At 34.9% G+C, this 115,343-nt stretch carries 102 protein-coding genes, 2 rRNA genes and 4 pseudogenes (2 of these 108 cut by a window edge); 57 read left to right on the forward strand and 51 right to left on the reverse strand.

Translation table 11 applies throughout. From position 1 onward, the window contains the following. Together AAGD76_RS00300 and AAGD76_RS00305 are read right to left on the reverse strand one after the other, a co-directional pair. Positions 1-80, reverse strand: partial view of a ribonucleoside-diphosphate reductase subunit alpha gene (locus AAGD76_RS00300; protein WP_264373860.1) — the beginning only. The gene continues 1,705 nt to the left of window position 1, outside the view; 80 of the gene's 1,785 nt are visible here — the first part of the coding sequence; the start codon lies at positions 78-80; its stop codon lies off the left edge, out of view. Positions 81-138: 58 nt separating this feature from the next. After that, complete coding sequence (locus AAGD76_RS00305) at positions 139-1,215, reverse strand: methyltransferase domain-containing protein (RefSeq protein WP_010082287.1); 1,077 nt, start codon at positions 1,213-1,215, stop codon at positions 139-141. Between the two features lie 335 nt (positions 1,216-1,550). On the opposite strand from AAGD76_RS00305, the gene AAGD76_RS00310 reads away from it, so the two are divergent. Both AAGD76_RS00310 and rrf read left to right on the forward strand, forming a co-directional pair. Continuing rightward, positions 1,551-4,316, forward strand: a 23S ribosomal RNA gene (locus AAGD76_RS00310). Positions 4,317-4,382: 66 nt separating this feature from the next. After that, positions 4,383-4,489: ribosomal RNA gene (rrf, locus tag AAGD76_RS00315) — 5S ribosomal RNA — on the forward strand. 85 nt (positions 4,490-4,574) lie between these two features. On the opposite strand, the gene AAGD76_RS00320 is transcribed toward rrf, so the two are convergent. From AAGD76_RS00320 to rpmH, 3 genes are all read right to left on the reverse strand, one after another. Then, a complete protein-coding gene (locus AAGD76_RS00320; RefSeq protein ID WP_077188558.1) occupies positions 4,575-4,838 on the reverse strand; it encodes a hypothetical protein in 264 nt (87 codons plus the stop codon). An 85-nt stretch (positions 4,839-4,923) separates the two neighbouring features. After that, complete coding sequence (gene rnpA / locus AAGD76_RS00325) at positions 4,924-5,286, reverse strand: ribonuclease P protein component (protein WP_341820544.1); 363 nt, start codon at positions 5,284-5,286, stop codon at positions 4,924-4,926. Continuing rightward, positions 5,267-5,401: a 50S ribosomal protein L34 gene (gene rpmH, locus AAGD76_RS00330; RefSeq protein ID WP_341820153.1), complete on the reverse strand. Its 135-nt coding sequence runs from the start codon at positions 5,399-5,401 to the stop codon at positions 5,267-5,269. The genes rnpA and rpmH overlap by 20 nt, the downstream gene beginning before the upstream one ends. A gap of 344 nt (positions 5,402-5,745) precedes the next feature. Here rpmH and pstC point away from each other — a divergent pair, with 344 nt between their 5' ends. From pstC to AAGD76_RS00350, 4 genes are all read left to right on the forward strand, one after another. Then, positions 5,746-6,597: a phosphate ABC transporter permease subunit PstC gene (gene pstC / locus AAGD76_RS00335; RefSeq protein WP_236515219.1), complete on the forward strand. Its 852-nt coding sequence runs from the start codon at positions 5,746-5,748 to the stop codon at positions 6,595-6,597. Positions 6,598-6,698: 101 nt separating this feature from the next. Further along, on the forward strand, positions 6,699-8,126 hold the full coding sequence (atpD, locus tag AAGD76_RS00340; RefSeq protein WP_010962432.1) for a F0F1 ATP synthase subunit beta: 1,428 nt from the start codon (positions 6,699-6,701) through the stop codon (positions 8,124-8,126). A 12-nt stretch (positions 8,127-8,138) separates the two neighbouring features. Then, positions 8,139-8,483: a F0F1 ATP synthase subunit epsilon gene (locus tag AAGD76_RS00345; RefSeq protein ID WP_006279902.1), complete on the forward strand. Its 345-nt coding sequence runs from the start codon at positions 8,139-8,141 to the stop codon at positions 8,481-8,483. Between the two features lie 426 nt (positions 8,484-8,909). Beyond that, the gene (locus AAGD76_RS00350) at positions 8,910-9,089 is read left to right on the forward strand and encodes an ankyrin repeat domain-containing protein (protein ID WP_223823054.1); all 180 of its coding nucleotides are present in this window, start codon (positions 8,910-8,912) and stop codon (positions 9,087-9,089) included. A gap of 176 nt (positions 9,090-9,265) precedes the next feature. On the opposite strand, the gene AAGD76_RS06385 is transcribed toward AAGD76_RS00350, so the two are convergent. The 4 genes from AAGD76_RS06385 to AAGD76_RS00365 form a co-directional block, all read right to left on the reverse strand. Beyond that, a complete protein-coding gene (locus tag AAGD76_RS06385) occupies positions 9,266-9,451 on the reverse strand; it encodes a DDE-type integrase/transposase/recombinase (RefSeq protein WP_338062968.1) in 186 nt (61 codons plus the stop codon). A 445-nt stretch (positions 9,452-9,896) separates the two neighbouring features. Next, positions 9,897-10,031, reverse strand: a complete 135-nt coding sequence (locus AAGD76_RS00355; RefSeq protein ID WP_007548353.1) for a hypothetical protein — start codon at positions 10,029-10,031, stop codon at positions 9,897-9,899. After that, a complete protein-coding gene (locus AAGD76_RS00360) occupies positions 10,028-10,162 on the reverse strand; it encodes an IS3 family transposase (RefSeq protein WP_007548354.1) in 135 nt (44 codons plus the stop codon). Before AAGD76_RS00360 ends, AAGD76_RS00355 begins: the two co-directional genes overlap by 4 nt. 105 nt (positions 10,163-10,267) lie before the next feature. Further along, complete coding sequence (locus tag AAGD76_RS00365; protein ID WP_010082280.1) at positions 10,268-10,978, reverse strand: class II aldolase/adducin family protein; 711 nt, start codon at positions 10,976-10,978, stop codon at positions 10,268-10,270. 280 nt (positions 10,979-11,258) lie between these two features. On the opposite strand from AAGD76_RS00365, the gene AAGD76_RS00370 reads away from it, so the two are divergent. Then, on the forward strand, positions 11,259-11,882 hold the full coding sequence (locus AAGD76_RS00370) for a hypothetical protein (RefSeq protein ID WP_341820154.1): 624 nt from the start codon (positions 11,259-11,261) through the stop codon (positions 11,880-11,882). On the opposite strand, the gene tsaB is transcribed toward AAGD76_RS00370, so the two are convergent. From tsaB to AAGD76_RS00385, 3 genes are all read right to left on the reverse strand, one after another. After that, positions 11,877-12,452 (reverse strand): tRNA (adenosine(37)-N6)-threonylcarbamoyltransferase complex dimerization subunit type 1 TsaB, encoded by a 576-nt coding sequence (tsaB, locus tag AAGD76_RS00375; RefSeq protein ID WP_010962437.1) that lies wholly within the window; start codon positions 12,450-12,452, stop codon positions 11,877-11,879. The genes AAGD76_RS00370 and tsaB overlap by 6 nt on opposite strands. Further along, positions 12,452-13,582: a cation:dicarboxylate symporter family transporter gene (locus AAGD76_RS00380; RefSeq protein ID WP_006280118.1), complete on the reverse strand. Its 1,131-nt coding sequence runs from the start codon at positions 13,580-13,582 to the stop codon at positions 12,452-12,454. The genes tsaB and AAGD76_RS00380 overlap by 1 nt, the downstream gene beginning before the upstream one ends. Before the next feature lie 128 nt (positions 13,583-13,710). Then, entirely contained in the window at positions 13,711-14,700 is a 990-nt protein-coding gene (locus AAGD76_RS00385; RefSeq protein WP_341820155.1) for a ribonucleotide-diphosphate reductase subunit beta, read from the reverse strand. A gap of 131 nt (positions 14,701-14,831) precedes the next feature. Between AAGD76_RS00385 and AAGD76_RS00390 the strand changes: the two genes are divergently transcribed. Continuing rightward, a complete protein-coding gene (locus tag AAGD76_RS00390) occupies positions 14,832-15,170 on the forward strand; it encodes an outer membrane protein assembly factor BamE (protein WP_006279908.1) in 339 nt (112 codons plus the stop codon). Positions 15,171-15,301: 131 nt separating this feature from the next. Here the strand turns inward: AAGD76_RS00390 and AAGD76_RS00395 are convergent, their stop codons facing one another. The 3 genes from AAGD76_RS00395 to AAGD76_RS00405 form a co-directional block, all read right to left on the reverse strand. Then, complete coding sequence (locus AAGD76_RS00395; protein WP_255325705.1) at positions 15,302-15,430, reverse strand: hypothetical protein; 129 nt, start codon at positions 15,428-15,430, stop codon at positions 15,302-15,304. 212 nt (positions 15,431-15,642) lie between these two features. Further along, on the reverse strand, positions 15,643-15,789 hold the full coding sequence (locus tag AAGD76_RS00400) for a hypothetical protein (protein ID WP_190321161.1): 147 nt from the start codon (positions 15,787-15,789) through the stop codon (positions 15,643-15,645). 78 nt (positions 15,790-15,867) lie between these two features. Further along, positions 15,868-16,488: a hypothetical protein gene (locus AAGD76_RS00405; protein WP_022626225.1), complete on the reverse strand. Its 621-nt coding sequence runs from the start codon at positions 16,486-16,488 to the stop codon at positions 15,868-15,870. A gap of 172 nt (positions 16,489-16,660) precedes the next feature. Between AAGD76_RS00405 and AAGD76_RS00410 the strand changes: the two genes are divergently transcribed. The 4 genes from AAGD76_RS00410 (at position 16,661) to AAGD76_RS00425 (ending at position 18,958) form a co-directional block, all read left to right on the forward strand. Beyond that, positions 16,661-17,692 carry a YhcG family protein gene (locus tag AAGD76_RS00410; protein ID WP_038199734.1) on the forward strand — a complete coding sequence of 344 codons (1,032 nt, stop codon included), beginning with the start codon at positions 16,661-16,663 and terminating at the stop codon, positions 17,690-17,692. A gap of 76 nt (positions 17,693-17,768) precedes the next feature. Next, positions 17,769-17,915, forward strand: a complete 147-nt coding sequence (locus tag AAGD76_RS00415) for a hypothetical protein (RefSeq protein WP_007548499.1) — start codon at positions 17,769-17,771, stop codon at positions 17,913-17,915. Next, a complete protein-coding gene (gene recO, locus AAGD76_RS00420; protein WP_264374151.1) occupies positions 17,899-18,621 on the forward strand; it encodes a DNA repair protein RecO in 723 nt (240 codons plus the stop codon). Before AAGD76_RS00415 ends, recO begins: the two co-directional genes overlap by 17 nt. 172 nt (positions 18,622-18,793) lie before the next feature. Further along, positions 18,794-18,958, forward strand: a complete 165-nt coding sequence (locus AAGD76_RS00425; protein WP_010962440.1) for a hypothetical protein — start codon at positions 18,794-18,796, stop codon at positions 18,956-18,958. Positions 18,959-19,072: 114 nt separating this feature from the next. On the opposite strand, the gene AAGD76_RS00430 is transcribed toward AAGD76_RS00425, so the two are convergent. From AAGD76_RS00430 to AAGD76_RS00465, 8 genes and pseudogenes are all read right to left on the reverse strand, one after another. Continuing rightward, entirely contained in the window at positions 19,073-20,455 is a 1,383-nt protein-coding gene (locus AAGD76_RS00430) for a PleD family two-component system response regulator (protein WP_341820156.1), read from the reverse strand. Beyond that, positions 20,427-20,723 carry a hypothetical protein gene (locus AAGD76_RS00435; protein WP_038250226.1) on the reverse strand — a complete coding sequence of 99 codons (297 nt, stop codon included), beginning with the start codon at positions 20,721-20,723 and terminating at the stop codon, positions 20,427-20,429. Before AAGD76_RS00435 ends, AAGD76_RS00430 begins: the two co-directional genes overlap by 29 nt. Before the next feature lie 4 nt (positions 20,724-20,727). Beyond that, positions 20,728-25,452 carry an NAD-glutamate dehydrogenase gene (locus AAGD76_RS00440; protein ID WP_341820545.1) on the reverse strand — a complete coding sequence of 1,575 codons (4,725 nt, stop codon included), beginning with the start codon at positions 25,450-25,452 and terminating at the stop codon, positions 20,728-20,730. A 27-nt stretch (positions 25,453-25,479) separates the two neighbouring features. Further along, a complete protein-coding gene (gene clpB, locus AAGD76_RS00445) occupies positions 25,480-28,041 on the reverse strand; it encodes an ATP-dependent chaperone ClpB (RefSeq protein ID WP_209473398.1) in 2,562 nt (853 codons plus the stop codon). Between the two features lie 969 nt (positions 28,042-29,010). Beyond that, positions 29,011-29,256: pseudogene (locus AAGD76_RS00450) on the reverse strand (PD-(D/E)XK nuclease family transposase); the annotation flags it as partial. 62 nt (positions 29,257-29,318) lie between these two features. Continuing rightward, entirely contained in the window at positions 29,319-31,148 is a 1,830-nt protein-coding gene (gene typA, locus AAGD76_RS00455; protein WP_010962447.1) for a translational GTPase TypA, read from the reverse strand. Positions 31,149-31,253: 105 nt separating this feature from the next. Then, on the reverse strand, positions 31,254-31,850 hold the full coding sequence (gene pyrE / locus AAGD76_RS00460) for an orotate phosphoribosyltransferase (protein WP_006279657.1): 597 nt from the start codon (positions 31,848-31,850) through the stop codon (positions 31,254-31,256). 3 nt (positions 31,851-31,853) lie between these two features. Continuing rightward, positions 31,854-33,038 carry a dicarboxylate/amino acid:cation symporter gene (locus AAGD76_RS00465; protein WP_010082165.1) on the reverse strand — a complete coding sequence of 395 codons (1,185 nt, stop codon included), beginning with the start codon at positions 33,036-33,038 and terminating at the stop codon, positions 31,854-31,856. Between the two features lie 193 nt (positions 33,039-33,231). Between AAGD76_RS00465 and AAGD76_RS00470 the strand changes: the two genes are divergently transcribed. From AAGD76_RS00470 to AAGD76_RS00500, 7 genes are all read left to right on the forward strand, one after another. Further along, a protein-coding gene (locus AAGD76_RS00470; RefSeq protein ID WP_341820157.1) for an IS5-like element ISWpi1 family transposase occupies positions 33,232-34,064 on the forward strand; the annotation gives its coding sequence in 2 pieces (ribosomal slippage) (positions 33,232-33,601 and positions 33,601-34,064; 834 coding nt in all). Then, positions 34,057-37,080 carry a hypothetical protein gene (locus AAGD76_RS00475; RefSeq protein ID WP_341820158.1) on the forward strand — a complete coding sequence of 1,008 codons (3,024 nt, stop codon included), beginning with the start codon at positions 34,057-34,059 and terminating at the stop codon, positions 37,078-37,080. The genes AAGD76_RS00470 and AAGD76_RS00475 overlap by 8 nt, the downstream gene beginning before the upstream one ends. Continuing rightward, positions 37,077-39,665 carry a hypothetical protein gene (locus tag AAGD76_RS00480; protein ID WP_341820159.1) on the forward strand — a complete coding sequence of 863 codons (2,589 nt, stop codon included), beginning with the start codon at positions 37,077-37,079 and terminating at the stop codon, positions 39,663-39,665. The genes AAGD76_RS00475 and AAGD76_RS00480 overlap by 4 nt, the downstream gene beginning before the upstream one ends. Before the next feature lie 542 nt (positions 39,666-40,207). Beyond that, positions 40,208-42,304: a hypothetical protein gene (locus AAGD76_RS00485; RefSeq protein WP_341820160.1), complete on the forward strand. Its 2,097-nt coding sequence runs from the start codon at positions 40,208-40,210 to the stop codon at positions 42,302-42,304. A gap of 19 nt (positions 42,305-42,323) precedes the next feature. Beyond that, positions 42,324-43,577 carry a cytosine permease gene (locus AAGD76_RS00490; protein WP_209473061.1) on the forward strand — a complete coding sequence of 418 codons (1,254 nt, stop codon included), beginning with the start codon at positions 42,324-42,326 and terminating at the stop codon, positions 43,575-43,577. Further along, the gene (locus AAGD76_RS00495; protein WP_341820161.1) at positions 43,546-44,595 is read left to right on the forward strand and encodes a DUF917 domain-containing protein; all 1,050 of its coding nucleotides are present in this window, start codon (positions 43,546-43,548) and stop codon (positions 44,593-44,595) included. Before AAGD76_RS00490 ends, AAGD76_RS00495 begins: the two co-directional genes overlap by 32 nt. Before the next feature lies 1 nt (position 44,596). After that, positions 44,597-46,141 carry a hydantoinase/oxoprolinase family protein gene (locus AAGD76_RS00500; RefSeq protein ID WP_341820162.1) on the forward strand — a complete coding sequence of 515 codons (1,545 nt, stop codon included), beginning with the start codon at positions 44,597-44,599 and terminating at the stop codon, positions 46,139-46,141. Positions 46,142-46,155: 14 nt separating this feature from the next. Here AAGD76_RS00500 and AAGD76_RS00505 read toward each other — a convergent pair whose 3' ends face one another. Beyond that, on the reverse strand, positions 46,156-46,701 hold the full coding sequence (locus AAGD76_RS00505) for a pyrimidine dimer DNA glycosylase/endonuclease V (RefSeq protein WP_007549769.1): 546 nt from the start codon (positions 46,699-46,701) through the stop codon (positions 46,156-46,158). 20 nt (positions 46,702-46,721) lie between these two features. Then, positions 46,722-47,609 carry an Rpn family recombination-promoting nuclease/putative transposase gene (locus tag AAGD76_RS00510; protein WP_341820163.1) on the reverse strand — a complete coding sequence of 296 codons (888 nt, stop codon included), beginning with the start codon at positions 47,607-47,609 and terminating at the stop codon, positions 46,722-46,724. Between the two features lie 411 nt (positions 47,610-48,020). Between AAGD76_RS00510 and AAGD76_RS00515 the strand changes: the two are divergent. The 4 genes and pseudogenes from AAGD76_RS00515 to AAGD76_RS00525 form a co-directional block, all read left to right on the forward strand. Further along, positions 48,021-48,220, forward strand: a pseudogene (locus AAGD76_RS00515) (DNA mismatch repair protein MutL); the annotation flags it as partial. Between the two features lie 86 nt (positions 48,221-48,306). Beyond that, positions 48,307-48,744, forward strand: a complete 438-nt coding sequence (locus AAGD76_RS06390; RefSeq protein WP_410529803.1) for a helix-turn-helix domain-containing protein — start codon at positions 48,307-48,309, stop codon at positions 48,742-48,744. 143 nt (positions 48,745-48,887) lie between these two features. Beyond that, positions 48,888-49,031, forward strand: a complete 144-nt coding sequence (locus AAGD76_RS00520; RefSeq protein ID WP_182282559.1) for a hypothetical protein — start codon at positions 48,888-48,890, stop codon at positions 49,029-49,031. 182 nt (positions 49,032-49,213) lie between these two features. Beyond that, positions 49,214-50,515, forward strand: a pseudogene (locus AAGD76_RS00525) (IS4 family transposase). Between the two features lie 216 nt (positions 50,516-50,731). Here AAGD76_RS00525 and AAGD76_RS00530 read toward each other — a convergent pair. The 6 genes from AAGD76_RS00530 to AAGD76_RS00555 form a co-directional block, all read right to left on the reverse strand. After that, the gene (locus tag AAGD76_RS00530; protein WP_341820164.1) at positions 50,732-52,525 is read right to left on the reverse strand and encodes a reverse transcriptase/maturase family protein; all 1,794 of its coding nucleotides are present in this window, start codon (positions 52,523-52,525) and stop codon (positions 50,732-50,734) included. Between the two features lie 615 nt (positions 52,526-53,140). Then, entirely contained in the window at positions 53,141-54,469 is a 1,329-nt protein-coding gene (locus tag AAGD76_RS00535; protein WP_341820546.1) for an IS4-like element ISWosp9 family transposase, read from the reverse strand. Between the two features lie 125 nt (positions 54,470-54,594). After that, positions 54,595-57,117, reverse strand: a complete 2,523-nt coding sequence (locus AAGD76_RS00540; RefSeq protein WP_341820165.1) for an ankyrin repeat domain-containing protein — start codon at positions 57,115-57,117, stop codon at positions 54,595-54,597. Continuing rightward, complete coding sequence (locus tag AAGD76_RS00545) at positions 57,099-58,823, reverse strand: ankyrin repeat domain-containing protein (protein ID WP_341820166.1); 1,725 nt, start codon at positions 58,821-58,823, stop codon at positions 57,099-57,101. Before AAGD76_RS00545 ends, AAGD76_RS00540 begins: the two co-directional genes overlap by 19 nt. A 928-nt stretch (positions 58,824-59,751) precedes the next feature. Next, the gene (locus AAGD76_RS00550; RefSeq protein ID WP_341820167.1) at positions 59,752-63,078 is read right to left on the reverse strand and encodes a hypothetical protein; all 3,327 of its coding nucleotides are present in this window, start codon (positions 63,076-63,078) and stop codon (positions 59,752-59,754) included. Between the two features lie 582 nt (positions 63,079-63,660). Beyond that, positions 63,661-64,536, reverse strand: coding sequence for an Rpn family recombination-promoting nuclease/putative transposase (locus AAGD76_RS00555; protein ID WP_341820168.1), 876 nt, complete (start codon positions 64,534-64,536; stop codon positions 63,661-63,663). A 204-nt stretch (positions 64,537-64,740) separates the two neighbouring features. On the opposite strand from AAGD76_RS00555, the gene mutL reads away from it, so the two are divergent. The 3 genes from mutL (at position 64,741) to AAGD76_RS00570 (ending at position 68,580) form a co-directional block, all read left to right on the forward strand. Further along, positions 64,741-66,537 (forward strand): DNA mismatch repair endonuclease MutL, encoded by a 1,797-nt coding sequence (mutL, locus tag AAGD76_RS00560; protein WP_341820169.1) that lies wholly within the window; start codon positions 64,741-64,743, stop codon positions 66,535-66,537. A gap of 68 nt (positions 66,538-66,605) precedes the next feature. Further along, positions 66,606-67,547, forward strand: a complete 942-nt coding sequence (locus AAGD76_RS00565) for a helix-turn-helix domain-containing protein (RefSeq protein ID WP_341820170.1) — start codon at positions 66,606-66,608, stop codon at positions 67,545-67,547. Positions 67,548-67,593: 46 nt separating this feature from the next. Beyond that, a complete protein-coding gene (locus AAGD76_RS00570) occupies positions 67,594-68,580 on the forward strand; it encodes a helix-turn-helix transcriptional regulator (RefSeq protein WP_341820547.1) in 987 nt (328 codons plus the stop codon). Positions 68,581-68,675: 95 nt separating this feature from the next. Here AAGD76_RS00570 and AAGD76_RS00575 read toward each other — a convergent pair whose 3' ends face one another. The 16 genes from AAGD76_RS00575 to AAGD76_RS00650 all read right to left on the reverse strand — a co-directional run bounded on the left by AAGD76_RS00575 (position 68,676) and on the right by AAGD76_RS00650 (position 82,351). Further along, the gene (locus AAGD76_RS00575; protein WP_264337051.1) at positions 68,676-69,590 is read right to left on the reverse strand and encodes a patatin-like phospholipase family protein; all 915 of its coding nucleotides are present in this window, start codon (positions 69,588-69,590) and stop codon (positions 68,676-68,678) included. Positions 69,591-69,610: 20 nt separating this feature from the next. Next, positions 69,611-69,838, reverse strand: coding sequence for a hypothetical protein (locus AAGD76_RS00580; protein ID WP_007302999.1), 228 nt, complete (start codon positions 69,836-69,838; stop codon positions 69,611-69,613). Between the two features lie 54 nt (positions 69,839-69,892). Further along, a complete protein-coding gene (locus tag AAGD76_RS00585; protein WP_236514909.1) occupies positions 69,893-70,414 on the reverse strand; it encodes an ankyrin repeat domain-containing protein in 522 nt (173 codons plus the stop codon). Between the two features lie 56 nt (positions 70,415-70,470). Beyond that, the gene (locus AAGD76_RS00590) at positions 70,471-71,406 is read right to left on the reverse strand and encodes a contractile injection system protein, VgrG/Pvc8 family (RefSeq protein WP_264374858.1); all 936 of its coding nucleotides are present in this window, start codon (positions 71,404-71,406) and stop codon (positions 70,471-70,473) included. Continuing rightward, on the reverse strand, positions 71,407-71,616 hold the full coding sequence (locus AAGD76_RS00595) for a tail protein X (RefSeq protein ID WP_264685702.1): 210 nt from the start codon (positions 71,614-71,616) through the stop codon (positions 71,407-71,409). After that, positions 71,613-71,969 carry a phage tail protein gene (locus AAGD76_RS00600; protein ID WP_236514916.1) on the reverse strand — a complete coding sequence of 119 codons (357 nt, stop codon included), beginning with the start codon at positions 71,967-71,969 and terminating at the stop codon, positions 71,613-71,615. Before AAGD76_RS00600 ends, AAGD76_RS00595 begins: the two co-directional genes overlap by 4 nt. Beyond that, on the reverse strand, positions 71,969-74,239 hold the full coding sequence (locus AAGD76_RS00605; protein ID WP_341820171.1) for a phage tail tape measure protein: 2,271 nt from the start codon (positions 74,237-74,239) through the stop codon (positions 71,969-71,971). Before AAGD76_RS00605 ends, AAGD76_RS00600 begins: the two co-directional genes overlap by 1 nt. Positions 74,240-74,354: 115 nt before the next feature. Next, positions 74,355-74,609: a phage tail assembly protein gene (locus AAGD76_RS00610; protein WP_264374861.1), complete on the reverse strand. Its 255-nt coding sequence runs from the start codon at positions 74,607-74,609 to the stop codon at positions 74,355-74,357. 36 nt (positions 74,610-74,645) lie between these two features. Then, positions 74,646-75,152, reverse strand: coding sequence for a phage major tail tube protein (locus tag AAGD76_RS00615; RefSeq protein ID WP_236514923.1), 507 nt, complete (start codon positions 75,150-75,152; stop codon positions 74,646-74,648). Between the two features lie 11 nt (positions 75,153-75,163). Continuing rightward, a complete protein-coding gene (locus AAGD76_RS00620; RefSeq protein WP_341820172.1) occupies positions 75,164-76,339 on the reverse strand; it encodes a phage tail sheath subtilisin-like domain-containing protein in 1,176 nt (391 codons plus the stop codon). Continuing rightward, entirely contained in the window at positions 76,332-76,892 is a 561-nt protein-coding gene (locus AAGD76_RS00625) for a DEK C-terminal domain-containing protein (RefSeq protein ID WP_341820173.1), read from the reverse strand. The genes AAGD76_RS00620 and AAGD76_RS00625 overlap by 8 nt, the downstream gene beginning before the upstream one ends. A 6-nt stretch (positions 76,893-76,898) precedes the next feature. Next, entirely contained in the window at positions 76,899-78,320 is a 1,422-nt protein-coding gene (locus AAGD76_RS00630; RefSeq protein ID WP_341820174.1) for a hypothetical protein, read from the reverse strand. After that, the gene (locus AAGD76_RS00635) at positions 78,317-78,511 is read right to left on the reverse strand and encodes a hypothetical protein (RefSeq protein ID WP_015589010.1); all 195 of its coding nucleotides are present in this window, start codon (positions 78,509-78,511) and stop codon (positions 78,317-78,319) included. The genes AAGD76_RS00630 and AAGD76_RS00635 overlap by 4 nt, the downstream gene beginning before the upstream one ends. Before the next feature lie 4 nt (positions 78,512-78,515). Continuing rightward, complete coding sequence (locus tag AAGD76_RS00640) at positions 78,516-79,703, reverse strand: hypothetical protein (protein WP_341820175.1); 1,188 nt, start codon at positions 79,701-79,703, stop codon at positions 78,516-78,518. An 11-nt stretch (positions 79,704-79,714) separates the two neighbouring features. Then, the gene (locus AAGD76_RS00645; RefSeq protein ID WP_341820176.1) at positions 79,715-81,652 is read right to left on the reverse strand and encodes a DUF4815 domain-containing protein; all 1,938 of its coding nucleotides are present in this window, start codon (positions 81,650-81,652) and stop codon (positions 79,715-79,717) included. Positions 81,653-81,667: 15 nt separating this feature from the next. Then, entirely contained in the window at positions 81,668-82,351 is a 684-nt protein-coding gene (locus AAGD76_RS00650) for a hypothetical protein (RefSeq protein WP_341820177.1), read from the reverse strand. A gap of 251 nt (positions 82,352-82,602) precedes the next feature. Here AAGD76_RS00650 and AAGD76_RS00655 point away from each other — a divergent pair, with 251 nt between their 5' ends. The 7 genes from AAGD76_RS00655 (at position 82,603) to AAGD76_RS00685 (ending at position 91,399) form a co-directional block, all read left to right on the forward strand. Beyond that, entirely contained in the window at positions 82,603-83,091 is a 489-nt protein-coding gene (locus AAGD76_RS00655) for a sigma-70 family RNA polymerase sigma factor (RefSeq protein WP_017532023.1), read from the forward strand. Between the two features lie 52 nt (positions 83,092-83,143). Next, complete coding sequence (locus tag AAGD76_RS00660) at positions 83,144-83,956, forward strand: ATP-binding protein (RefSeq protein ID WP_236515018.1); 813 nt, start codon at positions 83,144-83,146, stop codon at positions 83,954-83,956. Between the two features lie 23 nt (positions 83,957-83,979). Continuing rightward, a complete protein-coding gene (locus AAGD76_RS00665; RefSeq protein ID WP_236515020.1) occupies positions 83,980-84,786 on the forward strand; it encodes an AAA family ATPase in 807 nt (268 codons plus the stop codon). Positions 84,787-84,815: 29 nt separating this feature from the next. Next, entirely contained in the window at positions 84,816-85,319 is a 504-nt protein-coding gene (locus tag AAGD76_RS00670; RefSeq protein ID WP_236515022.1) for a hypothetical protein, read from the forward strand. 247 nt (positions 85,320-85,566) lie between these two features. After that, positions 85,567-86,523 (forward strand): AAA family ATPase, encoded by a 957-nt coding sequence (locus AAGD76_RS00675; protein ID WP_341820178.1) that lies wholly within the window; start codon positions 85,567-85,569, stop codon positions 86,521-86,523. Between the two features lie 35 nt (positions 86,524-86,558). Further along, positions 86,559-88,676 carry an AAA family ATPase gene (locus tag AAGD76_RS00680; protein WP_341820179.1) on the forward strand — a complete coding sequence of 706 codons (2,118 nt, stop codon included), beginning with the start codon at positions 86,559-86,561 and terminating at the stop codon, positions 88,674-88,676. 1,304 nt (positions 88,677-89,980) lie between these two features. Further along, positions 89,981-91,399: an AAA family ATPase gene (locus AAGD76_RS00685; RefSeq protein WP_236515030.1), complete on the forward strand. Its 1,419-nt coding sequence runs from the start codon at positions 89,981-89,983 to the stop codon at positions 91,397-91,399. 648 nt (positions 91,400-92,047) lie between these two features. On the opposite strand, the gene AAGD76_RS00690 is transcribed toward AAGD76_RS00685, so the two are convergent. From AAGD76_RS00690 to AAGD76_RS00700, 3 genes are read right to left on the reverse strand one after another with little or no spacing between them, the layout of a single operon-like run. Beyond that, on the reverse strand, positions 92,048-92,293 hold the full coding sequence (locus AAGD76_RS00690) for a hypothetical protein (protein WP_341820180.1): 246 nt from the start codon (positions 92,291-92,293) through the stop codon (positions 92,048-92,050). Between the two features lie 7 nt (positions 92,294-92,300). Further along, positions 92,301-93,056, reverse strand: a complete 756-nt coding sequence (locus AAGD76_RS00695; RefSeq protein ID WP_341820181.1) for a hypothetical protein — start codon at positions 93,054-93,056, stop codon at positions 92,301-92,303. Beyond that, positions 93,022-94,254, reverse strand: a complete 1,233-nt coding sequence (locus AAGD76_RS00700; protein ID WP_236515034.1) for a hypothetical protein — start codon at positions 94,252-94,254, stop codon at positions 93,022-93,024. The genes AAGD76_RS00695 and AAGD76_RS00700 overlap by 35 nt, the downstream gene beginning before the upstream one ends. A 225-nt stretch (positions 94,255-94,479) precedes the next feature. Between AAGD76_RS00700 and AAGD76_RS00705 the strand changes: the two genes are divergently transcribed. The 24 genes and pseudogenes from AAGD76_RS00705 to AAGD76_RS00820 all read left to right on the forward strand — a co-directional run bounded on the left by AAGD76_RS00705 (position 94,480) and on the right by AAGD76_RS00820 (position 113,912). After that, entirely contained in the window at positions 94,480-94,956 is a 477-nt protein-coding gene (locus AAGD76_RS00705; protein WP_236515036.1) for a crossover junction endodeoxyribonuclease RuvC, read from the forward strand. Between the two features lie 103 nt (positions 94,957-95,059). Further along, complete coding sequence (locus tag AAGD76_RS00710; protein WP_341820182.1) at positions 95,060-96,268, forward strand: DNA modification methylase; 1,209 nt, start codon at positions 95,060-95,062, stop codon at positions 96,266-96,268. Between the two features lie 13 nt (positions 96,269-96,281). Further along, positions 96,282-96,767 (forward strand): hypothetical protein, encoded by a 486-nt coding sequence (locus AAGD76_RS00715; RefSeq protein WP_236515040.1) that lies wholly within the window; start codon positions 96,282-96,284, stop codon positions 96,765-96,767. Positions 96,768-96,786: 19 nt separating this feature from the next. Further along, positions 96,787-98,247: an ankyrin repeat domain-containing protein gene (locus AAGD76_RS00720; protein ID WP_341820184.1), complete on the forward strand. Its 1,461-nt coding sequence runs from the start codon at positions 96,787-96,789 to the stop codon at positions 98,245-98,247. After that, complete coding sequence (locus AAGD76_RS00725) at positions 98,244-100,085, forward strand: phage terminase large subunit family protein (protein WP_341820185.1); 1,842 nt, start codon at positions 98,244-98,246, stop codon at positions 100,083-100,085. Before AAGD76_RS00720 ends, AAGD76_RS00725 begins: the two co-directional genes overlap by 4 nt. Before the next feature lie 244 nt (positions 100,086-100,329). Continuing rightward, on the forward strand, positions 100,330-101,673 hold the full coding sequence (locus AAGD76_RS00730) for an IS110 family transposase (protein ID WP_341820186.1): 1,344 nt from the start codon (positions 100,330-100,332) through the stop codon (positions 101,671-101,673). A 13-nt stretch (positions 101,674-101,686) separates the two neighbouring features. Beyond that, positions 101,687-101,911, forward strand: a complete 225-nt coding sequence (locus AAGD76_RS00735) for a gpW family head-tail joining protein (protein WP_019236402.1) — start codon at positions 101,687-101,689, stop codon at positions 101,909-101,911. After that, a pseudogene (locus AAGD76_RS00740) lies at positions 101,912-103,329 on the forward strand (phage portal protein). After that, positions 103,329-104,369, forward strand: a complete 1,041-nt coding sequence (locus tag AAGD76_RS00745; protein WP_341820187.1) for a S49 family peptidase — start codon at positions 103,329-103,331, stop codon at positions 104,367-104,369. Before AAGD76_RS00740 ends, AAGD76_RS00745 begins: the two are co-directional and overlap by 1 nt. Positions 104,370-104,443: 74 nt before the next feature. After that, positions 104,444-104,815 carry a head decoration protein gene (locus AAGD76_RS00750; RefSeq protein ID WP_341820189.1) on the forward strand — a complete coding sequence of 124 codons (372 nt, stop codon included), beginning with the start codon at positions 104,444-104,446 and terminating at the stop codon, positions 104,813-104,815. A gap of 37 nt (positions 104,816-104,852) precedes the next feature. Next, positions 104,853-105,857, forward strand: a complete 1,005-nt coding sequence (locus AAGD76_RS00755) for a major capsid protein (RefSeq protein WP_341820190.1) — start codon at positions 104,853-104,855, stop codon at positions 105,855-105,857. A 95-nt stretch (positions 105,858-105,952) separates the two neighbouring features. Next, positions 105,953-106,258 (forward strand): hypothetical protein, encoded by a 306-nt coding sequence (locus tag AAGD76_RS00760; RefSeq protein ID WP_006012884.1) that lies wholly within the window; start codon positions 105,953-105,955, stop codon positions 106,256-106,258. Between the two features lies 1 nt (position 106,259). Then, positions 106,260-106,751: a phage tail protein gene (locus AAGD76_RS00765; protein ID WP_341820191.1), complete on the forward strand. Its 492-nt coding sequence runs from the start codon at positions 106,260-106,262 to the stop codon at positions 106,749-106,751. A gap of 9 nt (positions 106,752-106,760) precedes the next feature. Beyond that, on the forward strand, positions 106,761-107,243 hold the full coding sequence (locus AAGD76_RS00770; RefSeq protein ID WP_341820192.1) for a hypothetical protein: 483 nt from the start codon (positions 106,761-106,763) through the stop codon (positions 107,241-107,243). Continuing rightward, positions 107,230-107,694, forward strand: a complete 465-nt coding sequence (locus tag AAGD76_RS00775) for a phage baseplate assembly protein V (RefSeq protein WP_341820193.1) — start codon at positions 107,230-107,232, stop codon at positions 107,692-107,694. Before AAGD76_RS00770 ends, AAGD76_RS00775 begins: the two co-directional genes overlap by 14 nt. Continuing rightward, positions 107,695-107,949 (forward strand): PAAR domain-containing protein, encoded by a 255-nt coding sequence (locus tag AAGD76_RS00780; protein ID WP_174516944.1) that lies wholly within the window; start codon positions 107,695-107,697, stop codon positions 107,947-107,949. Positions 107,950-107,951: 2 nt separating this feature from the next. Beyond that, positions 107,952-108,287, forward strand: coding sequence for a GPW/gp25 family protein (locus AAGD76_RS00785; RefSeq protein WP_341819734.1), 336 nt, complete (start codon positions 107,952-107,954; stop codon positions 108,285-108,287). A 2-nt stretch (positions 108,288-108,289) separates the two neighbouring features. Further along, the gene (locus tag AAGD76_RS00790) at positions 108,290-109,084 is read left to right on the forward strand and encodes a baseplate J/gp47 family protein (protein WP_341820195.1); all 795 of its coding nucleotides are present in this window, start codon (positions 108,290-108,292) and stop codon (positions 109,082-109,084) included. Next, a complete protein-coding gene (locus AAGD76_RS00795) occupies positions 109,084-110,244 on the forward strand; it encodes a phage tail protein (protein ID WP_341820196.1) in 1,161 nt (386 codons plus the stop codon). Before AAGD76_RS00790 ends, AAGD76_RS00795 begins: the two co-directional genes overlap by 1 nt. Positions 110,245-110,412: 168 nt before the next feature. Then, entirely contained in the window at positions 110,413-111,141 is a 729-nt protein-coding gene (locus AAGD76_RS00800) for an ankyrin repeat domain-containing protein (protein ID WP_341820197.1), read from the forward strand. Between the two features lie 37 nt (positions 111,142-111,178). Then, a complete protein-coding gene (locus AAGD76_RS00805) occupies positions 111,179-111,640 on the forward strand; it encodes an ankyrin repeat domain-containing protein (RefSeq protein WP_341820198.1) in 462 nt (153 codons plus the stop codon). Between the two features lie 4 nt (positions 111,641-111,644). Next, a complete protein-coding gene (locus AAGD76_RS00810; RefSeq protein WP_341820199.1) occupies positions 111,645-112,076 on the forward strand; it encodes a DUF2924 domain-containing protein in 432 nt (143 codons plus the stop codon). A 2-nt stretch (positions 112,077-112,078) separates the two neighbouring features. Next, positions 112,079-113,572, forward strand: a complete 1,494-nt coding sequence (locus AAGD76_RS00815; protein WP_341820200.1) for a recombinase family protein — start codon at positions 112,079-112,081, stop codon at positions 113,570-113,572. A 136-nt stretch (positions 113,573-113,708) separates the two neighbouring features. Beyond that, entirely contained in the window at positions 113,709-113,912 is a 204-nt protein-coding gene (locus AAGD76_RS00820) for a hypothetical protein (RefSeq protein ID WP_341820201.1), read from the forward strand. A 131-nt stretch (positions 113,913-114,043) separates the two neighbouring features. Here AAGD76_RS00820 and AAGD76_RS00825 read toward each other — a convergent pair whose 3' ends face one another. Beyond that, positions 114,044-115,343, reverse strand: the 3' portion of a protein-coding gene (locus tag AAGD76_RS00825; protein ID WP_341820202.1) for an MFS transporter. The gene runs 38 nt beyond the window's last position; 1,300 of the gene's 1,338 nt are visible here — the last part of the coding sequence; the start codon falls outside the window, past its right edge — the gene reads right to left on this strand; the stop codon is at positions 114,044-114,046.

The following is a 115,343-nucleotide window of genomic DNA, read 5'->3' on the forward strand; positions in this document are numbered from 1 at the left end:
AAATACCTGTCTGATAGAACTGCTTTTCCAAAGTCGGTTAATTTGCTGTCCTTTGCGTAATTAATGGTAATGTTATTCATAAAGTTCCTTTTATTCTTTTATTATATATAGGTACTTAAAAGTCATTTTGAGCGATTTTTAAGTTAGGTTTTTCGGATTTTTTTGTTGATGCTGTAATGCAAACAAGATACCGTCAACCTGACTGCCATATATTTTACAGTAACTCATATAACTTATTTGCATATTTATTTCTTTTGCAACATGTTGAACATAACTTTCTGAGTGACGAAAATAGTCTCCTTTGTTTACAAAGTCAATACCTTCACCTTCCTTTCTTCTTATTAAACATACAATAACTCCTTTTTTGCTCGTAGATCTTTTTGCTAATTCCAACTCTTCTTGAAAGTCATGTAGATAATGTAGCACTTCAGCAAAGATAATTACATCATACTGCTGGTTTTTCTCTTGTTTAAGAAACTCTTTCATTTCCATATGTATTAATTCATTGTAAACAGGCTTACCTTTTATAAAGCATCCTCTTGCGATATTTAGCATTCTACTTGAAATGTCAATTCCTGTTATATGGTTTCCAATACTATTTATTTTCAAGAAATGACCACATATTCCAGTTCCACAACCAAGGTCGAGTATATTGAGCTCAGAAGTGGAGTTGTTGAAGATTTTTGTAATTATCATGTGTACAAGTTCATGCCCTCTATATTGTTTGGCAATCAACCAATGCTCAACAAAATATTCACCTGTGTAATCAAAATATTGTCTTATGAGGTTTTTTGGCAATTCTGTAATAGGCGCTGAGTTTGTCATTTTTTTTATATAGTAAGACGCCTCCTCGTGGTCATTATCTAATTTTAGTGCCCTTGTTAAATAATTATAAGCTTTGTTAGTATTCCCTACCGCAAAATGACACCTTCCGATGTTATACCAGACTATAGGTAAATGGGGGTAAAATATGCTAATTAACCAAAATCGTAACTTTGCATCTGATATGCTACCTTTATAAAAGTGATATAAACCGATTTCAATGTTGGTGTTTAACAGGTTCTTAGATTTTTTAAGAAGCACTGTCATTTCTTTATGAAGAGTATTATATTTATTCACAATGAAGTGTTTTACTTTCTTAATATTTAATACGCCAATGAGCTTAGACATACAATTTAAAGCAACGTTTTTTATAAAAGAGAGATTACTTTTCATACGTTAGAAATACTCCGAATGTTTATTATCATTTTTAGGCAATTGATTTTAACACATTTTATCTTACAAAATATCTTTTTTATTAATTTTTACTGTATATATAAGTTTACCACATATTTCTCAGATTATACTGTTTAGGATTGCTAGTATATTGTTGTTGATAATATAAGTAAATGTTTTGTGCAAAAAGGCGTTGACATATTATTTATTAGGTTATAACATATAAAAGATTAATTTAGTTTTTAGATGTTTGACAAGTTTTATGGTAGAGATTAATTTAATCTCAATTCAATTTTAATAATATTTAACTCTGCATATTCTGCATATAGTCGGATAAATAAATTATTAAGAGCACTTGATGGATGCCTTGGCGTTAAGAGGCGATGAAGGACGTGGCAGGCTGCGATAAGCTGTGGGGAATCGTCAACAAATTTTGATCCGCAGATTTCCGAATGGGGAAACCCAACTAGTTTAGCTAGTTATTACGTACTAAGTATGTAAAGCAAACTTGGTGAACTGAAATATCTAAGTAGCCAAAGGAAAAGAAATCAACCGAGATTCTGTTAGTAGTGACGAGCGAAAGCGGAAAAGGCTAGTGATTTAAGAATAAGAATTAGAATACTCTGGAAATAGTAACCATAGAAGGTGATAGTCCTGTATAAGTAGAAAGTTTTTAAATCCTTGAGTAGAGCGGGGCACGTGAAATCCTGTTTGAATATGGGGGGACCATCCTCCAAGCCTAAATACTCCTTAACGACCGATAGTGGACAAGTACCGTGAGGGAAAGGTGAAAAGAACCCCGGGAGGGGAGTGAAATAGAATCTGAAATCAAGTGCTTACAAACAGTTGGAGCTCTATATCAATTTATTGATATTTAGAGTGACAGCGTACCTTTTGCATAATGGGTCAGCGAGTTAATCTATGAAGCAAGCTTAAGCCGTTAGGTGTAGGCGTAGCGAAAGCAAGTCTGAATAGGGCGTTTTAGTTTTATGGATTAGACCCGAAACCAAGTGATCTAGTCATGACCAGATTGAAGGTGTGGTAAAACACACTGGAGGATCGAACCAGTTAATGTTGCAACATTATTGGATGAGTTGTGATTAGGGGTGAAAGGCCAATCAAACTTGGAAATAGCTGGTTCTCCGCGAAATCTATTTAGGTAGAGCGTTGTATGTATGTTGTTGGGGGTAGAGCACTGGATAGACTAGGGGGATTCACCGTCTTACCAAATCTAACTAAACTCCGAATACCAACAATTAATTATACAGCAGGCACACTACGGGTGCTAAGTCCGTGGTGAAGAGGGAAACAACCCAGATCACTATCTAAGGTCCCAAAATTACAGCTAAGTGGGGAAGGAAGTAGAAAAACCATTACAGCTAGGAGGTTGGCTTGGAAGCAGCCATCCTTTAAAGAAAGCGTAACAGCTCACTTGTCTAAATAAGTTTTTCTGCGCCGAAAATGTACCGGGGCTAAAGCTGTATACCGAAGATGTGAGTGCTTATTGATTTCGATCAATAGGCGCGGTAGCGGAGCGTTCCGTAAGTCTGTGAAGGTGGTTTGTGAAAACTGCTGGAGATATCGGAAGTGAGAATGCTGACATAAGTAGCGTAAAAGAGTGTGAAAAACACTCTCACCAAAAATCTAAGGGTTCCTACGTTAAGTTAATCTGCGTAGGGTTAGTCGGTTCCTAAGGCGAGTCCGTAAAGGAGTAGTCGATGGCAATTAGGTTAATATTCCTAAACCTCTTAAGTGTGACGGGTTTCGTATTTGTATAGATCTTATTGGATTGATCTATGCTTAAAAGAAGCTCCAGGAAATAGCACTTATATTTATGAGGCCGTACCGCAAACCGACACTGGTGGATGAGTAGAGTATACTAAGGTGTTGAAAGAATGATGTTGAAGGAACTCGGCAAATTATACCTGTAACTTCGGAAGAAGGGTAACCTGCTTTTAGGCAACTATGAGTAGGTGGCACAAAATAGGGAGTAGCGACTGTTTACTAAAAACACAGGACTCTGCAAACACGTAAGTGGAAGTATAGGGTCTGACGCCTGCCCGGTGCTGGAAGGTTAATAGGAAGGGTGCAAGCTCCGAATTGAAGCCCCAGTAAACGGCGGCCGTAACACTGACGGTCCTAAGGTAGCGAAATTCCTTGTCGGGTAAGTTCCGACCCGCACGAATGGCGTAACGATTTCTCCACTGTCTCCAACATCACTTCAGCGAAATTGAATTCCCCGTGCAGATGCGGGGTACCCGCGGTTAGACGAAGAGACCCCGTGCACCTTTACTATAGCTTTACATTGCTATTAAAAGTGTGATGTGCAGGATAGGTGGGAGACTTTGAAGTTATGGCGCTAGCTATAATGGAGTCAACCTTGAGATACCACCCTTTACACTTTTGATATCTAACTATGTTTCATTATCTGGAACTAGGACATTGTATGGTGGGTAGTTTGACTGGGGCGGTCGCCTCCTAAAAAGTAACGGAGGCGTGCGAAGGTAAGCTAGAGCTGGTCGGAAATCAGCTTGATAGTATAATGGCATAAGCTTGCCTGACTGCGAGGCTGACAAGCCAAGCAGAGACGAAAGTCGGTCATAGTGATCCGGTGATTCTGTATGGAAGGGTCATCGCTCAACGGATAAAAGGTACGCCGGGGATAACAGGCTGATGGTGTTCGAGCGTTCATAGCGACGACACCGTTTGGCACCTCGATGTCGACTCATCACATCCTGGGGCTGAAGAAGGTCCCAAGGGTTCGGCTGTTCGCCGATTAAAGTGATACGTGAGTTGGGTTTAGAACGTCGTGAGACAGTTCGGTTTCTATCTGCCGTGGGTGAAGGAAATTTGAGAAGGTCTGACTCTAGTACGAGAGGACCGAGATGGATATACCTCTGGTGTACCAGCTGTTATGCCAATAGCATCGCTGGGTGGCTATGTATAGATGGGATAATTGCTGAAAGCATATAAGCAAGAAACCCTCTTCAAAAAGATTTCCCAATTAAGGCCGTGGAAGACTACCACGTTGATAGGCTAGGTGTGGAAGCATGGTAACATGTGAAGCTAACTAGTACTAATAGCCTGATTGATTTATTTGCTTTCTATATGTGTGTATGCAGTGTTAAATATTAAGTTAAAATTGTTAAGTTAGAAATTTTTATTGACTTGGTGGCTATAGCAAAAATGAACCACCCGATCTCATCTCGAACTCGGAAGTGAAACTTTTTAGCGCTGATGGTACTTGAAAAGGGAGAGTAGGTCGCCGCCAAGTTTATAAAAATTTCTTTGTTAATTAGACAGTAGGTATACTTATATTTTAACTTTCTTGTTTTGTTACTATTCTTTAAGTTTTTACTTTAACTACGATATCTTTTTTTTCTTATATGTTCTTGGTCATTTTCTACATTATTTAGCATTGTTCCTACTTCCCCTAATTGATTCCCTTTTGAAGGAGAATTACTGATTTCTGGTAATATTACATTACCTCCCACTTTTTTAAATAATTCTTCTTGTTGGCGAAATGCTGACCTCCAATCTGTTCCTGTTCCTTTAGGAAGAAATAAGAATTGATACATCTGACCAAAGCCTGTGTTATTTACCTCTTTTATATGCTCTACCATTCACCACACCCATTAACTATTTTTAAAAATTTTACCTATACTATCATAAAAAATATAGTTGTAAATACCTTAATTGAGATTTTTTTTATTTTATCTTTTTTAAGCAAATAGTTAGATCTTTTTGTAAATTTTTATAACTTGCTTGCATAATGTTTCTATGAGTTAGTATTATGTAGTAGTGCCCTATATTACTTATATTTAAAATGCTAATTTTAGCAAGCATTCGTAGTTGCCTTTTTATTTTATTTCTTTTTGCTGCTTTTCCGGTTTTTTTACTGATAGCCAGACCTACTCTAATAGTATGAATGTACTTTTCAGGTTCTCTTTCTTTTATAGCGTACAGTGATATATAAAGCCCACGATAAAAAAGACTGTTGAGTGCTAACTTATTTTTGAAAGCAGAAGAAAAATCTTTTTTTTTATACTTACTATGCGCATAATTTGTTATACCCTAATGAACGGCGCCTATTAAGGATTTTTCTTCCAGCTCTTGTTGCCATACGTGAACGAAATCCGTGTCTGCGCTTTCTTATCAAATTTTTTGGTTGAAATGTTCTCTTCATTGTTTTTATATTAATATAATTATTTATTTTAAATTGTTTTACTTTATTGTCAAATAATGGTGAACTTGTATGACATTTTCGTAGAATAAAATTTGATGCATGGAAGAATGAATTCGGTGATAGTCATACCTGTCTTACTAATCCTTTTATTTTGTTTTAGTAGGTTTCAAGAAGTAAATAAGGTTAAATCTTATCTATATCTTAGTTGTGTATGGATGCTAACTTGGTTGTTAGTATTCTATAATAATTGTTTTGTAACTTTTATTTCTATAGCGTTACTTTTTTTCATGCTTGCTTTTATCTTTAAAAATAAAAGAAATAAGATAATAAAACTTTCGTTATTTGTGGCTTTGGCCATATCATTTTTTATCACTTTATTTATAATGCTGTCTATTTTTATTCAATCCATTAGTTTTTTTAATAAAGTAGCTATTTCAGAATTCTTGTTTTGCTTGAAATGGGGCCACAATGTAGTCACTATCAATGAAGAGAAGATAGGATGTTTTGGTATAGCGCCGCTTTTAGTTGGTACATTACTTATAACTATTATAGCAATGTTAGTTGTCGTTCCGCTTGGTTTATTTTCTGCAATATATATTAGTGAATATGCGAGTGAGAAAGTGCGTTATATTGTTAATACAACTTTGCAAGTTTTGTCTGCTATTCCTACGGTTGTATATGGATATTTCGCGGTTGTGTTTTTGTCTTTCTTTATAAAGCAGGTAGCAAATTTTTTTGGTTTAAGTATACACTCAGAAAGTGCCTTAGTTGCCGGTTTATCGATTGGGATAATGATTCTTCCTTTTATTATTTCTTTACTCGAAGATGCCATAAGATCTGTTCCAAAAAGCTTGCGTTATGGCTTCATGGCACTTGGTGCAACTCCAGCGGAAACTATATGGCATATAACAATACCTTATGCAATGCCTACAATTTTAAGTGCAATTTTATTGTCAATTTCAAGAGTGATAGGTGAAACAATGATTGTGCTAATGGCTGTGGGAATCAACGCAAATTTGACTTTTAACCCTCTTAATTCAGTTACTACCATTACCGTGCAGATCGCTACATTACTTACCGGAGATCAGGATTTCAATAGTGTACAAACTCTTGCTGCTTATGCGCTTAGTTTAGTATTGTTTATTATTACTTGGCTATTAAATGCATTTGCATTGTTTGTAATGAAGCGTAACTAGTAAGCGTTTTAATGTTGCAAAATTTCTATTAATAATATAAAATTTATTTTCTTTAGAAGTTCTTTTATGGAATTATAGTGTTAGGTGATAAAAATAAAGAGATGAATATAGGTAGAGCGATTAAGGTAACTCAAGCAGTTGTTGATATAAAATTTGAAGGTGAATTGCCTAAAATATTTAATGCTTTAAAAAGCAAACTAAAATATAAGGATAAGGAGCTGGTTTTAGAAGTTTCGCAGCATATAGGTGACAATATAGTTCGTTGTATTGCTATGGATAGCACAGATGGCATGTCAAGGGGGGATGAATTTGTTGATACAGGTGCACCAATATCGGTGCCAATTGGGCGTTCAACTTTAGGAAGGATTTTTAATGTTGTTGGAGAGCTTATAGATGAGTGTGGTCCACTGAAGGGAAAGTATAACTTAGAGCCTATACACAGAGCACCTCCAAGTTTTACTGAACAGAGAATACAGGAAGAAGTTTTAGTTACGGGAATAAAAGTTATAGATCTTCTTGCACCTTATCTTAAAGGAGGAAAAATTGGCTTATTTGGTGGAGCCGGTGTTGGTAAAACAGTCCTAATAATGGAATTAATTAATAATATAGCAAAAGCTCATAAAGGATTTTCTGTGTTTGCCGGGGTAGGGGAGAGAACGCGTGAAGGTAACGATCTTTATCACGAGATGATCACTTCAAATGTAATAAATATAAATGAGCATGAAAAATCTCAAGCTGTTTTGGTTTATGGTCAGATGAATGAGCCTCCTGGAGCAAGGGCTAGAGTTGCTTTAACAGCACTTACTATGGCAGAGTATTTTCGTGACCGTGAAAACCAAGATGTTCTATTTTTTGTGGATAATATCTTTAGATTTACACAAGCTGGTTCTGAAATTTCTGCTTTACTTGGAAGAATACCGTCAGCTGTTGGTTATCAGCCAACCCTTGCAACTGATATGGGTGCAATGCAAGAAAGAATAGCTTCAACAACTTCTGGCTCTATTACTTCTGTGCAAGCTATATATGTTCCTGCGGACGATTTGACTGATCCAGCCCCAGCAACTACATTCTCTCACCTTGATGCAACCACAGTGTTGTCAAGGCAAATAGCTGAAATGGGAATATACCCTGCTGTTGATCCACTTGATTCAACTTCTCAGTCTTTATCTGCTGAAATCATTGGTGAAGAACATTATAATGTAGCTTCTGAGGTGAAACGTATATTGCAAACTTATAAATCACTGCAAGATATTATCGCAATACTTGGTATGGATGAGCTATCTGATGAAGATAAAATTATTGTTGATAGGGCTCGTAAGATTCAGAAATTTCTTTCTCAACCTTTTCACGTTGCAGAAATATTTACTGGCATGCCTGGTAAATTTGTTTCACTTTCTGATACTGTTTCCAGTTTTAAAGGGATTGTTGAAGGCAAATATGATCACTTACCAGAGGCTGCTTTTTATATGGTGGGGAATATAGATGAAGCAATAAAAAAGGCTGAATTAATACAAGCTGAAGCTAAATAAAAGTTAAAGATTATGAATACTTTTAAAGTGCAATTTTTCTCTCCTGATGATCAAATTTCATTCAGTGGAGTGGTTTCTCTTTCAGTAACTGGGCTCGAAGGGGAGCTTATGATTTTAGCTCACCATGCTCCTTACTTAATTTATTTATTGCCTGGTATGATTACTGTTAAAATGAGTAACCAAACAGAAAAGAAGGTTGTAATTGATAGTGGCGTATTAGAAGTTGCAAATAATAATTGTAGCATTATAACAAGTCAAATTCAGGTTTTTGATCGTGCAATTCATGATGAGAAATCGTTTAAAAATAAGAGAATTAGTATATATTTAAGTTATCTTGATGAGAAGTTTCTTTCTTAGTTATTTTAGGCAAAAAGTCAATTATCATTCAAGTGGCTATAAGATTTTTGCTCAGGGGGCTCTTTTTTGTCATCCCAGAAACCCCGGGGTATCATCCCAGTGTCGGAGTACTTTAGGTGTATGATCCCAGAGTGTGATGGTATGGGACCATACACCTAATCAAATAAAAATTAAAGAAGGAGAGTTGGTTGTAACGGTTGGAGATAACGACTTTGTTTTACCTGGAATTTACGTTGGATAAACTACAAAAAATAACAGGTAAAAATCAACGTAAATTTAAGATAAATCGATTTTATTAGTATTATCAAATCAAAATCTGTTTTTAATTAATCAATAATACTTTTTTACATATTTTCATCCCCTTTCATGGATTTTTTAATTTTATAGATGATATCTAATATTATTAGAAGCATTGTAAAATATCTTATGAGAAAAGTTATAAAATATATTAGCATTATTGGTATTGCATGTTTAGTATTGTTATTTTTTATATCTAATGTGGAAACACGCGTAAAAACACAGGAAGAACAATTATTCCTAGCTGTAGAAGATGGTAATGCACAAGAAGTAAAACTATTACTCAAAAATGGTGCAGACCCAAATTGACCTTACCCAGAAAAAGTAGAGAGAAAGTTAAGACGTTTTTATCATGAGAATAAATTGTGCAGGAATGCAATAGTTAATAGTAGAATGTCTACGTTATTTGTTATAAAAGATTTCTATGTATTCAAATATGGTAGTTCTGGTTTGTTGAGCGAGAAGTATCAATAAGCAGCTCCCTTTTAAGTGAACTTTTCTGCAACAGAGTTATCGTAACAACAGCCCTTATGGCTCATGCTGGAAATGATGTTTTTTGTATTCAATAGAAATTGGTAATTTTGAGAGGTATACTGTGACCCTTGATCGCTATGTAACAGCAGATTTTTATCGGGTTTGCGTTTATCAACGGCCATCAATAAAGAATCTATAACTAATTATCATGTTACTCATTAACCACCATGCGTGAATATAGGTCAATTATTGCCGCCAACAACCTTCTTTAGTTTTTATGTAGGTAATCCCAAACTTTATTTGGCTGATCAGTAGTAAAATTTTGATCCAATGTGTTCGGAGCCACAACTCGGTTGCTTATTTGCTGTTTTTTATTTTTGAACCTTCGTCTAAACTTGGCTTTAATGCCATTTTCTTGCATAACACTTTGTACTGTTTTAATTTTTGCCTAAAGCTTTTAATTCAGCGTGAATTTTAGGGGCTCCATATCTGCATTTAGAAGCTTGATTATTTTTTGAATATCTGCTAGAAGCCCTTCTTTTGCTAATTCTTTACTGCTTTTTTCCTTAGCAACCAATACCACCAGTACAAAACCCTACATAGTTCCTGTGTTTTATAGCAATTTCTATATAAAAGAATACTTTACTCTTTTTCTTTGCCCAGGGCTTTTTTTAAGATGTCTCTTTCTCTTGTTAGTTCTTTTTTTAGATCAAATCTTTCTTTGTTATAAGGAGCCTTTGCCTGGAAATGCGTATGCTCCAGACATTTTTCCATCATATTTTCTTACTTAACATACTGCCATCTATACCTAGATCTTTTGCTATTTTTGTACTTGCTTGACCTGTTTCTTTAACCAGCTTAACAGCTTCTAATTTGAATTCTGCTGTATATTCTCTTCTATTTGTCATATTTTGAAAAAACGTTTTATTTTACTCCAAAAACGTCTTAACTTTCTCTCTACTTTTTCTGGGTAAGGTCACTACTTGGATGACAGATAGTAGTGCGAAAGTCTCTTACAACTTACTTTTAATTAGTCTAACCCATGCGTGCCAATCCCTCTCACCAAGATTGCTTTCAAAAGATAGGAGATCCTTTACAGCTTTTGAGCAAATTTCTTCACTTGGAATTGATAACTCCTTATTCATTGCTAACGTTAAACATTGAGTTTTGCACGCTTGTTCTAAATGATACGAGTAAAACATTGCTTCTTGTATAGTCCGACCACACGTTATAGATCCATGATTACGCATTAACATGACAAAATTTTCTTTCAGATCAGCTATTAACCTCTTTCCTTCTGTATCGCTAAGTGCTAGGGAATTATAATTATGGTAAGAGATTTTATTGTAAAAGTGCAGTGCCCATTGACTTATAGGAAGCAGCCCATCTTTGAGAGAAGAAACCGCTACAATAGAAGGTGTATGCAAGTGAAAAATTGCTTGAATATCTTTCCTTGCTTGATAAACAAAACCATGAATTATATAGCCAGTTCTATTATATTGATATTCTTTGCCTTCAATTACATCTCCATCAAATGATACTTTCATTAACGAACGTTCATCTACTTCATCAAAACGCATACCAAACGGATAAATATAAAACGACTTTTGATCTTCAGAACGCACTGAAAGGTGAGTATATGTATGATCATCGAACTTAAGGTAGGACAAAATCTGATAGGCATAGACTAGATCCCTTTTTACTCTGCTCTTTGTTAACAACACAATCCTCTGTTAGAATCTTCTGAAGGTTTATACGCGAAAAGAGACTTGTAGTAAACTAATAAGTCTATGCCACTCTGTCTTGCTTTCTGAATACCAAACACTTTTGTGTTGTAGCTTGCTTAAAAATAGTTATCGTTATTATAGAGTTTATATACAGAATTTATGTTTTTAAATTACATAATATCTTAACTACAAAAATAATTTTCTATATAATATTTCATATGTTTTAAAGCTTCATTTTTATGTTATTATAAATGTAAGTTTCAAGATTGAAAGTAATATGGTAAATATTAACACAAAAAAACAGCCAGCAGGATTTTTCATATATCTCTCTGGTCTTTCGGGAAGTGGTAAACTTTCCACAGCAATAGAATTATCTAATATGATAAACGCATTAATTGTAAATAGTAAGTTCTATAACAATGTTCAAGCTTGCTCTATATACGATGGTGTCTTTGAACGTGATCAAATACCTAAAGAAGTTCAAGATAGAATATATGGCATTATGCAAATTATGCTTCAGGTAATAGAAAATTATCCGATTCACTCAAAAAATTACATATTTATTGATAAGTTGATGGAAAATAATGACCAGAACATGAGGATGTATGATTCAATAGTAAGGCTTAGTAAAAAAATGAACACAGAAATCCTTCCTGTGGTACTTAGGTGTGATCTACCGACATTACAAAAGCGTATTGCATTAAAAAGGCAAAGAAAAAATAGGAAGGTGATTAATCTAAATAGCATTGTAGAGAAATTTAGGACTGACGATTTATTTATACCACCAAGTGCCATAGAGATAGAAAATTCAGATATGAGTATAAAAGAAGTAGCTCAAGAGATAGTAAACCAGATGCACAAGCTTAGTAACATTGCATGTACGCGAAAGAATAGTCTATAATGATTTCATATACTGAGGCTCATTTAAATATAGAGCTTCAACTTCATTTAATTTTTGCTTGTTCTCTAATCTATAACGGACTAATAGCCCTGCATGGCTAGCATTTAAATTGCAATCCATATGTGTACTGCTTGTAGCGTGACACTGGGATCCAGGTGCAGATAGTGGCAATAAATTGAAATCAAATAACTGCGTATAAAACCCTTGAGCATTTTTGACTATAGCTCTGATATTTTTTTTGTTATTCGTACAAAGCAAAGATATTGCGTAGGCTTGAACTTCCAGCGCACTAACTCCGTATAATGGCTTATTTGTAGCAAGATTTATACCTTGTGCAGCTGATATACCAACTCTAATTCCAGTGAAACTTCCTGGTCCAACTACTACCACTAAATGATCTATTTTATCATAATTATAGTTGTGCTTATCAAACAAAGTATTCAGAATTTGAAAAAATGATTCTGCATGATTGTTGCTGGCGGAATTGTGCTCTACAAAACAGTTACCATCATAATCAACTATTGCTATTGAACTACCAATACCTACAGTATCAATCGCTAAAATAGACATTACTTAAGCTTATCATAGAGTTTTGTAAACATTATAGCAAAGGCACCATTACCCATAACGTTTGCTGAAGTGATTATTGGATCAAACACTATATACAGTGCTGTGATTAACGAAAGCATTTCTGGAGAAAATTTGAGGTATTTCTCAAGAATAGGTAGCATTACCATAATTCCTCCTGCCGGAACTGCCACGATAGCAAACTTAAATAACAAAAAATAGAGAAGGAAAGTTACATAGTCTGTTGTGCACAATGAATAACCGGAGGCAATTATCATTGATAATATTATAATAAAAAAGCAATCACCTACTAAATGAAAGCTAGCAGTTATTGGCACAACAGACGATGCTATGTCAGGTTGCTTTACATTTTTTTTGCTTCCTTCAAGAGTAAGCGGCATAGTTGCATTACTAGACATTGTGCTCATTGCAGTAATAAATGCCGGTATCATATTGCCTATACTAGCTATCCAGCTTGTGATCTTGAATGAATTTGCTGCTCCATATAAGAGGAAAACATAAAGGTAGGTTGCAGATGCTATAATAATGAAAATTATTGAGTAATCCTTAAATATTATAGATAAAACTTGATCATGCTGCATTTTTAAAGCAAGCCCAAGTACAAATATTGGAATAATCGGCGTCAAAAACGTCTTCAAAATAAAGAGAGTTAAATCTAACATTTTGTTCGAAAGCTCTCTGCTTTTTTTGGGTAGCAGTGTGGACACTACTATGCTGGACACAAATCCACAAGCAAGGGCATAAAAATTAGAAAGCAATGCAGGCAGTCTAAACGACCATAAGGGAACAATTGTTTCTTCATACGTTATATCTTGTATTGAATAAGTGTTTTGTATGATAAAATGCCCAACAGAATAAGCTATTAAACTTGAAGCCAGATTCGATAAGAAGATCATTATAATAAGTAACAATATGAACTTTATAGCTGACTGCTTAAGATTGTTAACACTGCTAAAGATTAACGCAAAAATAATAAAAGGCATTATAAATAGCAAAACCTCTTTTATACTAAGGCTCGTTGAGTACAAGAAGGTTTTTACTTCCATTGGAACTAAATGACCAAAGAATGCAGCTGAAGTGATGACCGTGAGTAAGATTAATAGTTGTAGCACGTTCTTATATACCAATGTCCTATGGACATATATATGGTAAGTTAGTTGTTAAGTAAAGCAAAACTGTCTAAACTGCACAGCAAATGGTGTAATGAAAGTGGAATGACAAAAAAGAGTGAAATTAGCATTCACTTATTATTCGTGTCATTTTCAGTAAAAGCTTCTTCCCACGTGCCTTGAGTTGCTGCGCGGCTATACTCTGTTACTCTATTTTCAAAGAAATTCGTATGTTCAACGCCATTTAGTATTTCATCAAGCCACGGAATAGGATTATCATTGACATCATATATGGACTCAAGACCTAATTGCATTAACCGTCTGTTTGCTACGTAGCGTATGTAATTGCGCACTTCTTCTGCGGATAGTCCTTCAACATCTCCTAAATCAAAGGCAAGCTTTATGAATTCGTCCTCAAGTTCAACGATGGTGCGACATGCAGAATATAATTCCTCTTTAAACTCGTTGTCCCAAATTTCATTATTCTCTTTAATAAATGTATTAAATAACATGATAATTGAATTGGTGTGCAAAGTTTCATCACGGGCTGACCAGGCGATTATCTGCCCCATTCCTTTCATTTTTCCAAAACGTTGGAAATTGAGCAAAATTGCAAATGATGCAAATAACTGCAACCCTTCAGTGAATGCACCAAACACTGCTAGAGTTTTAGCTACATGTTTTTTATCGTGTTTTTTGCTTTCCTCGAATTCCAACATATATTCATATTTCTTTCTCATAGCATCATACTTTAAAAATGCTTGATACTCACTTTCTGGCATGCCAATTGTGTCTAAAAGATAAGAATAAGCTGCAATGTGTATGGTTTCCATATTGGAAAAGCTTGCAAGCATCATGCATATTTCTGTTGGCTTAAATATATTTGAATAATGCCTCATGTAGCAGTTATTTACTTCAATGTCTGCCTGAGTAAAAAATCTAAAGATCTGGGTTAGTAGATTTTTTTCTACACTTGAAAGTTTAGCTTTCCAATCCTTCACGTCATCAGCGAGCGGAACTTCTTCAGGTATCCAATGGATTCTTTGTTGCTGCAGCCACGCATCATACGCCCAAGGGTAATTAAAAGGTTTGTATATTGGATCTGCTTCTAACAATGACATAAGACACCTATGATTTTCTAAAGTAAATATTATATTAAGTGATATTGAGAATCAGTCAATTTAACTTTTTTGAAATTTGACGGCAGATAATTTATTAGTGTATTATAGCTTCAAGTAATTTATCAACAGAAATGCGAGTATTAATATCTTTTATTTTATTATTTACAGTGAGCTGCACTCACACTATTCACAATCACGGAGCTCCTGGCATTAGTGTTGAATTGTGGAGCAAGATAAAAGTAGGTGACGATAAAGAAAAAGTGGTTCACACTTTAGGATCACCAACATTAGTATCAAAGTTCGATGACAATGTTTGGTACTATGTCTCATATAAAATTAAACAAGCCAATTTTTTAGGAAAAAGGAAGTATAGTAGTAAGTCTCTGCAAATTTCATTCGACCAGGACGGTAAAGTTGAAGATACAAAAGAAACTGACATCTTAGAGAGATCTTTGGCTGTTTCTGATTGAAAGTTTGCTCAGATCTTCCTACGTCATACCGCGGTTCATTCCATAACTGTACGAACATTGCGATTTGGGCCTACCAGAAGGGTGTCATGAAAGTAGCTGACACTAGTTCCTTTATGACGGCAGTGCCCAGACTACTTGGATCCAGGAAACTTAATTGCAAGTAATGCATTGGGTTTGGTAAGTATGGGTTTTGCGTTATAGAATGAAGCACTTTTGGTGAATTTGTAAAGAAAACTGGATCCCAGTGGGCTTTGTTGCATCGCTAGCTATGATGGATTAAAGATAAAAAAGGTGGAGAATATCAGTAGCTTATTATTCTGGTATTTATAACAAGAACGGTCAGTGAATACCTAAATTTGAGTAAAAGAAATTTCACTACCACTCACTAATCTGGCTAAAATTCAAGAATTTCAATGCTTTAGCTATTTTCAATAGAATTAAATTTATTAATATAAATAACAAATTACTATTCTTAAATTTGATCAGATTGATTGCAAAAAAACAAGATTTTCAATAAGTTGCTTATAATCCTAATTATAGTTAGCCTTTCATAAGTAGCGATGCAACAAAGCCATCCCAGTGTCAAGCACTGGGATGACACCATTTGTTGTAAACTCACTTTTACTCTATGGTTATACTACCTTGCTGCTATCCTGAACGGATACAGTGGGCTTATTAAATTATAGAATTACTTTAGCTATAGAATAAAATCTAGTGTTACTTCACGCCAAATGTGGTGGTGCTGAGTAGGCAAGCCGGTCAATGGGCTACATTTATATACTGCACGCATTGCATTATCTGCTATCGACCTGAAAAGTGGATTATTTCGATAGGAATCACTGTCTGCTACATCCGCCATAATTATCTCGCCTTGACTGGATAACAATAAGTTAATTTTTATATTAAAATTTTCTTTGTAAGCTATGCTTTCAGGAATGCTCCAGCATTTTGTGAGCTTGTCTCTTATAGAGTTAATAATTTCTGTTACAACTAATTCATCCTTTTTGCTCTCAACGCTTTTTTCGTTTCCTATTTCATTTTTTGCCCCTCTAACATCCCTTCTTAGTTTTTTCTCTACACTTTTTTTTCTTTTTGGAATTGGAATGAATTCTTTACCCTCGTTAATAATGACTTCTTCTTGCATTTCGATAATTTGCCTCGGTTGTGCTACAACAGTGTGCTCAACTATTTCTTTTTTCCTTTGTGGTATAGGAACAGCTAACGTATCATTCGTTTGGGCTTTTGTTGAAGATAACGAAAAAAGCAAAAAACAACATAAAGACAAAAAAAGAATATAATTCGAATAGAAAAAACGCATATGTTAAGCAGCTTGTTTTACTGGTTTAAAGCTAATATTGCACGTAAAGTCAATATATTTTAGTTGATGGACGAGTTTGAAGTCAATAAGGAATCCCTTCAAAGCTGAAGGCAAGCGGAAGATTGTCTTCTCGACAGACAAAGGAATTGTATAATGGATTAAAAGGAACCGTATGACAAAAATTATAGCAAAAGAATATACAGAATTTTTAGAGCAATTGAAGGATCATATTGCAACAAACCGTTATAAAGCAGCACTTGCAGTAAATAGTAAGCTTATTTTGCTTTACCACCATATTGGTACAGAGATCCTAAAACGCCAAAAAGAACATACCTGGGGAGCTAAGGTAATTGATCAATTAAGTAAGGATTTGAGAAGTACATTTCCAGAAATGAAAGGCTTTAGCATGAGAAATCTGAAGTATATGCGTAAGTTTGCCGAAGAATATCCTGATGTTGAATTTGTGCAGGAGCCTCTTGCACAATTAACTTGGTATCACAATATCACTCTTTTGGAAAAAATAGAAAGTCATGAAATAAGATTATTTTATGTAAAAAAAGCTATTGAACATGGCTGGTCACGTAACATTATGGTGATGCAGATAGAACTTGGACTACATAAACGTCAAGGAAAAGCAATAACTAATTTTAAAGAAAAATTACCATCTCCACAATCCGATCTAGCACATTACACATTAAAAGATCCGTATATTTTTGATTTTTTAAGTATAGGTAAGGATGCTCATGAAAGAGAAGTAGAAAAAGGACTCGTAGGGCATATGGAAAAATTTCTGTTAGAACTCGGTGAAGGATTTGCATTTGTTGGTAGACAATTTCATTTAGATGTTGGTAATAAAGACTTTTATATTGATTTATTATTCTATCATTTAAAGTTACGTTGCTTCGTAGTGATTGAACTAAAAGATAAGGATTTTAAGCCGGAATATGCTGGTAAAATGAATTTTTATCTTTCTGCAGTTGATGATTTACTGAAGCACTCGACAGATCAACCTTCTATAGGGTTAATCTTATGTAAATCTAAAGACGATGTACTTGCTAAATATACACTCCGAGACATGAACAAGCCAATAGGGCTAGCAGAATATCGAATAACTGAAAATCTACCAGAGAACATAAAAACAGCTTTACCGACGATAGAAGAATTAGAAGCTGAATTATCCAAAATTTCAGACGAGGAAAAGTAATGTTACTAAAATCATTCAAACAATTATTTAGCAAACCAAAAGCTCAGTATGAAATGCATCAGGCTCAGGAAGAAGGGTGGCAGCCAATAACTTACTCTCTCATAGCCTTGAAACTTTGGAAGCAAACAGTAACGGAGTAAGTGATTTTTATGGATTACACGCTCTAGGTGCACTATCCTATATATCATACGGTCAATACACTCTAAATGAGATGGAAAGATGAAGGCATCATTATAGCTGCTAAAAAATACGGCGATAAAAACTTAATTCTTTCTCTGTTTACAAAAAATCATGGAAAGCGCAGGGGATTAACTAAGCTAACAAACAATAGCAATTATAAGTTTCAGATAAGTAATCTATTACATGCAGAATGGAGTGCTAAGTTACCTGAAAATCTAGGTTTTTTTAAGTGCGAATTAATCGAATCTCCATTCCATCATTTTTTTCAAGATAGGTTAAAAAGCATTACTATTGTTTCTTTCTCCTCTATTTTAGAAAAAGTGCTTCCAGAAAGTGAACCCTGTGCCATGCTGTATGACAATTTTCGATATTTCATCGATGTAATTAAACACAACAATCAGTCTTGGCAAAGCCATTACCTTAACTTAGAGCTTCTGCTTCTTACGCAATTGGGATTCAAGTTAGACTTATCAAAATGCGCTATAACAGGTGTTAAGGAAAATCTGCAATTTATTTCTCCAAAAACTGGTAGAGCAGTGTCAAAAAAAGTAGGAGACTATTATGCAGATAAACTCCTACCTTTTCCACAAATGTTGCATGATGTATACAATAATAACTTACAAAACAGCTACTCATTCCAAGAATTTCAGTTAGGACTGAAAGTCACAGGATATTTTTTAAATAAGTATCTATTTTTGCAGTTAAACGTGAAATTTCCAGAGCTGAGAAACCTCATGTTGTCGCTTTAATCTTAGCAGTCCTACGTCATACCGCGATTCATTCGCGGTATCTCTTAGCATAGATCCAGCTAACAAGTAGCGGGATGACGAACTTATCGTCATGCCACCGCGAACCGTCATACCGTGATTTATTCACGGTATCTCTTAGCATAGATCCAGCTAACAAGCAGCGGGACGACGGTTGTCAGGGTGTCATCCCAGCGCCCCTATGATGTCATCCCAGTGCCCAGACACTGGGATCCAGAAAAGTTTGCTTGTGAACAAGCAAACTAGCATGGAAAGTGGTTACAACGTTTTCGATGAGATTATATGGAAAACTGGATTCCAGTGTCAAGCACTGGAATGACAAGGTATAAACCTTATCGTCATGCTGCCGCGAACCGTCATACCGCGATTCATTCGCGGTATAGATTCCGCTAACGAGTAGCGGAATGACGGTTGTCGGCAAACTTAAGCCACTTTAGCTATAGCCAGTAACCACTCTATTCCTACCACTGTTTTTTGCTTTATATAGATATCTGTCAGCACGTACTATAAATTTTTTAATATCATCAAAGTCAGATCCTTGCATTTCTGCAATTCCAGTACTCACAGTTACATTATGGGTTGTATTTTTATCCGCAAGTATAAAAGGTTCTTTAGCAATAATTTTTCGTATTCTCTCCGCAATAGTATACGCATCTGATACATTGGTATCTGGCATTACAACAACAAACTCCTCACCACCAAACCTAGCTAGTAAATCTGTCACTCTGATATTTTCAGAAATTCTTTTCTGTATTTGCTTTAAAAGTTCATCTCCAGCACTATGCCCAAAACTGTCATTCACTATCTTAAAATAGTCTATATCAAGTATCATAAGAGACAACCTTCTATCCTTTTCCACAGAGTCCTTAACAATGTTTCTTAAGTGTGCATCAAAATATCTTCTATTATAACAGTTAGTTAATGGGTCCTTTATAGACATTTCCGCATTATTAAATAAATTCATTCTCAAGGCATCTTGATATCTTTTGCGTTTTACTTGCGAATTAACCCTTGCTATTAGCTCACCCTCATCCAAAGGTACTGTTAAATAATCATTAGCACCTACATCAAGTGCTTTTACTAAATTGTTTTTATCATAATCCTCAGAAAGAATCAGAATTGGTGTATAACGTGTTTCCACCTTACTACGAAACTCAGAACACAAACGCAAGCCGTCAGTTTTTGAAAATTGCATATCAGAAATGATCAGGTCGTAACCATTCTCAATACCAACCTTCAATGCTTCCATTGGATCACTCAGTATTTTAATTGACCTAAAGCGTTGCTTTAATATATTATATATCTGCTCTGCTTGATGAACATCCTCATCTATAACAAGTATGTTAGCATCAAAAATCTGATTGGAATAATCCATAATACTGTTTCCTGCGACCCCACCAATCTCAGCGTTAGTTTCTCCTCTTAAACGCAATTCATCTATAATCATTTTTAAGCGCGTGAGAGACTTGATCCTTGCAGATAAAGCAGTTTCGTTTATTGGTTTAGTCAGAAAATCATCCGCGCCAGCATTAATACCTTGCACTCTATCATGAGTGTCATGCAGCGCAGTTACCATAATTATTGGAATATGGGTTGTCAAGGGATCACTCTTTAGCTCCTTACAAACTTCAAAGCCATTCATCTTTGGCATCATGATATCAAGTAATATAATATCGGGCTGCTGCTTTGCTACTAAATCTATAGCTTCTTCACCATCATGAGCTACGATAACCGTATAGTACTCTGCTTTTAGTCGAGCTTCTAAAAGCTTGACATTAGATAGTACATCATCTACTACCAGAATCTTTGCTGTCATTATCTTTAGATGTATTATCTATATCATAAGTAGGATAAAGCTTACCATTTTTACCAATTATGTAATTTACTTTCTCAGCATTACATTCTTTATATAAGTCTTCAACTCCTGCATCTTTCAATAACCTCCTAGCTTTTGATTTTATAATCATAAGATACTTATACACATTCCTAATAAGATCAATAAATACAGGCACCTTATTTTTATCAAGAACAATTATGCTCACTAAAGCTACAACTAAAATTTCTGAAAGACCTATATTGAACATTTTCCTATGAAGCAAGTACTTTAATCCTTCTGATTATAAATATTAATTTGCTTAAATCAAGTTTAGAAGCAACCATCTCATCTAAAAAACTATTATAACGTTCTATGTAGTCCTTATCATTACAAGCCCAGGTTTGAACCTTATCTTCGGGGTTATCAGTAGCTTTTATGACTTTAACAGCTAGCTTGTGATGGTAATTGCTTAAATCGTCCAATAAATCATTAACTAAGCTGCGATCCCAATAAGAAGAGCGGCTTTTCATCTTGATGGCAATTGTTCTAATCAGATCGAATCTTAACAGCGACTTTAACTCAAAGTATATTTTACCAGCATCAAGAATGGACAAAGATGTCTGTTCAGCAACAGATATAATATCCAGTGCATAAGTAAGAACGCACAGGTCAGCAATTTTTTTTGCTAGATCTTTATCTATATTAAGTTCCACTAAAGAAGTGTATCCATGATTATAGACCTTTAACAGGTGTTCATCTAAAACATCATGGCCTAAAGTTTCAATTGCATCTTTAAATTTTGTAACATCATCCAATTCTACAAAGCTAAGATTTTTTACTAACCAAAACGATACTCTGCCAATAAATTTCTGCACATTTCTCACTATTTGCAAGTATGAGTTAATATCAATTTTTCCATCCAATTCATCAATTTTCTGCCACAGGTTATTTAAATCATATAGGTGGTTAACAACGATATATATGTTAACTGCTTCGTGTACCTTAATTCCAGTATTCTCAACTAAATTATTAATAAATATACAGCCCATCCTATTTACAACATCATTTGCAATGCAAGTGGAGATAATTTCTCTACGAAGTTGGTGTTTTAATATGAAATCCTTAAACTTTGTTACCATCTTTTTAGGAAAATAACCTAGCAAGTAGTCATGAGATATAAGATCTTTTTCAGACAGATCGGAATGTATAATTTCATTTTTTATTGCTGTTCTAGCATAAGACATTAGAACAGAGAGCTGAGGAGAACTGAAACCTTCTGCACCAGTTAACATCCTTGCTATCTCTTCTTCAGTTGGAAGAAATTCTACGCTTCGGTTTAACAGCCCAGATTTTTCTAAACTGAGCAGTAACCTGTGGTGCTGCTCCAATCTCTCTTTAGCTTGCAAACACTCAAGAAGTAATGCTTTTGTTTCAATTTTGTTGTGGTTCTCAAGCACTTTGGATGCAACTTCATCCACCATACTTGCCAGTATTTCATTCCTTTTTTCTAAAGAAATACCCCCTGCTTTCATAGCTGAAACAAATGCAATCTTAATGTTAACTTCAAGGTCTGAACATATCACTCCGGCTGAATTATCAACAAAATCTGCATTGATATATCCACCTCTTTCAGCATATTCTATTCTTCCAAGCTGTGTACAACCAAGATTTCCACCCTCTATAAACATAGAAGCTCTAATATCCTTACCATTTACTCTCAGCTCATCGTTTGCTTTGTCACCGACCATGCTATGATTTTCACTCTTTGCCTTAACAAACGTGCCAATTCCTCCATTCCATATGAAGTCCACTTTTGCTTTCAACAGATATCTAATCAAATCACTTGGAGGTAGCATATCTTCTGTTATATCAAAGCATTTTTTCATTTCTTGAGAAAGATTTACTTGCTTGCTGCTACGCTCAAATACCCCGCCACCCTGAGAGATCAAATCTTTGTTATAATCCATCCAGGTTGAAAATGGTAACTTAAAGAGACGTTTACGTTCTGTGAAACTCTTTTCTGCATCAGGATTTGGGTCAACAAAAATATGCATATGGTTAAATGCGCCGATTAAATGTATATTTTTTGAAAGCAGCATACCGTTTCCAAATAGATCGCCAGCCATATCTCCAATTCCAATAACAGTTGCATCCTGGTAAATATCCTTATTCATTTTCCAAAAATGCCTTTGTGCTGCAATCCATGCACCTCTTGCTGTAATACCCATTTTCTTATGGTCGTAACCTACTGATCCACCAGATGCAAATGCATCGCCAAGCCAAAAGTTATATTCAGAGGCTATCTGGTTGGCATAATCAGAAAATGAAGCAGTTCCTTTATCAGCAGCAACCACGAGATATGGATCATCTTCATCATACCTAATCACATTCTCTGGTGGAATTATTTTACCATCAACCACGTTATCAGTAATATCAAGCATTCCTCTGATAAAACTCTTATAGCACTCAACACTTTTCTCTCTTAAAATATTCTTATCTTTATAAGCTTGCTTTATTACAAACCCACCCTTTGCACCAACAGGGACAATAACCGCATTTTTTGTCATCTGAGCTTTCATGAGCCCCAAAACTTCAGTGCGAAAATCTTCCGTCCTATCCGACCACCTTAAGCCACCACGGGCTAATTTCCCTCCTCTTAGATGTATTCCCTCAAAAAGGTTTGAATAAATATACAATTCACGATACGGACGAGGATCAGGTAAACCATTTATTTTACTTGAGTCAAATTTTGTAGATAAATATGGTTTATCGTCTTGATAATAACTGGTCCTTAAAATAGCCATTATCAAGTTAAATATCGAGCGCAAAACGTAATCATGTGAAACATTGCTGATCTCTTTTAGAAGTTCCTCAATTTTTTCTCTGACAATGTCCGTAGTTTCTGCTCTATCAATGTCTATGTTAGGATCAAATCTTGCATGAAATAGTTGTATCAAATACTTTACTATTTTTGGATGCTCTGAGACTACCTTTTGGATATATTCTGGATTGTAGTTAAATGACGTCTGCTTTAGGTAAGCACTTAACGCTCTAACCAGAAGCACTTCTTTCCACTTGAGCCCAGCAATAATGATCAAACTATTGAAATAGTCATTTTTAATTTCCTTGCTAAACACTTTCGCAAGTGTTATTTCAAATTGCTCTTTTAGAGTAATGTTGTCTATTAATTCATCGACTCTTGACAACACAAAATGGTGTATCCATATTCCGCCGTTAATTTCTATGTAATAGCCATTATGAGATAGAATCTTAGCTCCCAAATTCTTAGTAATTCTTAATATCTTCGATAATTCAAGACCTCCATTGCTCGAAGTGTAAACCTTTAATTGATAATTAAGATTGTCACGAGTAAGTCTTAAATCGACCTCGCTAACTCTTTTTTTCCTCACTATCTCCAATTTTTTCATATCGTAATATGCGTCATGAGGTTCGAAACTCTCTTGATAGCTTATTGGAAATGCCTTGCAATAATGGATGAATATATCCTCAACAGTGCTAAAAGTATTATATAAATTGTCTATAAAACGATCTTCCCATTTTTCCGTAATGTTCCTTAATTTGTTTTCGATACGCAAAACTTCATCATCAGGAACACTAGCGTTTTTAGCCTTTAGCACCACGTGCAATTTCATTAAGTCATATTCGTTTATAATGTGGTGGTTATAAATATCTGAACTTTCTGCATTTATCTCATCCTTCAATATATTGCTTATCTTGAGCATTAGCCTGGAGCTAGCACAACGCATCGGTATCAGCACTATACAACTAGTAAACGCTCCCTTACTTCTTAAGCATAACTTGACTCTTGGTCTTATTGCAAGGGACATAATAGAAGTACAAATTTGAAATAATTCTTCCTCATTAGACTGGAACAATTCATCACATGAGAATACTTGTAAAATATAAATTAGAGCTTTGTTATTGTGGCCCCCGGTTACAAACCCTGCATTTTTTTCTATAACTTTAACTTTATCTCTTATTATTGGAATAGTTCTAATATCTTGGACCTCCGCTACAGAAGTAAATAGCCCGAAAAAACGCCGTTCCTTTACCACATTACCCTGGTCATCAAATTCTTTTACTCCTATACAATTCATGTATGTACGCCGATGGACTATTGAGATTAGATCTGATCTCAATATGTATAGGGAATCAAGGTTTGCAGAAGGAATCAACGTACTTTGACCTACTCTCATCAGGCCAAGGTCCTTTTTGCTGTCACAGACGAGTTTTTCATCTTTACCAGCAATATATTCTTGATAACCTAGAAATACGAAGTTATTATTCTTTAACCAAACTAGAAAATCTTTTTGCTCTTGATTTCGGTCTGGTGTCATTCCAGTGCGTGACACTGGAATCCACGTGTCCTTTTCCTGGATCCCAGCTGGGATGACAGAAAGACTTGCCTCATCAAGTTTCTTGAGCATTAAGTGCCAATCTTTCACAACGCAATTAACCGCTTTCAGCGTTTTCTGTAGAGATTCTTTTAATGTATCAACAAAGCTGTCACTTATACCTTTGATAATTACATATATGACTGACTCTTTGACTCCATTGCTTTCTTCCAAAGAGTAAATCTCGTCTATTAGGCCATCTTTTCTTTTAATGTTAATTATGCTGTTGCTGTAATAGCATATGGTTAAATCGTGCGACTTAATAGTTGCAATAACGGAGTCAACCAAAAATGGCATATCATCGTTTGTTATCTTAATCGTGGTAAAATCGCCTTCTATTCCTGGTATATCATCTATATTGCTTACTACTAACTTACTTTCATCTTTCTCTTTTTGAGAAACAAAATTGTAAGCATCGTTTACAATATATAGCAAAAACTTATCATTGGCTTTTAGGTCGCTTTTATAAACAAAACTATAAAAATACTTAATAAATTTTTTAATTTTTTCTTTATCTTGCTGATTTTCTTGATCAGCTAACTTAAATAAAGACTCAGTGTCAACATTATGATCTATACACATTTTTTTTAACAAAAATACACAGTGAACTTAAACCTTTTTAACTAAGATTTCATTATCAAGAGCGTACACTATTAGCTCATCATTTTCTACTACTTCCCCTGATAAAACTAATTTAGCTAAATTATTTTGAATACACTCTTGTATAACCCTTTTTAAGGGCCTTGCTCCATATTCAGGGTCATAGCCAGTTTGTGCTATTAGTTCTTTAGCTTCCTGCAACAAACTTATACTCAGTTTACGCTTAGCAAGTGTTTTTTGTAAATAAGAAAATTGAACATCTATAATTTTATAGATGTCATCTCTGGTTAAACTGTGGAATATAATAATTTCATCCAGCCTGTTTAAAAATTCTGGACGAAATGCTGATTTAACTATTTGCATCACTTCATTTCTTACAGAATCAACATTCCCTTTTAGCATTATCTCAGCGCCAAGGTTAGAAGTTAAAATCAGTATGGTGTTGCGAAAATCAATTAATTTACCATGACTATCAGTGAGTCTACCCTCATCCAAGATTTGCAGCAATAGATTAAATATATCTGGATTTGCTTTCTCGATTTCATCAAACAGAATAACCTGATATGGCCTTCTTCTTACCGCTTCAGTTAATCTGCCACCTTGTTCATAGCCAACATACCCTGGAGGCGCGCCAATTAGCTTTGAAACAGAATGTTTTTCCATATATTCTGACATATCAAAACGCAGAAGCGCTGATTGATCGTCAAACAGAAATTCAGCTAAGGCTTTCGCAAGTTCGGTTTTACCAACCCCGGTTGGGCCTAAGAATAAGAATGAACCAAAAGGTCGATTAGTATCTTGCACCCCAGAGCGGGAGCGCCTAACTGCATTACTTATCGCTTCTATTGCATCTTTCTGCCCTATTACTCTTCTTCCTATTTCATTCTCCATGTTAAGAAGTTTTTCCTTTTCACTGTGCATCATGTTATCAACTGGAATTCCTGTCCACTTTGAAACAATGTTTGCAATATCATCTCCAGTCACTTCTTTCTTTAAGAAACTATCAGTAACCTTTTCCTGATTTTTTAATTCATTCTCAAGCTGAGGGATCACACCATACATCAGCTCTCCTGCTTTTCCTAAATTTCCACTCCGCTGAGCCAATTCCAGCTCTTTTCTAGCGTTATCTAATTTTTCGGCTGTTTCTTGTATTCTAGCTATTTTATTCTTTTCCATCTGCCATTTGCTGTTCAAGTCAGCAAATTTGCTATTTAGGTTTTCAACCTTCTCATTTATCTTTTTTAAACGCTGTTTAGAATTTTCATCACTTTCTTTTTTTAAAGCCTCTGCTTCAATCTTTAGCTGTATAACCTTTCTCTCAAGTTCATCAATAACTTCAGGCTTGCTATCCATTTCAATTCTCACCCTGCTTGCTGCTTCATCAATCAAATCAATTGCTTTATCAGGTAAAAACCTATCTGTTATATATCTATTGGACAACGTTGCAGCAGCAATTATTGCACCGTCTGTAATTCTTATACCATGATGCACCTCATATCTTTCCTTCAAACCCCTCAGTATTGAAATGGTATCAGTTTCAGTTGGTTGAGAAATAAACACGGGCTGGAAACGCCTTGCAAGCGCAGGATCTTTTTCTATATGCTGACGATATTCATCTAAAGTTGTGGCCCCTATACAGCGAATTTCTCCACGCGCAAGAGCAGGCTTTAGCAAATTTGAAGCATCCATTGCACCACTTGTTGCTCCTGCTCCAACTAAAGTATGAAGCTCATCTATAAACAAGATAACTTTTCCCTCCGCTTTCGAAAGCTCATTAATAACTGCTTTTAACCTTTCTTCGAACTCTCCTCTAAACTTAGTCCCAGCAATTAATGCGCCAAGATCCAAGGCTAAGACTTTTGCATCATGCAAACCAAGTGGTACATCGTTTGCAACAATTCTATTTGCAAGCCCCTCAACTATTGCAGTTTTTCCAACACCAGGTTCACCGATCAGCACTGGATTATTTTTTGTCCGCCTCAGTGATACCTGCATAGTTCTTCTGATCTCTTCGTCACGACCAATTACAGGATCAAGCTTTCCTTGCATAGCAAGTTCTGTAACATCTTTTGTATATTTCTTTGCCGCGTTTAATTTTTCCTCACTGTTTGGCGAGTCCGCACTGCTGCCCTTTCTCATTTCTGCAACAACTGAGTTCAGTTTTTGTGGAGTCACACCATTCTCTGCCAGAATTTTGCCTACAGTATCATCTTTTTGTGCAGTGAGGCCCTGCAGTAAACGCTCGACAGCAACAAATGAATCTTTATTTCTCTTTGCAATACCAATTGAATCTTCAAAAACTTTTGCTATTTCTCTTGAAAGTTGAAGGCCACCACTTCCTGGACCTTCAATTACTGGCAACTTTTTTATTGCGCTATCCACAGCATCAGAAATACTTTGCACACTTCCACCACAAGCGTTTATCAAATCCTGAACTAAACCTGATTCATCTTCAAGCATCACTTTTAGTAAATGCTCAGGCATAAAAATCTGATGCCCAGCTCCCAACGCTTTCATTTGAGCACTTTGAATTAGACTTTTTGCTTTTTCGGTAAATTTATTTAAGTCCATAACACCAGTTAAATTCGTATTTGCTGATGTATATAACAACTGATTTCATAAATTTAAACCTAAAGTTGTTTATTGTTAGGTATGAAATTTAAAACTTTCTTAAAAAAGGAACTATCATAGTAACCATACAAATATCTTGTATCTCAAGACCTTTGGTTTTTGTTGCTGAAAATGGTTGTATTATTTAAGTTATTAACAATATACAATACTAAGTTAATGTAATTTATTTGGAGATGACAGGAAAATTTATTGTAACTTTATATTTTAAATAGAATAAAGTTCTTTTGTTAGTATTGTCCTTTTTGTAAAAAATATTCCTAATTTCTTCATCATTTCTGTGGGTAAGGTCATCTGCTTCTCTACCTCAAGTGGTTAACAAAGTTTCTTGTCACGAGGGACCAAATGGAAATCTGCTCGTTTTCACGCGAATTAATGTTACAAATTCTATACATTTCGTTACAAAATGGCATTCGCTTTCTCCATTATCCTTTACCTGCATTTTCATCAGCGTTCCTTGCGGTTTGCTTGCCATATAGGCGGAAATACAGGCTTACCCTGTTCCTTCTGTCATACAACAGTGGGTTAGGTGACTTCTCTATACCGGTGATTTGCGTACATCCAGAAATGAAAAATGTCACATTACCTTTTGGTCGGAGCTTATCAGCATCTTTAGCTCTTTAATCGTTACGATACTTATGAAGCTTCACTTACGTTCACCATACCACTAAGCCTAGCTCTTCAACCACATGATGCTTGTAGTTTATGCTCCTTTCACGATTGAGCATCTTCTTTTTCAAGAGGAGGTTCATTGTCCGCATCGCTTGGCACCAACCGGTTACCCGATTCGCACTGATGCATAGACTCAGATGGCAAAACATCTGGTTTAATAAGTTTTAGAACTCTTTTAGTTTCTTTCTGAAGGAATTCCTCTCCTTTTAAACAATATGACCGAAGACTTTCAGGTCGCACCATTTCAATAATTAGCTGGGTTCCAGCAGAATCAGTACAGAAAACATCAACAATACTTTGTTTTTTAGAGGCAATCTCAGCATCCATGATAGTGCTGAGAAATTCTATTTCTTCTATTTCATCTTTGCCAGCGAAGCCCAATATATCATTGAGAAAGTGAATGAGAATATCTTTATTTTTCTCAGTGCCAAATATTCTCTTGAACGCGAAATTGTTTTTTGGATCGAGAAATTTCGAAAAGGCCATAATTAAATACAATTAGGAGACGAATAATTATACACTATTTTTCGCAAATGTTCAACCTCTGATTACTCCTTATTCTTTGCCCTTCCTGCACGCTTACGTTCATTTGGATCAAGGAATTTCTTGCGTAAACGTATAGATTTTGGAGTTACTTCCACCAATTCATCATCATCTATATACGCTATCATATCCTCCAGTGTCATTATCTTTGGTGGAGTGAGCTTTATAGCTTCATCACTACCTGAAGCTCTTACGTTTGTTAATTGCTTACCCTTTAACACATTTATCTCCAAATCATTGTCACGGCTATGCTGGCCGACAACCATGCCACAATATACCTTATCCTGTGGCTTAATAAACATAATTCCCCTGTCTTGCAAATTGAAAATTGCATATGCCACAGCCTCACCCTTATCTGTAGAAATTAAAACTCCATTGCGCCTTCCAGAAATTGGACCTCTATGTGGAGCATAACTGTGAAATAAACGGTTAATTATGCCTGTGCCACGAGAATCAGTTAAAAACTCTCCTTGATAACCGATTAATCCTCTTGATGGCACTAAAAACGTTAATCTTGTCCTGCCATTACCAGAAGGTCTCATGTCAGTTACTTCACCTTTACGGAAGCTGAGTTTTTCCATGATGATTCCACTATATTCATCATCTACATCAATTACTACTTCCTCTATAGGTTCAAGTTTTTTACCGCCTTCTTCTTTAAATAACACGCGAGGGCGTGATACCGAAAGCTCAAAACCTTCTCTCCTCATATTTTCAATTAACACTCCAAGCTGTAACTCACCACGCCCACCTACTTCAAATGCTTCACCGCTTGGTGCCAAAGTTACAGTAATTGCAACATTTGTTTCTGCTTCCGCATATAAACGATCCTTTATAGCAGTTGAAGTAAGCTTTGTACCTTCTTGCCCAGCAAAAGGTGAATCATTAACGCTCAGAGTAATCGCCATTGTTGGCGGATCAACTGGAGTTGAGCTTACTGCAGTTGTAACTTCTGGTGCTGCTATAGTATCTGAAACCGAAGCTTCCTCAAGTCCTGCAATTGCAATTATGTCTCCCGCCACAGCTTGTTCTACTGGAATGCGTTTCAAGCCAGAAAATGAGAGCAACTTAGTTAATCTTCCTCGTTCAATTACTTTGCCATCGAGGTCAAGCACCTTAAGATCTGAATTGACTTTTGCAATGCCCTGATAAACCTTTCCTGTCAATATTCTGCCAAGAAACTTATCAGACTCAAGTAGAGTGACCAACATAGCAAAAGGTGCATTTTGATTATAAACAGAAGGTTTTATATAATCTATAACCGTTGAAAATAATGGGCTTAAATCTTTTCTTTCATCAGAAAGCTCCTTAGCACACCAGCCATTTCTACCTGAAGCATACAACACTGGAAAATCTAGCTGCTCGTTGGTTGCATCAAGGTTAAAAAATAACTCATATATTTCATTTAATACTTCATCAATTCTGCTATCTGGTCGGTCGACCTTATTGATTATCACAATTGGCTTCAAATTTGCTTTTAGTGCTTTTGAGAGCACAAATTTTGTTTGTGGCATGGGACCTTCTGCAGCGTCAACCAGCAGCAACACACCATCTGCCATGCACAATACCCTTTCCACTTCCCCACCAAAGTCCGCGTGCCCTGGCGTGTCAATAATATTGATCTTTTCATCGCCCCACATTATTGATGTACATTTTGCAAGTATTGTAATTCCGCGTTCACGCTCTTGATCACCACTATCCATCACTCGTTCTTGAACTTCTTGATTCTCGCGGAATGTGCCACTTTGTTTTAACATGTTATCAAGTAAAGTAGTTTTACCGTGGTCAACGTGTGCGATTATTGCTATATTTCGGATCGATTTAAATTCGTTCATTTTCTATCATTTCAAAATTAATTTAGTAATAAGTATACATAAAATACACTTGGAGTAAATAACTAAAGCTGTGTATAAATGCTGTGTTTCCAAGATATTATAGGATTACTTTGTTAAATATTCCCTACTCCCAGGTTTTGTTATGGGTAGTTGTTTTAATTCACTTGGAAGTTCTTCCTCGCTGTAGTTTTTGATGTTCAGTTCAATCAAAGATATGACAGGAAAAGGCAGTTTCGTTTCACTATTTCTCTTTATCAAAGAAGCTTCAGCAACAACTTTACCTCCTTCCCCTTCTGCACATTCCACTGCTTCAAGTGAAGATTTACCTGTGGTTATTACATCTTCAATGAGCAATATTTTCTCACCCTTTTTGATCTTAAATCCACGGCGTAATTCAAACTTACCATTAACGCGCTCGCAAAACATTGTCTTTATTCCAAGCTGCCTGCCAATCTCATAACCCACAATTATTCCACCAATTGCAGGAGATAATATTAAATCTATGGAGCTATTTAATTCTTTTTTTATTTTATCTGCTAATAATGCGCAAACTTTCATGGCTCTGCTTGGATTTTCAAAAATCTTCGCACACTGTATGTATGTGTCACTATGCAGCCCGGATGATAAAACAAAATGCCCATGCAAAATTGCTTCTGCTTCTTTAAATTCTTTTATTATTAGGTTATTTTCGTCTAATATCATTTTTTAAGTTTCACTATTACATTCTTTATTAATTATCTGAGTGATACAAACATCAGACCACACATTTATTGCAGTTTCAAACATATCGATGATTGTATAAATAGGCAAAATCAGTCCCATAATATGCAGAGGAACATTCATCGACATGAGATAACTGGTTGCCATAAAATAGCACCCCATCGGCACTCCAGCGTTACCAATTGCAGCCCCTGTAGCTAAAAAAATCCATATCAACATTTCGCTTAAGGAAAATACGTATCCGTTCATTTCTGCAACAAACATTACAGTGATTAGTATAAATGCAGCACATGCATTCATGTTAATTGTTGTGCATATTGGTAAAATAAAAGACGATAATTTCTTTGGCACCTTTAGCTTGTTCTGCACACATTCTATAGTTGTTGGCAATGTTGCACTGGATGATTTAGAAAAAAACGCAAGTGTGAGTGCTGGCATAACCCCTTTCAGCGTTTGAATTGGTGATATGCCTTTATACCACATAAATAGCGGTAAAATCAGAAATGCCTGCACAAAATTTGCAGACATTATGCAAACAAAATACCATAAAAGATTGTAGAACTCACTACCGCCTTTTAATTCATGCAAAAAACATGTAATAAAAGACCAAACAGCAAGCGGAATAAATTTTAATAACCCTTGAGCAATTTTAAGTAGCGTATCAAAAAGTGCAGAGAATACTTGATATAATATATCCTGCTTTTCTTTTGAAAGTGAAACAATAGCTCCACCCATCAAAAAAGCGATTAATATGCTACCAATCATATTATTTTCAAGAAAAACTTGCACAAAATTAGAAGGAATGAGTGATTTTAAATATGAAAAATAACTGTGGTTATTGCTGTTAATACTCCCTATTGTATTACTTATGAAATTTTTTCTTGCTGGATCTATTAACAAATAAAACGATAATGCAACAAACGCAGCTATAATAGTTGTAAGCAGAGTATAAAATAGTGTTTTCTTAACTAAGACTTTGATTTCAATTGAGTCTTTGAGCCCGGAAATTGTGGAAACTATGGATAAAAAAACCAGAGGTAAGCTTATTAATTTGAGCAAGCTGATAAAGATATCACTAAATAGCTTTGCTATTTCAAATATGATTTCATTGTTTAGGTAGTAAGCAACTATTGCAAGCAGTATAGAAAAAAGTATTGCAAACTTGTGCATTGAAAATAAAACTTCAAAGTAACATTATACAATAATTTTGCTGTTTTGGAATCAGATTGATAGACAAAATAACTTTACAGATTAGGGAAAGATAAGAGGATGTGTTTATTCGGAGACAGTGTAAGATTTCTTAAGAGGTTGTCCGGAAACAAGTAAAAGGCTATAATATCTGAAATTTTAGTACGGGGTAAAGATGAGAAAAAAGTATCCAACAGATCTAAGCGAAAGGGAATGGGCAAGAATAGAAAAACACTTCAGAGTATCATACAAGAAAGGAGGAAGGCCGCCAAAGTATAGCAAAAGAGAAATATTAGAAGCAATTTTCTATGTATTGCGTACAGGGTGTCAATGGCGGTATTTACCAAATGATTTTCCGCTATGGAAGACTGTGTATGAGCAGTTCAGGCAATGGAAGAAGCAGGGAATTTTTGAGAAAATGAATTATGAAATTACAAAATATAGTAGAAGAAAAATAGGAAGGAATGAGCAGCCGAGTGCCTGTATAGTAGATAGTCAATCTGTAAAGACTACAGAAAAGGGGGGATCAAAGGCTATGATGGAAGTAAAAAAGTAAAGAGTAGAAAAAGGCATATAATTACAGACACTCAGGGTTTTATACTAGGTTGTTACGTAGGTGCTGCTAACGAAAATGATAGAGATGGTATTAAAATAGCATTAAACAATATGAGAACAAAATATACTAAAGTTAAAAAAATGTGGGCTGACATGGGATACCAAGGAAGAAATTTAAAGAATCACATAAAGGAAGAATATGACATAGATATTGAAATTGTTAAAAGGCCTCCATGTAGATTTTGGGTGCACAAAGATACGCCACCTGAGCTACTACCAACAAGAGAACAAGGGTTTAAAGTACAGCCAAGAAGATGGGTTGTAGAAAGGACTTTTGCTTGGGTTAATAGGAATAGAAGGCTATCGAAGGAGTATGATTTACTCACAACATCCACTGAGAATTTCATATACCTAGCTATGAGTAGGGTTATGTTAAAGAGGGAATATGCTTGAATTTACTAGTTTCCGGACAACCTCTAAGCTGAAAGAGTTTTGCCTTGAGGAGTATAAAAAAGTCTTAGATGCAAAATTTCGAGAGATGGATGAAGATATAATGGGTGAATTAGTCAGCAAAGATAAAAGTTTTAAAGATAGAGATTTTGATAAAATAATACCCGATAGTGTAGGATTAAGGAAATTATTAAATGATAAAGCTAAGCTAGTTAAAGATAGTATTAGGGAAGATTTAAAGGAAGTGGTATTGGAATCTGTTCAGGATAGGAATAACAGAATCAAAGAATCAGCTTCTATTTCAGACTACAGACATTGTGGTAGTGATAGACAGATTATTGAGTATGTGCGTAATACGGATATAACAGGGCTATGTACCATGGGTTGTACGGTCATCGAAAGTCCAGAGCAAGAAAAAGGGTTAGTGAAGGCAGATGCAGTAGTTAAAAATTTGAAAGGAAAAGTAAATAGAATAAATGGGCAGTTAAAATCTGTAACAAAAGAGCATAAATTGTATGAAAGTGAGATCAATGAGTATTCTAATTTCATAAAAGGGGTAAAAAATCGTACTATTTTATTAGATTGGTACAATGAACTGCTAAAGCAAGTGAAGGAAGATTCAGACAAAAATGCAGCACATGTATTGCATAATTATAATAAGTCTGAGTTAGATACGAATGTAAATAACTGGTTGATTGATCAAATTTTTGATAAGGTACTGGATAACAAGTTAGAGGAACTGAGGAAAACATATCAAGTTGAGAAGGCTGACATTGAGTATCCCGAGGGTAAGAATTCTTTAAAGCAAGAAGTTAGAAAGGTGTCACAGCCTGTTATATTGGATCCTAAAAAATTTGTTAGTGCAATGCAAAGTGCGCCAAGTGAGTTAAGGAGTAATAAAGAAAGGGTAAGCAAAGTTGTAATTGATGAGATTAAGGCTATAGAGACTCTTGTTAACGAAGCAAAAGAAACTTTAGAGGAATTATCATTAAAAGCAACTGAAGATTGGAAAAAAGATGAAAGTAACGAATTAAAGGTTAGAAATTTTTTAACAATACTATCACAAGAATTAAGTAAAAGTATCTTAAAACTCTCTAACACAGGAGATCATTTATTAGATTTACAGAGCAATCATCTAGAATCTGTGAAACATACACTATCTAAGTGGGTAGAAAATGAGGATAGATTTATAGAAAAAATCCTTGTTGAAGTATTGAAGAAAAGAGAGTATCACAGGTTAGCATTAACACTAACCATTCAATTAATAGAACCACACAATGTAATAGAGGCAGAACAAGACATTTTAGATACTATATTGCTTAAAACTATAGAAAAAGACAAAAAAGATATGGCATTACTCTTGATATGTAATGGAGCTAACATTAATAAGTCTGGTGTTACTACAGGACTAGGTGGTGAGTTATTGGAAACAGTAGCGGTGGAAGAAATTGCACGTTTATACAGAGAAATGCCAGTAATTGGAACAAAATATAGGAAAACAAAAGATGGAGATTGGGAAATAACCGGATTCACCGTAACGCAACCTCATACACGTAAACTGAGTGAAGATGAAAAAATTATAGAATTCTGTAAGGTTGTTAGTTTAGAGGAATTAAGTGAACTATTTCCTGAAGATTCCTTTCCAAAAAAATCAAGTGATATTGCTATTGATTACAGGAAAAAAATATCTGAAGGTAAATTAGAAAGAGTCAAAGATGCAAAACAAACAGGGATGGAACAAGTAACACAACATTTAGAAGCAAAAGAGCATAAGAAATTAATACGTAATTGCTCCATAGGTGGTGTAGGTGTTGGTGGTGGGGCAGCAGCTATTGGTTATTCTTTTGCCCTCTTTAGTGGCCCAATAGCTATTGGTGTTTTTGCTGGTATTTTGGTGCTTAGCTTAGCTGGTTCCCAAGGATATTATAAGCTTTTGAAAGAGAAAAGTGATCTTGTAATCAGTAGGGACGATATTAAGGATTTAAATCAAGCAATTAACTTACTTGAAGAGTTGTTACAAGAAAATATCTTGTTAGGGACCAATAATACCATCTTAAAAGAAATAAGGCAGGAAAAAGAAGAAATAAATAAGGGCAAGGAGAAGTGGGTAAACATTTCAAAGCTTAAAAAGCTTATTTCAGAAATTAAAGTAAAAGGACAGAAGGACGTAATATTTAAAGAAAAAAAATGGAAGGATGATGCAAAGCTTATTGCGTTATTAATCGCAGATTTTGAATTTGAGCTTGATGCAATAAATAAGATAGAAGGAATAACATTTGAAAAGTTTGCAAAAGAAATTATAGAAAATAGAAGAGATTACATACAAAGCTTAAAAGAGCAGGATATAAAGGATAAAGAGCGTGAAACAATCAAGATACTTTCAACTGAGTGTAGTAAACAAGCAAGTTTATTAAACACAATAGCACGAAAAGCAAAACAGGACAAAGAAAAAGACGGGCAAGAAATAGAGGAAGTACAGGCAAGAGTAAAAGCTGTTCGTTTAATGTATGGTGAAGCAGAAGATTTATTTAATATACCTGGAAAGAGGATCAGACATAATCAGGCTATAGAAGAATTCTTAGAACAACAATATACTTTCCTGGTGCTAAATACAGACTATAAAGAAAAACTTAAGGGTATTTGCAGTGAATACAGAAGCCTCAAAGAAGAGTTAAAGAGTAAACAATCTATCGGTAAGGAAGAATTTGATAAATTGTCAGAATTAGCTGATGAATTTAATAGAGCAAACAAAAACTTTATTCAGCGTAAGGATAAGGAAAATGAATCTGCAAAAGATAACTTAAAATTTGATGACGAGGCTATTAATGAATTAAGATCCCATGTAATTGAGGAAATAAAACTGGCAAGGGTAGTTGCGGAACAAGAGAGAACAGTGTCAGAAAAAGAAAAAACTGAGGTAGAAGAGATAGTAAAACAACTGCAAATGTCAAATTCAGTAAGTTCTTCATTTGACAACGTAAGCCTCGAACCAGTTGCAGGACCTTCTTGGCAGATATGAGAACAAAGGAGTTTATAAAGTTTTTGGAGCGTGAAAGGTTAAAAGATGCTCTGTATGAGAGGTTAAAGTGGCAAGAGCCAAAAAGCCATGAAGAAGTAAATCAGTTATTTGATGAGTTTGGCAAGCTAAAGATAGTGTGGTGGATGCCATCGGTGGCTGAAAGTGCGAAAGGCAGAAAGTTCTCTCAAGGGCAAGTGATTGTAGTGCTGCTTTTAACAGGAGCAGTTGCTTGTTCTTTGTATGAGAGATATAGAATGTTAGGGTTGCTTAGCTTATCCTTTCTTTCAGGGTATGTTTTGCACTCGTTTTTGCACTTTGCAAAACGTATTAATTATTATACTGAAATTTATCATGAGGTTAAAGTTATGCTTTCACAAACATCAGCAAGTAATTATAAAAATGGATACATACAATCAATTGCAGGAATAGTAGATTGTGCTGAATTTGAATATCACGTTGAGCACTTGGTGAGTATGAAGGAAGGTGAGTTTGAAAAGTATAAAAAAGGTGTGGAAAAAGAGTACAAGAACGCCTTTTTCGAGAGAAAAATAGCTGAAGAGTTTTTAAGATATGTGGAATCTGTGAGAAATGGAAGTAATGAAAATTTCAAAGATGATATTGCAGAATTACGTTACTCCTATGAAATAAAGCCATATGAGAGAAAGAAGGAAGAGTATAGGAATCTGTTTGCTTTTACAAAAAGCCTATTGTGGAAAGTTGTGCCTGGGGAAGGAAACAAAGAGGAGATGATAGATATTATTCATAGTAGACTAAAAGACCTAAAGGGCAGTGATACTTTGGAAGAAGGTTTAAGAAAGACGTGCCTTTTGCATTGCACAGATGACATAGAGGATTTGTCTAAGGCAATAAAAAAGTTTTTCCTAAAGAGCCATACAGACAAAAGTAGCCATGAAAAAAGTAGGGAGATTTTCGAAAAAGAAAATGACGTATGTAAAGCAGTGAGTACAATAATAGAAATATACGAAAATTACTACTTCGGAGCAGTATTTTGTGATTTAAAGGAGTTTTTAGGTTGGAAGTTAGAAGATATAACAGAAGAAAGTGTTGCTGAGCATGTGTTATCAAGGGAACAACCTTTAACACTTTTTTGTAGGGATGCACTTGGAATATATGCTAAGCATATAGAGTCAGCTGGAGATATCAAGGACAAAATATTGGAAAACTTCAGAAGACTAATAGAAATACAGAAAGAATTGCTAAGAAATAATGAAAATCAGGAATTAAAGAAGGAAAAAAAAGATGTAGAGGATAAACAAAAAGATTTATTAGAGCAATTAAAATTGCAGCTTAAGGAACTAAGGAAATGCTATAAATACCTTAAAGATAGTTTTAGTAAAGAGATAGAAAGATGTAAGGAAACAATAAATTCATCAGAGGATAAGTTTATAAAATATAAGAATACAAAACGTATAGAAAATTTGGAAAGAAGGTTGGAAATATATGAAAGGGAAGAAGAGGATATGGAAAATTTCCTTTTTAAGGTTGAGGAAACACAGGGTAAAATATTGCTCAGAGAAGCAAATAAACACAAACTGGAAATAGGAGGTTATACTGTAGCTGCAATAGCTGGTATTGCAGGGTTAATATTCAAGTTACCAATTATGGCAGTACCGTTGTCTTTTGCATTACCATTAGCAATAGGTTTTTGTGGTGATTTCAAAAAACCTTATAAAGAATTTAAAGAAAGAAAGTCAAAGGAGACGGAACATGACTATATAATAGCATACCAGGATCTATGTAATGGATATGATGAATTAATGAAAGAAAGGAAAGCATCGAATAATTTTTTAGGCATAAAGCATCAAGAAGATGAAAAGGAATTAGAAAAAAAAGCAGAAAGCCTGAAAGAGAAATTTAAGATGCAAAATGAGACGGAAGTTGGTGTAGAGCTAAAGGATGGAAAAGAAAAGGCTAAGTTTTTTAAGGGAGAGGTAAAAGAAGCCAAAATACGCCTCGAAAAAGCGATACAAGCTAGAGACAAAGTAAGACAAGAAGTAGAAGAAGTGCGGGCAAGAGTAAAAGCTGTTCGTTTAATGTATGGTGAAGCAGAAGATTTATTTAATATACCTGGAAAGAGGATCAGACATAATCAGGCTATAGAAGAATTCTTAGAACAACAATATACTTTCCTGGTGCTAAATACAGACTATAAAGAAAAACTTAAGGGTATTTGCAGTGAATACAGAAGCCTCAAAGAAGAGTTAAAGAGTAAACAATCTATTGGTAAGGAAGAATTTGATAAGTTGTCGAAATTAAATGATGAATTTAATAGAGCAAACAAAAACTTTACTCAGCGTAAGGATAAGGAAAATGAATCTGCAAAAGATAACTTAAAATTTGATGATGTGGCTATCAACGAATTGAGGTCTCATGTAATTGCAGAAATAAAACAGGCAAGAGCTGCTGCTGAGGAGGAAAGAAAAGTATTAAGAGAGGAACAGAAAGCAGTTGAAGAAATAGTGATGCAACTGCAAATGTCAGGTTCAGCACAAACGCAAGCGCCAAGCTCTGCATTTAACAACGTAACTAATGAACCAGTTGCAGGTCCTTCTTGGCGGATATAAGAGTTTTGGAGTTTCTATAGTGTGAAAGGTTTGAATTTGTAAATATTATTTTATATAGCCTTTCTACCATAGAGGGTATCAAAAAATTACTTTTTATAAAAACACAAGTTTATTAGCATCGCAAAAAAATTAAATATTTACTTTTTCAAAAAATATAAAAATAGTACGTATATTTGTGAGAACACGTTGCGTAAAAATAGGGTTGTGAAAATAAAAGCGCAAAATTATTGTAACGAAGCTAAGTAAATTGGTTCATATCTAAATGTGGCGAAAGTAGGCTAGTATAGCTGGTTTTGCGGTATAGTAAAATCATTATAAATAAAAGTTCGCACAGATCTAGCGGTAGACCAACGGATTCCAAGAAAAACTCTTCTCACGCTTGTTTGTTAATTAGGCAAAAAGTAGAACCATATTATTAATTTAATAATAAAAAATATGGAAATATATATCTATTGAAAAATATTGTTATTTATCATAAAAAAATAATTTACTTTGCTTATTTTTTCTGCTATCAAGCAGGTAGCTTGGTTTAGTGAGTTAATATGTTAGCAGTGGGTAAAGGGTCAGGTGTTAGTAGAGAGCCTATTTCCGTTTTTTGTCAGATAAAAAAGGCAAAAGGTGAGAAGCGAAAAGAACTCGAGGAACTTTTAAGTAAGCTAAAAAAGGAGTTTCCTGGGAACTATAAAATAGGGGCTGCTGTAGGTGCAGGAGATTGCTTTTTTGATTCTGTTGCTCAAGGATTGAATGAACTAAAAAGTAATGGTCTGATTACAAGTAGTGAGGAGTTTAACGTAAAGTCTTTACGGAAAAGTTGTAAACAATATGCAAAACAATCAAAGAGCAGTTCATGGTTGAATAAAGCTTTAAAAAAAGAAGATGATAACATTATAAGATATGTTTCACGTATTGAATTTACTGTAAAAGATGTTAAAGATTTAAGCCTTAATTCATTAATGAGAAAACTAGAGTTAGAAGATGCTGTATGTGGAAGAAACGAAATTGAAGGAAAAATAATATGTGAGAAATATAATGTGAAAATTAAAGTTATAGAATTGCATGAGAAATCGGTAGATGGATTACATATTACTACAGATGAAGTAGGCACAGGTGATAATGTTGTTTATATAGTGAATTACAGCAACCATTTTGTACCACTTCTTAGTAACATCGAAAAGGACATAGAGGATGATATGCCAGTTTCTAGAGAAAAAATTTACGGCGTTTCATCCAATACATCAGAGAAACCCAAAGCAGAAAAAAAAGATCTTAATGAAATCTTGGCTCGTTGCGAAGAACTCATATGTGACAAATGTGACAAAGGTGAAGATATCTTTGAGTTACTAGATCCTCTTGTATCAGATAGCCTATGTCAAATTCGTCCCTTATTTATTCTTTCTATGTTGCCTAAGTTCTGCAAAGAAGGTAAGCTTTCTCGTGATGAAGACAAAAACTTAACAAAGAAAGAAAAAGATCTATTTTTACCTGTAATTCTGCTCAGTTTGTTAAAATATAGAAAAAAAGATAAACTTGGTATTGCAGTTTTGGAAGAATCGATAGATAATTTTGGTGGTGTTTCTCTTGGTAAAGATAAGGAGGAAGAACTCATTGCCAAAATGAAAAGCGAAATTAACTTACATTCTGTAGAATATATAAAAAATATTGCAAATGAAAGAGTTCAGAAAATATTGGGCACATGTAAAGGTGTTCTACTGTATTCAAAACATAATATTACCCTCAAGGTATTACCTTGTTACATTAGTGTCTATGCAGTAATCAGCTGTATGGAACAAAAAGGGCTGCCAATCATTATTTCGTTAGTGAGAATTAATAGAGTAAATGATCAGCTTAGTATAGATAGTAAAGATGTGCTTTTTTACAAGTTCCAAGCAGAAAATAAAAAAACGTTTTATTATAAAAAGGAGGAAGATGTTGATGAAAATGAAAAAGTACAACCAACTCTTGCTTTTTTTTGTTTTAGCTTGATTAATGGAGAATGTTCTAAAGAATATAAGGAGTATGCCGATGGTACACAAGTACCGTCAAAGAAATTTCTAACAGAAGATTGTGATATCAGAAATATTCTTATGCTCCATCCTGCAGGTCATATTCAATTACCACTATGCACTAAACTTCCTGAAGAAGATAAACCATCTAAAGATGAGGAAAAACTTAGAAAGTACGTAGAAAGCTTATATGAGAAGTGCCCAGATGGCTCAGTAGAATTACAAGATCCATTAGTAGATGACTTTCATTCAATAGATAAAGATTTCCTTGGTTATAATAATATGCATGTTAATTTTGCGAGGAGATTTGGTATAAAAGATACACGCTATTCACATCATGTTAAGGTTGGAAATTTAGCCAAAGTAACGCGGAGAAGTGAAAATGCTCTTTTTGCTATACATCATATATGTTTATCAAACTATTCAAGGGAACGTGAGTATCAAAAGAGCTTAGCTCCTGATGCCAAAGTTAACATGGAGGAGGATATAAAGGTTGATAAGGCCACTGAAAAAGCCAAGGAAGTCCTTCGCCAGTTGCATGCTGATACTGGAGCAGGTCCTAGTACTAAAGTTGACGAAACTGAGACTTCAAAAGCTCAAAGAGGACTAACTAACTTAAGAATGAATCTCCTTTGATTGTTTTGTAGGTGATAAGTTGAAGTATACTAGTCAAACATACATAGATCTTACCGCGATTCAAGCAGGTGCAGTCTTTTGTGTACCTGCTTTCATGTTGGGGTATATGCTTACTACCAAATATGGTGTTACTTCTAGCTTAATTTCTATAATTATAGCAAATCTTATACTGACAATGTTGGGGTTGTGTTTTGCTGTATTGTCAGTAAGAAGACCATGCAATACCATAGAACAAGTATTACACTATTTTGGTGTTCACGGTACATGGCTATATGGATTAGGTATTATAATGTGTTTAGTGTTCTGGTTTTCTATTCAACAAAACATTATGGTGAACACTATTATAGAATTTCCTCTATTAAAAATGAAAGACTTACCATATGTATTCGTTGCTACTAATTGTATCATTGGTTTCGCTATTACACTTCTTGTAAGCAGAGGTATCACTGCATTAAAGAGCTTTGCAAATATTGCAACGCCTTTTCTTATCATAGTTACGATAATCGCAATATTGCAACTTTTTTACAAGCACACCTTACCTGATATTATACTTACATCTAATATGACATTAAAAGGCGTACCGCTTATAATTGCAGCATCTTTAGGTGCTATTTTCGATATCCCAACATACTATCGTTTTGCACGAACAAATCTCGATGCATATGTAAGCGTTATACTTACCTTTTTCATATGTTATTTTTTCGTTATAGGCACAGGAGTCTATTTTGCTCTTTGTGTGCCAGATTCAAGTTTTATAGAGGTATTATTGAGCAGCGGAAATGATTTGTGGAAGTTATTGTGTATTCCGTCTATAATTCTTTTATGCTGGACTACTAATAACTTAAACTTGTATTCTGCTGGTGTAAACGTTAATTTTTTGTTACCCAAAGTTTCATTACCGTTCTGCATAACAATTATAGGGATTGTTGGTACAGTACTTTCATGTACTAATATAATACTAAAATTTGAGGAGTTACTTAATGTAATTACCATTGTCATAGGAAGCCAAGGATCTGTTATTGTAACCTGTTTTGTGCTGGATAAATTACAACCTATACAATATACGTCTTCAGCACAAAAAACCAATCTCATTTGTGCAATATTTGGTATTATATATGGTTTGCTTTCGTTACTTAAGGTGCATGATATAACAACTGGTTTTATTTACACCGATGCAGCAATTGTATCATCTTTTGCTGTTCTATGCACACGCACTTTTCTGTTTATTTATAAGAACTATTGTGAAAAAAATAAACCAACTAACTCTCAATAATATAGAAGCTCTTTCTTTAGGGGCTGGATTATTAGGCTCAGGAGGTGGAGGTAATACCTATTATAATAAGCTTAGTACACAATATAAAATCGAACTCCATGGCGAGGTAGCTATTACAGATATAGATGAGTTGGAAGATGATGCTCTAATTATGCCCATTGGTTTTATGGGTGCACCTCTTGTAGCTGCAGAAAAATTACCCAGTAAAGAGTGTCACTCATTAATCGATGTATTTACGTTATATTATAAGAAAGAACCTACGGCACTTATACCAGCGGAAATAGGAGGAAGTAACGCTTTTACACCATTCCTTGCAGCAGGTAAAGTCGGGATTCCTGTTATAGACGGAGACTTAATGGGCAGAGCATTTCCATCATTGAATATGGTATCACCTAATTTATATGGCATTTCTTGTTGTCCTGCATTTTTTGCAGATAGCTTAGGTAACACTATAATTATGCATATTGAAAGCAGTGACCACCTCGAAAGGGTTGCGCGCGCGGTGACAGTGGCATGTGGTTCAAGCATAGGTGTGAGCTGTTACCCTATAACAGGTCAACAAGCAAAGCAAGTTATTTGTAGAAACAGTATCTCCTATGCATGTTTTCTAGGTAATATTATACTGGAAGCACGAGAACGAAAAATATGTCCTATAAAAGCGTTATGCGATAAGCATGCATTGCTGTTGGGAGAGGGAATTATAAGAGATATAGATCAGTCAATTAAGGGAGCGTTTCTTTCAGGAAATGTATCTATAGAAGGTTGTAATAATATGTTGACCATCATTTATCAAAATGAATATCTTGCAGTGTATGATGGTTCCGATTGTGTTGCTGCAACACCAGATATCATTGCTGTTCTTGATAAAGATACTGGATATCCAATAGCTTCTGAAGCTTTAACATATGGAATACGTGTATCAGTGCTAAAATTTCCTTCTCCCACGTTATGGACAACACCAGAAGGACTGGCAATAGTAGGTCCTGAAGTGTTTGGTCTTTCTGAAAAAAGGAGGTGATATGGATTATAGAATAGGAATCGACGTTGGTGGCACAAATATTGACGCTGTACTTGTAAAGGATAATGGTACAATAGTTACTTCTTGTAAAGTGATTGCTACGAAAAATATTTCTGAAGGGGTTTTACGTGTATTATCCACATTGTATGAGCTTCATCCTTTTGATAAACAGAGAATTTTAGCTGTATCTATAGGAACCACGCACGCAACTAATGCGGTTTTGCAAGGATCTGAACTATACAAGGTAGGTGTGATTCGCATTGCAGGTCATAAACCTTCACTTCCACCTGCATACTCGTGGAACGCACAGACACGTAGTACATTGTATATTGGAGAAAAAGTTATTAATGGAGGGTATGATTGTGATGGTAGTTGTATAACTAAGCTTTCTATTTCTGAAGTACGCTCTGCCATATACGAGTTGCACAATAAAGGAGCAGAAGGATTTGCAGTAGTGGGAGTGTTTTCTCCTCTATATTGTGAACAAGAGAACATAGTAGGAAATGAGATCAAAGAAATTTTAGGGAAAGCTTTTCCATTTACGTTATCACATAAGATTGGTGGAGTTGGTTATATCGAAAGAGAGAATTCAGCTATACTTAATACTGCTCTTATAAAAGCGATGAATGCAGGGTTTAAAGATTTGCAAAATATATTAAGCATTTTCGGGTTAACATGTCCTTTGTTTATTACTCAGAATAACGGTACTATTATTACTTTAGAAGAAGCACTGCAGTACCCTATATTGACTATTTCATCAGGCCCTACTAATTCTTTTGTGGGGGCAGCACGTCTTGCTTGTAAAAATGAATGTGTAGTTGCAGATATTGGAGGAACATCAACAGACGTAGGTATAGTGCTAAACAATTTTCCGCGGCGTTCGCTTTATAATTCTTCTATTGGTGGTATTACACTCAATTGTGCTATGCCTGATATTTTGTCTATTGCATTAGGAGGTGGCAGTTATATAGAAGCAAAAGATGATAAAGTTAATATAGGACCTGAAAGTGCAGGATATCTAATAAAGCAACATGCAAAACTATGGGGAGGCAGCAAGATAACTCTCACTGATATGGCACAAGCTTTAGGGCATGTTAATTTTTCTTCTGTTAAGTTTACTAAACAGGAAGCTATGTGTGCAAAGCGTATTATGAGCGAAATAGTATTGAAGCTTGAAAAACTTTATCAGAAAATTTCTGGACCGCATGCTGACCTTCCTTTTATCATTGTAGGTGGTGGCGCTATGTTGCTTGCATCACCGTTTTTACCAAAATATGCGTTCATTCCTGAATATGCTGAAGTTGCAAATGCTTATGGAGCTGCTTTTGCAGAGGTTTCGGTAACAAAGGATACTGTAGTTTCTTTAACTGATAGAGAAAATGTGTTGAAAAATATAAGAAACGAAGCTAAGGGTGAAATATCACTGCTATATAAAGTGAATCCTAGTTCAATTCGCATTGTATATGAAGAAATTATTCCCTATCATTATATACCCAATAATCTTGCACGTGTGCGTATTACTGCTGCTAGCCCTTGGGTATCGTAAACCTTGTGTCCTTATCAAGAAAAGATGTGGAAAAAATGTGTAGCAGGATTTCCTACTATCCAACCTGGTGCTTCTCTTCCATTTTCCCACTTAGCGAATCTCATCTTTTCCTGTAGGTAATACTCCCTATAAGCTTTTACAGGATTAGTACATTTATACCGATCGGGCAGTGCTTGTATAAAAGCTTGCATATCAGTTGATCGAAAAATGAGTAAATCCTTATTACTATCACACCAATCTATTACTTCTTCTGATTTATGCTTTCTTTTGTATCGCCAAGTGTACTCTTTACATAATTCTTTTCCGTACTCTATCAACCAACAAAAGTTCCCTTTCGATTGCCTAGCCCACAAAGAACAAGGATGATTGCTGTGAGTGAGTTTATATGGAACTGCTATATTCTGATCTGTGGTACTGACAAAAGGATTTGGCGCTTTTAATGCTATTGAAAAAACATTACTTAATAACTGAGCAGTTTCTAATGGCATTTTTACTATATGCTTATCACACAACATTTGTGCTGCAATTACTGGGTTTTCATCTAGTACAAAGATGTTCATCTAGGTGTCAAAAGATAGAATCAGCTTAAGTCTTTAACTTCATCAACTGTAAGACCAGTAGTTTGAGCTATAATATCAATAGAAACACCTGCTTTAAGTAGATTCTTTGCAACTGCTATTTTAGCTTCCTTCTCACCCTCTTCTCTGCCTTTTTCATGACCGATTTGGATGCCTTCGTCTTTAGCAAGATCAAGCCTATATTCAAGGATGGCTTCTTCTTTCTGTAGATTCATTATTCTTTCCTCGTACGCCATTAGATCTTTTTCATTCCAATGAAATTTGTCTAACTCATCATATGCTAGCTTTATTATTGGTGATTTTTCTGCTATTTTTCTTAAATCTTCATCTGTAGTATCTTCTGCATACCGGAAAAAAAAACACCACCTTTCTACTGTGTTCTCTAGTTGTTCTACTCTGTTTTTTGTAAATTTAGGCAACTCAATGAAAACGAATTGAAAATCTTTTAGATAATGTCCGTTGGTTTTTATCTCTCGTATATTATGAGTAGAAATATACTCAACCTCTGTAGGAAATAGCGTACTATTAGAAATAGCAATAAAGAATACTTTCTTAAAATCAATGTAATTGCCAGATTGTCTTGAGTAAGCTTTAGCAGCATGGAGTTGGGCGCGTTTTTCAAAGCCTTTATCACGAGCGAGTTGCATTTCCGCAATATACCTATTTCCGTATGAATCCTTACAAAGAACATCAACGATGCTTTGTTTATCAGAAGCAATCTCAGGATTCATGATAGTGCTAAGGAACTCAACATCTTGTATAGTGTTAACACCAGTAAAGCCTAAGATGTCATTTAAAAAGTGAATAAGGATATTCTTATTTTTCTCAGTACCGAAGATCTTCTTAAATGTTAAATCTAATTTTGGATCAAGAAACTTCGAAAGAGCCATAAAATTAACCTAAAAAGCATTAACAATTATACACAATTCTAAAGAAATGTTCGACTCTTTTATTTTTAGCTTATTTTTCAAAGTTTTAAATGTATTGATGAAAAAAACGGCTTTCAGAGATCATCTTAGAATAGCACCCTCTACTTTAGACGTCCTTTTGTACATCTTTTTATAACTCCCTCATAAAGCGCCTAAAAACGCCAGCAAATGAATTCATAGATTTAGTAGCTATAAAGAGCTTTAAAAACGCTTATTTCTGGTGTGAGAGCCTAATAAAAACACGAGCCCACAAGCTCAATTACCTAACATCGTGAGCCCACACCTTTACATGATAAAGATCTTGAAACTTAATGTCAACATTTCAGTAGCAAATTTTATGTTAAATCTATATCCTATTAGCATGGACAAAAAGAAGATACATTGCCAGTAGAAGATAAAGTGTTGGCAACTATCGCTTGTCATGGATCAATTAGAGCGGGTAGAAAATGAGGTTAGAAGAAGTGAATGAGTTGCTAAGGCAAATGGAGGAAACGCCATATTCTGATCACGGAAGACCAACTTATATAGAAATGAAACTGAGTGATATAGAGAAATTGCTTGAAAGAAGATAGATTAAGCTTGTTGAAATGATCTTTATTGAGATAGTTCTTCTGGTTATTAAGGAGTCAGTATAGAATGTAAGTATTTGTTTTTATAGATAAAGAGTGACTGCTCTAATTTTTTAGACTACAAAGTAGGACAGAAAGTAAGAAGTTGTAGGCTAGCGAAGAGATATACTCAAAAGGATTTAGCAAGTAAAATCGGTACAAAATATCAGGTCATACTACAGTATGAAAAAGGAAAGCGTAAAATTTCAATCAGAAGGTTATATAGCATCGCAGAAGCACTATCAGTTAGCATTATAGATCTTATTCCTGTATCAAATGAAAACAGTTATCTCGAGAGTGAGGAATTAGATCTAATAGAAAAGTATGAGAAAATTGAGAATCAAGAATTACGTAATGTAGTTTATTCATTAATTACATCTGCACAAGTTAGCAAGGAAAATAGTAGAAAAGTGGCAAGAATAGAGGTGGCAAAGAATCTAGTTAAAGTAGGAGTTTCTGTTGAAATAATTTTCCAAGCAACGAACTGAAGAATATAGTAATGCAGAAGAAAAAACTACTTCTGTAGACTACAGGATGGGACAAAGGATAAAAAAGCTAAGGATAATGCGAAAATGCACTTAGGAAGACTTGGCAAAAAAAATTAGTACAACGCGTCAAAAAATAAGCGACTATGAACATTGCTGTTCCACTTGAAAAGTTATATGAAATAGCAAAGGCATTATCAGTCAGCATTAAAGATCTGCTTACAAGGCAACATAGTGAAGCAAGCAGTGGTTTAATGGAGAAATACAGGGATACGCAACGAACTTTATGAGTTCTTATCTGAAGGTATGGAGATTATCGAAGGAAAGGTCAAGAAGGCGGAAAAAGCCAAAATTGCAAAGAATCTGGGAGTGTTAAATAAACCATATGCGTCAAGTTAAGGAAATAAAGGTATGAAAGAGATAGAATAATAAGGTATAAGTTCTCCCAGATGTACTTTTAGTGAGAGAACCAATGAATAAAATAACTTGCTTATCAAAAAAGCTCAAAGAATTTTTTAATGAAAAAGTAGACAAAATCTCAATTACAACAAGGTTTATAAAAAGAAAGAGAAAGCTAAAAGGTTCATCATTCGTAAAAGCCATGGTCTTGGGTAATATAGGAGTTGATAATTGTAGCGTAGAAACAATGTGTCAATTACTAAACGAGAGATATAACAAAACAAGGTTTGGATTTTAGATTTACTGAAGAAGCAGTGGAATTTATGAAAAGGATGTATAATGAATCTGTGATTCTCTTTAAAAATATCTTGCAAGTTGATTGCAAAATCTTACAGCAATTTAATAGTGTTAAATTATTGGACAGTAGCTATATTACTCTACCTAACAGTATGGAAGAGATGTATAAAGGTTATGGTACTAGCTACAGTGGCTATGAAAGCAATACTAAGTCTGGAATAAAGTTACAATTAGTTTTCGACTACATGAATCAGATAATAGACCAACTTAATTTAACGGAGGGGGTAAGATCAGACCAGGGATATAGGAAACATTTAAGTAATATATTAAGCAATGATTTGCTAATATCTGATCTCGGTTATTTTGTGCCAAGTTCTTTTAAACAAATCAATAAAATAGGAGCTTATTTCATAAGTCGTCGATACCAACATATATGATGTAGAAACAAATCAAAAAATGGAGTTATTAGAATGTTTAGAGGATAAGTTATTTTTAGAAAACGAGGTATTGTTAGGAAAAGAAGCAAAAATTAGAGTAAGAATTATATGTCAGAAACTAACTGAAGAACAGTCTATGGCCAGAAGAAGGAAAGCTAATAGATTAGCAAGATCGCAGATCCTCTAAAAGAAATCAAAAATTGTTGAACTGGTCAATATTTATAACTAATGTTCCAGAAAATAAAATTAGTGCTGAGCAAGTATTAACGATTTACAGAGTAAGGTGGCAAATTGAGTTATTATTTAAATTGTATAAAAGCCATATCAGACTTGATAAGCTAAAAGGAAAGCCATGCAGAGTATTATGTGAACTATATGCTAAATTGTGCGCAATTCTTATATTTCACGGCATAGTTGGTTGCACAGAAGTGAAAAAGAATACAGAACTTAGCTTAACAAAGGCATTTATTGAGCTAAAAAGACGGGTTAGAGAGTTATTTTTAGTATTAACCAAGATTAATAGTTTAAAAGTATTTCTTAAAAAACTCACTATAACTTGGTCGCGATTTTCATTAAAAGACAAACGCAGAAGGGCTAGAGTATCCACTTTAACCTCTCTAAATTTGCTCACAATCTCTTAACTTGACGCGTATGGGTTTTTCGCCGACAACCAAGAAGTCCGTTTTATTTGACACACTTGAGTTATCTAAGTGAGGAAAGTCACCTCTCCCCACTCGACTTCGAAACCGGACTTGTGGTAGAGTGGGCAGTCAGCGAGTTACTTGTTAAGTACTTTTCCAACAACCCCTCTCCGAACCACGCATGATCGTTTCCGTATCACGTGGCTCTCCAATAATCTAACGTTTTAAGGAGTCACCATCATATTTTCCATATTGGATTTTCTTATGGCATTCATGACAAACAACAAGAGTTTTCTTCTGTCGTTCAATCATTCTCTTTTTCCATTCCGGTAGTTCAGTATTACGTTTACCTAGCAAATCAGCAAGTTTACGTACGTGATGTACTTCAATCTGCTCTTGTGATTTACATAATTCACAAGTTTGTGCCAATAGTCTTTGCTCTATTTCACTACGCTTATTCCATATTGGTATAAGGTTATCACTTATGCTTACCCATTTATTCCATTTTAGCAACACAGCACCAAAGTGTGTAATTAATGGTATCTTTGATGGTAAACGATCTACTCTGATTTGGATGACTTTTCGTTTTTCACCTTCATCATTTTCGATCGTCGCACCAAATTTTCTATAAATTTTCCTGCAAGTTGTTTTGTATTTAGATGCTAAAGTCTTTACTAATGATACTTCCATCACATATTTCAGATAACTTAGTGTGTGAAGGTTGTAGGCCATTTTGTAGTATTGTACAATTCCTCGATATTCAGTTTGATACTGAGCAACAATACTGTAAGCTGTATCAATTGTACGTTGAGGTAAATGTATCGGTTTACCACAACGCATATATTCAGAACACTTTTTCTGCTTTATATGATGTGGTACACGTAACCCAATACTACCGTTAATACATCGTTGTGTCCGATGATCATGTTTATCATCTGCATGCAAAACATGTATTTCATAACCCAAAAAATTGGCTTTGCTATCACACGCATGTGTAATAAACGTTTTATCTTCATTAAGCATAAGTTTGAGCTCCTCATTGAGAAACCCAGCAATCTCATTCTTAATTTGTTCAGCTTCATTCTTTGGTCCTGCAAACCCTACCAGAAAATCATCAGCATACCTAACATACCAAAGACGTCGATAATTTAGATCGCAAGAATCCTTAGATGGCATACCCTGCACTAATTGACGCAGTTGTTTTGCTTGATCCCAGTTCCCTTGTTTTCTCATCATCGATACTTGCATGGTTAACCTTAAATATTTTGGATTTGTCCTTCTTCGCTTACCTCGGTTATTTGCTGGTATTAGTATATGCTCCACATGTTTATCTAACCGATCGAGTAATATGTTACTCAGAATTGGACCAATAATAGAACCTTGTGGTACCCCACTATGACTCTTATTGTACTTCCAATTTTCCATATATCCTGCTTTTAGCAGTCGATTGATTAGCTGAATAAAACGGTTATCTTGGAAGCTTTCACTCAGTATTTTCAACAACATAGTATGATCAATTGAGTCATAACATGCACTGAGATCTCCCTCTATAAACCATTTTGTACCTCTGCCTTTTTGCATTACTGCTCTTAATGCAGTGTGGCATCCACGCTTTGGTCGAAATCCATGTGAACATTCACTAAATTTAGGCTCATAGTAGGCTTCCAATATTAATCGAATTACTTCTTGAAGTAACTTATTTGACCATGTTGGCAACCCTAACGGCCTGCGTTTACCACTCTTCTTTAAAACATAGATACGTTTTACTGGTGTCCACCGATATCGCTCATAGCGTAAACCCTCTATGATTTTATCGATCTTTTCCAAAGACATACCATCAACTGTTTCAACTGTCACACCTTCTGTCATAGCACCTTTATTACGACAAAGTTTGCCATACGCCCGAAGGTAAAGATCACGCTGATAGAGTAGGCGATATACGTTTTTAACCGGCAAATTTCTTTGTCCACGTTCACGTATAATGTTAAGTATTGTTTCAGCTTTCCGCATCTTGCGTACCTCCCAATTTCAACATTCAATTATCTGTCACCCTTTGCCCTGTATGTGGCTTTCCCACACTCCCCGGTGATTCGTTACTTTCACGACTACTACGATGACTCCGTAACCATAGAACTCGCGTTCCTTAGGTCATCCCATGTTCCGTCACTAAGAACTGTTCTAGATCAACTTAGGTTTTCTATTCATCCTCTTAAATAAGTTCACTACTTATCGTTCTACAGCCAGAATGTCACACAAACGAAAGTTTACTTTGTGCTTACTGTAGACATGGGGTTTTAAATGTGATACCCATGGATGTGGAATCCCACCCCTGAAGATTAGAATTCAAGCAGTTTAGCTTTAACCATATTGATCAGGTGTTGCAAGCCGTTACCTTACACATCTTCAGATAACTCTCGCTTTACATACATGCTCTTGTCCTCCTTCCCTTTCGGGTTAAAGTTAGTTGTTCACCTCGAGGCCATTTATTCTGAACCCCGCTTAGCTCCGCTAAGTATTTCTTAATGCGTACCACGGCGCACCCTCTCGACTCACACAGCTCCCATTATTCAGCCTTTTGTCCCAAACCTAATGTCCAGTGGGGGAGTGTTAAATAAACCATACGCGTCAAGTTAAGGAATGTAGAGAGCTTAAAGTAGATACCCTGGTCTTCCTATATCTGTCTTTCAAAGAAAACTTTGACCAGATTATAGTAAGCTTTTTTAGAAAAATTTTTAAATTATTGACAATATTGTTTAATATCAAAAAGAGCTCTCTAACCCGCCTTTTCAATTCAATAAATGCCTTTGTTAAACTGAGCTCCGTGTTCTTTTTTAGTTTTACACAGCCAATCATTTCGTGAAATACGAGAATAGCACATAATTTTGCGTATAGCTCGCACAATACTCTAAATGGATTTGTCTTTCCTTTTAGTTTATCAAGATTGATATGACTTTTATATAGTTTAAATAGTAATTCGATTTGCCATCTTACTCTATAAACCGTCAATATTTGTTCAGCATTAATTTTACTCTCTGGAACATTAGTTATAAATATTGACCAATCTAATAACTTTTGATTCTTTTGAGAAGATGTATATCCATGTGACTTTGCTAATTTATTAGCCTTTCTTCTTCTAGCCATAGACTGTTCTTCAGTTAGCTTTTGACATATAATTCTTACCTTAATTTTTACTTCCTTTCCTAATAATACTTCTTTTTCTGAAGATAATTGACCTTCTAAATACTCCAATAGCTCTATTTTTTGATTTGTTTCTATATCATATATATTGGTATCAGACTTATAACGACTAACAAAATATGCACCTGCTTCATCAATCTGTTTAAAAGAACTAGGCACAAAGTAGCCCAAGTCAAATATTAGCAAATCATTGGCTGATAAACCGTTCAGATAATCCCTATAACCTTGATCCGACCTTATTCCTTCCATAAAATTTAACTTATCTAGCGCTTGATTCAGGTAATCAAAGACTAACTGTAGCTTTATTCCTGATTTGGTATTATTCTCACAATCTCTATAGCTACTGCCATATCCTTTGTACATATCTTCCATGCTACTGGGCAGGCTAATGTAGCTGCTATCCAATAATTTAACGCTTCCAAATTGCTGTAAAATTTTGCAATCAATCTGTAGACTTTTTTTAAATAAACACAAAGCTTCGTTATACATTTTTTTCATGAACTCAACTGCTTCTTCACTAAACCTAAAATCTAAACCCTGTTTTGTAATTTCTATCGAGTCTTCATTTAGCAATTGGCACATTGTTTCTATGCTGCAATCATCAACTCCTATGTTACCAAAAACTATAGCTTTTATGAATGATGAGCCATTAAGTTTTCTCTTTCTTTTTATAAAACCTACTGCAATTGATATTTCGTCTGCTTTTTCATTAAAGAATTCATTGAGGTCTTTTGATAAGCAAGCTATTCTGTCCATTGTAAGTTCTCTCATTCATATATCCAAGAGAATTTATACCTTATTATTTTCCTTCACTCTATCAACTTTACTTACACTTTTCCTTAACTTGACGCGTATGGTTTATTTAACACTCCCTCACTTCATTATAGAGAACGGTCTACTGTTTCTTCAAGACTTGAAGCTTTTCTCATTTTTTCACGCTTTGCCCAAGGGCCCACTTTTGTTGCATCAGATTGACTAATTGTTTCAGAACGAATCAACTCTCCAGATCTAGTAAAAAAACCTCGTTCAATAGCATCACGTACTGAACACCCACCAAGCAAACATTTTTCCCCTATTCGTTCCTCACAATTCTGTAATTTTTTCCACTTTTCTTGATCTTCTACTTCTACCTTTATTAGATTTTGCTTATCAGGGTATAATCTCACTTCCAACTCTCCCAAGCCAGTATCGAAAGTCAATACTATATTACTACCATCTGCTAGGCCTACATAATTCCTTATAGCGTTTTCCGTTATAATTTCTACCTCACTCTTACCTATCTTTATTATATTTCTTCCGTATTGTACACCTTCCTGAGTGATACCTAAACCCCTTGCTCCATTTGTAATCTTTGCAACATCTACTTTACTATCCTGTGAATATTCAAGACAGAGAGTAGAGTTGTCGATTTTTACGTCTCTTACCTTACCACTTGTTGCGCTTTGAACGATTGTTATGAAATCTAAAGCACGATTCTCATAATCTGCATAAGCGTTTTTCATATTAGCTTTGTGGCTTTCAAACTCTTCCAGTTCGTCAATTACATATATACTGCTTATGTTGTACAAAATTGCCCCTTTTGATATCAATTGACATACTATACCACTAGCAACCTCTATATTCCTTGAACCTTCGGAACTCTTTCTTAATTCACTAATCTTTCTTATCACAAAATCTGTAAAACTATATTCCTTTTCATATACCTTTCCGTATATACTACCCTGGTTAGGAAAGTTCAGCCTTACCCCAAGTTCTATAGCTTCGTTTACAACGCGTTTTAACTCATCTATATCTTTGGATTTATTTACCCTACCCAAAAATATTTTCAACTTTTCCGACTGATCTAATATTAAATCATCCCATAGAGTTCTAAGCTTAGGCAAACGTTTTTTGTCCTTCCACTCTTCGTAATCAATCGCTCCTGCTTCTAGCAGCAACTTTTTTGCTTCTTTGAAATGAGTTTCATTACCATAACAAGCCTCCCTAATCTTTTGAAAAACTCGAGACTTTCCTTCGCAATCACGAAGATTGAGAATCTCTTTAAGACCTTCATTTCCTTTGTGCTGATTGAAAAACTTTCTTAGTCGATTAGTGTTAAAGCTATGACCGCAAATACCTTCTAAATCATTTTTTGCTTCCAATTGCTCCTGAGTTAAAAAGATCTGTTCTAAAAGATTCACTTCAAAAGGTTTTTTGTTAATAATTACAATGTCTAGAGGAGTTTTTCCTTGTCTGTCAGTTTGACCACGTGCTCCTTTTTTCAGAAGCAAAGGTATATTTAAAGTATTATAATAAGCAGCATAGTGCAAAGGTGTTTGCCCTTTACTGTTAACTATGTTAGGATCAGCACCAGATTTTAAAAGTAAAGTCATAAATGCACTAACTGCACAACCTATGTCTTTTTCCACTGCTAAATACTCCATACCTTGTATTACATGTAGTATTGTCAATTTGGATTCTCCCCTTTGAAGATTGAGAACAGCTTTTAGATCATCACCTTTGTTATCGTGTAAAAAGTCCTCAAACCTTGTAATGTCACAAAATGGAAAGTCTGTAAGAAGATTTAACAGTGCCTTATTCAAATTTTTTTGGTTATCTTTTAAATCAGGTACGTTGAAAGACCAATCAGATATTAAATTTTTGAATTTTCCCCTTTTAATAATAGAGGTCAAAGAGCTGTTATCACTAAGCAGCAACGAGTATTTAATTGACTCATACTTATCATCTACCCGCCCCTCCTTCTGTTCTACCTTTACCTCCTTTAAATACTCTGTATCATCATCTTTAATGCGTTTAGCTAGATCCTTTAAAAATTCAATATCTCTGTTTTCCAGTAAAGGTAATGCCCCCTTCTTCATGAGAATCGAGACCATTTTTGTACTTCGTCCAGCTAAGTATAATGGAGTGCGCCGTTTTTCATCTAACGCATTAACATCAGCTCCATTGTTTATAAGATACTCTACTATTTTTATTTTTTGGCTCAAGACAGCATGATGTAGAGGAGTGCTTCCGTCATTATACTTCTTATTAACACTTGCTCCATTTTTTATTAGGATCTCTACCATTCTTGTGTTCCCTTGTGAGATAGCATAATATAATGGATCACGATTGTACGCATCAATTGTGTTAACATCAGCTCCTCCTTTTATAAGGGTTTCTACCATTTGTTTGTTGTTTTTTAAAACAGCAAAACTTAATTGGCACAATGTACCTGGATCTACTTGCTTTAATCTCTTTTCTATTTTACTAACTACATTACTCTTACTGAAACCAACATCAGCGTTAGCAGAATTTAATACTTCCTGCAATTTATTCAATTCCATAACTCCACCTCGGTTAAAAATACTACACACCATTTTCACACGCATGACATAAAATGCAAGAACTAATATGACATGCAACATTCGTCCTTAGGCATTTGAGGTAAGCTTTGCCTATTCACTTCACATTCATTTAGCCTACTATTAGGCTTTAATACTGCATATGTAATGCCACCAGCAATGGCCCCAACAATCAATGCAGCAGTAGCTGATATTGATAAACTAAGATGAATAGCAGTACATCCAATAGCCACACTTGTCAACATGGTCATTATCCCTACACAGAAACTGGTCTTTATTGCTCTATTAGTTATAGTTAGGTGTTTATTTTCTGTCACTTTTTGATACTGTATCACATTTTTATCATCAGCCAGACTTCCCGAGGTTTTGGGACACTCCCTTACTCGAAGACTAAGATACTTAACTATATCTTTGTAACCATTAGAATCTGCCAAATCGGAAGGAGTCTCACCTCTCAAGTTTTTTACATCAATAGTAGCCTTTTCTTCCTCTACAAGATATTCAACTATATTGTAGCAATTCATTCTAGCAGATTCATGTAATGGAGTATCGCCATTTTTTTCGCTTACTACATTAACATCAGATCCCTTTTCTAACAGAGCTTTAACTATGCCTAAACAGCCCACCTCACAAGCAATATGCAAAGCAGTGCATCCTTCTTCGTTTCGTGCTTCAAAACTAGCTCCTTTGTCTAACAAAAATTGAACTACTTCCAAACGACTACATCCAGCAGCTTCATTTAAAGCAGTATCGCCGTCATAGTTTGTTGCATTAATATCAGTACCTTTGTCTAATAGAGCTTTAACGATTTCTAAGTAACCCTTTCGAGCAGCAATATGCAAGACACATTTGAAACTATTCTTTCGTATGTCAGCATTATTCATTTGGCCCAATAAAAACTGAACTATTTTCAAGTTTCCCCCTTTAACAGCACATTGCAAAGCAATGGGTTCAATGCCTTCTCCCACATTAACGCTAGCACCTCTGTCTAACAGAAATTGAAATATTTCTAAGTGCCCACCTATAGCAGCACAATGCAAAGCAGTGCAGTCTTGATAACCTCGTATCTCAACAGTAGCTCCTTTTTTTAACAGAAATTGAACTACTTCTAATTTGCCTGCTTCAGCAGCAATATGTAAGGCAGTGTCATCATTATCTTTTTGCGCATCAACATCAGCACCATTACCTAGTAGAACTTGAATTACGTTTAAGTGACCCATCTGAGCAGCGATATGCAGCGGAGTAGCGCCTTCATTGTTTATTACCTCAACAGTAGCCCCTTTTCCTAATAGAACTTGAACTACTTCTAAGTGGCCTGCTTTAGCAGCAATATGCAGCGGAGTAGCTTCTTCATTGTTTATTACCTCAACAGTAGCTCCTTTTTTTAACAGGGTTCCAACGATTACGAAGTGGCCCCTGCCAGCAGCAAGATGCAAAGGCGTGTTACCATTGTTGTCTTTTATCTCAACACTAGCTCCTTTGTTTAATAGATCTTGAACTTTCTCTAAGGAACCATGAAAAGCAAAATTAAGTAAGTCAGTATGTATATTACTTTCGTGTACACAATGCTCATCTGTTTTTAAGTGACTATCGAGCGTAGCTAAATATGAATACGTAATATTTTGATTAACTTGATAAATTGGTATGGTCTGTGTTGCATAAAAACCTTGTTCTTTTGACCGCTTTTCTATTCCATCAACCATACTGTTCTCTTCTAAATCTGCTTGAATATTTATTGGACTAGATACTTCTTCCAATTGATTATCCATGACACTACCTTAACTTAAAAACTTATGTTTTAATTATTACACAATTATTATAATTAGCAATAGTTTTATATTTTTTTCAGAATTACAAATTTATTGTATTCAGATATAGGAAAATACCTTTTGTCTCTAAAAAACATTGCAACCAAGTATTACAAAGATTTCAATTATTTACTTCTTCAAAGATCCCAAAAAGATCGTATCTTTGTGAGAACAAACTACGTAAAAGTAGGGTTATGAAAATAGGAACTTGCAATCTTTGCAACAAAGTTAGGTAAGTTAGTTCGTATGTAAATGTAGTAAAAGTAGGCTAATATAGCTGCTTTTATGGTATAGTAGAATTATTATATAGAAAAGTTCGCACGTATTGAGTGATAGACCAACCCATCCCAAAAAGAACAGTTCTCACGGTCCTTGGTTTTTAGCGCTGGAAATGGTTATTTTATTTAAGTTCTTAGTAAAGCACATTAATAAATCAACATTACTCCACTTGCAAATGTATAGAATGCAATTCTTTTTATTAACACTTGTATAGAAATATTCCAAACTTCCCTATAACTTTTTCTGGCTAAGGTAACTACGTTCTACAGTAAATATTGGACATATACAGCGCATCTTACGTTTAAATTATCTGACACCCCAAAAGTTAAGAAAGACATTTTGAATGGAACACAATCATGCCATCTTAAACTAGCCGACTTAAAGAAGATACATCTGTCATAGAGCAAGCAATTTGAGATTTTTTATAGTCGAGGGATCGTTATTTGTTGGAGCAACATCAACTATGGTACTATATGATCACTCAACATAAAACCGCTGCAAAACTATAGAGAACTTACAAACCTATTACTAGTGATACGGTAGGGAAACGAAATTAATATAGTATTCCCTACCGCACACTTATGAAGCCTTAACAAAACATTGAAATTTACTATTTACCCTTAGAACTACCCGCAGAATTAATCTGAACTATGGTAAGAGCTTCTGTTATTCTAGTAGATACTCCGTCTTTCTCAAGATCTATACCTTCCATTTTTTTTAATTCCTCTTGTTTTCCTTCTAACAAATCATGCAGATTTTTGTGCATAGCATCATCTCTTTTTAAAGACCCTTCCGCCATTTTTATTGCACCTGTCAGTACTTCACATTCCTTTATTTTTAATTCTTTATAGTTACTCTCATCTTTGAACTTCTTATTATGAATAGCACCAAGAAGAGTGACAATACTATCAAACTGACCCTCACGAATATACTTCCTAATTAATGATTTTTCTGCCTCATGAAAAGCAATTTTTGATACTTTACCACCTCTTACTTGGTCATCACTTTTCATTAGGTTATTTTCCACCCATTGTGTAATCAAGTTAGGGGTATTATTACTCATTGCATCACATAAGAAATCTGAGTGTGCTCCTTCAAATGCCATATGTCTACTACTTTTTCTCATATAACCTCCTATATATATATGTTCCTTAACACCTTTTCCTTTCAAGAATTGCTCAATATCAATGACAACTCCTTCTTTTGGTAGTTTTGTAATATCACTTCCATCGATACCACCTTCTCCTGGCGGTTTTTTAGTGTGACTTTCATCTACAATGATACTGCTTGCTTCAGAAAAAGACTTATTTTGCTCTTGATATCTTTCAAGTATTTGCCCTTTCCAACCATCATTTAGTACTTCTCCAATCCCTTCGTGAAATGGTGCACCAATATAGTCTTGCTGTACTAAATTTATAAAAGAATTTAGTACCTCTTGCATTCCATTCCCTAATCCTTCTTCCACTGCCTTCTCTATAAAACCTTCCTTCAATTGCTCGTATGGCACTAGATGAATAATCACATGGGAAACAATTTTACTAGATAGTATTTCCCCTATTAATTTATCATCCATTTGTTTACCATCCCTTTGTAAACGAAATACTGCCGTATTATTATAACCTTTTGCAGAATTAACTTGTGACTCTCTATATCCATTTCCTTGTTGTATTGAATACATTCTTGTTTCTGTTTCAGTAGCAGAAGGATATACTTCTATAGTGTTTTCTTCTCCTTTTTGTCTTGGTGCTAATACTCTTTCTTCCAACGGCTTAAAATCAAATACTGCATACAAATATTTTGCTACATGATGATAAAGAACATTATTTAGATTATTTTCACTAATCTCCTCATTATAACCACCCAAATCTTGACTATGTGTTCTAATAGTAAAATTACACTTCTCATTATAATCATCCAAATATTTCTTACCTTTTTTTGCATTAGTATTATATGAAGTCGTTTTCAGCAAAGAATTTAAAACACTCAATGCACATGCTGTCCTCTTTACTATATATCCTTCATTATTTACAATTCTAATACGCGAATCATAATCTTTAATATTCTGATTATCTATCTCTTGAGTGATTTCATCATGTAGTCGCACCTCAAATAACTCTTTTTTTATTTGTTCTTGTAACTTTATTGTTCTAGCTTTTCCTTCAATATCTTTACTTTTATATAACCGGATTTCCTCCAATAAAGAATTACCTTCATCAGGAAAAGCAGCATACCTGTCTTGGTTAAACATAGTTAATATTATTCTGGCAACTCCTTCACAGATTACTATAATGTCCGATAGATTCATTGGACCTAGTTCCTCAACAAGATGCTCAATGCCATGCTCTATATACTTACGAATTCTTGTTTGAAAACTACTTATAGCTTCTTGTTTTTCATTTTTAGATAAAACATTCTCACCAACTCCTTCTAATTTTTCTATAAATTCTTTACCATATATTAAGTGATACTTATTACGTTGCCTTTCTTTAGTTTCAGTCGTGAGTTCAGATTCATCATATTCACCAGAAGGAATAACTCCTTTCTTTTTGAGATCATTATATTGTTCATCTGTTAGACAAACACCTCCTTTACTTATCATTAGTGGAATCATAATTTGTTTCACCATGTCTTCCAAATACAACTCGTAGTCACCTTCTACTTTCACCGCACTTTCAATAGCACTCTTTATCGAAGAATATGATATAACATGACGCATTTGCTTTGTAGAACTTCCCAATACCTTTGGACGTCCTACTACAGCGATTTTAGTATCATCTTTACTATCAACTATAATATCTACTAGCACATCAGGGCTCATCTCTATTTTAAGCAGATCTTCTAAAAACTTATACGCGTAAGCCTTATCATGTCCTCTAGGTATATTTCTTCGGGCAATTGGTGTAGAGGTATGTGGAGGAGAAAAAAGACCATGTGAACCTAAGCTTCCACTTAATGTTACAAATCTATTACATACATATGGATTTTTCATCTTTCTAGTAAATTCTTGTTTTTTAGAAAACGACCTACAGACTAATTCTCTCTCATTTCCTTTCTTCTCCCCCATAAACATTTTGTACTCTTTAAATGCAAATGATTGCTTAACCTCTTCAGTACTGTTACTAGGTAGTTCTTTTTCTACCAACGCCCTCTCTCTTTCACTGAATCTTGAGCCACGACTGTTGACCATATGAGAAACAGTGTAGCATCTTACAATTCGTTGATCACGTGAATCTTTTCTATTAGTTAGAACAGCAAACTTTAAATTTCTTTCTTCGATGTCATTTTGATTGTTACCTAAATAAATTTCTCTGCTGCCTGCAAAAATATTAGCAAAATGGAAAGATTTGCCAAGGTAACCTTCAATCTTTTTTTCAAGATCATTAAGAGACTTATTACTTCCTCTGTCGTTTTGTTTTCTCAATACTGGCTCAAAGTGACCAGTGCCTTGATTGACTAAACGTATAGTATCACTAGCATCGTAATCATAAGGATCCAAACCACGATCATGGACTCCTTCACTATCTACTAAAACATAATTATATTTGTCTGCACCTTTCTGCATTTCTGCGACATACAATTTTACACCATAATGCCCACAAAGTATCCTACCTTCAATGTCAGAATCACCCCATACTTTACTCTCACAAATCTCTCTTACATATTGATCTATATTTTCAAAATTTCCTTTATCAGGATTATTATGCTCTACAAGTTTTCCCTTAATAGCATTGCGAAACCAATTGTAACTTTCATCTGATGGATTACCTAATGCTTTTGATGCAAAATCTTTACACACTCCACGCAATGCTTTGACAGTTACATCTATACTCTTTGTTTCTTCTAGTCCTTGCCTGAATGAATCAAAGAAACAATCTCCTCCAGCAGCTGCTTTTCCTGCACGAAAGCCTGAAGGCAAACTTGACTCATTTTCTTGCATAAACACCCTCACAAATAAACATACAAAACTTACTTCAACCAATACAACAGCGAAACCACTATCATACAGTCAACACCACGATTAATTAATTGCTTCTAATACTGTAAGCCACTTACTTATAAAAGCATGATATCAACTATGCTTTTATTGTCAAAAATTATTTGACTCAAACAAGGATAAAAATTTTATTTAGGTTTATATCTTTTATAAAAGTGTAACTGTGGATAAGTTCTCTAATTGCATGAAAATCAATAATATTTTTTTGTATCATGAAAAATATTTTTTGATGTAAAATTCAGCTCTAATACAACCTTTTATTTACTAAAGCATCGTATTATCTTATTCAATCAAAAGGTATCAATTCAAGCAACTGCATTAAGTTAAGGAAAGATTGTCTAATATAGCAAAATTTAAAATAGGTGTTTTATTTGTTACATTTATTTTTTAGAGCATTTTTATCTAGAGTAATCTATATAACCACTAACCTCATTAGTTACTATCTAAAGTAGTTTTTCCATCCCATTTTTTCTTTATGCTACTTTCCCTTAACTTGATATATATGCTTTTTTGAATATTTCCGTATTAATCCTTTAATTTTCGGATCTCATCTACCGAAAGGCCAGTAATTTGAGCTATAACATCAATAGAGACACCGGCCTTGAGTGAATTTTTTGCAACTTCAATTTTACCTTTTTGATGGCCGATTTGGATGCCTTCATGTTTAGCATCATCGAGTTTTTGTTCCAAGATAGCAGCTTCTTTCTGTAAATCCATTACTCTTTCTTCATATGCTAATAAGTCCTTCTCATTCCAATGAAATTTATCTAACTCATCATATGCTAACTTTATTATCGGTGATTTTTCTGCTATTTTCCTTAAATCTTCATCAGTTGTTTCTTCTGCATATTTAAAGAAAAACAGCCAACGGTCTATCACATTTTCTAGCTGCTCTTCTCTGTTCTTAGGAAACTTTGGCAGCTCAATGAAGATAAATTGAAAATCTTTTAAATCATGCTCATTAGTTTTTTCATCTCTTATGGTATGGCTAGATATATAATCAAGCTTATCAGGAAATAAATTACAATTGGAAATAGCAATAAAGAAAACCTTCTTTAAATCAATGTACTTACCACCTTTATCAGCCTGCCTTGAGTAAGCCTTAGCAGCATATAATTGAGCCCGTTTTTCGAAGCCTTTATCACGAGCGAGTTGCATCTCAATCACGTATCTGGCCCCAGTGGAATCTCTGCACAGAACATCGACAATACTCTGCTTATCAGAGGCAATTTCAGGGTCCATAATGGTGCTAAGGAATTCGACTTCTTGTATAGTATTTATTTCAGTAAACCCCAAAATATCATTCAAAAAGTGGATAAGAATATTCTTATTTTTTTCAGTACCAAAAATTTTCTTAAATGTTAAATCAAGCTTAGGATCTAAAAATTTTGAGAGAGCCATGAGAAAGTAAGATAAAAAGCATTAATAATTATACACAATTGTGAAGAAATATTCAACTAAAATTAAACTATAGGAGAGCTTGCCATAAAATTTTGGCCTGGTTTTTTACAATTATTTCTGTTTTGAAATTAGTGAAGATGCCTAATAGAGATTGATTTTTATTAACATTAAAGCTATATCTTCATCAGACTGAGAGTTGGAAATATGGCAATAATTCTTTTAGATACAAAAACAATAAATCGTATAGCAGCAGGTGAAGTAATCGAAAGGCCAGCAAGTGTAGTAAAGGAATTAGTAGAAAATGCAATAGATGCTGGAAGTTCAGAAATAGAGATCAAAATAGAAAGTGGTGGGCGTAACCTTATCACTGTGACAGATAATGGAAATGGAATAGAAAAGGAAGATTTGGAACTTGCGTTTATGCGCCACGCTACTTCAAAATTAAGCGATGGTGAATTAATAGAGATCAGACATCTTGGCTTTAGAGGAGAGGCTCTGCCTTCAATTGCAGCAGTAAGCAGAATGAAATTATCATCCAAGGCAAGTGGAGCAAAGGAAGCATGGTCTATAAGATATGAGGGAGGAGAAAAAATAAGAGAGATTACCCCTTGTTCTTTGTTGCAAGGTACATATATTGAAGTTCGTGACTTATTTTTTGCTACACCAAATAGACTAAAGTTTCTAAAAACCGAAAGGGCAGAAACACAAAGTATTGTTGATATTGTGAATAACTTAGCGATGATTAATTATAGTATTGGGTTTACTCTCACTTCTGGTAATAAAAAGCTCTTAAAATATGTTAAGCAAACTTCGCTGTTCAACAGATTATGTGAAATAGAAGAAGAATTTCAAAGCAATTCACTGGAAGTTAAAGAGGAAGAAGAAGGCATCAAACTTAAGGGACACATCTGTAAACCTAATGTCAATCGTGGCAACTCAACTCAGATTTATACGTTTGTTAATGGAAGGCCAATAAAAGACAATCTACTTGTTGGTGCAATTAGATATGCGTATCACGATTTTATTCCAAACAATAGGTATCCTTTTGCAGTGTTGCATTTAGAAGTACCATATGACCAAGTAGATGTAAATGTGCATCCAAATAAATCGGAAGTAAGATTTCAGAATAAAAGGCTAATATATGAAATAGTGAGAAGAGGGATAATAAAAACACTATCAACGAGATTTGCAGCGGGTGATCAAGGTATTGAAGAGGAGCTAATTTTTAATGATAGTAAAAGCCAAGAGCAGGTTGATAGTCAAGAGAAAAAAGATCAAAAAGAGTTTTATGAAAAGAGACCAAGTCTTTTAGAAAATCGTCTAATGAAAGAATTCAATGCACCAGATGAAAGAAGACAAAGCTTACCAGAAACTTTTAAGTATGGAGAATCCCTACCCCAAAAGGGAACGATGGTTTTAGAAAGGAAGCAAATTGATTTGGTAGAGGATCATCCCCTAGGATATGCACGTTGTCAGGTCCACAATACTTACATTATTGCTGAGGCTGGAGACAGGCTGATTATAGTAGATCAACATGCAGCCTATGAGAGGTTGATCTACGAGTGCTTAAAGCAAAAATCAAGCATAAAAAGACAAAAACTTCTTCCTGAAACAGTTGAAATTAAAAACCAAGCTGGAATGGGGATGGTTAAAACTTATAAAGATGAGCTTTTTGAAATGGGTTTTGATATTGAAATACAATCAGAAGATAAAGTAACGATAAAAGAAATACCTGCAATCTTGGGAACAATAGATATAAAAGAGATGCTAGTTGATATAGTAGATAAGTTAATGGAAATGGAAGATACGTTGCCAATAGAGGATAAGGTGAATAAAATATCAGCCACAATCGCTTGCCATGGAGCAGGAAGAAAAATGAAATTGGAAGAGATGAATGAGATACTAAGACAAATTGAGAAAACTCCATATTCTGGTCATGAAAGACCAACTTATATAGAAATGAAACTAAGTGATATAGAAAAATTGTTTGAAAGGAGATGAGTTCAGTTTGTCAAAAAGGTTGCCAATTAAGTATACGTAACAGCTCTTCTGGTTATGGAGTATAAAATGTGAAAAAAGAGAATAAATGCTCTAATTTTTTAGATTACAAAGTGATAGGACAGGAAGTAAGAAATCGTAGATTAGCAAAGGGATATACTCAAAAAGATTTAGCAAAAAAAATCGGAACAACATATCAGGTAATACTGCAATATGAAAAAGGAACACGCAGAATTTCAATTAAGAAGTTATATGAATTAGCAGAAGCATTATCAACAACTGCTAGAGATCTAGCTTGCGGACAAGAAGTATCAAATGAGGAAAGGTATGAGGAAGAAGAGATATTAAATCTAGTAAGAAGACATAAAGAGATTAAGGACCAAGAATTACGTGAAACGTTTTATTTATTAACTAAATTCATCCGTATTAGTGAGGAAGAAAGTGGAAAGGCAGTAAAAGTAGAGGTGGCAAAGGGTTTAGTTAAGGAAGGAGTTTCTGCTCATGTTATCTCTCAAACGACCAGTTTATCTATTGATGAATATGATAATGATGAGAAAAAAATTTCTATTCCGTATAAAGTAGGTCAAAGAATAAAAGAATGGAGGTTGAGAAGAGGATACACTCAGGAAGATTTAGCAAGTAAAGTGGGTATAATAAATCAAAGAATATATGAATATGAACAAGGACGAGCTGGTGTTTCACTTGAAATGTTAGATGAAATAGCAAAGGTATTATCAATCAGTATCATAGATCTACTTCCCGAATCAGATGAGGATAGTGAAGCGGAAGAAAAGCTATCAAACTTGATAGAAGAATACAAAAAGATTGAGAGTCGGGAATTACGCGATATGCTAATCAAGTCTTTATTTGAAGGTATACATGTTTGTAGAGAAAAAGTCAGAGAGGAAAAGAAGATTGAAGTTGCAAGGAATTTAGTGAAAGAAGGAATTTCTGTTGATATTATCTTGCAAACGACAGGCTTAACAAATTATATGATTGAAAAATTTTTGTGATTTCATAAAAACTTAGCCAATAGTGGATTTTTTTGTGATAGAATATATGTTTGCTTCTGTAGGAAAAACAGCTTTTAGAGGATTTATCTATGATAATTCAGAGCATATTGGCTCAGTAAGCTACGAGCTAGGGAAAAAAATAGAAGGTTGTAGGATAGTACAAGGGTATACTCAGGCAAAATTAGCAAGCAAAATTGGTTTAACACATAAGGAAATACATAACTTTGAACTAGGGTGCAAGGCTATTACAATCAAAGAATCGTATATAATAGCAGGAGCATTGTCAGTCAATGTTATAGATCTACTTCCAGGACCAACAGTACTAAGAGAAAACAGTTGGTATGAAGATGAGGATAAAGAAATAGTCTATCTAACAAAAATACATAGAGAAATTAAGGATCAGGAATTACGCAAGAAGCTGTATCCATTAGTAAGGTTCGTATATATTAGCGAGAAAATTAGCCAAGAAGAAGCGAAAATAGAAGTAGCAAAGAATCTAGTGCAAGAAGGAGTTTCAGTTGATATTATTTCCCAAGTGACTCGCTTATCTACTTATGAATATGATGATATAGAGAAAGAAATTTGTACTGATTCTATACTCTACAAAGTAGGGAAAAGGATAAAAGAGGAGAGATTAATACGGGAATACACTCAGGAGGACTTGGCAAATAAAATCGGTTCAACACCTAAAGAAATACACGACTATGAACGAGGATATACAGACATTCCAATTGAAACATTATATAAGATAGCAAAGACATTATCAGTTAACATTAAAGCTCTTGGACTAACAGAATATGAAAATGAGCCAGTTTTGAGGTTTGTAGGTAAATGCGAAAAAATTGAGGATCAAGAATTACTGGATACGGTAGCTAGATCTTTATCTGAAGGAATGCAAACTGGTAAAGAAAAGGTTAAAAAAGCAGAGAAAATCAAGATTGCAAAAGATCTAGTTAAGGAAGGTGTTGCTATTGATATTATTGTGCGAGCAAGTGGCCTAACTGCTGATGAGTTGGGTGAGTGTGAAAATTGAATGTGTTTAAGATATAAGTAAAGTTAGTTAATGATTTAACCAACAGAATTTGCTAACCAACTTTTTTGGCTCAGTTGAATTTTGCTTGGTATAAATTAAGATATGAAATCGCAAAGTTTATCTATTAATTTCTGATTGTCCTCTATCATTGCCTTTGCCTCTTGTTGAAGAGATTTGATATTTTTTGATGTAATGTTATCCATGTCAGCCGACGCTAGCTTCAATTGCGATTGTATTCTTACGTATCTATTGCCTATTACTTGATTCATCTGATAATTTACGCAGTCCAGTCCAGAGGCAAACATCACATTTAACAAAGGTTTTATCCAGCCTATTTTTCCAAATCTCTTTGAATTGGCATACTCTATGCTTCTATCTGTTCTTCCAGTACCTATCGATAACAGTAGAATATCATCATTTGGAAATAACCTCTTACCACTTGCATATGCACAAGCCGCTGGATTATTTGCAAATACCCCGCCATCCACTAATACCATTTCCTTGTGGTTGATTTTAAGATATTTAGGTGCAAAGTAAGTAGGTGCAGCCGTTGCAGCTCTGAGTGCATCTTTCAGCTTAATATTACCTTCTTTCCAGCTTTTGAAGAAAAATGGGCAATTATTCTGAATGTCGTAACTGGTAAGCAGTACATTATTTAAAGTGTTTTGTAGAGTATCATCACCAAAATATTTGTCCAATACAAATTCAATATTTTTATATGGGTATTGTGCACAGTTAAACCAAGATAATATTGATCGCCTAAAAAATGAAGACTTGAAAATATATGGTCCATATTCCCGATAGAACTCGACTAAATCATTAGCAGAATATTGAGGTTTATCTTTTTTACATAATCCAGCTACAACAATTCCACCGGTTGAGGTCCCTGCCATAAGATCAAAGATTTCAGCTATCGGTTTTCTTGTCCTTTGCTCTATTTCTGCTAGAATAATGGCTGGTATGATGCCTCTAATGCCACCTCCATCAACGGATAAAATATATTTAATCATTGTGAATTTGGGTAAAGGTATTAAGATTTAATTTTTCCGCTTAGAACGTGTAATTTAAACTCATCCAATTCCTCAGAAAGATTTTTTACCCTTTCCTCAAGTACTAACACTTTTTCCATTAAACCATATTCAATAAGTTTATCGTGAAATTGTACCCTTGAGTCTAGCTTGGATAACCACCATATAAATGCTACTGTTTGTATTAATAACGTGATAATTACTGTAATTGGGATTTTTTGATTTTGCATGTTTCTCCTAACTGTGTAATCTTTCAACTACTTCTTGTTTCCGGTTACGAAATATTACTGCTCAGATTCGTGTTCTTTTTCAGCATTATAGAGCAAGTGTATAATTTCATCGTATGGTTTATCTTTATTGTGCCGTGATCTTAGCACAGCTACATCTCTTGGGTTTTTTCCATCTATATCTCTAATATTAGGATTTGCGCCTTTCTCCAATAAAAACTTAATAACTTCTAGGTGTCCTTCACCTGCAGCGTGATGTAAAGCTATTCTTTTAAATGCATTTCTATCAAGTGCGTTTATATTTACTTTTTCCTCTTCTATTAAAAATCTGATAATGTCTAAACATCCTTTTCTTGCTGCACAATGTAACGTTGTTCCACTCAAGTTTGGAGCCATATCCTTTACTAAAAGTTTTACTATTTCTAAGTTGCAATTACTAGTAGCCACTTGTAATGTTTTGTTATAATTATCTGTAGCTTTAGATTTTTGATAGCAATAAGTAATAACAACGCATACTATTAATAGTATGAACCATACGAAATGTAGTTTATCTCTTTCATTATACTTTATTTTTTTCATATTTGGCACACAGTTTCTTCATATTAAATAGATCATTACTCATTTTTTTCTTAACATTACTTACTCAAAGATGCTGACAACATAGTAAGGTAACCCGAGCTATTTAAAGTATGCTCCGCTCTATTAATTATCCATTCACCATCTAACGCTTGATTAAAACCTAGAAGATTAAGTTTAGCTTCTGCAAAAATTTGAGGATTACCAGGCATAGTTACATCTAAAGTTTCATTGTTACGCTTCAATTGTTTCAACTTGGCATTTGCTGCACTTAGTGCTGACTCTGCATTTGAGTAAAGTTCCAGCATAATATAACTTGGCTCACCGCTACCAACTGTTTCTTTAATAGTTTCGCCCTTTTCATAGCTATGCCACTTTGCCACTACTGAATTATACTTATCACGTACGGTAAAATGCACTTTCCAATTAATTGTGTCTTGAGGTCTAATATTCGTTGTTCCTAAAGCTTTTCCTGTGGCTGATTTTGCCATGTTTTTTGAAATAAATAATATATACCCACCAGCTAATTTTGCCATTGCTTCGTTTTCTATTGCTATTTTAGTTAACAAGCTGATATCACTTTCATCTATTTGGTTGATGTGGGGTATCAATATATCCTTAAATTCCTCAGCGACTTTGTATCCATATCCATGTTTTTGAGCTATTTCTTTTACTAAGTTTTCTATGGTAATTTGGTGCCATTCTTTTGATACTTTTGCCTTCAAAGATATTCTTAAATTTGTTGCATGAGCTTTTATTAGTAGGGTCTTAGGTGGGCCTTGTATCGTAACTTCATTGACTGTATATACACCCATTGGAAAGATTCCCGTTTCCTTATAACCTAGTGCTATGTTCAATTCATTTGGAACTTCTACATTTTCATTGCCATAATCAACACATACCTCTGCGATATCATCTATAGTACCAGATTCATCAGTAAGATACACCGATATTACATGATCTTTTATTCCTTCGATGCTAAATTCAGGTTTCATTTATTCCCACACTTTTAACTTCGATTTTTTCAACTGCTCTTGTATTGTAGGTAACTTGATTTTTAATCCTGCAGGCAAAAAACTTCCATAATCTGCAAGTCCAGGATTTTCTTCCAATACTATTTCTACTGCTCCAGAGCTATGTCCATAGTGTTTAAAGCATATATAATCCAACATTTCATTTTCTTGTGCTATATAATGTACTGTCATACATAACGCCTTAAACTTAAGCTAAATTCAACCTTTTTTGCTAATCCACATGGAAAATACGACGTTTGCTTTTCTTCTAATCGTGTAATTACAAACTGCCCTAAAACATTACCCGTATTATCCACTAAAGGATAGGATACTTGATTTTCTATTGATTCCTTTAAATTTTTTAGTTGGTTTAAGCCATTAGAGTTATTAAGATAAATGACTCCTTCTAAATCTATATTTTCTACTCCCTGGCCAATATTTTGCAACAATGGAGCTTTGTGAATACACTCTATGGTATTCCAACGATTCTCTTTACTGCACCTTAACCCTGTTGGAGAAATTTTATATGGACCAAGTGAAAACATTAGTAAATAGGTTCTATTGAATCAAATAAAACATCTCGCGATTTTTCTCTTATTCTTTTTATTACTGTATCAGCAAGACTACGTACATCTTGGTTAGGTTCTGCTTTAATACTTATATTAAATGTAAAAGTTTGATTGAAAATTTTTTGTTCACACTTTTCACAGTCTTTTAAAACTTTCTCTGAATTATCTGCTACAGAACCTTTTTCTGTAATCACGCTAGCACTTTCAATATTCGTTCTACTATTCGAAATTCCACTAAAAGCATTATTATTTAATAAAGGATTTCCTTTACTAAAAACATTTCTATTTTCACTAGTTGCACTGCCTATTTTTGCTTCTACTGTTTTCTCTAATGCTTTTATTGGATTATCATTAAACAATTTTCCTATACCAATCCAATTTTCTATAGGTTTTGTAATTGATTTCCAGATACTTGAGAAAAAGTCCTTTACCTTTTGCCAATTAGCGATTACAAGTGCTGCACCAACTGATAGTCCAGCAATAGCAGCTCCTATAGGATTGGTTAGCGTTAAAGCTTTCAGTCCCATGATTACTGCTGGAATTACTCGTGCTGATAACGAAGTTAATACTGGCAAAAGTGTTCCCTGCAAAATAGCATTAAAAGTTAATAGTCCACCTCCAGCCAATGCAAATGCATAACCAAAACCTACCACTGCAACCTTGCCAATAATAAGAGCTGAAATTATGCTCATAACTCCTGTAGTCAAAATTGGACACTTCTCTGCGAACCAAGCTATACCTGTAGATATAGACCTCAAAATCTTACTTATCCAATTTAAAGGAGGTAGCATAACTGACCCTAAGTTCATTCCTAGCTCTGCTATTGTATTTTTAAGTAGCTGCAAGTTATTTGCTGTAGTGCTTGCACGGTTATTAAATTCCTTTTGCATAGATTTGTTATACTTTTCTTTATCAGCCACAAAATCTATTGCTTTTTTATATTCTTCCAAACTCCCAACTATCAATGCAATATCATCTTGATATTCTTGACCAAAGAGATTGAGAAGGATTTGTGAACGTTCCTGTCTATCTACTTTTTCTAAAGTTTCAAAAAAATGAAGTAGAGCGTTTTGCCCGTTTTCAGCAACCTTTTGTGACATTTCCTCTGCAGTGATACCTATCGATTCCAATGCTGCTTTGAACTCTTTTCCTTGCCCTTCAGCAGTTTGAAGTTTAGAAAGCAGAGCATTGACAGCAGTTGCTGCTTTTTCAGGTTGTTTACCTAAACTAATGAAGGCATTTACTAAACTACTTGTCTGATTAATATCTAAACCAAATTGTTTTGCATTACCACCCACTCTAGCAAGTGCTTCAATCATATCGTTTGCCTTAGCTGCAGTATTATCTGATAGGTAATTTATAACATCACCAACTCCTTCCATCTTCTCTACTGCAATTCCATAAATGTTAGCGAGTTTAGCTATGGAATCACCAGCTTGTTCAGCAGACATATCAAATGCTGTGGCCATTTTAGCTACTGTTGTGGTAAATTCAAGCAGCTTACCTTTGTTGATACCAAGCTGTCCGCCACTTGCAGCTATTTGTGCTAACTCTGCGGCTGATAATGGTATTTCACGGGATAATTTCTTCAATTCTCGAGTAAATATATTAGCTTCATTATCACCATTAAATTCTACTACTTTCCTAACGTCAGCCATAGCACTTTCAAAGTCAATCGCAACTTTAATTGGCGTTGCAAGCGAAAGTCCTAGTCCTATAGTTTCCATTACTTGTGATCTATAATGCGCTTTTTTTGCCAAAGCATTTTGCTGTTTTTGTATTACAGATCCTAATTTACTGTATTTTCCTTTTAGTACTTCAATAGATGAACCAAGTTTAGTTTGATCTCTCACTAAAGATTTGACATCCTTTCCACTTTTCCTGATTTCTTCATTTAATGTGTAAAGTGCATCTCTCTTTTTAATATAAGCCTCTTTTGCCTTTGATGCCGATGCTTTCAATTTTTCAAATTCATTTTTCAGTGCTTTGCTTGGTTCGTTTTTTTCCTTTTTTTCTTTAGTAATTGCTGCAGCTGATTCTTTTGCTTTCTTCTCCGCTTCCTTCCAATTCTTCATAGCTTCAAGGGCATCATGATTTAGTTGCTTAAATTTGGAAACAGATTTCATTGACGAATCAAGCTGCTTTATACTATCACCCAACTTAGAAAGCTTTGCTGCACTACCTTTCATTGCACTATTAAAACTGCCATCTAATGTTGCACCGATCTTTATTGAAAGCATTGACATTTTTTTGCTACTCCTTTACTTATTTCTATCCAGGATAAAAATTCATTTACATCCATATTAGTAATCTGCTCAATTCCACTTCCTGTTATTGAACTAAGTTTTAAAATATTGAATCTTAAGTCCTCTGTTCTAAAGGCGACAAAAAATCTTTTAGCACCTTTTGTATTTCTACATAATCTTTAATACATAAATCTTCAACTGCTTCTTTTGGCACAGATGCTAGATTAGCAATTAAAGCTACCTCTTTCAAAGCTTCGCCTTCTATGCGTTCTATAGCAAGTAAATCTCTTACTTTAGGTTCACGCATCGATAACTCTGAGACAGAGATACTATCAACTGTTATTGATTCACTAAGTGTAATTGTTTTCATATTTTCCTCTAAAAAAATAAAATTTCAAATAAGTTTTCATATTCCTAAAACCGTTTGTAGCAAGGCCATTTGATCAACACCATTTATCTTTCTAATCATATTTTCAGCATCGATCTCTATTAATTCATTACCACCTATAGTAAGTTTATAGTAATGAGCAGCTATAGTACACTTCAGCGTTGCTTTTTCAGCAGGTTTCCAGCTACCAAAATCAAATTCTTTGAATATGCCTCTTAGATTGATTACTACAGCTTCAATATCGTTACTACCACTCCCTTGCATTCCACCTCTGAGCGTCAAAGATACTGAATTTCCATTTATCAACCCAAATAGCCGAAAGAGTTCTGTATCGTATTCAGAAAAAGTGAAATCTGCTTCAAGCTTTTCCATTCCCATGTCAATATTTATTGGAATATCCATACCACCAGCTCTATATTCATCTGTTTTTATGGTAAGTTTTGGCAAGGTTATTTCATCTATTTTTCCTGCATAACCACGACCATCTACAAATACGTTAAAATTTCTCAGTATTTTGGGTAACACTTCGCTTTCTCCTAACTTATTACACTATTATTTACAAGATGGGATCTGAATATTATTTGCTCAGCCGGATATGGTGGTGTAAACTCAAAGTCAAAGTATACTTTTCCGCTTGCAATATTCGCCGGTGTATTGAGTTCGGGAGTTGCATAGCATTTTCCACTGATAATCGCTCCTTGGGCTTTTAAATTGGCCAAATAAGAATTCACCCCCTCAATCACATCATCTATATAAGTTTTGGTAATATTGCGATCAACTGCCCATAGATGAGCTCTAAGTAGACTGTCATTAATAAGGTCTGCAGTCCTTCTCACTGATAAAAAAGCCCATTTTGAGTCATTTGAACATGTTCTATTTCCCCAAAGCCTGTAGCCATTTTGATGAATTATCGTTGTTACTTCATTTTCATTTAAATGGTTTGCTCTACAATTTGTATTACCGAGCGTAAAATCAATAGGCCTGCTTGTTCCAACAATACCATTTATCTCTTTATTTGAAGGTGAGTGCCAAAATCCTTGTTCGCTATCTACTTTTGCTATTAAACCAGCTACAAATGGGCTTGCTGGCAAAATTTCTTCTTTTCCTTCAATAAATACCTTAATCCATGGATCAACTACGTAAACTCTTGAGCTGCCTACACTTTTTCTCCACTTGATTGCTTCTTCATCATTGGTATTTGGTCCATCTGCTACTATTATGCTTCTCAGCTTTTCTGCTATAGGAATTAATGCTGCAACCACTGCATCTTCTGGTAGTTGGTAAGTAAACTGAGGTGCAATTAATATTCTTGGAGCAACATGAACTATACTTTCACTACTGAGGAATGCCTCTATTCCTTGATATTCTCCAGTCTCTTTATCAACTCCACCGATTATACTTTGAATAGTTTCACTTTCTTTGAGCTTTGGATCGCTGTTTTCACTTTCTTTAACTCGAATAACTACTACTGTTGCACCAATCTGGGAAAATATTCCATTTATTGCAGAAGGTAAACTGCCACTCTTTCCGAGCTTTGCTGCTTCCTTTAAGCTTCCTGCAACTAACACTGGTTTATTTAGCGGAAATTTTTGCTCATCTGCTTCAGGTGCAGTACCAATTACACCTATCACTGATGATTTAGCTGTACGTACTGTCTTTGCTCCTGAGTTTACCTCAATAACATTTACGCCATGTAAAAATTCTTCAGCCATTTCTTTGTATTTTTTTCCTGAAATCATCTAGCAAAGTCTGTAGCTCATTTTCACTTTTGGCTTCTGCAATTTTCTTCTTGGTAATGTCTTCCAAATCTTCACATTTAATTATTTCTTTTACTGCTTTTTTTACTTTTTCTTCAATTATTCTTGCCATTTCAATAACTGTAATACCACGGACTTTTGCTAATGGCTCTATAATTGCCGTATCCTTTGCATTCATAGATTCTGGTGCTGCTAGAATGCTTTTTGCGGCTTCCGCTTGAATCTCATAAGATTTAGCTTTTTGGTGAGAATGACCTGCATATTGGTGAGTATGATTATCATAATAGAAACGCATACTATCAAATGCACAAAGCTTCGCATTATCCAGTAACTCCTTTTGTATATCTTCTTTAGTACGCTGAGCAATTTTTCCTCCTTCTGTTAAACAATAGCTTTTTTGCCAATCAAAATCTTCTGGTGCTTCATACCAATCATTTTCAGTTGGCTTGCTTTCAAGTGTTGTTGTTTCTACTTGTTTATCATTTTCAAATCTAATGTAGATAGACATTGTTTGTTACCTCCAAATCTCATACGTGTTAGATAATCCTGGACATTGCCAACCCCTGAGCGTCCTTTCCACATCTACCTCAAGCCCTGTGGTGAGAAAATTGCTACGTATGTTATAAATCCCCCACTGAATAAATTGACCATAGTTGTGTACATAATTTGATGCAAGCATACCTTGACTAACTTGTGTTCTGGAATACAGATAAGATGATGTGTAAAGTAATATTGCAACTGTTTTTCCTGCTGGAATCTCCACATTACCAGATCCGGCTAACTTGCTATCAGAACTCGTGTATTGGTAAACATTTTTCCATACTATTTTTGAAATACTTGATTTATTAGAATTAGTGTTATCAGGAGTTCCCACAAATAATCCTGCTCCCCCATACTCCGTACTCGAATACGATGATCCAACAAATTCCATTGTCTTATTTATGTTCACATTGGTTGTATTTTTTACAAATACTACTCCAAGTGCAGCATACGGGTAATAGTATATCTCATCATAACTACCCGAAAAACTTTTTGTGCATAACTCTCCGTAAATAAATGTTCCTTTACTTCCCTCTATAAAACTTAGTTGTCTTGGCCGATAAAAACTAACGTAATCTGTATTGTACGTATGGCTACCTGCTAGTAGTTGTAACATATAGTCAGTTTTTGTTATATCACTACTCCACTTTCCAAGCTCTGTCGTAAAAGTTCCGTGGCCAAAATAATTATTTTTTCTGCCAAGTACACCAAATAAGAAAGGTAATGACCCTGGTTCAGCCATGTTGCGCTTTCTTATTTCATTTATAAGAGACGCTTTTAACTGTTCATCCCGAGTTTTTACCTCATTCAGGATGTTTTCAATTCGAGTTTCTATTTCCCTAATAATTGATGAGCCACTTGGCACATCATTAACAGTACGGAAGTTATTCACTAAACCTTTAAGACCATCTTTATGACTGTTACTAATGCTATTTATTGCTGCAATATTGGCATTCTTTCTCGTATCAAATAGCGATAAATTTGTTGTTCCTTTTTCATCAATTCTCTTTAATAACTGCTTCTCTGATTCAGAGATCACTGCTAAAGAACTAGCTTTTTTATTATCCAGATCAGTTAAGTGTTTTTTTGCACTATCAAGAAGTTCTTTTAGCTTACCATCTGTCATCTGTACAATTTCAGAAACTGCACTTTTGTCGATTATTGATTCCAATGCTTTAGCAAGATATGCTAATTGATCTGGTGTACTGTTTTCTGCTAAATCCTTAAGCCTCTTTTGTAGTGCATCAATTATTTCTTTTACTTTAGTCATTTGCGCAATATCAGAAATAGCTTTTTTATCTGCTATCAATTCCAGCGATTTTGCAAGATATGCCAGTTGATCAGGTGTGCTATTTGCTGCTAAATCCTTTATCCTTTGGTATATTGCTTCTTTCATTTCCAAAAATTTAAAAAAGTCTCAAAATTAAACCGCTCAAAATTACTCTTAAGTTGATTATGCTCATCTTCTCTTTCGGTAATATCTTCATCTATTTTCTTAATTGTGGTACGGATACGAACAACATCTTGCACAGCAATGTTTTCTGGATGAGGCAAAGAGTATCCTCTACTTGTTTTATCATCTGACATTCTGCTAAGTGATAATGATTCGTAGATTTTTGACTTTTGGACGATAGACAACCGTACCACTCAAAACTAATTTTACTCTAGTCTCACTAGCATTAAAATTTGATAGTACATGAGTTCTCTCTACCAAATTTTCCCCAATAGGTTTTCCCGAGGTTAAATTTACTAATTGCCAATCCACATTTTTTTGCACATATGCTTTTACATCTGCAGTGCCAGGTATTAGCGCATCATACGTTATGGTAATTTTAGTGTTAGCTCCTGCTGTAATACTTCTTGTAACATAATCTCCAGACTCTAAAAGATTACCTAGAACTAGCTGTAACCCAGGATATAGCACTGGACTTTTTTCTTGCCCTCCTTTTAGGCTTGCTTTTACCGTTAGCTCTCCAGATAATCTTTCACGCAGTGCAAGCGGCAAGTTATCAGACAAAAAGTTTTCTTTTCCTTCTTCGTCTGTTAAGATAAATTCCACATTAGTATCAAATGCTACTTTTTCGACGTTTGTCAAAACAATTAAATCTGAAGTATTGTTTGCTGTAACTTTGCCCAGATCAACAACGTGAGAATTTTCGCTAAATTTTGCAGCTAGTAGTCGAAACGTTAAATCTAAATTTTGATGCGGAGTCCAGGTACTTGCATTGCTAGACGACAGTAATACTCCTACTTGATATGGCTGGCTTGTTACCCAACGGCTATTTACTGCATCATATTTGCCAAGTTCTGCTATCTTTACTGCAGTACCAGGATCATCAGTGAGTAGCACTATTGCATACTCCTCTCCTGCATGGCAAAACACTGGCGACCAAGTAATACGTGTTGCCGTGCCATCTATCTTTATATCTTTTGGCTCAATATAGCTTTCAGCAATGACAGTCTGCGATGGCATTCCCACTGCTGTTTCTCTCATTTGCACAACAACACGTTTTTTGCCTTTATTTATAAACCATAACTCTAGACCTCCTATGTGTCTGCTCTCATTTAAAGTAAATGTTTGCGCTAAAGGATCAACTCTTCTTGCTGCGATCACTCTTCTTCTTTCTTCTATAGTAATAGTTTTTTTACCAGTATAAGTTGCCTCTCCATAGCTTCCTTTATCCCCATAAAACTGTACTAATTTAGTACCTGCTGGAATGTTTGCTGGTACTTTCACCTTTCCCTTTAATTTTCCCTGGTTGTTAGCTCTTTTTTCCACTTTTTTTTCCTCTATGCCATAGGTATAATAGAAATGCCATCAAATTTTATTTCCTTAAGCTTTTCATCTGGCTCAAAACCTTCAATTTCAAAATTCTGTACTGCTTCTCTCATAAATTCAGTTTCGTATGAAGTACTTGACAGCAGCTCTGTCGTTTCTTTAACATTAAATACTCTGGTTACTGGACTTTTCCAATTTGTTTTTACCTCCGTCCAGTGATCTATATTTTTATTTAGAGTAATTTGTGCCGGTACTGGATCAAAAGCTTGATATGGATTGATCTTTTCTCCTTTAGTCTGTAAAAGCTGCTCCAGTACCGGTTCAAGTTTATAAGGTAAAAGATATCTTTCTCCACCTTTTTCAATATCTGCAACTTCTACATCTATTGGCAGAACTAGCTCTCTATTTACTATTGCTGCAGACTGCAAAATTCCTTGATCACGCATATCATCGTCAAAAAACGAATCAACAAATACTCCTTTTTTCGTTGTAGGTTCTCTTGAATTTGCATCATTGCGTAGACGTTCCTCTGCAACCAGCGCATAAAGATCATTGATTCCTTTTTTCATTGCTTCAAGCTCATTCATCGGTACAGCATGAATAGCATTATTCACTATTTTCACCCCTTCTTTTTCTCCGTTTTTCCATGTTTGGTGAATGTAGCAGAGCAAAAGCTGTCCAGAGGGAGCTTTAGGCATTGATGGTCTCCAAGGGTGAGCTATACCTTTTATTCTCCTTACCACCCCTTTGCTATCGATAGTAATTAAATCAAAGCGGGGCATTTTCCAGGTGTAATCAATTAGAACCAGACTATTATCAACTGCTCCCCTTACTTTACATCCCTCTTCATTTATATCTTCAGGACTTATATGAGTGCGACAGCGGTAAGTTATTTGATAACTACTTCCAGGAGCTGGTTCTTTGCCGGGTAATGACCAATCAATATTTCCTGCGTTTAGTTTATAATCTACACTATTTTCATAAATAACATTACCTTGTTTAATTTGAATAATTTCAAGTACTGCAGAGTCAGGTATTGGATCAACAGCTCCTGAATATGAACCATGAGTAATGGTAATGGTTTTTTGAACAGTTATATCTACTTTTTTAATTTCACTTATTGGAAAATCATTAACCTTCAGTTCCATTACTCTTTGGCTATTTGGCTGAAAAGTATGTGGTTCTGATTCAACTGATTTTATATCTGGATCTTCATCAAAAGAAATGCGAATACTGTGAGGTAACTCAATCTCATAGCCATCAACATGAGCTTTGCCCTCATTAATCACAAATATTTTTTTTCCTCCTTCTCCCTCTTCCTTTTGCAGGAACATTACTTCAAGACCATTTACGACGTAGGAACCATTTGCTTCTTTGTCATAACGAGCAAGAGCAGTAGTTACTATATTTGCTTGTGGTGGCGGTGAATGTTCTATCAATACTCCATTTTCAATGTTATAGATTGGATAAAATTCGCCATTTACAGAAAAAGTGGAAGAAACACCTTCTGCTTGATAACCCCAAATGGTGGAAACTTTAAGTCTTGCAGCTCCTACTTCTTGATAATTACGTGTACCAACAGCAGGATCACGAAGATTTTCGTCCTCAAGTTCTGTAATCGTAGATTCTAGATAATAAACACCGATACGCACTGTGGTACTCAGTGGAATAACAAACTCTTTTGCTTCTACTTTTCTAACTGCTCCACGAAGATAGATTTTTCCTGACTCAAGTGTAACTTTACCAGTTTCCCCATCTATAATACAATTGCTTCCTGTTATAACATCGCCATCACGAAATATTGCATCGCCTATGCCTTTAAGCTTAGAGAGAGCATACTCCTGAGTCTCGTTTAATTCTGCAGACTGCAGACCTCTTCCTGCTAGAAACAAGCTTTTTTCGTATTCTTTGTCAGGATTAAAGCGGTTATAATAGCTATTTAAGGTCATCTTTTTTCTCTTTTTCTAAAATGTCACTACAAACGAAAAAGTTTCCCGGGTTGCTGAAGTCCTAATGAGCGGTACTGTATGCTCTAAAACTAATAAGATCCCTGGGTCTTCTATATCTTGTGGTTCAAAATATCTCTGTACTATAGGTAATTCTTCTTTTACTTTAGTACCAACCATAACCCCTAATTCCCGTATAACTTGATTTGCTGCGTTTGTGAAATCGAAAGTAAATTTGAGATAGAGATTATTAGTTGGTACATTTGAGGGCCTAAACCTTCCAGATGGAGTTATAAGTTCACCGTTTTCATCACCTGTGCAGAATAGCACTTCGTCTGCAGTACGTCTGCCAAGTTCATTGAGCAGTTTTTCAGAAGTTATCAGCTCTGGTGGTGTGCTTTCACTATACTCTACAGTAACTTTATCACTTACTGGAATAGAGCTATTTTCCGTACGTTTTATTACACCAGTACTGCCATTAACTGTATATTCAATACTTGGCTGATAAGTTGTTTGCCCTGTAACAACCTTCACATCTTTAATAGGTTGATGATCAAATTTTATTTCACCCTTAACGAAAGTTTTTTCTACTTTGTGGCTACTTTCCCAACTTGAATCACCTGTTCCCCAAGCAAGATGGATAGATTGCTTTTTGATGCTGGCTGCTATTGCTGCTCTTCCTGATTGTGTAAGAATTGACACCTGTGATGAGTTTGAAAGGCTTATATAATATATATTCAGGATTTGGAAAATTTTTGTCCAAAAAAAATGAATTTTTGCCTAATTTTTTGTTGCAGTATTATTTAAATTTGGATGTGTATTATTCTTGAAGAAAAGTAATTGAATATCAGTAGTTTAAAAATTGCATCTGTATTATTTATTTTTGCTCCTGTCCTACAAAGTGCACCTATAGGTTCTCATCCTTAAAGCATTAATTGTTTTAGGGAAAAGTTATGAAACTAAAAACTGCCATAGTTGTTCAAAATATACGGTATCAAGCTAAGAGATTAAAACTTTTTGAATGCTTTGCTCATGAAACTCATGAAGATCTTGAGCAAGAACTTTTCTGTGAAATTTGGACTTATCTTGATAGATATGATGAAAGTAAAGGTAGCTTTAACACTTTTGTAGCAAGATTAACTGAACGTCGTGCCAATAACTTATTGGAGAAACAACTATGTATGAAGCGCAATATTAATAACTATGTCAATATTGAGAAAACAGAAGCTTTTGAAGATGAAGTAGCGAAACGTACTGATGTAGATTACATGATTTCAACGCTACCAAGAAAGATGCAAAAGATATGCGAACAACTCAAGTACTTTAACTTATATGAAGTTGCTAAGATGAACAACATATCAAGAACTACTTTAAATACTATGGTAAGAAAAATACGTATAAAACTCTCTTCCATCTACTACAAGAGCAAAAAGAAAAATTGAACATAAATTCTACCTTTCCTGAATATATAACATATACCATTGAGGTGAATAAATGACTTTTAAAATTTTAAACAATAATGAAAGATTGAAAACAACTACAGGAATAAAAGTAGTAATTTTTGGTCCTTACGGTATTGGTAAAACCAGTCTCTTAAAGACTATAAGTGAACCAACACTATGTCTTGACTTTGAAGCAGGTCTGCTTGCTGTTCAAGATTGGCAGGGAGATTCAATTAGTGTTCGTACTTGGAATCAAGCTCGGGATATTGCCTGCCTAATTGGTGGTCCAAACCCTGCACTAAAGTCTGATCAGGCGTATAGTCAAAAACACTATGAGCATGTCTGTAGCAAGCACAAAGATCTTCTTTCTGAAGTTTCTAAATACCGATGCATCTTTGTGGATAGTATAACCGTTGCTTCACGTTTATGTCTATTATGGGCAAGGATGCAACCTGAAGCTTTTTCTGATAGATCAGGAAAAGAAGATAAAAGAGCTGCTTATGGGTCACTTGCTCAAGAGATGATGGCTTGGCTCAATCAGTTTCAACATATCAGAGACAAAGACGTTATCATAGTTGGCACGTTAGGTCAATATCTCGATGAATGCAATCGTTCAACCTGGCTGCCTCAATGTGAAGGGGCTAAAACTGCCAGTGAAATTCCAGGTATTGTTGATGAAGTAATTAGTATGGTTGGAATCAAGAAAGATGATGGAACAGAAGTACGTTCATTTGTCTGTCAGACGATTAATACTTGGGGATATCCAGCTAAAGATCGCAGTGGCTGCCTGAATATGGTTGAAGAACCACATCTTGGTAAATTACTTGCGAAAATTAAAGCCAAAACTTTGGCTCCTATTGCTTAATTAAAAATTGGAGAACAATTATTATGGAACAAAGCTTTTTCAATATCGGTCAAAAAATTCCCTTTTTCAGTGTGAAAGAATACTTGAATGATCAATCGCCAATACCAGAAGATATAATTTCCCCTAGAATTCTAACTAAAAGAGGTTTGTTAGTACTAGGTGGCCCTCCTAAGATTGGCAAAAGCGACTTTTTGATCTCTTGGCTTGTTTACATGGCTGCTGGTAGATCATTTCTTGGTATGACACCAAATAGACCTTTAAAAATTTTCTACATGCAAACTGAAATTGAATATGAATATATGAAAGAACGTTTGCAACAACTTCAACTTGATAACGAACTTTTGAATGTAGCTGCCAATAACTTAATTATCACGCCAAGAGTGCAATTATCATTTAGTAGTGAAGAAATAGATGAAATTAAAAATGTTGTTAAAGAGCGTTTCAAACCTGATATTATTGCAATCGATCCTCTTCGCAATATCTTCAACTCAAGTGAATATGGCAATGAAAATGACAATAGCGCTATGCTATTCTTCTTGCAAAAAACACTTGAAAGACTCAGAAATGTTATCAATCCAGATTCAGGCATAATACTCACCCACCACACAAAAAAACTGTCCAAAAAGATGCTGGAAGAAGATCCATTTCAAGGCCTAAGTGGTGCTGGATCTTTACGTGGATTTTACAGTACTGGTATGGTGATGTTTGCTCATGATGAAGAAAGTACTGTACGTCAGATAGTATTTGAACTGCGTAATGGTGAACGTGTGGCAAGCAAGCTTGTCGATAAGATAGATGGCCATTGGAAGATTGTAGACCAATGGAGTTGATTTTTCTTACTTAATTTATAGGAGACAATATGTTATCAGATTTTTTAACTGATTTTAATAACGCGAAACTGCGAAGCAGTTTAATACCGAAAGGTACAACAGTCAAGGTAAAAATGGCAATAAAGCCTGGAGGTTATGAGAATTGGTTCACGAAAAGCTACACTACTGGCAGCATCTATTTAAACGCTGAATTTACTGTCACTGAAGGTCTATATGCAAAACGCAAGATTTTTCAGATTATAGGTGTCAAAAGTGGCAAAGCAAGTGTTGAAGGAGAAGATACTTGGGGAGAATCTGGTCGTTCCATGCTTAGAAGCATTTTGGAGTCAGCACGAAATATTCATGCACATGACACTTCAGAGAAAGCGGTTACTGCTAGAAAAATCAACTCTATAGCTGATTTTAACGGGTTAGAGTTTACTGCAAAAGTTGGTATTGAAGCCGACAGTAGATACGGAGATAGAAACAGAATTGCTACAGTTGTTACTCCAGAACAAAACAATGGTATTGAATCTGACTGGTTACCATTTTGAAGTACGACGAAGGAAAGTTATGGGCTGCTGTTATTGCTAGAGCTCTTCAGGATGCAGCAGGAAGGAACCTAAAACTTAAAAAAGAGGCTTGTAAATGGATTCGATCACGATCCTTTGAAACTGTTTGTGAACTCGCCAATCTGGACTTTAAACGTTTAAAGAATATGTTGATTAAAAAGGAGGAAAATTTTATGGGTTTTTCATCTCAAAAAGAGATTAAATCATTGTTAATTGATAACATAAAAGAATGTGTATCTTACTTCCGGGTGGAGAATTTTATCAAGATAGGTTCTATCTGGCAAATTTAGGTAAAGATAAGATAATAGTTGAAATAAAAGGAGAGAAAGCAGGAAATTGGAATAACATTTATAAAGAAAAGAAGGGAGACATACTCAGTCTTTGGACTTTAGTTGAAGATAACATAGATTCTGCCAAAAAGTGGTTGAACGCTAAAAAAAATTCCACGTTACAAAACAATGGAGAAAAAGCATTTTCTGTAAGACACTACTTAAATGATAAATCACCAATGCCAAAAGATATAATAGGGCCAAGAATATTAACTCCAGGCGGTCTTTTGGTCATAGGTGGAACTCCCAAAATCGGAAAAAGTAATTTTCTTCTTTCCATGTTAGTACATTTAGCTGCTGGAGTATCATTTCTTGGTATGAAGCCTGCAAAGCCACTTAAGATATTCTATCTACAGAATGAAATGGAATATGATTACATAAGAGAGCGCTTACAGAAGTTAAGAATCAGCAAGAAAATCCTTGATGAAGGAACAGAAAACTTAGTTATTACTAAAAAAGTACAGTTAACTTTGAATGTGGAAAAAATAAAAGAAATTATGTCGGAAAATCTCGATGTAAAAACAGTTGATCTTATAGTAATAGACTCTCTTTTTGATTATAGGAGTATGATCTCTTTTCTGCAAAATGGTATTGATGAACTACGCTCTATCACTAATTCTACGGCTGGAGTAATAGTTACACATTACACCAAAAAAGTGTCAACAACCACGTTAAAAAAGAATCCATTTCAAGCATTGAGTGGTGCTAATGTTTTAAGAAGTTTATATACATCTGGGGTAATGATATTTAGGCCAGAAAGGAATATCCTGCAATTGATGTACGAACTTAAAAACGGCAAACCAATACCAACAAAATTCATAAATATGGTTAACGGACGCTGGATAGCTACAGCTTAACCAAATTTCTAAACTTTAAATATATTGGAGATTTTATGGGTATCTATTGTGATTTTAATACTGCAGCTCCACGAAAAAATGTACCGTTAGTAGAAAAAGAACAACTTAAAGCTCAGCTTCTGTTAAACATCAGATCATGCCTTTCATATCTATTACCAAGAGGAACTTTTCGTGGTGATAAGTTTTATGTAGGCAATATACAAGGTGATAAAGGAAAGAGTCTAGTAGTAGAATTAAGTGGTAGTGAAGCTGGACTATGGCACGATTTTGCAACAAAAGAAGGTGGAGATATAATTGATCTTTGGGCAGAAGTGCATAGAAAAAGTACTAGAACAGAGTTTACTGAAGTAATGGACTCTATAGCTGAATGGCTTGGTCATTTTAAAAAGATCAAAACTGACAAAACTGCAGGTAATCCAACTGCATATTGGGATTATTACGATGAAAACGGCCAAGCTATTGTTAGAGTATATCGTTATGATGATGATAGTGGAAAGAGATATCTTCCTTTTGATATCAAAAAATCCACCTTTAGTGTACCAGAGATAAGGCCACTATATAATATTCCAGGTATTTTAAAGTCCGATAAAATTATTCTTGTAGAAGGGGAAAAGTGTGCAAATGCTCTCATAGAGCAAGGTATTACTGCCACAACTGCAATGTCTGGAGCAAATGCAGACCCAAATAAAACAGATTGGACACCACTCAAAGGTAAACATGTGATTATTTGGCCAGATAATGACACACCAGGTAAGAAATACGCTGAAAAATCTGCTATGAAACTTACTTGTCTTGGAGTTGAAGAACTTTGCATTTTGGAAATACCTAAAGATAAACCAAAGGGTTGGGACGCTGCTGATTGCGTGAAAGAAGGTATAAATGTTGAAGAGTTCATCCTTAGTACAAAAAAGGCTCCTTCAAAAAAATCGTTGAGAATAGATACCAGAGCTTGGGCTAATATTGCTCCAGAAAGAGAATGGATTGTTAAAGATTGGCTTCCTATTGGAAGTGTTACGGCTCTCTACGGTGATGGTGGTATGGGAAAGTCTCTACTTGCTCAACAACTAATGACAGCAGCGAGCACAGGTAAATCTTGGTTGGGAATGGAAATTGAGCAGATGAAGACATATGGTGTATTTTGTGAAGATGATACAGAAGAGCTATGGCGAAGACAGTGTGCTATAAATAGATTATATCAGTTAGATATGGAATCCTGTGACTTTCATGATAATATTGGCTTTTTATCGAGAGTGTGGAAAGATAATCTACTCATGGTATTTGATAACAAAGATATAGGTAAATCAACTCATTGCTTTGAAGAATTACTTGAAGATATTAAATTGTTTCAACCAAAGCTAGTAGTTTTAGATACAGCAGCAGACTTATTTGGTGGCAATGAAAACAATCGCTCTCATGTGAGACAATTTATTCAAAGTTGTTGTGGAAAAATAGTGAAAGTAATAAAAGGAGCTGTATTATTATGTGCTCATCCTTCTGATTCAGGAATAATCCGTAAAACAGGTACAGGTGGTTCAACTGCGTGGAATAATACAGTAAGATCTCGTTGGTACTTGTCAAAGCCAGATAAAGCTGATGCTTCTGGTAATGAACGAGTACTTTGCCGTAAGAAGTCAAATTATTCTGCATCTAACGAAGAAAAGATTTCATTTTATTGGCATAACGGTGCGTTTGTACAATCTGATGATACATTAAATTCAGAAAGAATAGTAAGGTCTAGCTATAATACTAAATTGGATTTAGAACGTCTAAGAAGATGTGATATAATTTTAGAGTTAATTGCTAATGAAGCATATAAAGGCGAAACTTACACCGCGGCACACTTTGCTAGGTATTTTGAGGGAAAGCTAGGCCTTGGAAGTGAACGTAGCATCCGTGAAAGGATTAGCCATCTTGCAGCTCTTGGCCACATAAAGTTCTTTAAGGAAGCTCTTGGATATAAAGTATCAAGCACTAAATCAAAGTACGGCTATTTATGTGTTAAAGACATGGAGTTAAAAATTTCTGAAAATCAACATGTGCTGGTAAAGCCAGATTATTATCTTTCACCAAATAACGGAGTAACCTTACCAGTTGAAAATCCAGACGTTTGGGTGATACATAATTCTACAAAACAAGATGGCAAAATAGTATAGTAAGTTGGCAAGATGGCAAGTTGGCAAACTGAAGAATCTGCCATTCTACCAACTTAAAATTGATAAAAATATAAGAAAATCAATAGTTTAAAGAAATAGTAAGATGGCAAGATGGCAAAAAGTTGCCAACTAGATAGCATGGGTAAAGTCCTCTTCTATAGCGGGTTTAGGGAAGTTGGCAAGATGGCAAAAATCTATATATATAAATATATACTATGCTATAGTACATAGTATATATCAGTTAAGAGAAGAACTTAACGTTTTTTGATGTCCTTTCATAATTTTGCTTTTTCTATGGAGTTGCAACCTATAATAAAAATATAAAGTAAAGGCAGTGAAAAACAAATGATCCATGATAGCGTTTTAAAAAGATTCTATGACTTCAGGGTACAATTATACCACCAAGACCTAAGTTACTTATGTAGGGTAGCTTAAAACTCGATTACGAGGCATCTTAATACCCCAAACTTTTATTTATTAAAAAAAACCCTACAACTAGTTTATCATGCTTTTTGTTGATTGCAAAGAAAATTTTTTGAACCTAAAGAACAAATGGTTAGTAGACTTTTTGAAACATTATTTTTGCAATAGCTTTACTTCTACCATAAGTTTAACAGAGGCTCTAACCCTCATCTTTTTTTTAACAAACGCATAACGCTGGTCTACTGAGTTTAATAGCTGAACTAAGAATTCAGATCTCCGGATTTTCCGGAATACTCAATAACTTCCAAGTGAGCTGGGTCTAGTTGCTTTAATAAGGCTTTTATGCAAGCGCGATGAAGACTTGAGGTAGAAAAGATTGAAGAAAGCAAAATAAACAGCTTTATATTCTTAATTTTTTTAGATGAGGCAAAAGCTGCATTTTAAAGCTATCTGTAACTTTAGGGTAAAACTTACTAGCCACACTAAAGAACGCTTATAATGCCCTCTAAAACGCAAATAAAAGGCATCTTTAGTAAACTTACTAGTAAGTTTGACACATTTTTTACACTTTGCAAAGAAAATTTTTCAAAAAAGATTGAACAACTTATGGTGAGTATAAGGGGTTATGGAGACTATTATGGGAATACAACAACTTTTATCGCAAACCTCTGAGCAATTAATTGCAAAACTCTCAGTAATGAAATTAGCAAATTGTAGAGGTAGCTCAAGGAAAAAAGTTTGAAGTTACTGCCATAGAAGAAGAAACAGAAGCTCGTAAAACTTGATTGCCCCTTAAAATGGAGACAAAGATCTAAATTTATTTATTTACGTCTCCAATTTTATCTAGTATAACGGAGACAAAGATTTATATTTCGTATTTTATGTCTCCATCATTTATTGGTAGGCAAACTGAGTTAAAACAACTACTGGAGCTTACAGAAAAAAATACTGCATCTTTTGTAGTAGTCAAAGGAAGGCGTCGTATAGGAAAAAGTCGTTTAATTCAAGAGTTTGGTAAGTATTTTGAACAATATTACTCCTTTATAGGTTTGCCACCAGAAAAGCATACTACAATGTCCTACCAACTTAATGAATTTTCTAGACAAGTTGCTAGACAATTTAATACATCTTTTGCTAGGTATGATGACTGGAGCGATTTACTATGGGCAGTTGGTGAACGTCTACTATCAGGAAAAACATTATTGCTGTTTGATGAAATTTCTTGGATGGGCTCAAAAGATCCAACCTTTTTAGGCAAAATAAAAAATTTTTGGGATACGCAGCTAAAAAATAATAACAAGCTAATTTTTGTTGTTTGTGGATCAGCTTCATCCTGGATCGAGAAAAATATACTTAGCAGCACTGGTTTCGTAGGGAGAATATCGTTAACTTTAACACTCGGAGAATTATCACTTTCTGATTGCAATGAATTTTGGCCGAAAAATATTTCAGCATATGAAAAATTTAAGGTGCTTGCAGTAACTGGCGGAATTCCAAAGTATTTAGAGGAGGTAAATTTTAAACATAGCGCTGAAGAAAATATTAAAAGGCTTTGTTTTACAAAAGGTGGGTTTTTAGTTGAAGAATTTAATCAAATATTCTCAGATTTATTCATGCGAAAAACGGCTTTTTATAAGCAAATAGTCAGAGCTCTTTCTACTGGAGCTAAAGAACAAGAAGAAATTTGTGCTACTTTAAATATCGTAAGACATGGACGCATTTCTGAGTATCTACATGAGCTTGAGCTTGCTGGTTTTATTGCAAAAGATCATACTTGGAGTATAAAAACTGGTACTGATTCACGACTCAGGAGATACAGACTTCAAGATAATTATTTAAGGTTTTATCTAAAATATATCGAAAAAGATCTAGGAAAAATTAGTCGTGACACCTATTCTATAGGGTTCTTACCAGAGTGGTATACAATTATTGGGCTTCAATTTGAAAATTTGGTGCTGAACAATAGAAAGGGTATACATAATATCTTAGGAATTGATGGAATAATAAGCGAGAATCCATTTTTTCAGAAAAGAACGCGTAATGGTGCAGGTTGTCAAATTGATTATATGATTCAAACGAAGTTTAACACTCTCTACATTTGCGAAATCAAATTTTCAAAAAATAAAATTGGTTATTCAATAATACAAGAGGTACAAAAGAAAATAGATGCACTAAATCGTCCAAAAGGCTTTTCATGTCGTCCAGTCCTTATCCACGTCAATGATGTAAGTGATGATGTTATAGATAGTGATTACTTTTCAAACATAATTGATTTTGGAGAATTGTTGAATTGTAAGTGATGTTTTTTCTGACTTTAAAAAATAATAGTTTCTACAGTTATTCTTAAGTTTATAGAGTTTGCTAACATTAGTATCTTTAGCTTTACAAGAAGGGAATGGAGCCAAAATAATCTCTCTACTACAATACCATTCTTTAAAACGTCTTTAGAGGGCTATTATAGCGTTATTGATGATTTAGATAGGTTTTGTATGTTTTTACCAAAAACTCATGTAATCTCTTTTCAGCTCAAGTAAAAAGTTGTTTCCAAAATGGAAAGGACTCAAATAGCGAAGATTTCTGTTGTAAAAGACATAATGCTCTTTTTAATTTCTTAGCTGTCTTAAAATTATTTTAACTTTTTTTCAGAAACTCCCGGAAAAAGTGGTCGGTATATATTAGTATAGGGGCATTGAATGTAGATGTGCTTCAAACACAAAAGTCGGCAAACGAACAGAGTAGAAAAGATTGAAGAAAGCAAAAGAAATTTAGGCTTTTACGTAATTGAGAATTTGTATTTTTTTTAGATAAGGCAAAAACTGTATTTTAAAGCTAGATGTGACTTTAGGGTAAAATACCAACCAAAGAACGCTTCTTTAAAGCTTGATCACAAGCCTTGTCACAAATTTTACTTTTTCCATTGTAACATCTTTTACTTCTCTTCAACACAGTTAACGAACTACTTTTATCAGCACAGTAAAAGGGTTAATACGGTAGCCATAATCTTTACGCGATGATCCAGGCCAACCAACTGTTTGAATCACATCATTACGTTCGATGTTTAATCCTAACTTTTTAGCTAAGGTGGTTTTTATTGTTCTTTGGATTGTGTTTATTGGTTTTCTAATGTAATGTTCTGGGTCTGCTTCTGGATCAAGATTTAGGCGCTTTTCTATTTCAGTTATGCTAAGCAACATGTGTTTTTCAGAGTGAGCCCTCTATCAATTGCAACTTTAGTAATTCCTTCTCTTTAGGAGGTTCAATTAGATTAAGTGCAGTATGTAAGATTTGCATTGAAGTATTTGGTATGAACTCTAGTATTCCTCTTTGTGCTGCTTCTTGGAATACTTCAATTAAAGTCTTATGCTGAAAGAAAAGGTCAACCATTTTTACTATGGGCAAATCAAGAGGTATGTTTGATGGATTTTTTCTCAGTATTATTAATACAGTTGGATTAGCTTTAAGCTTATCTATCGTTAAGAATGTTGGATTGGTGCAAAAATCAAGTATGATTAAACTTACAATCTTACCTTGTCCACCAACATGATAAACTCCACTTTCCACTTTTTGCCACATAAAATTTGTATCACTTAGCTGACCTTCAAACCAATTCATAAATTTCTCTGGGTTAAAATATACAGATAAGCGGTGAAATCTTTGCTTCTTGTAGGTGTTAGGCAAAATATCACGGTTGCAATTTTCACAAATTATATTATCGCATGCTTCGTTAAAGTCCTCATCAATGAAAATCTCATTGTTACAGTATGGATCAACTATATTGGGCCAATCTAATTTATCTTGTCTACGAGAGCAGATAATGTAAGACCTCTCTTGCATCTTAATTAATTCAAGATCTGACAAATACCTTGCTGCTTCGATGTAATTTTGATTTGGATTAACCCAAGAGCTGCCAGAATTAAGAAGATCAGAGATTTGCTCTTGGCAAGATTGTAAGACCATAAAATTGTTTTATGTATGCTTTAAAATCCTCTCTTTCCCTTTTATTCAGAGGATGTTCAGAGTAGTAAATTGCTATATATTCATCACTTCGCTTGAAAAATAAGCCTATCTTTTTGCCTTGAAATATTACTTTAATCGACTCTATAAATGGCACTATGTCTCCTACAAATGGCTTTAAAACATGCAATTCCGGTGCAATAGGATCATATGGAGCAACAGTCAAAGTGATATTAGTATAGCTGTAATTGAAACGATTTGACTGAAACTTTAACTCAAAAACACGAATATTTGAATCAGATTCATTAATACAAGTTTCTATAAATTTATGTACCTGTTCCGCGAAATTTTTATCCTGCACATCTACAAAAATACATTCGCAACCAAAGTAACAACTTGCAATGCTATTTGCTATTTCTATAGCTTGATCAATATTTCTAGCACCAAGATCTACCTGAGTGCCATTTAGTAGAAAATCCAAAATCATCCACTCTGCCTTATGGCCATGAATGACTTTGTTTGAATTTAACAACAAATCTATATCGCTAGCTTTGCGTATTAACACATATAAACGATTCTGATGATAGAAGAAACCTTGTAGTTGATTCTCGAAACTGTCATTCCTCTTAATGTTATCTTCTTTCAGTATTTGTTGTATGATTTCCTCTGAGATAAAGTCCTTAAATGGAGTACTTGGTCGTCTTGGTATTTTTTGTAAGGCAAAAGACATGAAACTCTTTCTTTGTATTTTTTCAAAGTGATAGACAGATTTTAAAAGATTGTAATCTGCATGAAACAGTAGAAACAGCAAAGACTTCTTATCATATTTATTATTATTTTTTACAAGGTAGGATTTCATGAGTTCCGTAGTTAATGCAGATCTTGCAATTTCACTGACAGTAACTTCTAGTTTTGCACGGTCAAAACAGGTAATCAAGTAGTAAGTAACGAGAGAATCGGAATAATTAGCAATCACTTTACGTTTGTATTGTACAGATGTATTATCGTAACTTTCATCATCAAAGAGTTGAGCATTTAATTTATCTTTAAAGGAGTTTTGAAAAATAATATTTAATTGCTTACCAGAAAGTGAATCTATCCAAGACTGACGTGTTTTTGTATTGTGAAAACGATCAAGCAAATGGTTAACAGGGACTTCTAAATCATCTTCCCAAAATTTACGATTTGGATAAATGTTCATAAGAAACTAACCACAGCATAATAACATAGTAGACTATTTAAATAGTTAAGATAGAAATCTGAAAGTCTTGACCAATAATTATGCAATGGCTGTTTACTGATTTTTAACCAAGTTTTTTCTAAAAAGTTTGCTTAAGAAGAAGATTTTTTGGACAAAAATTTTTCAAATCCTGAATATATATTATATAGGGATTTTACATTCTAGCAAAACAAATTCTGAATATAAATGTCAATCCTAACACTCGATCTCGGCAAACAAACCGGCTGGGCTATTTTCACCGATGGAGTAATTCAAAGTGGTAGTGAAAACTTTCATGGTAGCCGTTTCAGCGGAGGTGGAATGCACTTCTTAAATTTTCGTAGCTGGCTAAATGAAATGAAGGAAAAGTTCTCAAACATTGAAGCAGTGTATTTTGAAGAAGTGAGAAGACACTTAGGAACTGATGCAGCGCATTGCTACGGTGGTTTTCTTGCCGTTCTTTCTGCTTGGTGTGAAGAACATCACGTACCATACAAAGGTGTTCCTGTAAAGACTATAAAGCGCTTTATAGCAGGCAAAGGTAATGCAAGTAAGAGTGAAGTTATTGAAGCGATACGTGAAAAAAGTTTTTCACCTAGAGATGATAATCAAGCAGATGCTTTAGCTTTGATGTTCTATGTTATGGACTTTGGTAAAGATATTAATAAGCTGAGAAATCCATAAAAAGTGGGTCCTTTCGGCCATAATGGCGGGTTTGGTGGTGCTGACCCCAGGCCTTCTTTAGCGTCAGAGATATTTTGAATATTAACTTTTTAATTATTAAGATATGAATTTAGCAATCCACTACTATCCTGTTGAAAACCTCGTCGAATATGAGCGTAATCCACGTAAAAATGATGACGTAGTAAACAGAATGTGTGCTTCAATCAGGGAATTTGGCTTTCGTATTCCAATAGTTGCAAAAAGCGATGGCACTGTGGTTGATGGTCATTTAAGACTTAAAGCAGCAAGAAAACTTGGTATGGAAAGTATTCCAGTGGTCTTAAGTGATAATCTAAATGAACCACAAACCAAAGCTTTTCGATTACTGGCAAATCAATCAGCTAATTGGGCAAAGTGGGATGATGAGCTTTTGAAAGTAGAAATTCAAGAGTTAGAAGATTTACAGTTTGATCTTAAAATGACTGGATTTGAATTAGAAAAAGTTCAACATTTCCTTGATGATTTAGATGGTGGAGAAGAAGATCTTTCTGACTTAGTTGTTGATGACAAAAAAGTAACAAAACCAGGTGATCTTTGGATTTTAGGTGATCATCGAATCTATTGTGGTGATAGCTCTGTAGTTGAATCATATAAAGCGCTGTTAGATGATAAAACGGCAGACATTACTGTTTGTGATCCTCCATATAATGTTGATTATGGTGGTAGCCAAGATAAAAAGATATTAAACGATAATCAAGGTGAAAAGTACGAACTTTTTCTCTACGATATCTGTTCCCATATTTTAGCATATACGAAAGGTGCAATTTACATTTGCATATCATCATCAGAGTTTTCAACGTTGCAAAAAGCATTTGAGGAAGCGGGAGGAAAATGGTCAACTTTTATCATTTGGGCAAAGAATCACTTTACGCTAGGAAGATCAGATTATCAAAGACAATACGAAGCAATGCTTTATGGATGGAAAAGCGGCAATAAACGTGAGTGGCATGGAGGTAGAAATCAAAGTGATCTATGGTTTTATGATAAGCCAACACATAATACACTACATCCAACGATGAAGCCAGTAGAGCTAATGGAGAGAGCAATAGTAAACAGCAGCAGATCAGGAGACATAGTTCTTGATCCATTTAGCGGTTCTGGCAGTACACTGATTGCATGTGAGAGAACAGGAAGAATCTGTAGAACAATAGAGCTAGATTCAAAATTTGTAGATGTAACCATAAAACGTTGGCAAATATACACAGGTAGGAAGGCAATTTTAGTTGGTACTGGAAAGACTTTTGCACAAATTCAAGAAGAAAAACAGCAATAAAGGGGCAAAAAAAGTGGAAAAGATCACACAAACGGAATGGGCAAAAGAACTAGGAGTTTCAAAGCAATATGTCTGTTATTTAGTAAAAAAAGGAATAGTTGAGTTGGAGGATGGTTTGATCAATAGAGAACAAGCAAATGAAGCAGTAGCGGCAATAAGAGATCCAAGTCAGCCACTTAGGAGGAAAAATCCAGAAAACGAAAATACAAGTAACCTTTCCACGATGTTGCTAAAAACTCGAATAAAAAATGAAATGGAACGAGGTAAACTTCTTGAGGCGAAAGCTAAGGCTGAGATTGGTGAACTTGTAGCAGTAGAGGAAGTAAAGCGCGAAGCATTTAATGTAGCAAGAGTTGTACGTAATAATTTGCTTAATATTCCAAATAGAGCTTCAGCACTGCTTGCATCACTGAGTGACACTGAAAAGATTCATATGGCGCTAACCGAAGAGATTACAAACTCATTACAAGAATTATCTAATACTAAATTTCAAATATAAAAAAGATTTTGAATATAAAATGGCTGATAACTTAAGTTTGGAGTTAATAAAGTGTCTCATCAATCAACCTGGATTAGATGTTAATGTCAGAGGATTAAATGGAAAGACACCACTACATTGCGCTATAGAGTTTGACGAGTTAAGCATGGTGGATTTATTACTCACGAAGAAGAACATTAATCCTTTTGTTGAGGACAATGAAGGCAAAAACTCCTTAGATTATGCCAAAGAAGGTAAAAAAGCAGAAATATTACAAGCGCTAATTAATAACAAATACGGATCAGAACAAGATAACTTACTTCATTTAGCTGCAATGATAGGTGAAGTTAATGCAGTTAGATATTTGATAGGAAAAGGTGTTGACGTTAATGTACGAAATGCTTTGCACCATACTCCATTACATCTAGCAGCAGGAATAGGACATGCAGAAGTTGTAAAGATTTTGATAAGAGAAGGAAAAGCTGAAATAGATGTCTTTGATGCACGAAATCAGACACCAATGCACTATGCAGTTAATAACAAAAAATTGGAGATAGTAAAGTTACTGCTAAAGCTTGGAGCAGATGTAAATAGCGCGCGCATGGGACAAAACTCAATGAAATTGTCACCTACTCATATAGCTGTAAGTAATACTAATTACGATGAAAGAGATTTATGTCTTGATATTCTCAAATGCTTAATAAAGGAGCCTAATGCTCAAGTTAATTTACGAGACTACGAAAATAAGACGCCACTACATTACGCTGAAAGACTGAAAACAATAGAAGTTTTACTAACGCGAGAAGATATAGACCCTCTGGTAAAAGACGATAGCGGCAAGACACCATTTGATTACGCTAAACCTGAGATAAAGAAGGCTTTGATGAGTAATAAATACGGTTCTGAAAAGAATAGTCTACTCCATTTAGCTGCACAAAGAGGAGAAATTGAGCTTGTAGATGCAATCTTAAAGGAAGAAATTGATATTGATATTCCAAATAATAAAAGTCTATCACCGATTTACCTTGCTGCAGAAAAAGGGCATTTATATGTAGTAAAGTTATTGCTGAAAAAAGGAGCAAATTATACACCTGTTCTGCACTTAGCAATCAAATCAAACAATTTAGAGTTACTAAAAACTTTATTTAAAGAAAAGAGTATCAAATTACCAGATGAGATAGGCAGATCTGTACCAATTTATTATAGGTGTATAGAGCATAGAAATGCAAAAGTAAGAAAATACAATAGTGTGATCTGTGTGTTTACCTCAGTAAGTGCAGTAGCAATGGCAGCATATATAGGTTTAACAGCAACAACAATAAGCAGTGCGATCATTTTTGCAACAATAACAGGGATATTTGCGCTTGTTATAGCAATAATGATAAGTGAGATGAGCAAAAAATATATAGAAAACGAATTTCAGAAAAAGATGTTTATGGAATTGGAGGAGTGTAGTTCTATTGTTAATGATGTTGCAGTTATGAGTAGATGCAGACAATGATATACGCCACATCTTTTTCTGAAGGTTTAAGACCAGACCCGCAACTTAAAGTATCAGAGTGGGCGAATGAGTATCGAGTTCTAGCACCAACTGCAGCATCAGAGCCAGGGAAATGGAGAACGGAAAGAACTCCTTATTTAAAAGAAATCATGGATTCACTTTCTCCGTCCTCACCAGCAGAAAAAGTAGTATTCATGAAAGGAGCGCAGATTGGGGGAACAGAAGCTGGTAACAATTGGATTGGCTATATCATCGATCAAACACCAGGACCAATGCTAGTAGTACAGCCAACAGTTGAAATGGGAAAGCGTTGGTCAAAAGGAAGATTTGCGCCACTGATTGAAAGTACACCATGTTTAAAAAGTAAAGTAAAAGACCCAAGATCAAGAGATTCAGGCAATACTGTACAAAGTAAGGAGTTTCCAGGTGGAATTGTAGTAATAACCGGAGCAAACAGCAGTGTGGGACTTCGCTCTATGCCAGTAAAGTATCTCTTTCTTGATGAAATAGATGCATATCCAGGAGATTCAGGAGGTGAAGGAGATCCAGTACTGCTCAGTATTGCACGAACTAATACATTTGCACGGCGAAAGATTTTTTTAGTATCAACACCAACGATTCATGGAATAAGCAGAATTGAGAAAGAATTTGAAGCAACAGATAAGAGATATTTTTTTGTACCATGTCCATATTGTAATTACTATCAAGTTCTGAAATGGTCACAAATTAAATGGGAAGATAATGACTCAAGAACAGCACATTATGTCTGCACTGAATGTAGCGGCAAAATAGAAAATCATCAAAAAACAGAGATGCTTGAGCGTGGAGAATGGAGGCCTACTAATAGAGTAAAAGGTGAGAAAAAAGGATTTCATCTTTCAAGTCTTTATAGTCCAGTTGGGTGGTATAGTTGGCAACAAGCAGTAGAGGATTTTCTCCATGCAAAGGAAAGTGAACAATTACTGAAGGTTTGGATAAATACCACTTTAGGAGAAACCTGGGTAGATAAAGGAGAAGTACCAGACTGGAAGCAATTATTTAACAGGAGAGAATTTTTTCCCGTAGGCACAGTACCTAAGAGAGAAGTGGTACTTACTGCAGGTGTTGATGTTCAAAAAGATCGGTTAGAAGTAGAAGTTGTAGCATGGGGAAAAAGCCGTGAAAGTTGGTCAATAGACTACCGAGTATTTGAAGGAGATACAGGAAGTGGAGAAGTATGGAAAAAGCTTTCAGAGCTGTTAAATCATCATTTTATCGGTGAAAATGGTCTTGAATACATGATAAGTATGATGGCGGTTGATGCTGGGTATGCGACACAAGAAGTATACAATTGGGTAAGAGGTCATCAAGGCTGTGGAAGAGTAATGGCAGTCAAAGGTGTAAATAAAGCTCTAGTACCACTTAGCAGTCCAAGCAGAGTAGATATAACAGTTGGTGGGCAAAAACTGAAAAGAGGAATAAAGCTATGGCCAGTAGGAGTATCGATATTAAAGTCAGAACTTTTTCAATTACTTAATGTTTTAAAAGAAGAAGAGAAAGTGCCAGCAGGGTATTGTCATTTTCCCGAGTATGTACCTGAGTATTTTAAGCAGCTAACGGCAGAGCAATTAGTCAGCAAGGTAGTAAAAGGATACACCAAACAAGAGTGGCAAAAAGTAAGAGAAAGAAATGAAGTATTAGATTGCCGAATTTACGCAAGAGCAGCATCAATAGCACTGGGAGTAGACAGATGGCCAGAGAGTAAATGGAATAGTTTAAGTGAAAAACCGGAAAGTAAAAAATCAAAGAAAATAGTCAAAAGCAAATGGATCAGCACCGGAACAGACAAAATCTGTTAAACCAGAAAGAAACGTCCTAATGCACATTGCAGTAATTTTTGGATATAATTTAATGAAGAAGTGCTTCTGCAGTTATAATCGAGTTCGCAATGGTGCAATAAATGCCCGTGGATCAGTATGATTTTGGAAGGGACGGTCAAACCATTGATGGAGCTTCTTAGCTACCTCGTTTAGAAGATTGTGTAATATAACCGCCCCAAGCTAAAGCACTTCTTCATTATAAGGTATATATAAGGGATTTTATATGGCAAAAGCAAAAAGTAAATTAGAAGTAGTGAATCCTAATGCAGCAGGGATTGATATTGGTTCATCTGTACATTATGCATGCGTACCAGAAGGGAGAGATAAACAACGCGTTCAAAAATTTGGGTGCTTTACAGTAGATCTTCATAACCTAGCAAAGTGGTTGAAAAAGTGTGAAGTTAGAACGATAGCCATGGAATCAACAGGAGTATATTGGATTCCTTTGTTTCAAATACTTGAATCATATGGATTCGAAGTTAAACTGGTAAATGCACGACATGTAAAAAATGTACCTGGAAGAAAATCAGACGTTCAAGATTGCCAGTGGTTACAGCAATTACATAGCTATGGGTTACTTCAAGGATCATTTAGGCCTGATAACCAAATTTGTGTACTACGTGGTTATAATAGACAACATGACAACCTGATAAAAAGTGCAGCTGTACACACTCAACGTATGCAAAAAGCATTAATTCAAATGAACATTCAATTACACAAGGTTATTAGTGATATTACAGGTGTAACTGGTATGCGAATCATTAAAGCAATAATTGCGGGTGAAAGAAACTCTAATAGATTGGCTGAATTGAGTGATAGACGAATAAAAAATGACAGATCAACCATAGCAAAAGCACTAACAGGTGACTATAGAGAAGAGCATTTGTTTACATTAAAGCAAGAATACGAAGCATATACTTTTTTTCAAGAGCAAATAAAAGAATGTGATAAAAGTATGGAAAACGATTATAAAACACTTGAAACAAGATCAAATGAAAATAAGCAATGCAGTAAAGTAAAGAGGTCTGCAGGAAACAAACCAAACTTTGCTGCACACGAAGAATTGTACCGAATAACTGGCATGGATTTCACCAAAGTTCCAGGGCTTAATACATCAAATATACAGACCATCCTCTCAGAAGTTGGTCTTAATGCTAATAAATGGCCATCAGAAAAACATTTTACTTCTTGGTTGGGATTATGTCCATTTAATAGGATTACAGGAGAAAGAGTGATTAGAAGTGGAACTCGTAAAGTAATTAACCGTGCTGCAAATGCTTTTCGACTTGCTGGTTATTCTATGTTGCACAGTAAAAGTGCATTAGGTGCGTACTGTAGAAGATTGAAAAATCGATTGGGAGCACCAAAAGCAATAACTGCTACAGCAAGAAAATTAGCATGTATTTTTTATCAAATGCTGAAATGTGGACAAGAATATGTAGAAAAAGGAATGGATTATTATGAAAAGTTATATAAGGAAAGAGTAGTAAAGAATCTGGGTAAAAAAGCCAATGAATTTGGTTATATCCTGATAAAAAAAGATGAGCTGATAGGGGAAGTTTCTTAGAAGCAAGTAATAAATGTATAACGAAGATTATTTAATTCAAGTCGAAGAAGCGATAAAGAAGCTGCAAAACGGAGAGCGAGTAGTATCAATTGCATATGGTGATCATGTGGTAAGATATGCAGAAGTAGATATAAATGATTTACTAAACTTAAGACAACGAATTAAAGCTGAGCTAAAGATTGCTGGAGTGGAGCCAAAGAGGAAAATTATTTTTTCAACGAGTAAAGGAATTTTATAAATGCTGCTCAAAACCTTCAAGCAATTATTTAACAAACCAAAGATAAAAAGCTCTGCATGGGATGCAGCAGGCTCAGGAAGAAGATTTTTTCACTTTCAACCAGAGTTAGGAAGTATAAACAATTTGCTGTCTCAAAGCCTTGAAACTTTACGTAGTAGATCACGTGACATGGTGAGAAAAAATCCATATGCAGCAAATATCATTGATACAATAGTAAGTAACTCTATTGGAACAGGAATAAAGCCGCAATCAAAAGCAAGAGATGGAGAATTTCGAAAGAAAGTGCAAGAATTATGGCTAAAATGGACAGATGAAGCAGATAGCTGTGGAATAAGTGATTTTTATGGATTACAAGCTCTAGTATGCAGAAGTATGATAGAGGGAGGAGAATGTTTTGTACGTTTAAGAACGAGAAAGCTGGAAGATAGATTTTCTGTGCCATTACAACTGCAAGTACTTGAGTCTGAACATTTAGATAATAAAACAAATCAAACTTTAGGAAATGGTAATGTAATAAGAAACGGGATTGAGTTTAACAAGCTTGGGCAAAGAGAAGCATTTACCTATTTAAAGAACACCCTGGTGAAGGCTCATTTGGAGAATCAGTGAGAGTGCCAGCAAATGATGTTTTACATATTTATAGACCATTAAGACCTGGGCAAATCAGAGGGGAGCCTTGGCTTTCTAATATACTGCTGAAGCTTTATGAGCTTGATCAATATGATGATGCAGAGCTGGTGAGAAAGAAAACTGCAGCAATGTTTGCTGGATTTATTACGAGACTCGATCCAGAAGCAAATATCATGGGAGAAGGCGAAGCAAGTGAGCAAGGAGTAGCACTATCTGGCCTGGAACCTGGAACAATGCAGCTTTTAGACCCAGGAGAGGACATAAAATTTTCAGAGCCATCAGATGTTGGAGGAAGTTATGAAGCATTCATGAGACAGCAACTGAGGGCAATAGCAATAGGTACAGGAATAACATATGAGCAGCTAACAGGAGATTTAACAGGTGTTAATTACTCATCAATCAGAGCTGGATTAATAGAGTTTCGTCGTCGATGCGCTATGCTGCAACACAACATTATAGTATTTCAGTTTTGCAGGCCAGTATGGAGTAGATGGCTAGAGTTAGCAGTACTTTGTGGAGAACTGAGTATAGATGAAAAAGTAGTAAAAGCAGCGAAAGAAGAAGTAAAATGGATACCACAGGGATTTGATTGGGTGGATCCACTGAAAGACCAGCAAGCACAGCAAATGGCAGTAAGAAATGGATTTAAGAGTCGAGCAGAAGTAGTATCAGAAATGGGTTACGATGTAGAAGAAATTGACCAAGAAATAGCAGAAGATCAAAAGCGAGCTAATTCTTTTGGACTTTGTTTCGATTCTGATGTTAATCATAAAAGGGAAGGAAGGTGATGTGGATAAATAAACCAGTAATGGTAGAGAGAAGAAGCTTTGAACTACTATCATTATATAACAGCAAACAACCTATCTTTAAGAACTTAAAGCATTTTCATATAAACCCAAAAGGAATAGCAATAATACGTATTTATGGAGTTTTGACAAAAAAAACAGAAGCTTTTGATCATATTTTAGATATGACTTCGTATGAAAATATTCATGAAGAGATAGAGAGTGCTTTAGGAGATAAAAGCATAGAGACGATTCTACTTGACATAGACAGTCCAGGAGGGGAAGTAAACGGTGTCTTTGATCTAGCTGATTTTATTTATGAATCAAGAACAAAAAAGAGAATTATTGCAATAGCAAATGATGATGCATATTCTGCTGCATATGCTATAGCTTCTAGCGCTGAGAAGGTATTTGTGAGCAGAACTTCTGGTGTGGGCAGTATTGGAGTAATAGCAAGTCACATAGATCAAAGTAGGTTTGATGAAAGGCAAGGTATTAAGTACACCACAATCTTTGCTGGTAGTCGAAAGAATGATTTAAACCCGCATGAGCCAATGACGTCTGAAAGTTTAGAAAGCTTACAAAAAGAAGTAGGAAGACTATATGAAATGTTTTTGCAGCTAATAGCAAGAAACAGAGGTCTTTCAATGGAAAAGATTCGATCAACAGAGGCAGGGCTATATTTTGGGGAGAAAGCAGTAGAAATAGGCCTTGCAGACGGAATGACAATTCTTTCATCTATTAATAAAAACAGGAGTATTACTATGAATGAACAAACTACAAATGACCTAGAAACTGATAATTTAACCAAGTATCGTACTGAAGTTCTTGAATTAATACGTTTATGTAATTTATCGAAGATGCCAGAAAAGATAGGAGAATTTATAGAGCAAGGCGTAAGTGTTGAGCAAGCACGGGAAGTTTTAATGGAATTGCTAGCAGAGCGAACGAAGAAGACAGAAATACTGAGTGCAATACCACAGAATTCAGGAGAAGAGTTGATGATGCAGGTAGCGAAAAGTCGTGCGCAATCAAACATTTAAAGTATTTGTATAACCGCCGTGTATAACAACCACAAATATGGCGGTAAAAAAATAAAAAAAGGAGAGAAAAAGACATGATAAGTATAACTGAAGGAAATAATTTAGGCGATCTTCTGAAATATGAAGTGTCCAACCTATATTCAAGAGACCAAATAACAGTAGCTAAAGGTCAAAATCTTAAGCTTGGTGCAGTAGTTGCCAAAAAGACGGAAGATGGTTTTATTAGAGTACTTAATCCTGCTGGAACAGATGGTACACAAACAGCGATAGGTGCGGTAGTAAGTGATGTAAATGCGACAGAAAATGCCAAAGCAGTAATTATTACTCGTGGTGCAATACTAGCAGATCATGCAGTTGTGTGGCCAGCAAATATCACTGAAGAACAGAAAGCTGAAGCAATAAAGCAACTTGAAGGACGAGGGATCATTATCCGCAAGGGAGCTTAAAAAAACTATTAAAAATACAAAAGGGGGAAAAGAAAAAATGCAAAATCCATTTACAAATACAGCATTTAGCATGACGGCGCTAACAAATGCGATAAATATATTGCCGATAAATTATGGACGTGTTGAAAATTTAAACTTGTTTCCAAATAGGTCAGTAAGATTTAGACATATCACCATAGAAGAACATAATGGAGTTTTAAGCCTGTTGCCAACACAAGTTCCAGGAGCACCAGCAACAGTAGGAAAAAGAGGAAAAAGAAAGGTAAGAACGTTTACGATTCCACATATTCCACATGATGATGTAGTGTTACCAGAGGAAGTACAGGGAATAAGGGCATTTGGATCAGAGAGTGAACTTAAAGCGCTGGCAGATGTAGTAACGGATCATTTGCAGCTAATGAGAAACAAACATGCAATAACGTTGGAACATTTGAGAATGGGAGCGCTGAAAGGAATAATTTTAGATGCTGATGGGTCAGAATTATTAAATCTGTACAACGAATTTGAAATAACACCAAAAGTAGTAAATTTTGCACTGGGAACAGCAACAACAGATGTAAAACGTAAGTGTCTGGAAATATTGCGGCACATAGAAGATAATCTAAGTGGTGAATATATGACCGGGATTCATGCCTTGGTAAGTCCTGAGTTTTTTGATGCACTCACTTCTCATGCTAAAGTAAAAGAAGCATATGAAAGATGGCAAGAAGGAGCAGCGCTAAGGAATGATATGAGATCAGGATTTACGTTTTGTGGAATCACGTTTGAGGAATATAGAGGGCAAGCAACAGATCCTGAAGGAACCGTAAGAAGGTTTATAGAAAGAGATACAGGGCACTGTTTTCCAGTAGGAACAGCGAGCACATTTACGACATATTTTGCACCAGCAGATTTTAATGAGACAGTAAATACTCTTGGACAGCCACTCTATGCAAAACAAGAACCAAGGAGGTTTGATAGAGGAACAGATTTACATACGCAGTCAAATCCTCTTCCAATGTGCCACAGACCTGGAGTGTTAGTAAAAGTCGCTATAGCGTAACATACTGGTAGAGTAATTACAAGTTGGTGAGGCACAGAACGACTCTACCGGTATGCGCTTTCTTAGCATATAAAGGTTAGTATATTAAAAGAAATATGCAAGAGAATATTAAGAGACTATTTAAAGATTGTTTTGCCCATTTAGGAGAAGTGGCTTTATATAAATCAAAGGATAAGTCATATATGGTACAGGTATTAAAGCAAGAGCCAGATAAATTATACGAGATTGGTGAAGGACAATTTGTGGAAGAAACTTTAGCGTTAGAAGTAAGTGCGTTTGATGTACTGCAGCCAATAGTAGGAGATGTTTTTGTTATAGGTGATCGAAGGTATAAAGTACACTCACCGCCACTTAGAGACAAGTCTGGAATAACGTGGAAAATAAAAGCTTCTGGGGTGTAAAATGTCTGTTCATATAGAAGTTGAGGTAATAGAAAGTGTAAATGCTAAAAGAAGAAAAGTAGAATTAGCAACGGTAAAGGCATTAAACAAAACGGCACTATGGTTAAAAGCGCAAGCAGCTAAGGAAATCAGTGAGGAAAAGCAGATAAAATTAAGTTTGATAAGAAAGAGATTAAGAATTTTTAAGGCGAAAACTAGCAGATTAGAAGTGTTAATTAGAGCAAATCTCTATGACATTAGAGCATCGACAATTGGCAAAATACAAAAAACAAGAAGAGGATCGAAAGTAGGAAAGCATGAGTTTATAGGAGGATTTGCAGCAGTTATGCCAAAAGGAAATAGCGGTATGTTTAAACGTGAAGGAAGAGCAGCATTGCCAATAAAGGAAGTTAAGTTGCCACTAGAACCTGAGGCTTCAAGGATAATAGGGAATCTTGTTAATTATGAAGTTGAAAAGGTATTTGAAAAATATTTTATACATTACATGAGTTAAATTATATGCATGATAAAGTTCTGGAAAGATTTACATCAAGCAATTTGCAGCACACTGAAGGAAGAAATACCGGCTATACAGACATGTGAAATTTATCCAGCAATAAGGAAAGAACTGTTAGCACCAGCGGTTTTTGTGGAACTTAGCAATCTTGAAAAAGGAGATGATCCAGGAACAGAAGAATTAGCGCTAAAAGCAAGGTTTGAGGCAAGAATTGTAGTTGATGGAACAGTCGAGGATTCCTCGGTAGTTGTAAGGTCATTCGCAGCAGAAGTAGCAAGATTAGTAAATAAAAATACTTGGAACGTGAAAAATATTTCACCAGGAGAGTTTATCTCTGCAGAAATTGACGGATTTAGACCCGAATTAGATGCATATCTTGTTTGGGTAGTTGATTGGGTTCATGAGATACATATTGGTGAGTCAGTGTGGTCAGAAACTGGAATTAAACCGCATATTATAGAGATAGGTAACGTACATGTTGGATCATAGTTTTGCGATTTCAGAGCTAAGTAGAAAATTAGCGAATATCATTCGTATAGGAGTTGTAAAAGAAGTAGATTATGAAAAAGCAAAAGTAAGAGTGAAAATAGGCGAATTTTTAACAGATTGGTTGCCATGGATAACAAGCAAAGCAGGAAAAGATAGAGATTGGTCTCCTCCAGATATTGATGAGCAAGTTATGGTATTTTCTCCTCTTGGTGAATTATCGTTAGGAGTGGTGTTAGGAGGGATATACCAGGAAAAATACCCTGCACCAGAGAATAAAAAAGGAATAAATAGTGTGAAGTTTCAGGATGGAACAAGATTGTTATATGATAAAGAGAAGCATCATTTAGAGATTGAAGTAGTAGACAAAATAACACTGAAAGCTGGGGAATCGAGCATAGAGATGACGAAGAGCGAAATAAAACTGAAAGCAGATAGAATAAACCTTAATTAAATGAATAAATCGGTTGTACGAGTAGGAGATTATTGTGTAGAAGTAACACCGCATTTTTGCATTAGTGGGAGTAACAATGTTTTTGTAAATGGTAAGCCAATGTGCAGACAAGGAGAAAGTTTTAGTGAAGGAGAAGTAATGGTTCAAGGATCAAAAACAGTGTTTGCAAATGGTCTTGGTGTAGGAAGAGTAGGAGATATAGTTTCATGTGGGTTTAAAGTAATAAAAGGCAGTGAAGACGTGTTTGCAGGCTAAAAATGAAAGGGATGGATGCTAAAACAGGAAAAGTGTTAGAAGGTTTGGAACACTTAAAACAATCAATAATTGATATATTAACCACTCCTATTAACAGTAGAATCATGAGAAGGGATTATGGGTCGAGATTATTTGAGTTAGTGGATAAGCCAATAAATAGAGATTTAACTTTGGAAATCTATGCAGCGACTGCAGAAGCTTTAGGGAAATGGGAAAAGAGGTTTAAACTGGAAAAAGTAAAAATGAAAGAAGTAAAGGAGGGAAAGGTAATACTTGATCTAGAAGGATTGTACTTGCCAAACGGGAAAGACATTCATCTTGAAGGAATTGTAGTGTAAAGATGCAGCAGCTAAATATTGTAGAAAAGCCAAATTTCGAGGAAATATTTTCAAGAATGAAGGAAGAGTTAGTCTGTAGAGATGAAACCTTTTCAGCATTAGTAGAATCCGATCCAGCAATGAAGGTTCTGGAAGTAGCAGCGTGGAGAGAACTTTTGCTCAGACAAAGGATAAACGAAGCTGTAAAGGGTAATTTACTTAAATTTGCAACGGGAGAAGATCTTGATAATTTAGCTGAGTTTTACGGAGTGGAGAGGCAGAAAGAAGAAGATGACGAACGATTTAGAAAAAGAATTAAAGCAAAAATAGTGGGCTCAAGCACGTGTGGAAGCAAAGAACACTATCGATATCATGCACTGTCAGCAGATAGTAGAGTAAAAGATGCACTAGTGGAATCAACTATACCAGGGAAAGTACAAATTTCAATCTTATCAACACAATTATCCACAACTGGCATAGTGTTAGAAGAGCTACTTAAAATTGTAAAAAAGCAGGTTACTAGAGATGATATAAGGGTTTTAACAGATACGATAACAGTAATTGGTTGCAATATTACGGAAATAGATATTCACAGCAGAATGAGCATAAGTCCTGTAATATCAGAGGAAGAAATCAAGAAGCAGTTTATTAAGAAGTTTGAATTAGCAAAAAGATTAGGGTGGAGTGTAACAAGATCATGGATAATAGCGAATCTATTTGTAGATGGTGTAGAAAATGTGGAATTAATAGAGCCAAAAGAGGATGTTGTGGTGCTAGGTAACGAGTGTGCAAATTTGCGAAATTTAAAGATTGAGTAATGCTATTCCCCCCAAACGCAACAAAGCAAGAGCAAGCACTGGTTGATGCAACAGATTATAAGGTTGATCCGAGCTGTATCAGAGGATTTAAGTTTAGTCTTAAAGAAGAAACATTGCCTTGGATAATAGAAGAATATGGTTTAGAAGAAATACTGCGCTGGGTAAAAGATAGAAGAAAAGCCATAGTAGAAGGAGTAAAATTTCAAAGACTGAGAGGAACACCTGCATCACTTAAAATAGCGCTCAAATGGGCAAATATAGAAGATATTACAATTATTGAGGAGCCACCTGGTAAACATTTTTTCGAGTTGCAAATAGGAATAAGAGATGTTCCAAATGACTTTTTTGTAGATGCAGTAGTAGAGCTGACAAAACTATCATTACCTGCAAGATCCAGATTGATGAGAATTTTTAACGATTATTATAATGCGCAGAGATTTATATTGGATGAGAGTTTATTTGGAGATCTTCTTTCTGACTATTCAGGGGTAAAAATAGAAAAAGATGGACCGGTGTTATCGTTTGGAAGAGTAAATTTCTTCAGGTTTAGTGTTACGTCAATTAAGGTTATAGAGAGTTATCTACGCAACCATTATGAACAAACATTTAGTAATGACATATATCGATTAGATGTAGCAGTACTTGGAGAAACAGAGCCTCACACAAAGGATTATAAAGGCATCTATGAAAGAAATCATCAGTGGTACAATTTAAAAGCATTATATCCGCTACCACAGAGCTTATTACCGGCAATAAAGTTTGCGAAAGCGCAGATAGTATTATCGGACAATTGGAGTTTAGGAGAAATAAACGCTTGTTTTCCAGTAAGTAGTATAGAAGAGAGGGGAAAAAGGTTTTTACTGGGAAGTGATAAGCTATCTGAAGAACTGTGGAATTTAAAATACAAGCCAATTTTAGAAAGATTTTTTGCCGTTCACCACTATCAAGTAAAGAATTTCTTTACCCCCAAAATAATAAAATTTAGCGTAGCAGAACACTACATTCATTTTGAAAACGAATTGGATTCAAAGCAAAAGGATTCAATACATGAACCGGAAAATTACATTTTAGTGTTTTACCCGGGAGTATTGAAGTGGCACGAACATCGACACTTGCACAGAAGTTGGAAAAATAGTCAAGCAATATGTGTAATAAGTTAAATACTTATATTTGGATCCTCATATATTATATTAATAATAGGTTAAAGTGTATGAAATAAAAAGAAAAAGACTTGCTTTCTTATGCTAAAACAGACATAACTTGAATAGCAGCAGGTAAACATAAGAAATTTATCTGACGCTAGAAAAGCTAATTTTGTGAGGTATGAAATGGGATTCAGCGAAGAAAAGAAAGAATCTTTTAGTAAGTTTTTTAAAGAAGTATCAAGCAATGGATTTAAAAATATTAATAAAAGAGATGAAAAAGGAGAAACAGTATTGCACCATGCAGCGGAAATCTCTGATTACAAAACAGTAAGGTTATTAATAAAAAAAGGGGCAGAGGTAAATGCAAGAGATAAAAATGGTTATACACCACTACACTGTGCAGTATTCGCAAAAAGTTTAGAAAATGTAAAAGTGCTGCTAAGGGAAGGAGCAGAAGTAAATGCTACTCAATATGTCACTGGATGTACTCCACTGCACTCTGCATGCAAAATAGGAGGAGCAGGAGTTGAAATAATAAAAGAGCTAGTAAAAGCAGGGGCTGAAGTTAATCAACTTAATAAGTATGGTGCAACACCAATGTACTATATCTGGGAAAGTGAAAAGTATTGTCTGTGTGATAGCAAAGAGAGTGAAAAGGCGAGTAAATTTCTGAGAGAAAAAGGTGGAATAACAAAAAGTAGAAAACTGACCTGCTATGGAATAGAGGGGCTAGTGGGAAAAATAGCAGACATGTTGAATGGGAGCTATATGCCGGAGCTAAAAATAATAGAGATAGGAGAAATAAGGAAGAAAGATAAGTCACTAATAGAGGAAGAATGTAAAAATTTGGCAAGCAAGATAATGAGCCAAGTGAACGAAATGATAGATGAGGTAGTGAGAATGAAAGCTTAAAAAAGGGGTTTCAATTTAAAGGAAAGGTGAGGTAGTTATGAGTAAAAAAGAGAAAGAGGAGTTACTATTAGAGAACTCATATAAAAATATTTATGCAAGAGACGAGAATGGAAGAACAGTTCTACATTATGCAGCAGACGCAAAAACAGTGAGGTTATTAGTTGAAAAAGGAGCGAATGTGAATGCAGCAGATGCAAGAGGATATACAGCACTGCATCTAGCGGTAACCGAGAAACGCCTAGAAATCGTGAGGGAATTGATAAAATCAGGAGCAGACGTAAATGCTGAGGAATATGGAAATAAATGCATACCTCTACACCTTGCGTGCATGGTAGGTGAAAAAGAAATAGTGGAGGAGCTAGTGAAAGCTGGAGGAGAAATAGAGCAAGCGGATAAATTTGGAATGACAGCGATGGATTATGCGAAAAATAGCAAAAAGATAACCGAGGTATTAAAGAAAGAAACAGACAGAATTGAAAAGCTATTTATGAAGGGCTAAAAATATGGAGAAAGAAATAGAAAAGAAAGTAATGAATTTAGAGAGAAAACCTTTGGATGAGCTGAGAAAAATATGGAAGAAGGTATTTGTGGAAGAAGCACCTAGATACTCAAAGAAATATCTGATACCAAGATTAGCTTATAGAATGCAGGAAAAAGTATATGGAGAAATGTCAAGAAAGGGGACAAAAAGACTAGAGTATCTGGCAGATCGGCTAGAGAAGGGAAAAAGAATAAGTAGTGATAAATTACCAGTAGAAGGGACAGAATTAATACTAGAGAGAGGAGAAGAGACGCATGCAGTAATGGTAACAGACAAGGGTTTAATCTACAAAGAAGAGTTTTATACGTCATTGTCAGCAGTGGCAGGAAAAATAATGGGAATGAGCTACAATGGACCTTTATTATTTGGGATGCGTGATCAAAAGGGAAGTTGAAAATGCTAAAAGAAGTAAGATGTGTGATATATACGAGAAAATCAAATGAAGATGGTCTAGAACAAAAGTTTAACAGTCTTGATGCGCAGCGAGTAGCATGTGAGAAGTACATAAAGAGCAGAGAGGGCTGGGTAGCATTGGCTAAAAGGTACGATGATGGAGGCTATTCAGGAAAAAACTTAGAAAGACCAGCAATAAAGGAATTATTTAAAGATGTAAAAAAAGGAGAAGTAGATTGTGTAGTGGTATATACTCTGGATAGGCTATCAAGAGAAACAAAAGACAGCATTGAAGTAACATCATTTTTTAGAAGGCATCGAGTAAATTTTGTAGCAGTAACGCAGATATTTGACAATAATACGCCAATGGGAAAGTTCGTACAAACGGTGTTATCAGGAGCAGCACAATTAGAAAGAGAGATGATAGTAGAGAGAGTAAAAAATAAAATAGCAACATCAAAAGAGCAAGGATTATGGATGGGTGGAACTTTACCGCTTGGATATGATGTAAAGGATAAAGAATTAATAATAAATGAGAAAGAAGCAAAGACAGTGAAGCATATATTTGAAAGATATTTGGAGCTGAAGTCAATGGCAGAACTGGCAAGGGAGCTAAATAGTCAAGGTTACAGAACGAAAGCAGATACCTTTAAAAAGGCGACGGTGAGAAGAATAATAACAAATCCAATATATATGGGAAAAATACGGCATTATGAGAAAGAGTATGAGGGAAAGCATGAGGCAATAATAGAGGAAGAAAAATGGCAAAAAGCACAAGAATTGATAAAGAATCAACCATATAGAAAAGCAAAATATGAGGAAGCACTGCTTAAGGGAATAATTAAGTGCAAGAGCTGTGGTGTAAATATGACACTGACGTATGCAAAAAAAGAGAATAAGAGATATAGATATTACGTATGCAATAATCACTTAAGGGGAAAGAATTGTGAATCAATAAACCGAACAATAGTTGCTGGAGAAGTGGAAAAAGAAGTGATGAGAAAGACAGAGCAGCTATATGAAAATGGGAAAGAAAAGACCGAAGAAGAATGGAAAAATTTAAGTTTTGGAAAGCAGAAAGAAGTAGTGAAAAAGTTAATAAAGAAAGTAATGGTGAGAGAGGATGGAATAGAAGTGAGTTCTGAATCAGAGGAAAAATTTATACCAATCAATTTAAAGAAGAAAGTAAGCAAATGCACAGTAGTAGAGCCAGAAGCAAAAACAAACAACGCGCTACTGAAAGCAGTGGTAAGAGCCCATCTGTGGAAATGTCAACTGGAGGAAGGAAAATATAGAAGTGTAAAGGAGCTGAGTGCCAAAATTAATATAGGTACAAGACGTATACAGCAAATTTTGAGATTAAATTATTTAGCTCCGAAGATTAAAGAAGATATAGTAAATGGGAGGCAGCCAAGGAGTTTGAGGTTAGTGGATTTGAGGGAAATACCGATGCTGTGGAGTGAGCAATTGGAAAAGTTTTATGGCTTAGCATTGTAATATTTATAAAAACAACAATATGCACTATGAAAACACCGAAAAAATATAGGAAGGTATTGCTGGAAAACTTAAAAATGAAAAGGGTATCCAAATTACTACTACCTCAGAAGGAGCTACTGTAGAGGAACCAAGGATTATGGAAGAAGATTTTGAGGTGAAAGAGCAAACCAGTGTTACAGAAATTGACAATTGGTCATATGAGGATGTCAATGAAAATAGCGAAGATCTTCAACCTGTATATGAAGTCGGTACAGTATTATTGATAAGCAGTATTGCATTGTATATCATGAAAATACATATTATTAGCGGTAGTTGGTTGGTATTGGGGTTAGTCATATAAATTTTGCACTGTACAGTGTTCTTAAGCCCGATGCGAGGGTTGGGAAATAAAAAGGTATAAAAAAGCTAATTCTCTGAGCTTTATACAAAACAGCATACCTGAATCAGCATAACAGAGTAACTAGAGTAAAGCTAACCTTTTTTATAGTACGCTATAGCTGTAAGTAGACAAAAGCCTGCCATTCCTATTAACAGGCATACAGGTATTATCAACATGGATTTTATCATTACACCGGCACTGTAGAAGGGAACTCCGTTAATAACTTGACCATCCCAATGGAAATTCATTACACCTGCAATAACAGTATGGAAAAGATAACCAAAACTCATAACTATAGCATTACTTATAGAACCTGCACTTGCTACCAAATCATTCTTCACAAAACTTACAACCTTTGCATTGACAACTATCTGATATGCAGAAGCAAGGCCAATGATAAATAGTAATATGCATGCCAAAGATGCACTAATATTGCATACGAAAAGTAACAAGAATACTACTAGCATAGACAGAGCACAAAAAATTATTATTTCATAGTGCCTAGTTGGGCACTTTGCTAACACGTGAGGGAGTAATAAAATCCCAAGACCAAAACCCACCAGCACCCATTTTGAAATGCTATATGCAATTTGGATATCTATAGAGTACATCTCGTGCAAAAAAGCCACAGACCATCCATCTGCAAAGCCTTCTAGTGGCCCAACCATCAACCCACCAAACAAACTTACCAGAAAAATATTCTTATTGAGAATGGCTCTACCTAAGTTTTTAACACTTACTTTATCTATTTTATCTGCTTTAGGCACAAGCATAAAAATAGCTAAAGCGAGGGACAGTCCAATTATCATAAAGGCAGTAAGTACATAATACCAGCCAAACTCATCAAACAGAGTATGTAATGGTTTGGTAGCAAACACACCACCAGAAATGCCAATAATAACTGATATGCTAAACATAAAGGTAAATTTTTCTCTATGATAACAGGTACTTATCACCTTAAAGAGTCCAAGTACTGAAGCAGAGGAACCAATGCCAGTAATTATTCTTCCAACAATAGAATAACTCCAGCTGTTGGAACTGAACAAAGGTAAAGTACCTAGAGATGTTAATACAATGCAAACCGGAACAACAACTTTAGGACCAAACCTATCCAAGAGAATGCCTATGGGAATATGTGCTAAAACAAAACCCACATAATATAATCCACAAAACTGTCCTATGTCTGTCGCTCCTACATTAAACTTTGTTATTAACTCAGGTGCGATTATATTTGGAATTACACGCAATACGTATTGGTAGGCATAAAACAGAGAAAATAGCAACCATACTAGAAAATTTCTTTGTGAGACCAATTTCACTTTCAACCTATAACTAATTCGCTTATAAAAAACAAAACTTTTACAAACTTTTTCCAAAAGCACAAAAGTTGAA

This window comes from Wolbachia endosymbiont (group A) of Cydia strobilella, assembly GCF_964026745.1.
Lineage (GTDB): Bacteria > Pseudomonadota > Alphaproteobacteria > Rickettsiales > Anaplasmataceae > Wolbachia > Wolbachia pipientis.

Coding starts and splice junctions, on each gene's coding strand:
- AAGD76_RS00660 (WP_236515018.1), top strand. CDS start 83,144: ATGACTTTTAAAATTTTAAACAATAATGAAAGATTGAAAACAACTACA.
- AAGD76_RS00690 (WP_341820180.1), bottom strand. CDS start 92,293: ATGTTGCTTAGCATAACTGAAATAGAAAAGCGCCTAAATCTTGATCCA.
- atpD (WP_010962432.1), top strand. CDS start 6,699: ATGAATATAGGTAGAGCGATTAAGGTAACTCAAGCAGTTGTTGATATA.
- AAGD76_RS00555 (WP_341820168.1), bottom strand. CDS start 64,536: ATGGCTCTCTCAAAATTTTTAGATCCTAAGCTTGATTTAACATTTAAG.
- AAGD76_RS00540 (WP_341820165.1), bottom strand. CDS start 57,117: ATGTTGCATGTCATATTAGTTCTTGCATTTTATGTCATGCGTGTGAAA.
- AAGD76_RS00430 (WP_341820156.1), bottom strand. CDS start 20,455: ATGACAGCAAAGATTCTGGTAGTAGATGATGTACTATCTAATGTCAAG.
- AAGD76_RS00590 (WP_264374858.1), bottom strand. CDS start 71,406: ATGAAACCTGAATTTAGCATCGAAGGAATAAAAGATCATGTAATATCG.
- AAGD76_RS00655 (WP_017532023.1), top strand. CDS start 82,603: ATGAAACTAAAAACTGCCATAGTTGTTCAAAATATACGGTATCAAGCT.
- AAGD76_RS00345 (WP_006279902.1), top strand. CDS start 8,139: ATGAATACTTTTAAAGTGCAATTTTTCTCTCCTGATGATCAAATTTCA.
- AAGD76_RS00765 (WP_341820191.1), top strand. CDS start 106,260: ATGTCTGTTCATATAGAAGTTGAGGTAATAGAAAGTGTAAATGCTAAA.
- AAGD76_RS00600 (WP_236514916.1), bottom strand. CDS start 71,969: ATGTTTTCACTTGGTCCATATAAAATTTCTCCAACAGGGTTAAGGTGC.
- AAGD76_RS00795 (WP_341820196.1), top strand. CDS start 109,084: ATGCTATTCCCCCCAAACGCAACAAAGCAAGAGCAAGCACTGGTTGAT.
- AAGD76_RS00745 (WP_341820187.1), top strand. CDS start 103,329: ATGTGGATAAATAAACCAGTAATGGTAGAGAGAAGAAGCTTTGAACTA.
- AAGD76_RS00675 (WP_341820178.1), top strand. CDS start 85,567: ATGTGTATCTTACTTCCGGGTGGAGAATTTTATCAAGATAGGTTCTAT.
- AAGD76_RS00530 (WP_341820164.1), bottom strand. CDS start 52,525: ATGCGGAAAGCTGAAACAATACTTAACATTATACGTGAACGTGGACAA.
- AAGD76_RS00730 (WP_341820186.1), top strand. CDS start 100,330: ATGGCAAAAGCAAAAAGTAAATTAGAAGTAGTGAATCCTAATGCAGCA.
- AAGD76_RS00510 (WP_341820163.1), bottom strand. CDS start 47,609: ATGGCTCTTTCGAAGTTTCTTGATCCAAAATTAGATTTAACATTTAAG.
- AAGD76_RS00550 (WP_341820167.1), bottom strand. CDS start 63,078: ATGCAAGAAAATGAGTCAAGTTTGCCTTCAGGCTTTCGTGCAGGAAAA.
- rpmH (WP_341820153.1), bottom strand. CDS start 5,401: ATGAAGAGAACATTTCAACCAAAAAATTTGATAAGAAAGCGCAGACAC.
- AAGD76_RS00485 (WP_341820160.1), top strand. CDS start 40,208: ATGTTAGCAGTGGGTAAAGGGTCAGGTGTTAGTAGAGAGCCTATTTCC.
- AAGD76_RS00355 (WP_007548353.1), bottom strand. CDS start 10,031: ATGATGGAAAAATGTCTGGAGCATACGCATTTCCAGGCAAAGGCTCCT.
- AAGD76_RS00720 (WP_341820184.1), top strand. CDS start 96,787: ATGGCTGATAACTTAAGTTTGGAGTTAATAAAGTGTCTCATCAATCAA.
- AAGD76_RS00635 (WP_015589010.1), bottom strand. CDS start 78,511: ATGTCAGATGATAAAACAAGTAGAGGATACTCTTTGCCTCATCCAGAA.
- AAGD76_RS00545 (WP_341820166.1), bottom strand. CDS start 58,823: ATGGATAATCAATTGGAAGAAGTATCTAGTCCAATAAATATTCAAGCA.
- AAGD76_RS00815 (WP_341820200.1), top strand. CDS start 112,079: ATGCTAAAAGAAGTAAGATGTGTGATATATACGAGAAAATCAAATGAA.
- AAGD76_RS00410 (WP_038199734.1), top strand. CDS start 16,661: ATGACAAAAATTATAGCAAAAGAATATACAGAATTTTTAGAGCAATTG.
- typA (WP_010962447.1), bottom strand. CDS start 31,148: ATGAACGAATTTAAATCGATCCGAAATATAGCAATAATCGCACACGTT.
- AAGD76_RS00605 (WP_341820171.1), bottom strand. CDS start 74,239: ATGTCAATGCTTTCAATAAAGATCGGTGCAACATTAGATGGCAGTTTT.
- AAGD76_RS00585 (WP_236514909.1), bottom strand. CDS start 70,414: ATGAAAAAAATAAAGTATAATGAAAGAGATAAACTACATTTCGTATGG.
- AAGD76_RS00570 (WP_341820547.1), top strand. CDS start 67,594: ATGTTTGCTTCTGTAGGAAAAACAGCTTTTAGAGGATTTATCTATGAT.
- AAGD76_RS00695 (WP_341820181.1), bottom strand. CDS start 93,056: ATGGTCTTACAATCTTGCCAAGAGCAAATCTCTGATCTTCTTAATTCT.
- AAGD76_RS00440 (WP_341820545.1), bottom strand. CDS start 25,452: ATGTGTATAGATCATAATGTTGACACTGAGTCTTTATTTAAGTTAGCT.
- AAGD76_RS00395 (WP_255325705.1), bottom strand. CDS start 15,430: ATGCAACAAAGCCCACTGGGATCCAGTTTTCTTTACAAATTCACCAAA.
- AAGD76_RS00685 (WP_236515030.1), top strand. CDS start 89,981: ATGTCTCCATCATTTATTGGTAGGCAAACTGAGTTAAAACAACTACTG.
- AAGD76_RS00385 (WP_341820155.1), bottom strand. CDS start 14,700: ATGTCATTGTTAGAAGCAGATCCAATATACAAACCTTTTAATTACCCT.
- AAGD76_RS00760 (WP_006012884.1), top strand. CDS start 105,953: ATGCAAGAGAATATTAAGAGACTATTTAAAGATTGTTTTGCCCATTTA.
- AAGD76_RS00705 (WP_236515036.1), top strand. CDS start 94,480: ATGTCAATCCTAACACTCGATCTCGGCAAACAAACCGGCTGGGCTATT.
- AAGD76_RS00350 (WP_223823054.1), top strand. CDS start 8,910: ATGAGAAAAGTTATAAAATATATTAGCATTATTGGTATTGCATGTTTA.
- AAGD76_RS00405 (WP_022626225.1), bottom strand. CDS start 16,488: ATGCGTTTTTTCTATTCGAATTATATTCTTTTTTTGTCTTTATGTTGT.
- AAGD76_RS00305 (WP_010082287.1), bottom strand. CDS start 1,215: ATGAAAAGTAATCTCTCTTTTATAAAAAACGTTGCTTTAAATTGTATG.
- AAGD76_RS00475 (WP_341820158.1), top strand. CDS start 34,057: ATGCTTGAATTTACTAGTTTCCGGACAACCTCTAAGCTGAAAGAGTTT.
- AAGD76_RS00785 (WP_341819734.1), top strand. CDS start 107,952: ATGAAAGGGATGGATGCTAAAACAGGAAAAGTGTTAGAAGGTTTGGAA.
- AAGD76_RS00575 (WP_264337051.1), bottom strand. CDS start 69,590: ATGATTAAATATATTTTATCCGTTGATGGAGGTGGCATTAGAGGCATC.
- pyrE (WP_006279657.1), bottom strand. CDS start 31,850: ATGATATTAGACGAAAATAACCTAATAATAAAAGAATTTAAAGAAGCA.
- AAGD76_RS00505 (WP_007549769.1), bottom strand. CDS start 46,701: ATGAACATCTTTGTACTAGATGAAAACCCAGTAATTGCAGCACAAATG.
- AAGD76_RS00670 (WP_236515022.1), top strand. CDS start 84,816: ATGTTATCAGATTTTTTAACTGATTTTAATAACGCGAAACTGCGAAGC.
- AAGD76_RS00710 (WP_341820182.1), top strand. CDS start 95,060: ATGAATTTAGCAATCCACTACTATCCTGTTGAAAACCTCGTCGAATAT.
- mutL (WP_341820169.1), top strand. CDS start 64,741: ATGGCAATAATTCTTTTAGATACAAAAACAATAAATCGTATAGCAGCA.
- AAGD76_RS00735 (WP_019236402.1), top strand. CDS start 101,687: ATGTATAACGAAGATTATTTAATTCAAGTCGAAGAAGCGATAAAGAAG.
- clpB (WP_209473398.1), bottom strand. CDS start 28,041: ATGGACTTAAATAAATTTACCGAAAAAGCAAAAAGTCTAATTCAAAGT.
- AAGD76_RS00625 (WP_341820173.1), bottom strand. CDS start 76,892: ATGTCTATCTACATTAGATTTGAAAATGATAAACAAGTAGAAACAACA.
- AAGD76_RS00800 (WP_341820197.1), top strand. CDS start 110,413: ATGGGATTCAGCGAAGAAAAGAAAGAATCTTTTAGTAAGTTTTTTAAA.
- AAGD76_RS00805 (WP_341820198.1), top strand. CDS start 111,179: ATGAGTAAAAAAGAGAAAGAGGAGTTACTATTAGAGAACTCATATAAA.
- AAGD76_RS00725 (WP_341820185.1), top strand. CDS start 98,244: ATGATATACGCCACATCTTTTTCTGAAGGTTTAAGACCAGACCCGCAA.
- AAGD76_RS00435 (WP_038250226.1), bottom strand. CDS start 20,723: ATGTTCAATATAGGTCTTTCAGAAATTTTAGTTGTAGCTTTAGTGAGC.
- AAGD76_RS00645 (WP_341820176.1), bottom strand. CDS start 81,652: ATGACCTTAAATAGCTATTATAACCGCTTTAATCCTGACAAAGAATAC.
- AAGD76_RS00770 (WP_341820192.1), top strand. CDS start 106,761: ATGATAAAGTTCTGGAAAGATTTACATCAAGCAATTTGCAGCACACTG.
- AAGD76_RS00820 (WP_341820201.1), top strand. CDS start 113,709: ATGGAAGAAGATTTTGAGGTGAAAGAGCAAACCAGTGTTACAGAAATT.
- AAGD76_RS00500 (WP_341820162.1), top strand. CDS start 44,597: ATGGATTATAGAATAGGAATCGACGTTGGTGGCACAAATATTGACGCT.
- AAGD76_RS00780 (WP_174516944.1), top strand. CDS start 107,695: ATGAATAAATCGGTTGTACGAGTAGGAGATTATTGTGTAGAAGTAACA.
- AAGD76_RS00810 (WP_341820199.1), top strand. CDS start 111,645: ATGGAGAAAGAAATAGAAAAGAAAGTAATGAATTTAGAGAGAAAACCT.
- AAGD76_RS00680 (WP_341820179.1), top strand. CDS start 86,559: ATGGGTATCTATTGTGATTTTAATACTGCAGCTCCACGAAAAAATGTA.
- AAGD76_RS00610 (WP_264374861.1), bottom strand. CDS start 74,609: ATGAAAACAATTACACTTAGTGAATCAATAACAGTTGATAGTATCTCT.
- AAGD76_RS00480 (WP_341820159.1), top strand. CDS start 37,077: ATGAGAACAAAGGAGTTTATAAAGTTTTTGGAGCGTGAAAGGTTAAAA.
- AAGD76_RS00390 (WP_006279908.1), top strand. CDS start 14,832: ATGCGAGTATTAATATCTTTTATTTTATTATTTACAGTGAGCTGCACT.
- AAGD76_RS00620 (WP_341820172.1), bottom strand. CDS start 76,339: ATGGCTGAAGAATTTTTACATGGCGTAAATGTTATTGAGGTAAACTCA.
- AAGD76_RS00580 (WP_007302999.1), bottom strand. CDS start 69,838: ATGCAAAATCAAAAAATCCCAATTACAGTAATTATCACGTTATTAATA.
- recO (WP_264374151.1), top strand. CDS start 17,899: ATGAGATGGAAAGATGAAGGCATCATTATAGCTGCTAAAAAATACGGC.
- AAGD76_RS00775 (WP_341820193.1), top strand. CDS start 107,230: ATGTTGGATCATAGTTTTGCGATTTCAGAGCTAAGTAGAAAATTAGCG.
- AAGD76_RS00465 (WP_010082165.1), bottom strand. CDS start 33,038: ATGCACAAGTTTGCAATACTTTTTTCTATACTGCTTGCAATAGTTGCT.
- AAGD76_RS00535 (WP_341820546.1), bottom strand. CDS start 54,469: ATGGACAGAATAGCTTGCTTATCAAAAGACCTCAATGAATTCTTTAAT.
- AAGD76_RS00750 (WP_341820189.1), top strand. CDS start 104,444: ATGATAAGTATAACTGAAGGAAATAATTTAGGCGATCTTCTGAAATAT.
- AAGD76_RS00790 (WP_341820195.1), top strand. CDS start 108,290: ATGCAGCAGCTAAATATTGTAGAAAAGCCAAATTTCGAGGAAATATTT.
- AAGD76_RS00360 (WP_007548354.1), bottom strand. CDS start 10,162: ATGACAAATAGAAGAGAATATACAGCAGAATTCAAATTAGAAGCTGTT.
- AAGD76_RS00520 (WP_182282559.1), top strand. CDS start 48,888: ATGAACATTGCTGTTCCACTTGAAAAGTTATATGAAATAGCAAAGGCA.
- AAGD76_RS00320 (WP_077188558.1), bottom strand. CDS start 4,838: ATGGTAGAGCATATAAAAGAGGTAAATAACACAGGCTTTGGTCAGATG.
- AAGD76_RS00755 (WP_341820190.1), top strand. CDS start 104,853: ATGCAAAATCCATTTACAAATACAGCATTTAGCATGACGGCGCTAACA.
- AAGD76_RS00700 (WP_236515034.1), bottom strand. CDS start 94,254: ATGAACATTTATCCAAATCGTAAATTTTGGGAAGATGATTTAGAAGTC.
- AAGD76_RS00595 (WP_264685702.1), bottom strand. CDS start 71,616: ATGACAGTACATTATATAGCACAAGAAAATGAAATGTTGGATTATATA.
- tsaB (WP_010962437.1), bottom strand. CDS start 12,452: ATGTCTATTTTAGCGATTGATACTGTAGGTATTGGTAGTTCAATAGCA.
- AAGD76_RS00370 (WP_341820154.1), top strand. CDS start 11,259: ATGGTAAATATTAACACAAAAAAACAGCCAGCAGGATTTTTCATATAT.
- AAGD76_RS00630 (WP_341820174.1), bottom strand. CDS start 78,320: ATGAAAGAAGCAATATACCAAAGGATAAAGGATTTAGCAGCAAATAGC.
- AAGD76_RS00665 (WP_236515020.1), top strand. CDS start 83,980: ATGGAACAAAGCTTTTTCAATATCGGTCAAAAAATTCCCTTTTTCAGT.